The 113,159-nt window shown below is 70.2% G+C and carries 104 protein-coding genes, 1 tRNA gene, 1 pseudogene and 1 riboswitch (1 of these 107 running past the window's edge); of the genes and pseudogenes, 69 read left to right on the plus strand and 37 right to left on the minus strand.

Annotation, left to right across the window (positions count from 1 at the left end; genetic code table 11):
* Positions 1-12 precede the first annotated feature (12 nt).
* On the minus strand, positions 13-606 hold the full coding sequence (locus ACIPYT_RS09890; RefSeq protein ID WP_401073109.1) for an exonuclease domain-containing protein: 594 nt from the start codon (positions 604-606) through the stop codon (positions 13-15).
* A 59-nt stretch (positions 607-665) separates the two neighbouring features.
* On the opposite strand from ACIPYT_RS09890, the gene ACIPYT_RS09895 reads away from it, so the two are divergent.
* The 5 genes from ACIPYT_RS09895 (at position 666) to ACIPYT_RS09915 (ending at position 3,929) form a co-directional block, all read left to right on the plus strand.
* Entirely contained in the window at positions 666-1,406 is a 741-nt protein-coding gene (locus tag ACIPYT_RS09895) for a class I SAM-dependent methyltransferase (RefSeq protein WP_401073112.1), read from the plus strand.
* A gap of 36 nt (positions 1,407-1,442) precedes the next feature.
* The gene (gene ychF / locus ACIPYT_RS09900; RefSeq protein ID WP_401073115.1) at positions 1,443-2,516 is read left to right on the plus strand and encodes a redox-regulated ATPase YchF; all 1,074 of its coding nucleotides are present in this window, start codon (positions 1,443-1,445) and stop codon (positions 2,514-2,516) included.
* A 12-nt stretch (positions 2,517-2,528) separates the two neighbouring features.
* Positions 2,529-2,948: a DUF6228 family protein gene (locus ACIPYT_RS09905; protein WP_401073117.1), complete on the plus strand. Its 420-nt coding sequence runs from the start codon at positions 2,529-2,531 to the stop codon at positions 2,946-2,948.
* 132 nt (positions 2,949-3,080) lie between these two features.
* Entirely contained in the window at positions 3,081-3,287 is a 207-nt protein-coding gene (locus ACIPYT_RS09910; protein WP_401073120.1) for a hypothetical protein, read from the plus strand.
* A gap of 81 nt (positions 3,288-3,368) precedes the next feature.
* Positions 3,369-3,929 (plus strand): alpha/beta fold hydrolase, encoded by a 561-nt coding sequence (locus ACIPYT_RS09915; RefSeq protein WP_401073123.1) that lies wholly within the window; start codon positions 3,369-3,371, stop codon positions 3,927-3,929.
* A gap of 6 nt (positions 3,930-3,935) precedes the next feature.
* On the opposite strand, the gene ACIPYT_RS09920 is transcribed toward ACIPYT_RS09915, so the two are convergent.
* Complete coding sequence (locus ACIPYT_RS09920; protein WP_401073126.1) at positions 3,936-4,538, minus strand: hypothetical protein; 603 nt, start codon at positions 4,536-4,538, stop codon at positions 3,936-3,938.
* A gap of 219 nt (positions 4,539-4,757) precedes the next feature.
* Here ACIPYT_RS09920 and ACIPYT_RS09925 point away from each other — a divergent pair, with 219 nt between their 5' ends.
* The 5 genes from ACIPYT_RS09925 to ACIPYT_RS09945 all read left to right on the plus strand — a co-directional run bounded on the left by ACIPYT_RS09925 (position 4,758) and on the right by ACIPYT_RS09945 (position 9,730).
* Positions 4,758-5,531, plus strand: coding sequence for an SDR family NAD(P)-dependent oxidoreductase (locus ACIPYT_RS09925; protein WP_401073129.1), 774 nt, complete (start codon positions 4,758-4,760; stop codon positions 5,529-5,531).
* A gap of 62 nt (positions 5,532-5,593) precedes the next feature.
* A complete protein-coding gene (locus ACIPYT_RS09930) occupies positions 5,594-6,529 on the plus strand; it encodes an NADP-dependent oxidoreductase (protein WP_401073131.1) in 936 nt (311 codons plus the stop codon).
* On the plus strand, positions 6,526-7,518 hold the full coding sequence (locus ACIPYT_RS09935) for a lysostaphin resistance A-like protein (protein ID WP_401073134.1): 993 nt from the start codon (positions 6,526-6,528) through the stop codon (positions 7,516-7,518). The genes ACIPYT_RS09930 and ACIPYT_RS09935 overlap by 4 nt, the downstream gene beginning before the upstream one ends.
* Before the next feature lie 100 nt (positions 7,519-7,618).
* Entirely contained in the window at positions 7,619-8,011 is a 393-nt protein-coding gene (locus ACIPYT_RS09940; RefSeq protein WP_401073137.1) for an ester cyclase, read from the plus strand.
* 54 nt (positions 8,012-8,065) lie between these two features.
* Positions 8,066-9,730 carry an ABC-F family ATP-binding cassette domain-containing protein gene (locus tag ACIPYT_RS09945; protein WP_401073139.1) on the plus strand — a complete coding sequence of 555 codons (1,665 nt, stop codon included), beginning with the start codon at positions 8,066-8,068 and terminating at the stop codon, positions 9,728-9,730.
* A 36-nt stretch (positions 9,731-9,766) separates the two neighbouring features.
* On the opposite strand, the gene ACIPYT_RS09950 is transcribed toward ACIPYT_RS09945, so the two are convergent.
* The 4 genes from ACIPYT_RS09950 to ACIPYT_RS09965 form a co-directional block, all read right to left on the minus strand.
* Positions 9,767-10,114, minus strand: coding sequence for a LysR family transcriptional regulator (locus tag ACIPYT_RS09950; RefSeq protein ID WP_401073142.1), 348 nt, complete (start codon positions 10,112-10,114; stop codon positions 9,767-9,769).
* A gap of 11 nt (positions 10,115-10,125) precedes the next feature.
* Entirely contained in the window at positions 10,126-10,782 is a 657-nt protein-coding gene (locus tag ACIPYT_RS09955) for a hypothetical protein (RefSeq protein ID WP_401073144.1), read from the minus strand.
* Positions 10,783-10,912: 130 nt separating this feature from the next.
* Positions 10,913-11,209, minus strand: coding sequence for a Fe-S cluster assembly protein HesB (locus ACIPYT_RS09960; RefSeq protein WP_050721463.1), 297 nt, complete (start codon positions 11,207-11,209; stop codon positions 10,913-10,915).
* 161 nt (positions 11,210-11,370) lie between these two features.
* A complete protein-coding gene (locus tag ACIPYT_RS09965) occupies positions 11,371-11,892 on the minus strand; it encodes a DUF6328 family protein (RefSeq protein ID WP_401073147.1) in 522 nt (173 codons plus the stop codon).
* 69 nt (positions 11,893-11,961) lie between these two features.
* Between ACIPYT_RS09965 and ACIPYT_RS09970 the strand changes: the two genes are divergently transcribed.
* A complete protein-coding gene (locus tag ACIPYT_RS09970) occupies positions 11,962-12,162 on the plus strand; it encodes a hypothetical protein (RefSeq protein WP_401073150.1) in 201 nt (66 codons plus the stop codon).
* Here the strand turns inward: ACIPYT_RS09970 and ACIPYT_RS09975 are convergent.
* Positions 12,129-12,728 carry a 1-acyl-sn-glycerol-3-phosphate acyltransferase gene (locus ACIPYT_RS09975; protein WP_401073152.1) on the minus strand — a complete coding sequence of 200 codons (600 nt, stop codon included), beginning with the start codon at positions 12,726-12,728 and terminating at the stop codon, positions 12,129-12,131. The genes ACIPYT_RS09970 and ACIPYT_RS09975 overlap by 34 nt on opposite strands.
* Before the next feature lie 97 nt (positions 12,729-12,825).
* On the opposite strand from ACIPYT_RS09975, the gene ACIPYT_RS09980 reads away from it, so the two are divergent.
* Complete coding sequence (locus ACIPYT_RS09980; RefSeq protein WP_401073155.1) at positions 12,826-12,978, plus strand: hypothetical protein; 153 nt, start codon at positions 12,826-12,828, stop codon at positions 12,976-12,978.
* 58 nt (positions 12,979-13,036) lie between these two features.
* Here ACIPYT_RS09980 and ACIPYT_RS09985 read toward each other — a convergent pair whose 3' ends face one another.
* The gene (locus tag ACIPYT_RS09985; protein WP_401073158.1) at positions 13,037-14,512 is read right to left on the minus strand and encodes an MDR family MFS transporter; all 1,476 of its coding nucleotides are present in this window, start codon (positions 14,510-14,512) and stop codon (positions 13,037-13,039) included.
* Positions 14,513-14,688: 176 nt separating this feature from the next.
* Here ACIPYT_RS09985 and ACIPYT_RS09990 point away from each other — a divergent pair, with 176 nt between their 5' ends.
* Positions 14,689-16,740 carry an ABC transporter ATP-binding protein gene (locus tag ACIPYT_RS09990; RefSeq protein WP_401074800.1) on the plus strand — a complete coding sequence of 684 codons (2,052 nt, stop codon included), beginning with the start codon at positions 14,689-14,691 and terminating at the stop codon, positions 16,738-16,740.
* A gap of 22 nt (positions 16,741-16,762) precedes the next feature.
* On the opposite strand, the gene ACIPYT_RS09995 is transcribed toward ACIPYT_RS09990, so the two are convergent.
* Genes ACIPYT_RS09995 through ACIPYT_RS10025 form a run of 7 tightly spaced genes read right to left on the minus strand, consistent with a single transcriptional unit; the run spans position 16,763 to position 24,091 of the window.
* Entirely contained in the window at positions 16,763-17,536 is a 774-nt protein-coding gene (locus tag ACIPYT_RS09995) for an SDR family NAD(P)-dependent oxidoreductase (RefSeq protein WP_401073161.1), read from the minus strand.
* A gap of 19 nt (positions 17,537-17,555) precedes the next feature.
* A complete protein-coding gene (locus ACIPYT_RS10000; protein WP_401073164.1) occupies positions 17,556-18,503 on the minus strand; it encodes a glycosyltransferase family 2 protein in 948 nt (315 codons plus the stop codon).
* 37 nt (positions 18,504-18,540) lie between these two features.
* Positions 18,541-19,680 carry a cysteine desulfurase family protein gene (locus ACIPYT_RS10005; protein WP_401073167.1) on the minus strand — a complete coding sequence of 380 codons (1,140 nt, stop codon included), beginning with the start codon at positions 19,678-19,680 and terminating at the stop codon, positions 18,541-18,543.
* A gap of 4 nt (positions 19,681-19,684) precedes the next feature.
* Complete coding sequence (nadC, locus tag ACIPYT_RS10010; RefSeq protein WP_401073169.1) at positions 19,685-20,536, minus strand: carboxylating nicotinate-nucleotide diphosphorylase; 852 nt, start codon at positions 20,534-20,536, stop codon at positions 19,685-19,687.
* Positions 20,536-22,044, minus strand: coding sequence for an L-aspartate oxidase (gene nadB, locus ACIPYT_RS10015; RefSeq protein WP_401073172.1), 1,509 nt, complete (start codon positions 22,042-22,044; stop codon positions 20,536-20,538). The genes nadC and nadB overlap by 1 nt, the downstream gene beginning before the upstream one ends.
* Positions 22,041-23,378, minus strand: coding sequence for a quinolinate synthase NadA (gene nadA, locus ACIPYT_RS10020; protein ID WP_401073175.1), 1,338 nt, complete (start codon positions 23,376-23,378; stop codon positions 22,041-22,043). Before nadA ends, nadB begins: the two co-directional genes overlap by 4 nt.
* Positions 23,375-24,091 carry an NUDIX hydrolase gene (locus ACIPYT_RS10025; RefSeq protein ID WP_401073178.1) on the minus strand — a complete coding sequence of 239 codons (717 nt, stop codon included), beginning with the start codon at positions 24,089-24,091 and terminating at the stop codon, positions 23,375-23,377. The genes nadA and ACIPYT_RS10025 overlap by 4 nt, the downstream gene beginning before the upstream one ends.
* 250 nt (positions 24,092-24,341) lie before the next feature.
* On the opposite strand from ACIPYT_RS10025, the gene ACIPYT_RS10030 reads away from it, so the two are divergent.
* From ACIPYT_RS10030 to ACIPYT_RS10090, 13 genes and pseudogenes are all read left to right on the plus strand, one after another.
* The gene (locus ACIPYT_RS10030; protein ID WP_401073180.1) at positions 24,342-26,033 is read left to right on the plus strand and encodes an ABC transporter substrate-binding protein; all 1,692 of its coding nucleotides are present in this window, start codon (positions 24,342-24,344) and stop codon (positions 26,031-26,033) included.
* 42 nt (positions 26,034-26,075) lie between these two features.
* Complete coding sequence (locus ACIPYT_RS10035) at positions 26,076-27,071, plus strand: ABC transporter permease (RefSeq protein WP_401073183.1); 996 nt, start codon at positions 26,076-26,078, stop codon at positions 27,069-27,071.
* A complete protein-coding gene (locus tag ACIPYT_RS10040; protein ID WP_401073186.1) occupies positions 27,064-28,047 on the plus strand; it encodes an ABC transporter permease in 984 nt (327 codons plus the stop codon). Before ACIPYT_RS10035 ends, ACIPYT_RS10040 begins: the two co-directional genes overlap by 8 nt.
* A gap of 14 nt (positions 28,048-28,061) precedes the next feature.
* Positions 28,062-28,906 (plus strand): annotated as a pseudogene (locus tag ACIPYT_RS10045) (ABC transporter ATP-binding protein).
* Positions 28,903-29,739: an ABC transporter ATP-binding protein gene (locus tag ACIPYT_RS10050; RefSeq protein ID WP_401073189.1), complete on the plus strand. Its 837-nt coding sequence runs from the start codon at positions 28,903-28,905 to the stop codon at positions 29,737-29,739. The pseudogene ACIPYT_RS10045 and the gene ACIPYT_RS10050 overlap by 4 nt, the downstream one beginning before the upstream one ends.
* A gap of 59 nt (positions 29,740-29,798) precedes the next feature.
* A riboswitch (glycine riboswitch) is annotated at positions 29,799-29,893 on the plus strand.
* A gap of 142 nt (positions 29,894-30,035) precedes the next feature.
* A complete protein-coding gene (gene gcvT, locus ACIPYT_RS10055; protein WP_401073197.1) occupies positions 30,036-31,142 on the plus strand; it encodes a glycine cleavage system aminomethyltransferase GcvT in 1,107 nt (368 codons plus the stop codon).
* On the plus strand, positions 31,139-31,516 hold the full coding sequence (gene gcvH / locus ACIPYT_RS10060; protein WP_401073200.1) for a glycine cleavage system protein GcvH: 378 nt from the start codon (positions 31,139-31,141) through the stop codon (positions 31,514-31,516). Before gcvT ends, gcvH begins: the two co-directional genes overlap by 4 nt.
* A gap of 61 nt (positions 31,517-31,577) precedes the next feature.
* The gene (gcvP, locus tag ACIPYT_RS10065) at positions 31,578-34,400 is read left to right on the plus strand and encodes an aminomethyl-transferring glycine dehydrogenase (protein ID WP_401074802.1); all 2,823 of its coding nucleotides are present in this window, start codon (positions 31,578-31,580) and stop codon (positions 34,398-34,400) included.
* Between the two features lie 207 nt (positions 34,401-34,607).
* Positions 34,608-36,242, plus strand: a complete 1,635-nt coding sequence (locus ACIPYT_RS10070; protein ID WP_401073203.1) for an ABC transporter substrate-binding protein — start codon at positions 34,608-34,610, stop codon at positions 36,240-36,242.
* Positions 36,243-36,342: 100 nt separating this feature from the next.
* Entirely contained in the window at positions 36,343-37,269 is a 927-nt protein-coding gene (locus ACIPYT_RS10075; protein ID WP_401073205.1) for an ABC transporter permease, read from the plus strand.
* Positions 37,262-38,206, plus strand: coding sequence for an ABC transporter permease (locus ACIPYT_RS10080; protein WP_401073208.1), 945 nt, complete (start codon positions 37,262-37,264; stop codon positions 38,204-38,206). The genes ACIPYT_RS10075 and ACIPYT_RS10080 overlap by 8 nt, the downstream gene beginning before the upstream one ends.
* Complete coding sequence (locus ACIPYT_RS10085) at positions 38,203-39,876, plus strand: dipeptide ABC transporter ATP-binding protein (RefSeq protein ID WP_401073210.1); 1,674 nt, start codon at positions 38,203-38,205, stop codon at positions 39,874-39,876. Before ACIPYT_RS10080 ends, ACIPYT_RS10085 begins: the two co-directional genes overlap by 4 nt.
* 59 nt (positions 39,877-39,935) lie before the next feature.
* Complete coding sequence (locus ACIPYT_RS10090; protein ID WP_401073213.1) at positions 39,936-40,439, plus strand: PH domain-containing protein; 504 nt, start codon at positions 39,936-39,938, stop codon at positions 40,437-40,439.
* A gap of 21 nt (positions 40,440-40,460) precedes the next feature.
* Here the strand turns inward: ACIPYT_RS10090 and ACIPYT_RS10095 are convergent, their stop codons facing one another.
* Entirely contained in the window at positions 40,461-41,246 is a 786-nt protein-coding gene (locus ACIPYT_RS10095) for a CPBP family intramembrane glutamic endopeptidase (protein ID WP_401073215.1), read from the minus strand.
* A 102-nt stretch (positions 41,247-41,348) separates the two neighbouring features.
* Between ACIPYT_RS10095 and typA the strand changes: the two genes are divergently transcribed.
* Both typA and ACIPYT_RS10105 read left to right on the plus strand, forming a co-directional pair.
* Entirely contained in the window at positions 41,349-43,262 is a 1,914-nt protein-coding gene (gene typA, locus ACIPYT_RS10100) for a translational GTPase TypA (RefSeq protein WP_401073218.1), read from the plus strand.
* Positions 43,263-43,431: 169 nt separating this feature from the next.
* A complete protein-coding gene (locus tag ACIPYT_RS10105; RefSeq protein ID WP_401073221.1) occupies positions 43,432-44,304 on the plus strand; it encodes a phospholipase in 873 nt (290 codons plus the stop codon).
* 67 nt (positions 44,305-44,371) lie between these two features.
* Here the strand turns inward: ACIPYT_RS10105 and ACIPYT_RS10110 are convergent, their stop codons facing one another.
* Positions 44,372-44,920, minus strand: coding sequence for a helix-turn-helix domain-containing protein (locus ACIPYT_RS10110; protein ID WP_401073224.1), 549 nt, complete (start codon positions 44,918-44,920; stop codon positions 44,372-44,374).
* Between the two features lie 93 nt (positions 44,921-45,013).
* On the opposite strand from ACIPYT_RS10110, the gene ACIPYT_RS10115 reads away from it, so the two are divergent.
* The 6 genes from ACIPYT_RS10115 (at position 45,014) to ACIPYT_RS10140 (ending at position 49,472) form a co-directional block, all read left to right on the plus strand.
* On the plus strand, positions 45,014-45,724 hold the full coding sequence (locus tag ACIPYT_RS10115; RefSeq protein WP_401073226.1) for an AzlC family ABC transporter permease: 711 nt from the start codon (positions 45,014-45,016) through the stop codon (positions 45,722-45,724).
* Positions 45,721-46,035: an AzlD domain-containing protein gene (locus tag ACIPYT_RS10120; protein ID WP_401073229.1), complete on the plus strand. Its 315-nt coding sequence runs from the start codon at positions 45,721-45,723 to the stop codon at positions 46,033-46,035. Before ACIPYT_RS10115 ends, ACIPYT_RS10120 begins: the two co-directional genes overlap by 4 nt.
* Before the next feature lie 45 nt (positions 46,036-46,080).
* The gene (locus tag ACIPYT_RS10125) at positions 46,081-46,560 is read left to right on the plus strand and encodes a histidinol dehydrogenase (protein ID WP_401073232.1); all 480 of its coding nucleotides are present in this window, start codon (positions 46,081-46,083) and stop codon (positions 46,558-46,560) included.
* A 9-nt stretch (positions 46,561-46,569) separates the two neighbouring features.
* Positions 46,570-46,890 carry a ferredoxin gene (gene fdxA / locus ACIPYT_RS10130; RefSeq protein ID WP_401073234.1) on the plus strand — a complete coding sequence of 107 codons (321 nt, stop codon included), beginning with the start codon at positions 46,570-46,572 and terminating at the stop codon, positions 46,888-46,890.
* Between the two features lie 3 nt (positions 46,891-46,893).
* Entirely contained in the window at positions 46,894-48,006 is a 1,113-nt protein-coding gene (gene dapC, locus ACIPYT_RS10135; protein WP_401073237.1) for a succinyldiaminopimelate transaminase, read from the plus strand.
* Positions 48,007-48,176: 170 nt separating this feature from the next.
* Entirely contained in the window at positions 48,177-49,472 is a 1,296-nt protein-coding gene (locus ACIPYT_RS10140; protein WP_401073239.1) for a citrate synthase, read from the plus strand.
* Between the two features lie 72 nt (positions 49,473-49,544).
* Here ACIPYT_RS10140 and ACIPYT_RS10145 read toward each other — a convergent pair whose 3' ends face one another.
* Both ACIPYT_RS10145 and dapD read right to left on the minus strand, forming a co-directional pair.
* Positions 49,545-50,942 carry a DEAD/DEAH box helicase gene (locus ACIPYT_RS10145; protein WP_401073241.1) on the minus strand — a complete coding sequence of 466 codons (1,398 nt, stop codon included), beginning with the start codon at positions 50,940-50,942 and terminating at the stop codon, positions 49,545-49,547.
* Between the two features lie 243 nt (positions 50,943-51,185).
* Positions 51,186-52,139, minus strand: a complete 954-nt coding sequence (dapD, locus tag ACIPYT_RS10150) for a 2,3,4,5-tetrahydropyridine-2,6-dicarboxylate N-succinyltransferase (RefSeq protein WP_401073243.1) — start codon at positions 52,137-52,139, stop codon at positions 51,186-51,188.
* Between the two features lie 65 nt (positions 52,140-52,204).
* Here dapD and dapE point away from each other — a divergent pair, with 65 nt between their 5' ends.
* The 3 genes from dapE (at position 52,205) to ACIPYT_RS10165 (ending at position 54,747) form a co-directional block, all read left to right on the plus strand.
* The gene (dapE, locus tag ACIPYT_RS10155) at positions 52,205-53,278 is read left to right on the plus strand and encodes a succinyl-diaminopimelate desuccinylase (protein WP_401073245.1); all 1,074 of its coding nucleotides are present in this window, start codon (positions 52,205-52,207) and stop codon (positions 53,276-53,278) included.
* Entirely contained in the window at positions 53,260-54,477 is a 1,218-nt protein-coding gene (locus tag ACIPYT_RS10160; RefSeq protein WP_401073248.1) for a hypothetical protein, read from the plus strand. The genes dapE and ACIPYT_RS10160 overlap by 19 nt, the downstream gene beginning before the upstream one ends.
* 96 nt (positions 54,478-54,573) lie before the next feature.
* Complete coding sequence (locus tag ACIPYT_RS10165) at positions 54,574-54,747, plus strand: DUF3117 domain-containing protein (RefSeq protein ID WP_017203323.1); 174 nt, start codon at positions 54,574-54,576, stop codon at positions 54,745-54,747.
* A 110-nt stretch (positions 54,748-54,857) separates the two neighbouring features.
* Here ACIPYT_RS10165 and ACIPYT_RS10170 read toward each other — a convergent pair whose 3' ends face one another.
* Entirely contained in the window at positions 54,858-55,493 is a 636-nt protein-coding gene (locus ACIPYT_RS10170; protein ID WP_401073251.1) for an O-methyltransferase, read from the minus strand.
* An 89-nt stretch (positions 55,494-55,582) separates the two neighbouring features.
* Here ACIPYT_RS10170 and ACIPYT_RS10175 point away from each other — a divergent pair, with 89 nt between their 5' ends.
* The gene (locus tag ACIPYT_RS10175; RefSeq protein WP_401073254.1) at positions 55,583-55,969 is read left to right on the plus strand and encodes a Sec-independent protein translocase TatB; all 387 of its coding nucleotides are present in this window, start codon (positions 55,583-55,585) and stop codon (positions 55,967-55,969) included.
* A 44-nt stretch (positions 55,970-56,013) separates the two neighbouring features.
* Here the strand turns inward: ACIPYT_RS10175 and ACIPYT_RS10180 are convergent, their stop codons facing one another.
* The 4 genes from ACIPYT_RS10180 to ACIPYT_RS10195 are packed head-to-tail and all read right to left on the minus strand — an operon-like array spanning position 56,014 to position 59,449.
* Positions 56,014-56,490 carry a YcxB family protein gene (locus ACIPYT_RS10180; RefSeq protein WP_401073256.1) on the minus strand — a complete coding sequence of 159 codons (477 nt, stop codon included), beginning with the start codon at positions 56,488-56,490 and terminating at the stop codon, positions 56,014-56,016.
* Positions 56,491-56,499: 9 nt separating this feature from the next.
* A complete protein-coding gene (locus ACIPYT_RS10185; protein ID WP_401073259.1) occupies positions 56,500-57,618 on the minus strand; it encodes an Mrp/NBP35 family ATP-binding protein in 1,119 nt (372 codons plus the stop codon).
* Positions 57,615-58,154: a DUF1003 domain-containing protein gene (locus tag ACIPYT_RS10190; protein ID WP_401073262.1), complete on the minus strand. Its 540-nt coding sequence runs from the start codon at positions 58,152-58,154 to the stop codon at positions 57,615-57,617. Before ACIPYT_RS10190 ends, ACIPYT_RS10185 begins: the two co-directional genes overlap by 4 nt.
* Positions 58,154-59,449 carry a magnesium transporter MgtE N-terminal domain-containing protein gene (locus ACIPYT_RS10195; protein ID WP_401073265.1) on the minus strand — a complete coding sequence of 432 codons (1,296 nt, stop codon included), beginning with the start codon at positions 59,447-59,449 and terminating at the stop codon, positions 58,154-58,156. The genes ACIPYT_RS10190 and ACIPYT_RS10195 overlap by 1 nt, the downstream gene beginning before the upstream one ends.
* Before the next feature lie 99 nt (positions 59,450-59,548).
* Between ACIPYT_RS10195 and ACIPYT_RS10200 the strand changes: the two genes are divergently transcribed.
* The 3 genes from ACIPYT_RS10200 to ACIPYT_RS10210 are packed head-to-tail and all read left to right on the plus strand — an operon-like array spanning position 59,549 to position 61,523.
* The gene (locus ACIPYT_RS10200) at positions 59,549-60,247 is read left to right on the plus strand and encodes a general stress protein (RefSeq protein WP_401073268.1); all 699 of its coding nucleotides are present in this window, start codon (positions 59,549-59,551) and stop codon (positions 60,245-60,247) included.
* Positions 60,247-60,870, plus strand: a complete 624-nt coding sequence (locus tag ACIPYT_RS10205; RefSeq protein WP_401073271.1) for a DUF4870 domain-containing protein — start codon at positions 60,247-60,249, stop codon at positions 60,868-60,870. Before ACIPYT_RS10200 ends, ACIPYT_RS10205 begins: the two co-directional genes overlap by 1 nt.
* The gene (locus ACIPYT_RS10210) at positions 60,870-61,523 is read left to right on the plus strand and encodes an alpha/beta family hydrolase (protein ID WP_401073273.1); all 654 of its coding nucleotides are present in this window, start codon (positions 60,870-60,872) and stop codon (positions 61,521-61,523) included. The genes ACIPYT_RS10205 and ACIPYT_RS10210 overlap by 1 nt, the downstream gene beginning before the upstream one ends.
* A 4-nt stretch (positions 61,524-61,527) precedes the next feature.
* Here ACIPYT_RS10210 and ACIPYT_RS10215 read toward each other — a convergent pair whose 3' ends face one another.
* Genes ACIPYT_RS10215 through ACIPYT_RS10225 form a run of 3 tightly spaced genes read right to left on the minus strand, consistent with a single transcriptional unit; the run spans position 61,528 to position 64,932 of the window.
* On the minus strand, positions 61,528-62,421 hold the full coding sequence (locus ACIPYT_RS10215) for a phosphotransferase (RefSeq protein ID WP_401073276.1): 894 nt from the start codon (positions 62,419-62,421) through the stop codon (positions 61,528-61,530).
* Between the two features lie 10 nt (positions 62,422-62,431).
* On the minus strand, positions 62,432-63,865 hold the full coding sequence (locus ACIPYT_RS10220) for an aminopeptidase P family protein (protein WP_401073279.1): 1,434 nt from the start codon (positions 63,863-63,865) through the stop codon (positions 62,432-62,434).
* Between the two features lie 47 nt (positions 63,866-63,912).
* Positions 63,913-64,932, minus strand: coding sequence for an endonuclease/exonuclease/phosphatase family protein (locus ACIPYT_RS10225; RefSeq protein WP_401073282.1), 1,020 nt, complete (start codon positions 64,930-64,932; stop codon positions 63,913-63,915).
* An 81-nt stretch (positions 64,933-65,013) separates the two neighbouring features.
* Between ACIPYT_RS10225 and ACIPYT_RS10230 the strand changes: the two genes are divergently transcribed.
* Together ACIPYT_RS10230 and ACIPYT_RS10235 are read left to right on the plus strand one after the other, a co-directional pair.
* The gene (locus ACIPYT_RS10230) at positions 65,014-65,889 is read left to right on the plus strand and encodes a PHP domain-containing protein (protein WP_401073284.1); all 876 of its coding nucleotides are present in this window, start codon (positions 65,014-65,016) and stop codon (positions 65,887-65,889) included.
* A 68-nt stretch (positions 65,890-65,957) separates the two neighbouring features.
* A complete protein-coding gene (locus tag ACIPYT_RS10235; protein ID WP_401073287.1) occupies positions 65,958-66,977 on the plus strand; it encodes a DUF817 domain-containing protein in 1,020 nt (339 codons plus the stop codon).
* Here the strand turns inward: ACIPYT_RS10235 and ACIPYT_RS10240 are convergent.
* Positions 66,887-68,404, minus strand: coding sequence for a DEAD/DEAH box helicase (locus ACIPYT_RS10240; protein ID WP_401073290.1), 1,518 nt, complete (start codon positions 68,402-68,404; stop codon positions 66,887-66,889). The two genes, ACIPYT_RS10235 and ACIPYT_RS10240, sit on opposite strands and share 91 nt — an antisense overlap.
* Before the next feature lie 168 nt (positions 68,405-68,572).
* Between ACIPYT_RS10240 and ACIPYT_RS10245 the strand changes: the two genes are divergently transcribed.
* A complete protein-coding gene (locus ACIPYT_RS10245; RefSeq protein WP_401073293.1) occupies positions 68,573-69,286 on the plus strand; it encodes a ferritin-like fold-containing protein in 714 nt (237 codons plus the stop codon).
* 4 nt (positions 69,287-69,290) lie between these two features.
* Here the strand turns inward: ACIPYT_RS10245 and ACIPYT_RS10250 are convergent, their stop codons facing one another.
* A complete protein-coding gene (locus tag ACIPYT_RS10250) occupies positions 69,291-69,578 on the minus strand; it encodes a hypothetical protein (protein ID WP_401073296.1) in 288 nt (95 codons plus the stop codon).
* Positions 69,579-69,585: 7 nt separating this feature from the next.
* Positions 69,586-69,810: a DUF3107 domain-containing protein gene (locus tag ACIPYT_RS10255; protein WP_401073298.1), complete on the minus strand. Its 225-nt coding sequence runs from the start codon at positions 69,808-69,810 to the stop codon at positions 69,586-69,588.
* A 158-nt stretch (positions 69,811-69,968) separates the two neighbouring features.
* Here ACIPYT_RS10255 and ACIPYT_RS10260 point away from each other — a divergent pair, with 158 nt between their 5' ends.
* Together ACIPYT_RS10260 and ACIPYT_RS10265 are read left to right on the plus strand one after the other, a co-directional pair.
* A complete protein-coding gene (locus tag ACIPYT_RS10260) occupies positions 69,969-73,193 on the plus strand; it encodes a UvrD-helicase domain-containing protein (protein WP_401073301.1) in 3,225 nt (1,074 codons plus the stop codon).
* Positions 73,190-76,642, plus strand: a complete 3,453-nt coding sequence (locus ACIPYT_RS10265; protein ID WP_401073303.1) for a UvrD-helicase domain-containing protein — start codon at positions 73,190-73,192, stop codon at positions 76,640-76,642. Before ACIPYT_RS10260 ends, ACIPYT_RS10265 begins: the two co-directional genes overlap by 4 nt.
* Here ACIPYT_RS10265 and ACIPYT_RS10270 read toward each other — a convergent pair.
* Positions 76,588-77,928, minus strand: a complete 1,341-nt coding sequence (locus ACIPYT_RS10270; protein ID WP_401073305.1) for a hypothetical protein — start codon at positions 77,926-77,928, stop codon at positions 76,588-76,590. The two genes, ACIPYT_RS10265 and ACIPYT_RS10270, sit on opposite strands and share 55 nt — an antisense overlap.
* A gap of 63 nt (positions 77,929-77,991) precedes the next feature.
* Between ACIPYT_RS10270 and nudC the strand changes: the two genes are divergently transcribed.
* A complete protein-coding gene (nudC, locus tag ACIPYT_RS10275; RefSeq protein ID WP_401073308.1) occupies positions 77,992-78,888 on the plus strand; it encodes an NAD(+) diphosphatase in 897 nt (298 codons plus the stop codon).
* Positions 78,885-80,606 (plus strand): ATP-dependent helicase, encoded by a 1,722-nt coding sequence (locus tag ACIPYT_RS10280; protein WP_401073311.1) that lies wholly within the window; start codon positions 78,885-78,887, stop codon positions 80,604-80,606. The genes nudC and ACIPYT_RS10280 overlap by 4 nt, the downstream gene beginning before the upstream one ends.
* 821 nt (positions 80,607-81,427) lie before the next feature.
* Here the strand turns inward: ACIPYT_RS10280 and ACIPYT_RS10285 are convergent.
* Positions 81,428-82,828, minus strand: coding sequence for a zinc-dependent metalloprotease (locus tag ACIPYT_RS10285; protein WP_401073313.1), 1,401 nt, complete (start codon positions 82,826-82,828; stop codon positions 81,428-81,430).
* A gap of 118 nt (positions 82,829-82,946) precedes the next feature.
* Between ACIPYT_RS10285 and ACIPYT_RS10290 the strand changes: the two genes are divergently transcribed.
* The 7 genes from ACIPYT_RS10290 (at position 82,947) to ACIPYT_RS10320 (ending at position 91,133) form a co-directional block, all read left to right on the plus strand.
* Positions 82,947-84,041, plus strand: coding sequence for a PDZ domain-containing protein (locus ACIPYT_RS10290; protein ID WP_401073316.1), 1,095 nt, complete (start codon positions 82,947-82,949; stop codon positions 84,039-84,041).
* Between the two features lie 66 nt (positions 84,042-84,107).
* On the plus strand, positions 84,108-87,005 hold the full coding sequence (locus ACIPYT_RS10295; protein WP_401073318.1) for a UPF0182 family protein: 2,898 nt from the start codon (positions 84,108-84,110) through the stop codon (positions 87,003-87,005).
* A gap of 88 nt (positions 87,006-87,093) precedes the next feature.
* Positions 87,094-87,699: a hypothetical protein gene (locus tag ACIPYT_RS10300; protein WP_401073321.1), complete on the plus strand. Its 606-nt coding sequence runs from the start codon at positions 87,094-87,096 to the stop codon at positions 87,697-87,699.
* A gap of 210 nt (positions 87,700-87,909) precedes the next feature.
* Positions 87,910-88,434, plus strand: a complete 525-nt coding sequence (locus tag ACIPYT_RS10305) for a copper resistance protein CopC (protein WP_401074805.1) — start codon at positions 87,910-87,912, stop codon at positions 88,432-88,434.
* Between the two features lie 11 nt (positions 88,435-88,445).
* Entirely contained in the window at positions 88,446-89,000 is a 555-nt protein-coding gene (locus tag ACIPYT_RS10310; RefSeq protein WP_401073323.1) for a copper chaperone PCu(A)C, read from the plus strand.
* Positions 89,000-90,223 carry a Dyp-type peroxidase gene (locus ACIPYT_RS10315; RefSeq protein WP_401073326.1) on the plus strand — a complete coding sequence of 408 codons (1,224 nt, stop codon included), beginning with the start codon at positions 89,000-89,002 and terminating at the stop codon, positions 90,221-90,223. The genes ACIPYT_RS10310 and ACIPYT_RS10315 overlap by 1 nt, the downstream gene beginning before the upstream one ends.
* 85 nt (positions 90,224-90,308) lie before the next feature.
* Complete coding sequence (locus ACIPYT_RS10320; protein WP_401073329.1) at positions 90,309-91,133, plus strand: nitrilase-related carbon-nitrogen hydrolase; 825 nt, start codon at positions 90,309-90,311, stop codon at positions 91,131-91,133.
* Between the two features lie 102 nt (positions 91,134-91,235).
* Here the strand turns inward: ACIPYT_RS10320 and ACIPYT_RS10325 are convergent.
* Positions 91,236-91,309: transfer RNA gene (locus tag ACIPYT_RS10325), tRNA-Met, on the minus strand.
* A 92-nt stretch (positions 91,310-91,401) separates the two neighbouring features.
* Between ACIPYT_RS10325 and ACIPYT_RS10330 the strand changes: the two genes are divergently transcribed.
* Positions 91,402-92,205, plus strand: coding sequence for a carbon-nitrogen hydrolase family protein (locus ACIPYT_RS10330; RefSeq protein ID WP_401073331.1), 804 nt, complete (start codon positions 91,402-91,404; stop codon positions 92,203-92,205).
* A gap of 13 nt (positions 92,206-92,218) precedes the next feature.
* Here ACIPYT_RS10330 and ACIPYT_RS10335 read toward each other — a convergent pair whose 3' ends face one another.
* Entirely contained in the window at positions 92,219-93,418 is a 1,200-nt protein-coding gene (locus ACIPYT_RS10335) for an aminotransferase class I/II-fold pyridoxal phosphate-dependent enzyme (RefSeq protein ID WP_401073334.1), read from the minus strand.
* Positions 93,419-93,518: 100 nt separating this feature from the next.
* Here ACIPYT_RS10335 and ACIPYT_RS10340 point away from each other — a divergent pair, with 100 nt between their 5' ends.
* From ACIPYT_RS10340 to ACIPYT_RS10350, 3 genes are read left to right on the plus strand one after another with little or no spacing between them, the layout of a single operon-like run.
* The gene (locus ACIPYT_RS10340; RefSeq protein WP_401073337.1) at positions 93,519-95,156 is read left to right on the plus strand and encodes a trypsin-like peptidase domain-containing protein; all 1,638 of its coding nucleotides are present in this window, start codon (positions 93,519-93,521) and stop codon (positions 95,154-95,156) included.
* A 52-nt stretch (positions 95,157-95,208) separates the two neighbouring features.
* Positions 95,209-96,462 (plus strand): CDP-glycerol glycerophosphotransferase family protein, encoded by a 1,254-nt coding sequence (locus ACIPYT_RS10345; RefSeq protein ID WP_401073339.1) that lies wholly within the window; start codon positions 95,209-95,211, stop codon positions 96,460-96,462.
* Positions 96,459-97,895, plus strand: coding sequence for a CDP-glycerol glycerophosphotransferase family protein (locus ACIPYT_RS10350; RefSeq protein ID WP_401073342.1), 1,437 nt, complete (start codon positions 96,459-96,461; stop codon positions 97,893-97,895). The genes ACIPYT_RS10345 and ACIPYT_RS10350 overlap by 4 nt, the downstream gene beginning before the upstream one ends.
* 24 nt (positions 97,896-97,919) lie before the next feature.
* On the opposite strand, the gene ACIPYT_RS10355 is transcribed toward ACIPYT_RS10350, so the two are convergent.
* Positions 97,920-98,945, minus strand: coding sequence for a glycosyltransferase family 2 protein (locus tag ACIPYT_RS10355; RefSeq protein WP_401074808.1), 1,026 nt, complete (start codon positions 98,943-98,945; stop codon positions 97,920-97,922).
* A gap of 150 nt (positions 98,946-99,095) precedes the next feature.
* Between ACIPYT_RS10355 and ACIPYT_RS10360 the strand changes: the two genes are divergently transcribed.
* The 6 genes from ACIPYT_RS10360 (at position 99,096) to ACIPYT_RS10385 (ending at position 105,025) form a co-directional block, all read left to right on the plus strand.
* The gene (locus ACIPYT_RS10360) at positions 99,096-100,379 is read left to right on the plus strand and encodes a CDP-glycerol glycerophosphotransferase family protein (protein WP_401073345.1); all 1,284 of its coding nucleotides are present in this window, start codon (positions 99,096-99,098) and stop codon (positions 100,377-100,379) included.
* Between the two features lie 2 nt (positions 100,380-100,381).
* Positions 100,382-101,152 (plus strand): biotin--[acetyl-CoA-carboxylase] ligase, encoded by a 771-nt coding sequence (locus ACIPYT_RS10365; protein WP_401073347.1) that lies wholly within the window; start codon positions 100,382-100,384, stop codon positions 101,150-101,152.
* Between the two features lie 51 nt (positions 101,153-101,203).
* A complete protein-coding gene (locus ACIPYT_RS10370; protein WP_401073351.1) occupies positions 101,204-101,758 on the plus strand; it encodes a PH domain-containing protein in 555 nt (184 codons plus the stop codon).
* A gap of 97 nt (positions 101,759-101,855) precedes the next feature.
* Positions 101,856-102,980 carry a 5-(carboxyamino)imidazole ribonucleotide synthase gene (locus ACIPYT_RS10375; protein WP_401073354.1) on the plus strand — a complete coding sequence of 375 codons (1,125 nt, stop codon included), beginning with the start codon at positions 101,856-101,858 and terminating at the stop codon, positions 102,978-102,980.
* A 126-nt stretch (positions 102,981-103,106) separates the two neighbouring features.
* Positions 103,107-103,574 carry a 5-(carboxyamino)imidazole ribonucleotide mutase gene (gene purE / locus ACIPYT_RS10380; protein WP_401074811.1) on the plus strand — a complete coding sequence of 156 codons (468 nt, stop codon included), beginning with the start codon at positions 103,107-103,109 and terminating at the stop codon, positions 103,572-103,574.
* Positions 103,571-105,025, plus strand: coding sequence for an LCP family protein (locus ACIPYT_RS10385; RefSeq protein ID WP_401073357.1), 1,455 nt, complete (start codon positions 103,571-103,573; stop codon positions 105,023-105,025). The genes purE and ACIPYT_RS10385 overlap by 4 nt, the downstream gene beginning before the upstream one ends.
* 186 nt (positions 105,026-105,211) lie before the next feature.
* Here the strand turns inward: ACIPYT_RS10385 and ACIPYT_RS10390 are convergent, their stop codons facing one another.
* Positions 105,212-105,826, minus strand: a complete 615-nt coding sequence (locus ACIPYT_RS10390) for a hypothetical protein (RefSeq protein WP_401073359.1) — start codon at positions 105,824-105,826, stop codon at positions 105,212-105,214.
* A gap of 143 nt (positions 105,827-105,969) precedes the next feature.
* The gene (locus ACIPYT_RS10395) at positions 105,970-107,733 is read right to left on the minus strand and encodes a DUF4012 domain-containing protein (protein ID WP_401073362.1); all 1,764 of its coding nucleotides are present in this window, start codon (positions 107,731-107,733) and stop codon (positions 105,970-105,972) included.
* 86 nt (positions 107,734-107,819) lie between these two features.
* Here ACIPYT_RS10395 and ACIPYT_RS10400 point away from each other — a divergent pair, with 86 nt between their 5' ends.
* The 4 genes from ACIPYT_RS10400 to ACIPYT_RS10415 all read left to right on the plus strand — a co-directional run.
* Positions 107,820-108,893: a glycosyltransferase gene (locus ACIPYT_RS10400; RefSeq protein ID WP_401073365.1), complete on the plus strand. Its 1,074-nt coding sequence runs from the start codon at positions 107,820-107,822 to the stop codon at positions 108,891-108,893.
* A gap of 140 nt (positions 108,894-109,033) precedes the next feature.
* Positions 109,034-111,439 (plus strand): FG-GAP repeat domain-containing protein, encoded by a 2,406-nt coding sequence (locus ACIPYT_RS10405; RefSeq protein ID WP_401073367.1) that lies wholly within the window; start codon positions 109,034-109,036, stop codon positions 111,437-111,439.
* A 101-nt stretch (positions 111,440-111,540) separates the two neighbouring features.
* Positions 111,541-112,479 carry an ABC transporter permease gene (locus tag ACIPYT_RS10410; RefSeq protein ID WP_401073369.1) on the plus strand — a complete coding sequence of 313 codons (939 nt, stop codon included), beginning with the start codon at positions 111,541-111,543 and terminating at the stop codon, positions 112,477-112,479.
* Positions 112,476-113,159: the 5' portion of an ABC transporter ATP-binding protein gene (locus tag ACIPYT_RS10415; protein WP_401073372.1), read on the plus strand. The gene runs 54 nt beyond the window's last position; the window shows 684 of its 738 coding nt (coding positions 1-684); the start codon lies at positions 112,476-112,478; the stop codon falls past the right edge of the window. The genes ACIPYT_RS10410 and ACIPYT_RS10415 overlap by 4 nt, the downstream gene beginning before the upstream one ends.

Genomic DNA, 113,159 nt, shown 5'->3' on the forward strand with positions numbered 1-113,159 from the left:
ACGTCAGAGCGGTCAGGCGACAGCGCGCGCGGGAGTCGCGACGACAGGCTCGGTCACCCGCAGCTTCAACGCGTTCGCGAGCGCGAAGACGTCGGGCGCCGCGAGGCGGCGCGCGGCATCCATCACGATGTGGGCGCAGGCGAGAGCGTCGGCCAGCGCGTCGTGGTGCGAGAAACCGGTGAAGCCCGCGGCCTCGGCCGCGCGGGGCAGTCGGTACGACTCGAGGTCGTAGACCTTGCGGGCGACCTGGAGGCTGCACAGCGAGCGATACGGCGGGCAGTCGATCGACGTCGCCTCGGACGCACGGCGCAGGACGTTGAGGTCGAAACCGGCGTTGTGGGCGACGAGGACGTCGGTGCCGGCGAAATCGCAGAGATCGACGAACTGCTCGGTCCACGTGGCGGCAGAGCGCACATCGTGCGGACGGATGCCGTGGATCTTGATGTTCCACTCCTGGAACACGTCGTGGCCTGCCGGCGGGCGGATCAGCCATCCTGCCGTCGCGACGACCTGTCCGTCGCGCACGCGCACGAGTCCGACGGAGCAGGCGGAGGCCGGGCTGGAGTTCGCGGTCTCGAAGTCGATCGCGGTGAAGTCCAGGGGCACGACCCCACTCTCTCCCGAGGCACGCGACGCGCGCGGAGGGCGCGCCGTAGGCTGGCGACATGAGCGACGGACTCTCGACATCCTTCGGCGCCGAGGCGCACAACTACGAGCTCGGCCGCCCGGAGTACCCGTTCGAGGCGGTGGCGTGGATGCTGGAGCCGCTGCCCGCCGATTCGCACCGCATCGCCGACGTCGGCGCCGGCACCGGCAAGCTCACGCGTGTGCTCGCGAAGGCGCCGGACGCCGAGGTCGTCGCGATCGACCCCGATGCCGAGATGCTGGCGACGCTGCGGGCGGCGATCCCGGGGGTCCCCACCTTCGTCGGCACGGCGGAGAGCCTGCCGCTGCCCGATCTGAGCCTAGACGCGGTCGTGCTCGGCCAGGCGTGGCACTGGGTCGACCCGGTGCGCGGCTCGGAGGAGGTCGGCCGTGTGCTCCGCGACGGCGGGGTGCTCGGCCTGATCTGGAACATCCGCGACGACCGTGTCGACTGGGTGCGTCGGCTCACCGAGATCATGCACGGCAGCCACGCCGAGGTCATGCTCGCGGGCGGCGGACCCGTCGTCGCCCCGCCCCTGGGACCTCTCGAGGAGCAGACCTGGGAGTGGACGCGGCCGATGACCCGCGACCTGCTGCATCGCATGGCGTCGTCGCGCAGCTACATCATCACGGCGCCCGACGAGGAGAAGCAGCGGATCCGCCGCGACATGGACGCGCTGTTCGACGAACTCGGCCTCGCGGACGGCGCGACCATCGACCTGCCGTACGTGACCAGGGCGTACCGCAGCGTCAAGGGCTGAGAGGAGCGGGCCTGCCGCCGGGTAGACTCGTACCCCGTGGCTCTCACTATCGGAATCGTCGGTCTGCCCAATGTCGGCAAGTCCACCCTCTTCAACGCCCTGACCAAGAACGACGTGCTCGCGGCGAACTATCCGTTCGCGACGATCGAGCCGAACGTGGGCGTGGTGAACCTGCCCGACCCGCGGCTCGACAAGCTCGCCGAGATCTTCCACAGCGAACGCATCCTGCCCGCCGCCGTGTCGTTCGTCGACATCGCCGGCATCGTGCGCGGCGCGAGCGAGGGGGAGGGGCTCGGCAACAAGTTCCTCGCGAACATCCGTGAAGCGGACGCGATCGCGCAGGTCGTCCGCGGCTTCGCCGACGACGACGTGGTGCACGTGGACGGCGCCGTGAATCCGGCATCCGACATGGAGACGATCAACGCCGAGCTCATGCTCGCCGACCTCGAGACCGTCGACAGGGCGATCACGCGGTACGAGAAGGAGGTGCGCGGCAAGAAGGTCGAGCCCCTCGTGCTCGAGACCGCGGTCGCCGCGAAGGATGCGCTGGAGCGCGGCATCCTGCTGTCCACCAGCGGCCTCGACCTCGCCCCGATCCGTGAGCTGGGTCTGCTGACCTCTAAGCCCGTCATCTTCGTCTTCAACGTCGACGAGGGTGTGCTCACCGATGACGCCCGCAAGGCGGAGCTGGCCGCGCTCGTCGCACCCGCGCAGGCGATCTTCCTCGACGCGAAGATCGAGTCGGAGCTGAAGGACCTCGACCCCGAGGACGCCGCCGAGCTGCTCGCCTCGACCGGCCAGGACGAGTCCGGCCTCGACCAGCTCGCCCGCATCGGCTTCGCAACGCTCGGTCTGCAGACCTACCTCACGGCCGGTCCCAAGGAGGCCCGCGCGTGGACGATCCCGCAGGGCACCAAGGCCCCGCAGGCCGCCGGTGTCATCCACACCGATTTCGAGAAGGGCTTCATCAAGGCGGAGATCGTCTCGTTCGACGACCTCGTCGAGACCGGCTCGGTCGTCGAGGCCCGCGCGAAGGGCAAGGCACGCCTCGAGGGCAAGGACTACGTCATGCAGGACGGCGACGTCGTCGAGTTCCGCTTCAACAACTGATCGGGATCCGGAATGACCGCTGAGTCTGCGACCCTGGGGGCTGCGACCGCCTCGCTCACGTTCGCGAATCCGCGGTTCGACGAGTCGGGGCACGCGCACCTTGACGTGCGGTTGCAGGCGGCCGGACTCGACGCACTGCTCGGCTTCTACGCACATGACCCGGAAGAGATCGTTCAGTACTTCCGGTCGCTCGACGAGGGCTGGCGCGGATGGACGGGGGAGCGGTGCTTCGAATCCATCGAAAGGGACGTCGTTTTGAGCGCCCGGCATGGGCGTCGCATCGAAATCTCCGTGATGCTCACGGCGGAAGCGGATCGAGCCGTTTCGACCGAGGCGCGTTGGAGCTGCACTGCCGTGGTCAGCGTCGAGGCGGGAGAGCAGTTGTCGCGATTCGTCCGAGACATCGAGGATCTCGCCAGACGGTCCCGCTGACGAGGGTTCCCGTAGTCTGACGCGTGTGATCCAGGACAATCGCGCGACATTCAGTGCCTACAGTGGTCGCTGGGTGCGATCGATCGCGAGCCGTCTGCCGAAGACCGGACCGGGTTCTCTGCGCTCCGCGAGTTGGTCGAGATCCTGGAGCCTGTCGCCGGTGCCCTCGCCGAGCTGCGACAGGATGGCGAGACGATCAACTGGTGGTCGGGCGACTCCGACAGCACGCAGGGAGGATTCGTGCTGGAGGCGGATCTCATCGCGCGACTGGCGGCTCTGGGCTGCCATATCTACGGGACGACGTATCTCTCCGAGGACTCGGACGACGCGAACGCCTGACCGCCCGCTGAGGCGAACCTAACCTCGCCGCGATACGCTGGACAGCATCCCCTTCCCGACGGTCCGAGGAGAACGACGCGCATGACCGACACCCAGATCTTCGAGCCCGACGGCCGTGCCATCCCCTTCGCGGATGAGGGCGACGGTCCGGTCAAGCTGGTCCTGATCCAGGAGCAGGGGCTCGCCGCCGACGTGCTGGGCGTCGCCGCGCACTACCTCGCCGAGGAGGCGGGCTTCCACGTGCTGCGCATCGGGCACCGCAACGGAGAGGCGTCGCTCGAGGAGCGGGTCGCGGATGCCGTCGCGGTGATCGACCACGTCGGCATCGAGGACACCTGGATCGGCGGGCACGGCTACGGCGGCACGATCGCGCGCGCCCTGGTCGCCGCGCACACCGACCGCGCGAACGGTCTGCTGCTGCTCGGCGTCGAGGACGTCGACCTCCCGGTCGCCCCGGCCATCCCGGTGCTGATCGTGCAGGGCGCGGAGGATGCCGACACCCCGCCGGCGAACGCCGAGGCGCTGCAGGCGAGCGTGCCGGAGCGCGCGAGCATCAAGACCATCGCCGGCGACCACCTCTTCCCGATGCATCACCCGATCGAGACCGGCGTGATCATCGAGGAGTACCTGGACTGGGACTGACCGCTCTCACCGGCGACGATGCGCCGGTCTCCCCGCGATGCGGCGGCGCGTATGGCGCTGTCGCGGCGCCGGGTCGTCGGTCGGTCGTGTCAGTTCGATCGTCGAGTCGAACTCGCTCATGATCAGCGCCGCCGTGCTCGTGAAGCTCGCGGCGATCGTGATCACCAGCGACGGGATGTAGTCGGACGGCGAGGGAACCCATCCGCCGAGCAGCCACGGCAGCACGGATGCGATGAGCACCGCGGCGGTCGTGATCCACTCGTTCAGGATCAGCGGCACGGATGAGCCCGCCTCGCGCTGCGTCAGGATGCGCCGCATCGTGCCCACCGTGGCGGCGAGCAGCATCGCACTGAGCGCCACGAACGTCATGGCTCCCCACGCCGGTTCGGCGGAGACGAGCACAAGAGGGACGAGCAGGGGCAGGGAGTAGGCGACGAAGACCCAGCGCACCGCCGCGCGCATGTACCGGTCGATCAGGGTCGTCGTGCCCGCGACCAGCCGCGCCTCGGCGACGTCAAGGTAGAAGAACACGCCGACGATGAACGTGCCGATGAGGGTCGCCGAGATCCCCGAGATGGCGAGCAGGAACTCGCTGATGTCGATGCGCAAGAACCCGATCCCTTCGCCGCGCCCTCCGAGGGGAGACCGCGAAGATTCCGATGTGAGTACGAGCGAAGACCCTGTGGTGGGCACACGGTCAAGCGCCGCGCCGTGACACGCCTCCATCCCGACGAATCCGTTGACCGTGTGCCCACCACACGGCGTTGACTCTCTCGGGTCGGCACGCACGGACGGTGCGATGACGCATGACCACGAGGAGATGTCGGCATGAGCACACGCACGCAGCGAACTGCGATCGTCACGGGCGCCGGAAGCACCCACGGCATCGGCTTCGCGACCGCCCGTCTTCTCGGCGCCGCCGGGAACGATGTCGTGATCGCGTCGACCACCGATCGCATCTTCGACCGCGTCGCCGAGCTTCGGCGAGCGGGTGCAAGAGTCGAGGGCGTGGTCTCCGACCTCACCGATCCGTCTGGTGTGGATGCCGTCGTCACTCGCGCGACGGAGGCGTTCGGCGGAGTCGACATCCTCGTCAACAACGCCGGGATGACGGCCGTCTCCGACAGCTACCTGGTGGGTGAGACCGGCGACCGGGCGCTCGACCGGTGGCGCGCCTCGCTCGACCGCAATCTCACGACGGCCTACCTGATGACCCGCCGTGTCACCGACATCATGCAGTCGGCCGGGTACGGGCGCATCGTCAACGTGTCATCGGTGTCGGGGCCCGTCGCCGCCTACGGCGGTGATCTCGCCTACCACTCGGCGAAGGCCGGGATGCTCGGACTGACGCGCGCGACGGCGATCGACACCGCAGCGTTCGGCATCACGGTGAACGCCGTCGCCCCGGGATGGATCGACACGGCATCCGCCTCCGATCGTGAACGGCGCATGGGCGCCGCGACCCCCGCCGGTCGCTCCGGGACCGCCGACGAGGTCGCGTACGTGATCGCGATGCTCGCCGGTGAGGGCGCGTCGTACATCTCCGGTCAGCTCATCACGATCGACGGAGCGAACTCCATCAGCGAGGAGCGCGGTCGCTGAGACCGCGACCTCCGCGACGTCGCACGAGCCCCGTGCGCGAACACCCCCGAAGAGAGATGACGATGCCAGTGATTCCCCAGATGATGCGCGCCGTGCGGTTCGACGAGTGGGGTGACCGCTCGGTGCTCCGCGTCGATCAGGTGCCGGTGCCCGCGCTCGCCGCCGGCCACGTGCTGGTGCAGGTGCGTGCCGCCGGCCTCAACCCCGCTGAGGCGATGATCCGCGAGGGCCTGTTCGACGGGAAGGATCCCGCGAAGCTCCCCTCCGGCCAAGGGCACGATCTCGCGGGCACGATCGTCGTCGCCGACGACGTGACCGGATTCGCGGTCGACGACGAGGTGATCGCGTGGTCGCAGGAGCGCAACAGCCACGCGGAGTACGTCGCGGTTCCGTCCGCACAGGTCGTGACGAAGCCGGGGGAGCTGTCGTGGGAGGTCGCCGGATCGCTTCCCGGCGTCGCCGCCACGGCGTGGGCGGCCATGCACGCCGTCGAGCCGCGTGCCGGAGAGACGATCGCGGTGTCGGCCGCGGCAGGCGGCGTCGGCGGCATCGTGACCCAGATGCTCGTGGCCGCGGGCGTCCGTGTGCTCGGCATCGTCGGCGAGGACAACCTCGACTGGGTGCGCGCGCAGGGGGCCGAGCCCGTCCTCCGCGGGGAGGGGCTCGCCGAGCGCCTCGGATCCGCCGCTCCCGAGGGCATCGACGCCTTCATCGACACGTTCGGCGACGAGTACGTCCGCCTCGCCGCCGCACTCGGCGTGTCGCCCGAGCGCATCGAGACGATCTTCGGCTTCGCCGCGGCTCGTGAGGTGGGGGCGAAGACCGAGGGGATCGCGCAGGCCGAGAACGCCGACGTCGTGGCCGAGGTCGCGCGACTCGTCGCAGAGGGCACCGTCGAGCTTCCGATCGCCGCGACCTTCTCGTTCGACGAGGTGCAGTCGGCATACGAGATGCTCGAGAAGCGGCGCACCCGGGGCAAGATTGCGCTCGTCCCGTGAGCGGCGCCCGTCGCCGGACGTCCGGCATCGTGCTCTACTGCGCCATCGCGTTCGCGGTGTGCTGGGCGGCCTGTCTCCCGCTGTGGCTGGGGCCTGGGCTGTCCGATCCCGGGCTCGTGGCGCTGTGCGGGGGGATCGCCATGGTCACCCCCGCGCTCACGGCGATCGCCGTCGTCCGCGTCGTCGAGCGACGACCCTGGCGTGTACGAGCGATGACCGATCCCGCCGACCGAGGGGGAGCGGCGGGTACGCCCGCCACGGTGTGGCGCAGTCTCGGACTCCGTCTCGGTGGTGGCGCGAAGCGTGTCGTGGCCGCGCTGATGGTCGGTCTCCTGTCGCCGGTCGTGCTCTTGTTCGCGTCTCTGGTTCTGGCGGCGGCCGTCGGCACATACGATCTCGATCCGACCCTGCGGCAGGTGGTGGCCGACCTCGGCATGCCGACCGACGCATCCGGCGCGGATGCGTGGGCTGCGTTCTCCGCGCGCCTCGCGACCGCGATGCTGCTGGGTGCCACGATCACGACGATCCTGGCGCTGGGCGAGGAGATCGGGTGGCGAGGATACCTCCTCCCGCGCATGCACGAGCGATGGGGGCTTCCCGTCGCGATCGTCGGCGGCGGGATCATCTGGGGGCTGTGGCACGCGCCGCTCATCCTGCTCGGATACAACTATCCCGACGCGGCGCCCTGGGTCGGTCAGCTCGCCATGATCGCCGCCTGCACCGTGGTGGGCGGGTTCCTGTATCTGCTCACGGTCGGACTCCGCTCGGTATGGCCCGCGGCGCTGGCGCACGGCGTGAACAACGGCGTGTCGGGGTTCCTCGTCGCATCCCTGCTGGTCCCGGGGTCGCAGGTCGACACCGTGAACGGTTCGCCGTTGGGATGGCCCGGGTGGATCGTCTACGGAGTCGTGGTCATCGTCGGCTTCTCCCTGCTGCGGCTCCGCCGGTCGCGCTTCACTCCCGGTTTCATGCCCGCCGACAAGGGATGAGTCGGCGGGAATGATCCGACGACTCTCGCGTTATTAGTAACCGATCGGTGCATATGTAGAGCGCATGTCACCGCCTGAGAAGGAATCACGAAGGAGAATCATGTCCGAGTTCGACATCCGCGAGTTCTACGGCCGCTACATCGACGCGATCAACGCGCACGCGTGGGACACCATCGGCGAGTTCATGGACGAGTCCGTGCTGTACCACGGCCAGACCGTCGCCCGTGACCTCGGTGTGGCGAACTTCCGCAGCATCACCGACGCGATGCCCGACTATCGGGTCGAACTGAAGGCGGTCACCGTCTCCGGCGACACGCTCGGAAGCTATGCCGTCACCCGCGGCACGCCCACGAAGGAATGGCTGGGGCTCGCACCCAACGGCAAGCCGATCGAGATCGAGGAGATCACGGTCTACAAGATCGAGAACGGCAGGTTCACCCAGATGTCGAACGTGTGGGACATCGACACGCTGCGCGAGCAGCTGTCGCGCTGACGCACGCTCCGTCGGCCGACCCGCGAGTCGTGTCGGGGCTGAGAGGATGGTCTGATGACCGCCACTCTCGTCGCCCACGATCTCGCGGGCGGCCACGGCCACCGCATCCTGTTCGAGGGGCTCGATCTGACCGTCGCCCCGGGTGACGTGATCGGCGTGGTGGGTGCTAACGGCGCCGGCAAGTCGACGCTGCTGCGGCTGCTCGCCGGCGTCGACACGCCCATGGCGGGAACCGTGTCCCTCGCCCCCGCGGATGCCTTCGTCGGCTGGCTCCCGCAGGAGCACGAGAGGGTCGAGGGCGAGACGGTCGCCGCGTACATCGCGCGACGCACCGGATGCGCGGAGGCGACGCATCGGATGGATGCCGCGGCCGCCGCCCTCGCCGATCCGGCCATCGCACCTGCAGGCGTCGATCCCGCCGACGCGTACTCCGAGGCGCTCGACCGGTGGCTCGCGAGCGGGGCGGCGGATCTCGACGAGCGGATACCCGCCGTGCTCGCCGACCTCGGATTGCCGGGTGGGGCGGAGTTCGCGGCTGCCGCACGGATGACCGACCTATCGGGTGGGCAGGCCGCGCGCGTCGGCCTCGCCGCCCTGCTGCTCTCACGGTTCGACATCGTGTTCCTCGACGAGCCGACCAACGACCTCGACCTCGACGGCCTCGATCGCCTGGAGGCCTTCGTGCGCGGCCTGCGCGGCGGCGTCGTGCTGGTCAGCCACGACCGGGAGTTCCTCGCGCGCAGCGTCACGCGCGTGCTCGAGCTCGATCTCGCGCAGAACTCGCACCGCGTCTACGGCGGCGGCTATGACGCGTACATCGAGGAGCGAGCGGTCGTGCGCCGCCACCTCCGCGAGAGGTACGACGAGTTCGCGGAGAAGAAGGCGGACCTCGTCGCACGTGCCCGCACGCAGAGGGAGTGGTCGAGTCAGGGCGTGCGGAACGCGATGAAGAAGTCGCCCGACAACGACAAGATCCAGCGCAAGGCGTCGATGGAATCGAGCGAGAAGCAGGCGCAGAAGGTGCGCCAGATGGAGAGTCGGATCGCGCGGCTCGAGGAGGTCGAGGAGCCGCGCAAGGAATGGCGCCTCGAGTTCACGATCGGCGCAGCCCCGCGATCGAGCACGGTCGTGTCGACGCTGGCTGCTGCAGTGATCCGCCAAGGCGCCTTCACGCTCGGGCCGGTGTCGCTGCAGATCGATGCGGGCGACCGCATCGGGATCACCGGGCCGAACGGTGCGGGCAAGTCCACGCTGCTGCGCGCCCTGCTCGGACGTCGAACACCGGACGAGGGCACGGCCGGCCTCGGCAGCAGCGTGCAGATCGGCGAGATCGATCAGGCGCGATCCCTGTTCACCGGCGACGCCGCGCTCGCCGACGCCTTCGAGGCGCTCGTCCCCGAGATGTCATCGGCCGAGGTGCGCACGCTGCTCGCGAAGTTCGGTCTCAAGGCCGACCACGTCACCCGTGCGGTCGGCGGCCTCTCGCCGGGGGAGCGGACCCGCGCGGCGCTCGCCCTCCTCCAGGCCCGCGGGGTGAACCTCCTCGTCCTGGACGAGCCGACCAACCACCTCGATCTGCCCGCGATCGAGCAGCTCGAGCAGGCGCTGGAGACCTACACGGGAACCCTGCTCCTCGTCACGCACGACCGGCGCATGCTCGACGCGGTGCAGACCAACCGCCGCTGGATCGTCGACGACGGACGGGTCACGGAGCACTGACGCGATCCGCTCGTCCGGGCATGCGGATGCCGGTCGTCAGCGCCCCTGACGCTTCTTGTACGGCTTCGGCTGTCCCTTCACGATCGGCGCACGCCCCTTGCCCTTCGATGCCTTGGCCTTGCCCCCGGCCGGGGCGACGGTCTTCGGCGCGGGCGGGGGCGCTGCCGCGACCGCGGCCTGCGCCTCCGTGAGGAACAGCTCGCCGACGCTCGTGAGTCGCGGGGTGCCGTCGCGGTTGATCAACGTGTGCCCCACCTCCGTCTCGAGCTTGTCGAGCGAGGTGTATAGCGACGCGAGGGGGATGCCGAGCTGCTCGGCGGCGCGTGGGAAGTGCAGCGTCTCTGCCAGCACGACGTAGCGGCGCAGGAGGGCGATCTTCATCATGGGTCCGATGCTCAGAGGTCGCTGAAGTCGTCGGCCGGAGCGTGGATGGCCGACACCGTGTCGCCGTCGAGCGTGAACATCAGGAACTCGACGCCCGGCGTGCCGGGGTTCGCCAGCGAGTTCGTGTCCGCGACCTCGCGCATACCGAGGCCGAGCTCTCCCGCCGTGGCGACGTCGCCCTGGTTCCAGACGTCGGCGGCCCCTGCCGACACGAGCTCGTCGCGCGTGGATCCGACCGTGACACCCTCCGGGGTGGCGATGGGGACGCCGTCGATGGATGAGTCGCTGACGATGATGCGCGCGAAGCCCGTGCCGGTCTCGTCGGCGACGAGGGTGAGACCCGCCCAGGTGTAGTTCACGAGGTTCATGTCGTAGCCGGGGAGATCGTCGACGGGGGTCGGCTCGGGCAGGGTCCCGGTCGCCTGTTCCAGGAGGGCGAGAACCGCGGCGGCGTCGTCGAAGCCGGCACTCTTTTCCTCATCGCCGACGAGGAGGTGAAGCCCGTCGACCGTGAGCTCGAGCTGCGCCTGCGCGGTGGGCTCGGGGCTCGGCGCGGACGTCATCGTGGCCGACGATGTGGGGGCGGGCGCGGGTGCGGCCGGCGCGCATGCGGCGAGCATGAGAACGGCGGCGATCATCGCGGCGGGAACGAGGAACTGTCGGCGCATGATCCGATGCTATTCGGAGTCGCCAGGCCTTCCGCAGCGGACGAGGCCAGCCGTGTCGGAACCGTGATCGGACGCCGGACGCACGGATGCCGCGGCCCGAACGGGCCGCGGCATCCGATGGAGCCTGTCGTCAGGCCTGCGGGAGGACGGCGAACGACACGGAGCCCTCGTCGTCGACTCCGGCGTCGAGGATCTTGTCGTCAAGAGCGGCTGCGGCCGTCTCATCGAGGAAGAGTCGGGTCCCGGAGACCTCGACGACCTGGTCGGCGGGCTCGGGGTCGGGCGTGACGAGCACGGCGAGACGGGCGCCGCCGTCGGGCCCCGGAGCGGGCGTCGAGTGGATGCGGAGCCCGGCGTCAGCGGCGTCGGTCTGACGGCTGACGAGAGTGTTGACGATGGCGGTGGCGTTGTCGGTGAGGGTGAGCATGTGCTGTCTCCTTCCGGTTGCGGACACGAGGCGAGCGCGACGTGTCCGGGCCACGATTCCGAACCTCGCCGCGTGGTTCAACCCGACGCGCCCGGTTCGGAGGGTTCTCCCACCGGATGCAGAGGTTCGCACAGGAGCAGCGTCCGTCGAGGGCGACGTCGTCAGGAGCCGCGCTCTGCCTTCGCGCGACGCGCGATGCTCGGCAGGGCGATCCAGAACACCAGCATGACCACGACCGAGGCGATGAGCGTGATGAGACCGGCCGTGCGGCCGACGGTGAAGTCGATGATGAGTGTCGTCACGCCGACGGTGAGCGCGGCGATCACGATGAGGTCGACCCGGACGATGCGCGCCGCGATCCGCACGAGCTGCGCCTTACGACCCCGACCGAAGAGCGCCCGGTGCATGCCGACCGGTGCGAGTGCCAGGATGGTCGCGAGCGCGGCGAGACCGACCAGCACCACGTACACGTCGCGCTGGAAGAGATCCAGGTCCTCGAACCGGGGCTGGAACGCGACGGCGAGGAGGAAACCCGTGAGGATCTGCGTGCCCGTCTGCATGACCCGGAGCTCTTGCAGCAGTTCGTCCCAATTGCGGTCGGCGCGCTGGTTGGGTGTCTCGTCCCGCCCGTCCACGCGATCATCGCGCTCGATCGGATGCAGGGGGCGCTCTTCCGGATCCATGCGGCCAGTCTCGTGCCCTGGGCGAGGGCGTGTCCAGCCTCCCGACCTCGGAGAACGGGAGAGCCGCTCGTGACTCTTCCGCCGATCAGGGAGTGGTGGCCGCAGCTGACCGACGAGGCGAGGCTCGACGTGTTCGAGCATGCGCCCCACCTCGGCGAGATCGCTCGCGAGCAGATCAGGGAGATCACCGGAGCGGTCGTCGGCATGGTGGAGGAACTCACCGCCGACGATCTCGATTACGCGCGGTCGGAGACCGAGAAGGGCTCCTGACCGGACTCCTCGCGCAGCCGCGGCTCGCGGCGGTGCTCGGGGCGGATGCCGGCCTTGTCGGCGTAGAACGCACGGATGCGGTCCATGTCGGCTGCGACGTCACCGGTCAGCTCGAACGACGGGCCGAGACCCGTCGTCATGGTGGTGCGGTCGACGAATCCGAGGGTCACCGGCATCCCGGTCTCCCGGGCGATGCGGTAGAAGCCGGACTTCCAATACGTTCCGCTGCGGCGGGTGCCGTCGGGGGTGACGACGAGGCCGAACACCTCGCCCGCCTCGACCTGTGCGACGACGTCGCCGACCACCCTGGCCGGATCTGCGCGATCGACGGGGATGCCGCCCAGGCGCCGCATGATGGGACCACGCCATCCGCGGAACAGGCTCTTCTTGCCCAACCAGCGCACGTCGACCCCGAGACGCCACGCGATCGCGAGCATGAGGACGAAGTCCCAGTTGGAGGTGTGCGGGGCGCCGACCAGCACGGTCGGCCGCGTCGGGACGGACTCGACCGTGAGCGTCCAGCGGCTGATCGCCCAATAGATGCGGGCGAGGAATCGGGTGAGCATCCGTCCACCGTAGGGGAGCGGGCTGTCCATCCGCTGTCCGCGCCGCGCTCGCGTCGTGTACGACGCCCTCTGTCGCGGACAGGCGTACCATCGAAGGATGTCCACGACACAGGAACCCGAAGAGCAGGACGCGCCGAGCGCGTCGTCGACTCTGCCCGGCACCCTGAACCTTCTCGCCGGCTTCGACGCGCCGGCGGGAGCGTACTGCAGCGGCGGCGTGTGTCACGTCCCCGCGCAGAAGGCGCCGTAGAACGCGGCACACGCCGCCTGCGGACTCTCGGTCCGTCTGACTCGATGCCGTTGCGGGGTCAGTGCCCGACGTGCACGCCGCCGGGCTCTTCGGCCGGCTTCCGCACGAATGCGCTGAGCACGACGGCCCCGAGCGAGATGATCGCCGCGATGAGGAACGCCATGCGCGCTCCCGGCGCACCGGCGACCGCGGTCGACAGACCCTGCTCCTCGCCCGCGTGCAGGATGGACGAGTAGGTCACCGTCAGCAGCGCGACGCCCGCGGCGCCGCCGACCTGCTGCAGCGTGTTGAGCACGGCGGAACCGTGCGAGTACAGCGACCGGTCGAGCGATCCGAGCGATGCCGAGAACAGCGGGGTGAACGACATCGCGAGCCCGACCGACATCGCGGCCTGCACGAGGATGAGCACCCAGAACACAGTGTGCTCCCCGACCGTCGAGTAGAAGAACAGCGACGCCGAGACGAGGATCGTGCCGGGGATCAGCAGCGGACGGGTGCCCTTCGCGTCGTAGACGCGACCCATGATCGGGCCGAGCAGACCCATGAGCACGGACCCGGGCAGCAGCACGAGACCCGACTCGAGGGCGTTCAGCCCGGCCACGTTCTGCAGGTACTGCGGCAGGAGGGTCAACGTGCCGAACATCGACAGCGCGAGGATCGTCATGATGACGACCGAGAACGTGAAGTTCACGGAGCGGAACACGCGCAGGTCGAGAAGGGCGTCGTCGACGCGCTGCAGCACGAGCTGACGCCATACGAACGCCGCGAGCGCGATCGCGCCGCCCACGAGCGACACGATGCCCACGGTCTCGCCGGAGCCGCCGTGGCCGCCGAACTGGCTGAGGCCGAACACGATGCCGCCGAACCCCAGGGCCGCGAGCGGGATCGAGACGATGTCGAGCGGCACGACGCGCGTCTCGCCGAGGTTCGTCATCCACTTCGCACCCATGGCGAGCGAGACGATCGCGATCGGCAGGACGATCGCGAAGAGCGCACGCCAGTTGAGCGTCTCGAGCACGGCACCCGCCAGCGTCGGGCCGATCGCGGGCGCCAGGGAGATCACGAGGCCGACCCGGCCCATCATGCGTCCGCGGGACTGCGGCGGCACGACGTTCATGATGGTCGTCATGAGGAGCGGCATCATGATGCCGGTGCCGGCGGCCTGGATCACGCGCCCGAGCAGCAGCACCGTGAACCCGGGGGCGATCAGCGCGACGAGCGTGCCCAGCGAGAAGGCCGTCATGGCGGCGATGAACACCTGGCGGGTCGTGAAGCGCTGCAGGATGAAGCCGGTCGTCGGGATCACGACCGCCATGGTCAGCATGAACGCGCTCGTGAGCCACTGGCCCAGCTCCGGCGGGATGCCGAGGTCGGCGTTCAGGTGCGGGATCGCGATGCCCATGGTCGTCTCGTTGAGGATCGCGACGAACGCGGCGACGAGGAGCAGCCAGATGACGCGCATGTCGCTGCGCGCGATCCCGCCCGTGGAAGCGGCCGGGGGCGTGGTGATGGAACCGGTGTCGACGGCAGACATGCGGCGGCCTCCTAGGCGGCGGAGAGGGAGGATGCGCGAATGCGCGGGGACGTTTCAGAGTAACGGCGACCGGCGACATTTCATTCCGGATCCGGACGAATCCGCTCACAGCGGACGGTCAGGTTCGGCGAACCGGTCCCGATGTCGCCGCTGCTGACTACGCTGACGACATGAGCATGGGTGGGATGGGCGGGGGACGCGGCGGCGGTTTCCGCGGCGTCGACGAGGCGGCGCAGCGGAGGCTCAACGCCGAGGCTCCGCGCATCAACGGGCTCGGCGCCAGGGTCGTCGTGCTCTTCCGCCCCTATCGATGGCGCATCGCGCTCACCGGGGTGCTCGTGGTGGTGGGAGCGGCGATCGCCGTGGTCCCGCCTCTCCTCGTCCAGCGGATCTTCGACGATGCGCTGTTCCCGGTCGACGGCGGCGGACCGCAGGTGCAGCTGCTGCTGTGGCTCGTGCTCGCGATGATCGGGCTCTTCCTCTTCTCCGCCGCGCTGGGAGTCGCGCAGACGTGGCTCACCTCGACCGTCGGCAACAGCGTCACCGGCGATCTGCGCGTGCGGCTGTTCGAGCACCTGCAGGCGATGGAGCTCGGGTTCTTCACCCGCACGAAGACCGGCGTCATCCAGTCGCGTCTGCAGAACGACGTCGGCGGCGTCTCAGGCGTGCTCACCAACACCGTGACGAGCATCCTCGGCAACGTGGTGACCGTGATCGCCTCGCTCGTCGCGATGATCCTGATCGACTGGCGCCTCACGCTGATCGCGGTGTTCCTGATGCCGTTCCTCATCGTCGTGCAGCGGCGCGTCGGCCAGGTGCGGGCGCGCATCGCGGGGGAGACCCAGGAGTCGCTATCCGAACTCACGTCGATCACCCAGGAGACGCTGAGCGTGTCGGGCATGCTCCTGTCGAAGGCGTTCAACCGTCAGCGCACGGAGTCCGAGCGGTACCAGGCCGAGAACCGCAACCAGGTCGGCCTCCAGGTGCGCCGCGCGATGAGCGGTCAGGGTTTCTTCGCCGTGGTCCAGGTGCTCATGGCCAGCGTCCCCGCCGTGATCTACCTCGTGGCCGGCTACCTGATCGCGGGAGGCGCCGGTGCGATCACGGCCGGCACCATCGTGGCGTTCACCACCGTGCAGGCGCGCCTGCTGCAACCGCTCATGGGGCTCATGCGCGTGTCGCTCGACCTGCAGACCTCGTCGGCGCTCTTCGCGCGCATCTTCGAGTACCTCGACCTCGTCCCCGAGATCCGCGACGCCTCCGACGCGATCGACGTCGCGCAGGCACCCGGGCCCCGCGGGCGCATCGAGTTCGACCGGGTGGTCTTCCGGTATCCCGACGCCGCGGCCGACGCGCGACCGACGCTGCAGGGAGTGTCTTTCGTCGCGGAGCCGGGGCAGCATGTGGCGTTCGTCGGACCGTCGGGAGCGGGCAAGACGACCGTGCTGTACCTCGCCCCGCGCCTGTACGAGGCTCATGGCGGGGCCGTGCTGTTCGCGGGAGCCGACGTGCGCACGCTCACCCAGGAGTCGATCATCGACCAGGTGGGGATCGTCTCGCAGGAGACGTATCTGTTCCACGCCACGATCCGCGAGAACCTGCTGTACGCGAAACCCGACGCGACGGAGGCGGAGATGATCGCCGCGTGCACCGCTGCGAACATCCATCACATCATCGCGGGATTCGACGAGGGGTACGACACGATCGTCGGCGAACGCGGGTACCGGCTCTCCGGAGGGGAGAAGCAGCGGATCGCGATCGCGCGCGTGCTGTTGAAGGACCCGCCGGTCCTGCTGCTCGACGAGGCGACCTCGGCGCTCGACACCGTCTCGGAGCGCGTCGTGCAGGAGGCGCTCGACGAGGCTGCGAAGGGACGCACGACCCTCACGATCGCACACCGGCTCTCCACAGTGATGGGCGCCGACGTGATCCACGTGCTCGAGGCCGGGCAGATCGTGGAGTCCGGCACCCACGCCGAACTCCTCGCGCTCGGCGGGCTCTATGCCGAGCTCGCCGCACAGCAGGTCGCGGCGTCGCGGGTGCTCGACACGGAGGCCGAGATCGAGGATGAGGTGACGGGCGGAGCCGAGGCCGCGCTGGCCGAGCGCAGGGCCGATCGGGCGCCGGCGGACTCGGCGGGCGAGGATGCGGTCGCGACGCTCACCGCAGGGGTTCCGCTGCTCGACGCGCGCCGCGACGACGATCGGGTGTACCCGAGCGAGGGATGACCGTACCAGGCCGGGCGTCGGGTCAGTGCACCGAGAGGCCGCCGTCGACGAACAGCGAGTGACCGGTCACGTACGACGACCCCGGGCCCGCGAGGAACACGGCGGCAGCCGCGAAGTCCCCGGGCAGACCGTTGCGGCCGATCATGGTGCGCGCCGCCAGCGCGGCGATCTGCTCCGGGTCCTCCTGCAGGCGTGCGTTCAGCGGAGTGAGCACGAACCCCGGCACGAGCGTGTTGCTCGTCACACCGGCGCCGCCCCACGCCTCGGCCTCCGAGCGCATGAGCGATTCGACCGCGCCCTTCGAGGCGCCGTACACGCCGCTGGCAACGAACGCACGGTGGGCCTGCTGCGAGCTGATGTGGATGATCCGCCCGTGGCCTCGCTGCGCCATCCCCGTGCCGTACCGCTGACCGAGCAGGAACGGCGCGAGAGCGTTCACGGTCATGGTCGCGTCCCAGTCGTCCTCCGTGATGTCGGCGTAGGGCGGTCGGATGTTGATCCCCGCGGAGTTCACGAGGATGTCGGGCTCGCCGAACGGTTCGACCGCGGCATCCGCGAGAGCATGGATGCCGGCGCGCGACCCCAGGTCTCCCACCACGCCCGCGACGTCGGCCCCGGCATCCCGCAGGTCGCGCACGGTCGCCGCGATGCGTTCCTCGCCGCGCGCGACGATCACGGTCGACGCCCCCGCCCGCGCGAGCGCGCTCGCGATGCCACGGCCGATGCCCGAGCTGCCGCCGGTCACGATCGCCGTGCGGCCGCGGAGCGAGAACAGGTCGTCGAGATATTCGGTCATCGGTCTCCTCGGAGTCGGGTCACCAGGTCAGCGCGGCGGCCAGCGCGGGATCGGGCGCGGCGTCGGCGAACTCGGGGAGCGCTCGAAGCTCGGCCACGAACCCGTCGACGGCCGCGGCGTAGGCGGGATCGGGGTGTGTGCGTGCGATGTCGATCAGCGGCGGCACATCCATCGCCAGGATCAGGTCGAGGCGCGAGACGACGGCTGCGCGCGCACCGGCGTCGTGCAGGACGCGGATGCCGCCGCGCAGCGCCGCGAGGTAGTCGTGCAGCACCGGGAGCTGCGCCTTGCCCTGCGTGATCGACGTCCCGTCGGCGCGCAGCCGCCAGCGCACGACGACATCGGGGATCACGTCGAACGACCGCGCACGGGTGTACAGGAGCTGGGCGACGATCTGATCTTCGTAGGCGACGCCCTCGGGGAAGCGCAGGTCGGACCACAGCGCGGTGCGGCTGATCTTCGACCAGGCGACGATGTTCGCGCTCGCCGCGGGGTGAGCGAAGATGTCGGTCGCTCGGCGCTCGGGATCGGTCGCCGTCGACACCCAGGGCTGCACGCGTCCGGCGATGTAGCGCTCTCCGTCGAAGCGCGAGCGCACGTACGCCCCGGCGGCGAGGTCGCTCCCGGTCTCCGCGAGCGTGCCCGTCAGTCGTTCCAGGGCGTGCCGTGCGAGCTCGTCGTCTCCGTCGAGGAAGCCCACGAGGTCGGTGTCGACGACGTCGAGGGCGGCGTTGCGGGCGGCGCCCAGCCCGCGCGACGCCTCATGGGTGAGCACCCGGAAGCGCGGGTCGTCCCGAGCCGCATCGGCGAACACGGCACCCGTGTCGTCGCTCGACCCGTCGTCGACGAGCACAGCCCGCCACCGGGTCTCGGTCTGCGCGCGGAGCGAATCCAGCGCGGCCGGAGCGAACGCGGCGATGTCGCGGCCGGGGACGATCACGGTCACGATCGGGGCGGATGCGGTCACCACCAGAGTCTATGGCGCTGATCGGGCGGGTCTCCGCTCAGGCGCCCGAGGCCGCACGCACCGCCTCGGCGACCATCACGGCGAGCTGTTCGGGCGCATCCGGGGGCAGCGGATCTCGGCCGAAGGTGAATCGTACCGCGGTCGTGGCGACATCGGGATCGATGCCGCACGCGAGCAGCACGTGCGAGGGTTCGCCGCTGTCAGCGGCGCAGGCCGAGCCGCTCGACGACACGACGCCGCGACGTTCCAGTTCCAGCAGCACGGTCTCGCCGTTCACCCCGGCGAACGTGAAGCTCGCGGAGGCGGGCAGACGCCGGTGGAGGTCGCCCGTGATGGCGGCGTTCGGGACGGCGGCGAGCACGCGCGACATGAATCGTGCGGTCGCGGAGCCGACGTGCGCGCGGACGGCGTCCTGCTCCGCCGACGCCAGGTCGAGCGCGGTCGCGAGCGCGACCGCGCCGGCGACGTTCTCGGTGCCGGAGCGGCGGCCCCGCTCCTGGCCGCCGCCGTGCAGGAGCGGCTCGAGCGGGATGCGTCCGCGCACCGCCAGCACGCCGATGCCCTTCGGCGCCCCGATCTTGTGCCCCGCGAGGGTGAGGGCGTCGGCTCCGAGCCCGTCGAGCGGCAGCCAGCCGGCGGACTGCACGGCATCGACGTGCAGCGGCACACCGGCCTCGTGGGCGACCGCCGCGAGCGCCTCGACGTCCTGCACCGTGCCGATCTCGTTGTTCGCGTGCCCGATCGACACGACCGAGGTGTCGTCTCGCAACGTCGAGCGCAGATCGTCGGCGCTGATGCGGCCCACGCCGTCGACGGGCAGCCGCGTCACGTGGATGCTGTGGAAGCGCCGGAGGTGGTCGGCCGGTTCGAGAACGGACTCGTGCTCGATCGGGGAGACCACGACGTGACGCCGGCCGCGCGCGAGAGCCGCCAGCGCGATCCCCTTGATCGCGAGGTTGTTCGCCTCGGTGCCGCCTCCCGTGAAGACGATGTCGCCGGTGCGGAAGCCCAGCCGTCGCGCGATACGGGTACGGGCGTCCTCGAGCGCCTCCGCGGCCGCCTCTCCGACCGTGTGATGGCTCGACGGGTTGCCGAACACCCCGGAGAGGTAGGGGAGCATGGCGTCGCGCACTTCCGCGCGGAGCGGCGATGTGGCGGCGTGGTCGAGGTACAGCATCCGGTCAGTCGATCCGCACGTCCAGCCCGAGGTCGAGCGCCCGCGCCGAATGGGTCAGTGCGCCGACCGAGATGACGTCGACCCCGGTCGCCGCGATCGCCGCGACCGAGTCGAGGTCGACGCCGCCGGAGGCCTCCACCTGCGCACGCCCGTCGATCAGCGCGACCCCCGCGCGCAGGTCGTCGAGGGAGAAGTTGTCGAGCAGCACGGTGTGCGCGCCCCCGTCGAGCACCGCGTCGATCTGATCGAGCCGGTCGACCTCGACCACGACGTGCGCGGTGTGCGGCAGGTCGCGGAACGCCGCGCGCAGCGCCGTCGCGAGATCCTGCCCGGAGCGCTGCAGCACGGCGAGGTGGTTGTCCTTCGCCATCACGGCGTCGGACAGCGAGTGCCGGTGGTTGTGCCCGCCGCCCGAGCGCACGGCGTGGCGCTCGACCGCCCGCAGACCCGGGGTGGTCTTGCGGGTGTCGGCGATGCGCGCCGAGGTTCCCTCGACGGCACGCACGTAGGCGGCGGTGACGGTCGCGATGCCGCTCATGCGCTGGGTGAAGTTCAGGGCGACGCGCTCGGCCGTGAGGATGCCGCGTGCGCTGCCCGACACGGATGCGATGACGTCGCCCGGTGCGAAGTCGTCGCCGTCTCCGACGTGCAGGTCGACGACGATGGTCGGGTCGGTGAGAGCGAACGCCGCGGCGAAGACCTCTCCGCCACTGAACACGCCGCGCTCCCGCGCGACGAGGTCGGCCGTGGCGGTCGCATCGGCGGGGATCAGGGCGGTGCTCGTGAGATCGCCCCAGGGGGCGTCCTCGTCGAGCGCGGCGCCGACGACGCGGGTGATCTGGGTGGGGGTGAGCATCAGACGGTCTCCAGGAGAGAGGCGGCGACGGGCGTGTCGACCGGTTCGCGGTAGTGGGCGCCGATCGGGTCGGTGCGAGAGAGGGCGGCGGATGCCGTCGCCTCGGCGACGAGCAGCAGAGCGGCGTCTTCGTGTTCGGCGACGGTCTGCGGCTCGCGGGCCTCCGCGATCCACGCGCGCACGGCCGCACGGGCGCGCTGCAGTCCGGTGTCGGTGCGGAGGAGGCCGACCTCGTCCCACATCAGCTGCTGCAGCGCTGGCCGCGTGAACGGCGACCGCGCGCGTTCGGTGCCGGCGTCGGGGGCAGCTGCAGGCATCGGCGCGTCCACGACGCGCCACGGCCGGTCCAGCGCGGCCGCGGCCCTGGCCCCGAACACGGCTCCCTCCAGGAGCGAGTTGGAAGCGAGCCGGTTCGCACCGTGCACCCCGGTGCGCGCGACCTCCCCCACCGCGAAGAGACCGGGGATCGTCGTGCGGCCGTCGAGATCGGTGACCACGCCTCCCATGAGGTAGTGCGCGGCCGGTGTCACCGGGATCGGCTCGCGCGCCCAGTCGAGTCCGCGCTCGCGCGTGACGCGATCGATGGTCGGGAACCGGCGTGCCAGCTTCCCGGCGCCGAGGGCGGTGGCGTCGAGCCGCACCGGTGAACCCTGAGCCGATGCCCGACGGGCGATCGCCCGCGCGACCACGTCGCGGGGCGCGAGTTCGCCGTCGGGGTGGGTGTCGAAGACGAAGCGGCGGCCGTGATCGTCGATCAGGGTCGCGCCCTCCCCGCGCACGGCCTCCGAGACGAGGAAAGGCGCGCCGACGGCGAGCACGGTCGGATGGAACTGCACGAACTCGAGGTCGGCGACCGCGGCGCCTGCGCGCAGGGCCGCGGCGATGCCGTCGCCGGTCGCGCCGGCCGGGTTCGTGGTGTGCGCGTAGAGCTGACCGGCGCCGCCCGTGGCCAGGACGACGGCATCCGCGTCGAGATCGCCGATCAGTCCGTCGCGGAGCACGCGGATGCCGTGCACCCGCCGCGCGAGCGGGCTCGCTGTCACCCTCAGGTCGACGAGAAGCGCATGCTCCATGACCTCGATGCCGGCGGAGCGCACCGCCTCGACGAGTGCTCGGGCGATCTCGGCTCCCGTGGCGTCACCGCCTGCGTGCACGATGCGGGCATGACTGTGCGCGGCCTCGCGGCCGAGCAGCAGGCGTCCGTCGGGGCCGCGGTCGAACGCGACGCCGCGGGAGATCAACTCGGCGATCCGCTCACCGGCGTCCCGCACGAGCACGTCGACGGCCGCCGGATCCGACAGTCCCGCTCCCGCGTCGAGCGTGTCCGCGGCGTGGTGGTCGATCGAGTCGCCCGGGCCGTACACGCCCGCGACGCCGCCCTGCGCGAGCGGTGTGCAGCCCTCGCCGAGACGCCCCTTCGTGACGAGCACGACGTCGTGGCCGCGCTCGTGGGCGTGCAGGGCGGCGGTGAGCCCGGCGATGCCCGAGCCGACCACGATCACGGTCATCGCGCGCTCGCCGCCACGGGCGGCTTCGCCGCCAGCATCCGCTCCAGGGCGACGCGCGCAGGGTCCGCGACGTCCCCGGCCACGGTGATGCGGTTGGGCGTGCGCCCGGCGACGAGCTCCTCGAGCACCCAGGCCAGGTATCCGGGGTGGATGCGGTACATGGTCGAGCAGGGGCACACGACGGGGTCGAGGCAGAAGATCTCGTGCTGGGGGAACTGGGCGGCCAGTCGGCGCACGAGGTTGATCTCGGTGCCCACGGCGAACGTCGACGGCTCGGTGGCCGCGGCGATGGCCCGTCGGATGTAGTCGGTCGATCCGGCCTCGTCGGCGGCGTCGACGACGTCCATGGGGCACTCGGGGTGCACGATCACGCGCACGCCCGCGTGTTCGGCCCGCGCCTTGTCGATCTGCGCGACCGTGAACCGGCGGTGCACCGAGCAGAAGCCGTGCCAGAGGATCACGCGGGAGCCCTCGAGCTCGTCGACGCTCGATCCGCCGAAAGGCTTACGCGGATTCCACATCGGCATCTGGTCGAGGGGGACACCCATCGCCTTCGCGGTGTTGCGTCCCAGGTGCTGATCGGGGAAGAACAGCACGCGACGTCCGCGCTCGAACGCCCACTCGAGCACGGTCTCGGCGTTCGACGAGGTGCAGACGATGCCGCCGTGACGTCCGACGAATCCCTTGATCGCCGCGGACGAGTTCATATACGTCACGGGGATGACGGGCACCCGGCCTTCGTCGTCCTGGGCGTCGAGGTCGCCGAACACCTCGGCCAGCTGCTCCCAGCAGTCCTCGACCTGATCGATGTCGGCCATGTCGGCCATCGAGCAGCCGGCGGCGAGGTTCGGCAGGATCACGGCCTGGTCGGGCTGCGAGAGCAGATCGGCCGTCTCCGCCATGAAGTGCACGCCGCAGAACACGATCGCCTCGGCGTCCGTGCGGCCCTTCGCGGCTGTCGCCAGCTGGAACGAGTCGCCCACGTAGTCGGCGTGCCGCACGACCTCCTCGCGCTGGTAGAAGTGGCCCAGCACCACGACGCGATCTCCCAGCGTCGCCTTGGCCGTGCGGATGCGGTCGTGGAGTTCGTCCTCGTCGGCGTCGCGGTACTCGGCGGGGAGTTCGCCCTGGCGGGGCGCGCCGGTGGGGATGACGTCGCCCATCGACGAGCCGGGACCGTATCCGGGACGGGTGTCGAAGTCCCACGGGCCCACCGCGAGATCGGTCGTGCACGTCTCCTCGGTCGAGGCCCCGGTCACGATCGCCCGGATCGCGTGGTCGACCGATGCGTCGAGGGGCGGCACGGACGGGGTCGGGACGAAGGTGATGCTCATCGGATGCTCGTTTCCTCGGGGCCGAGCGGGCCGTGGTCGGCCAGCTCCAGATCGGTGTCGTAGCGGTACAGGCGGGCGGGGCGGTGGCTTCCGGTGCGGAAGCGCTCGGTGGGCAGCAGGGTGCCGGTCGACTCGACCTGCCGCCGGAAGTTGGCGGGGTCGAGCGCGCGCCCGAGGATCGCCTGGTAGGCCTCGCGGAGCTCCGCGAGCGTGAACTCGGCGGGGAGGAAGCCGTGCGCGACCCGGCTGTAGCCGACCTTGCTGCGCAGGCGCCACAGCGCGTAGTCGACGATCTTGTCGTGATCGAAGGCGAGGGTGGGGAGGTCGGCGATGTCGAACCACGCCACGTTCTCGGGGGCGCGACCGGATGCCCGGTGCGCGGCGCTCTGCGCATCCACGTCGTCCTGCCGCAGCAGCGCCCAGTAGACGATCGAGACCACGCGCGTGGGGGAGCGGTCGACGGCTCCGAACGCATACAGCTGCTCGAGGTAGCTCGGGGTGAGGCCGGTGGTCTCGGCGAGCGTGCGCGCGGCGGCGTCGACGGGCGACTCGGCGGTGGTGAGCCAGCCGCCGGGAAGCGCCCATTGGCCTTCGAACGGCTCGCGGGTGCGTCGCACCAGCGGCAGCGACAGCACCTGATCGCCGCTCGCGGTGCGACGCAGAGTGAGGATGACCGTCGACACGGCCACATCGATGTCGCGACTTTGAGTCATGAAAACCTTAACCTCCTTCGACCGATCTTAGTGTCACCCCGACCCTTAGTGCGAGCATGTGACGTCGATGCCGCGTCGAGTCCGAAACGTTATGTACGGGCGGCGGGAACCCTTGTCCCCTGGAATCGGGTTTGTTAGGTTACTGTCCTAACAAACCCCTAACCGGGGGCTTGCCCGAGAACCCCGCCCGGGGATCCGTCTCCATCCCGGAGAATCCCTCCTGCAGTGCAGCACCGAGAGGAATTACAGAATGATCCGTAACGGAAAGCGCAAGATCGCGCTCACCGCTGTGGCGGGGGCCTCAGTCCTCGCCCTGGGCCTCACGGCCTGTGGCGCCGGCGGCAGCGAGGGAGGCGGAGCCGACGGCGACCGTGCCCTTCGCGTCTGGGCCGGCAGTCAGACGCCCATCACCGCGAACTACAACCCGTTCGCGCCCACCGTCCTGCACGGTGCCCTCGGCCCGATCTACGAGCCGCTGTTCTTCTTCAACAAGACCGCCGACACCGAGCCCGAAGGCCTGATCGGCGACACCTACGAGTACAACGAGGACGGCACGGTGATCACGGTCACCATCAAGCCCGATCTCAAGTGGAGCGACGGCGAGCCGCTCACGGCCGCCGACGTCGCGTTCTCGTTCAACTACGAGGCCAACAACCCCGAGGGCAACGGCCTCGTCTCGGCCGAGGCGACCGACGACACGACCGTCGTCCTCACGTACTCGACCGCGCAGTACACGACCGAGTTCCAGCGGCTCGGCTCGACGTACATCCTCCCCGAGCACATCTGGGCCGACGTCGACGACTACGCGAACTTCGCCAACGAGGACCCGGTGGGATCCGGCGCGTACGTGGTCGACAAGACCACGAGCGAGTCGTACACCCTGGTCGCGAACGAGAACTTCCGCGACGCGGACGAGCTCGGCGTCAAGAAGGTGCAGTACATCGCGGTCGACAACAACCAGACCGCGCAGGACCTCCTCGCCGCCGGCAAGCTCGACTGGACCGGCATGTTCATCCCGAACCCCGACGACGTCACCGCCAACGGCGCGATCTCCTGGGTCAACACCCCTCAGGACCCGACGGTCCTGTACACCTGCTCCAACGCCGACCTCGGCTGCACCGGACCGCAGACCGAGGTCGCCGTGCGCCAGGCGCTCAACGCAGCGATCGACCGCGGCACGATCAAGGACAAGGCGTTCGTCGGCCTCACGGGCGACATCTCGCCGACCTACGCGCTGCTCCCACGCGACGAGAAGTGGGTCGCCGACCCCGCCAACGAGGTCAGCCCGCAGGAGGCGAACGCCGATGAGGCGGGCTCCATCCTGGAGGCCGCCGGCTACACCAAGGGCTCGGACGGCATCTACGAGAAGGACGGCCAGAAGGTCGAGATGACCCTCACCTCGGTCGACGGCTGGACCGACTACAACGACGCCGCCAAGCTGATCGCCGAGCAGGCCGAGGCCGCAGGCATCAAGATCAATGCCTCGACCGTGCAGTGGCAGGAGTTCTCCGACTCGCGTCAGAGCGGTGACTTCCAGCTCATCGTCGGCGGCATGATCGGCACCTCGGTCGCCGACCCGTTCCAGATCTACCGCGACTGGTTCGGCGGCACGACCGTCGGCTCCACCGGTCCGGTGGGAGCAGAGGTCCCGACCGGTCGCTGGAACTTCAGCCGGTACGACAACCCGGTCGTCGACGAGGCCGTGCAGGCCGCGATCAGCACGAACGACGAGGCCACCAAGAAGGAGCTGTACGGCACGATCCAGACCGAGATCGTCCGCGACCTGCCCTACATCCCGCTGGTGATCAACGCCACGCAGACCTTCTACAACACGAAGGACTACACCGGCTGGCCGACGGAGGACGACATGTACGCGTTCCCGCCGTCCTGGGGAGCGATCGCGGCAGGCTACATCCTGACGCACCTCCAGCCGGCAGAGTAAGCGCACCGTGATCGGGGAAGCAGGAAGTCGAAGAAGACCGTCATGAAGTTCTATGCACGAAGGATAGGGTTCTACGCGTTCACGCTGTGGGCCGCTATCTCGATCAACTTCCTGCTTCCCCGCATGATGCCGGGCAATCCCGCCGACATCATGATCGCCAAGATGCAGCGCGCGGGCGGAGAGGTCTCCGAGACCACCATCCGCAACATCAAGCTGCTGCTCGGCGGAGACGACTCCTCCCTCTGGGAGCAGTACCTCTCCTACTGGGGGCGGATGTTCCAGGGCGACCTGGGCATCTCCGTCACCAAGTTCCCGACACCCGTGACCGAGCTCATCGGCCAGGCGCTGCCGTGGACGCTGATCCTCGTCGGCACCGCCACCGTGATCTCCTTCATCCTGGGTGTCGTGCTCGGCGCCTGGGCCGGGTGGAAGCGCGGCACCTGGGTCGACCACATCATCCCGGCCACCACCGTGCTGCAGTCGATCCCGTACTTCTGGATGGCCCTGATCCTCGTCGCGGTGTTCGCGGTCGGTCTCGGGTGGTTCCCGATCTTCGGCGGCTACGACGTCTTCGACTTCCCCGACGGCCCCGAGCCGACGTGGGCGTTCTTCTCGAACGCGGTGTCGCATGCGATCCTCCCCGCCCTCACGATCGTCGTGAGCTCGGTCGGCGGATGGCTGTTCGGCATGCGCAACATGATGGTCCAGACGATGTCGGAGGACTACGTGCTCACGGCCGAGGCCAAGGGCCTGCGTCCTCGCCGCATCATGACGACGTATGCCGCTCGCAACGCGGCCATCCCGTCGATCGCCGGGTTCTCCATCACGCTCGGCTTCGTCGTCGCCGGCTCCATCGTCATGGAGCAGGTGTTCACCTACCCCGGCATCGGCAAGCTCATGTTCCAGGCGGTGACGAACAACGACTACGCGCTCATGCAGGGTCTGTTCCTCGTCATCACCATCACGGTGCTCGCCGCCAACTTCTTCATGGACCTGATCTACGGATTCATCGACCCGAGGGCGCGCCAGAATGTCTGACACCAAGCTCACCCCGATGCAGATCGTCAAGGAGCATCCGACCGACGAGCCGGCGACGACCGTCGCGATCGCGACGCGGAAGCCGAAGAAGGGCCGAGGGCTCATGCCCACCCGGTCGCCGAAGTTCGTCGTCGGACTGATCCTCGTGCTCTCGATCGTGCTGTTCGCGATCATCGCACCGATGTTCACGCAGAACCCGCGCAGCACCGACAACGCGGCCCTGCAGCCGCCGTCGGCCGAGCACTGGCTCGGCACCACGAAGCTCGGCAACGACATGCTGGCCCAGCTCGCGATCGGCGCGCAGGGCTCACTGCTGGTCGGCCTCGTCGCGGGTGGCATCGCGATCGTGCTGTCGCTCGTGTTCGGCGTCCTCGCCGGGTACCTCGGCGGATGGCGTGAGGATGCGCTCGCGCTGCTCACGAACGTGATGATCGTGATCCCGGGTCTGCCGCTCGTCATGGTGATCGCCTCGTTCGTCCCGCAGCGCAGCTGGCAGCTCGTCGCCTTCGTGCTCGGCATCACGTCCTGGGCCGGAGCCGCGTACGTCCTGCGACTGCAGACGCGGTCGCTCCGCACGCGCGACTACGTCTACGCCTCGAAGGTCGCGGGTGAGCGCTCGTTCCGCGTCATCCTCGTCGAGATCATGCCGAACCTGCTGCCGCTGCTGACCGCGCAGTTCCTGTTCGCGATCATCTTCGCGATCCTCGGCGAAGCCGGTCTCTCGTACCTGGGCCTCGGCCCGAACTCCTCGATCACGTGGGGCAGCATCCTCAACGATGCCCAGTCCGGCCAGGCTCTCGGTCGGGGAGCGTGGTGGTGGTTCGTGCCACCGGGGGTCATGATCGCTGTCCTCGGCGCCGGCCTCGCCCTCATCAACTTCGCGATCGACGAGGTCATCAACCCGAAGCTGCGCAACGCGCCGGATGCCGCGCGTCGCGTACGCAAGGCCGCCAAGACGAAGGGGGTCGCCGCGTGAGCGCTCCGGAAGCCGTGCTGACGGCTCGCAACGTGTCGATCGAGTACGAGGTCGACCCGCCGGTCAAGGCCGTGCGCAACGTGTCGCTCACGCTGAACCGCGGTGAGATCCTCGGGCTCGCAGGGGAGTCGGGCTGCGGCAAGACCACCCTCGCGTACGGCATGAACCGGCTGCTCAAGGCGCCGGCGCTGATGACCCAGGGCGAGATCGTGTTCCACGACCGCAGCGGCACCGACATCGACGTCGTCGCGCTCGACGGCGACGGGCTCCGTGCCTTCCGCTGGGACAAGATCTCGATGGTGTTCCAGGGGCCATGAACTCCCTGAACCCGGTGATCGACGTCAGGGCGCAGATCTTCGACATCTTCGACACCCACCGACCCGGCATGTCGAAGAAGGACAAGCAGGCGCGGGCCGAGGAGCTGCTGACGCTCGTGGGCGTCGATCCCTCCCGGCTCACGAGCTTCCCGCACGAGCTGTCGGGCGGCATGCGTCAGCGCATGATGATCGCGATGGCCCTCGCGCTCGATCCGCAGGTCATGGTCATGGACGAGCCCACCACCGCGCTCGACGTGGTCGTGCAGCGGGGCATCATCCGCGAGATCATGCGGTTGCGCGAGCGTCTCGGCTTCGCAGTGATCTTCATCACGCACGACCTGCCGATGCTCATCGAGATCAGCGACCGGATCGCCGTGATGCTGCAGGGCGAGATCGTCGAGCAGGGCACGGCGGAGGAGATCTACCGCACCCCGCAGCACGAGTACACACAGCGTCTGCTGTCGAGCTTCCCGAGTCTCACGGGCGAGCGCGGCGACTTCGTGCGCACCGGCAGTCGCGTGAGCCAGGAGGAGATCCGATGAGCGCCCCCACCCTTGAGGCGAGGAACCTCGTCAAGGACTTCCACCTGCGTTCGGGATTCAAGACCTCGACGCTGCACGCCGTGAAGGACGTCTCCTTCACGATCGAGGCGGGCAAGACGATCGCGCTCGTGGGCGAGTCCGGATCGGGCAAGTCGACGATCGCGCGGATGCTGATGAAGCTCGAGACCCCGACCGGTGGGCAGATCCTGCTCGACGGGCAGGAGAGCGGCATGGGCGGGCGTGCCGTGGAGGCGTACCGGTCGCAGGTGCAGATGGTGTTCCAGGATCCGTTCGCCTCGCTGAACCCCTTCCACACGATCTTCCACCACCTCGAGCGGCCGATCCGGCTGCACCACCCGAAGCTGTCGACCGCGCAGGTGCGCGAGCGCGCGTTGGAGCTCCTCGAGCGCGTGCGCCTCACCCCGGCCGAGAACTTCGCCGAGCGTCGCCCGCACGAGCTCTCCGGCGGACAGCGCCAGCGCGTCGCGATCGCCCGTGCGCTCGCGCCCGGCGCGCGGTTCATCGTGGCGGACGAGCCGGTCTCGATGCTCGACGTGTCGATCCGTCTCGGGGTGCTGAACCTGCTGGCCGATCTGCAGCGGGAGGACGACCTCGGCGTGCTGTACATCACGCACGACCTCGCCACCGCCCGGCACTTCTCCGACGAGATCATGGTGCTGTACAAGGGCGACGTGGTCGAGCGCGGGCCGGCCGACGACGTGATCCTGAACCCGCAGCACGAGTACACGAAGACGCTGCTGGGTGCGGCGCCCGAGCCCGAGAACCTGGGGCGGCTGCGCGACGAGGTGCGGGCGGAGCTCGCGGGGCTCTGACGGGCGGGGGAACGGCGCCCGCTGCCGCTACACTGAGAGCACAATCGAACATCGGCCGAATGGACCACGCGGGAGAGCCCCGGCGAACGCAGCCGGGCACCGAAGGAGCAAGCCTCCCCGCCAATCTCTCAGGTACGCGTACCGCGCGGTTCCGGCCACTCTGGAAAGCGAGACGAGAGTCTCCGCCGACGGTGAAAGCCCTTCTCGAGGGGTGAAGCTCTCAGGCCCATGACAGAGGGGGAGTTCCGAGGAACGGCGTCATCGCCGTTCCGCCCGCCCACGCCCGGGAGAACTCCATGTCCGAACCCCGCTACACGCCGCTGCGAGACCGCCATGAGGCGCTCGGCGCGTCCTTCACCGACTTCGGCGGCTGGCAGATGCCGGTCCGCTACACGTCCGACCTCGCCGAGCACCACGCCGTGCGTCAGGCGGCGGGCATCTTCGACATCTCGCACATGGCCGAGTTCACGGTGCGCGGCGCGGATGCGGGTGCGTATCTCGACTACGCCCTGGCCGGACGCCTGTCGGCCCTCGCCGTCGGCAAGGCCAAGTACTCGCTGCTGCTCGCGGCGGCGGGCGGCATCGTCGACGACGTGATCGTCTATCGGCTCGCCGACGACGACTACCTGGTCATCTCCAACGCGGGCAACCGGGATGCGGTGCGCGAGGCGCTGTCCGCCCGCGTCGACGGATTCGCGGTGGATGCCGTCGACGTCTCCGACGACTACGCTCTGATCGCCGTGCAGGGCCCGAACGCCGAGGCCATCCTCGCCGCGACCCCCGGGATCGCGGACGTCAGCATCCCCTGGTCTGAGCAGAAGTACTACGCGTGGGCGTCGGCGACGTTCGCCGGCGCGCCGCTCCTGCTCGCACGCACGGGCTACACGGGCGAGGACGGCTTCGAGCTGCTCGTGCCTGCCGAGCACGCCACGGCGCTCTGGGATGCCGTGCTCGCGGCGGGTCAGGGCCACGGCCTGGTGCCGGCGGGCCTCGCCGCGCGCGACACTCTTCGCCTCGAGGCCGGGATGCCCCTGTACGGGCACGAGCTGGGGCTGAACACGGCGCCGGCTCAGGCAGGCCTCGGTCGCGTCGTCGTGACGGCGAAGGAGAGCTTCGTCGGCAAGGACGCGCTCGACCCCGCTCCCGGCGCCCCCGTGCTGGTGGGCCTGGTCGCAGAAGGCCGTCGCGCCGGACGCGCGGGCTACACGGTCGTCGCCGACGACGACACGGTGCTCGGCGAGATCACGAGCGGTGCGCTGAGCCCGACTCTCGGCCACCCGATCGCGATGGCCTACCTGACTCCTTCTTCCGCTGAGGAGGGAACCGCAGTATTCCTTGACGTGCGGGGCACGAAGATCCCCGCGACCGTGACCGCTCTGCCTTTCTACCGGAGGACGAAATGACCGATCTGACCACTCTCAAGTACAGCGAAGAGCACGAGTGGGTCGCGCTCGACGGCGCCGTGGCGACCGTCGGCATCACCGACTTCGCCGCTGACGCGCTCGGCGACATCGTGTTCGTCGAGCTGCCGGCCGTCGGCAGCGCCTTCTCGCGCGGTGACGTGTTCGGCGAGGCGGAGTCGACGAAGTCGGTCTCCGAGCTGTACGCGCCCGTCACCGGCACGATCACCGAGATCAATCAGGCCGTCGTCGACGACCCCGCGCTTCTGAACTCCTCGCCGTTCGAGGACGCCTGGCTCATCAAGGTCGAGGTCGCCGACGGCGCTCTCGACGGACTGCTCGACCGCGACGCCTACGTCGCGCACACGGAGGGCTGATCGACCAGTGGTCTCTTTCGCCGATCGTCACATCGGAACCACCGCACCCGCTCAGCGCCAGATGCTCGACGCGCTGGGACTGGGCACCGCGTCCGTGGACGAGAGCCCGGTCGACGCGCTCATGCGCGAGGCCGTGCCCGCCTCGATCTACACGCCCGAGCGCGCCGAGAGCGTCATCCCGGCCGCAGCGAGTGAGACCGAGGCGCTCGCCGACCTGCGGTCTCTCGCCGCGCGCAACACGGTGAACCGGCCGATGATCGGCCTCGGGTACTACGGCACGATCACGCCCAGCGTGATCCAGCGCAACGTGCTCGAGAACCCGTCCTGGTACACGGCGTACACGCCCTACCAGCCGGAGATCTCGCAGGGGCGCCTGGAGGCGCTCATCAACTTCCAGACCATGGTGTCGGAGCTCACCGGACTCTCGACCGCGAACGCGTCGATGCTCGACGAGTCCACGGCCGTGGTCGAGGGGATGCTGCTCGCTCGCCGCGCCTCGAAGACGGCGTCGACCGTGTTCGCGGTCGATGCCGACGCCTTCCCGCAGACGAAGGCACTGCTCGCGGCTCGCGCGGAGGCCGTCGGGATCGACCTCGTGACGGTCGACCTCGCGGGCGGGGAGCAGCTGCCCGCCGAGCTGTTCGGCGTGTTCGTGCAGTACCCCGGCGCCTCCGGGCGCGTGTGGGATCCGAGCGCAGTGATCGACGCCGTGCATCTCGCCGGTGGACTCGCGGTCGTCGCGGCCGACCTGCTCGCGCTCACGTTGATCTCCTCGCCGGGCAGCCTCGGTGCGGACGTGGCGGTGGGCACGACGCAGCGGTTCGGCGTGCCGATGGGCTTCGGCGGCCCGCACGCGGGCTATATGGCCGTGCGCGCAGGGCTCGAGCGCCAGCTGCCCGGCCGACTGGTCGGCGTCTCGGTCGACGCGGACGGGCGCCCTGCCTACCGACTGTCGCTGCAGACGCGCGAGCAGCACATCCGTCGCGAGAAGGCCACGTCGAACATCTGCACCGCCCAGGTGCTGCTGGCCGTCATGGCGGCGATGTACGCGGTCTACCACGGCCCGGACGGGCTTAAGGCGATCGCGGAGCAGACGGCGCTGCGCGCGACTCTCCTGCGCGACTGGCTCGTCGAGGCCGGCGCGGAGGTCGTGCACGAGTCCTTCTTCGACACGGTGCAGGTGCGGGTCCCCGGGCGTGCGGCCGAGGTCGTGGCCGCGGCGCACGAGCGCGGCCTCCTGCTCCGCGCCTCGGATGCCGACACAGTCGGCGTCTCGGTCGACGAGACCACCACGATCGCCGACGTCCACGAGGTCGCGCAGCTCTTCGGCGGCTCCGCCGAACGGGTGTTCGGTTTCGGTGACGGTGCGAATGCGCTGCCCGGGGCGCTGCTGCGTCGGGACGAGTACCTCACGCACCCGGTCTTCCACGCGCACCGCAGCGAGACCGCCATGATGCGTTACCTCAAGAGCCTCGCCGACCGCGACTATGCGCTCGACCGAGGCATGATCCCGCTGGGCTCGTGCACCATGAAGCTCAACGCCGCGACCGAGATGGCGGCGATCACCTGGCCCGAGTTCGCCGGCATCCACCCCTTCGCGCCGGCATCCGACGTGGAGGGCTACCTGGAGCTGATCGACCAGCTCGAGGCGTGGCTCGCCGAGGTCACCGGCTACGACGCGGTGTCGCTGCAGCCGAACGCGGGATCGCAGGGCGAGCTCGCCGGTCTCCTGGCGATCCGCGGCTACCACCTCGCGAACGGCGACGATCAGCGCACGATCTGCCTGATCCCGTCGTCCGCGCACGGCACGAACGCGGCCTCCGCCGTGCTGGCCGGCATGAAGGTCGTCGTCGTGGCGTGCGATGAGCTCGGCAACGTCGACCTCGCCGACCTGCGCGCCAAGATCGCGACGCACGCCGACGCGCTCTCGGCGCTCATGATCACGTATCCGTCGACGCACGGCGTGTACGAGCAGGACGTCGTCGAGATCACCACGGCCGTGCACGAGGCCGGCGGTCAGGTCTACGTCGACGGCGCCAACCTCAACGCACTGCTCGGCTACGCGCGGTTCGGCGACCTCGGCGGCGACGTCTCGCACCTCAACCTGCACAAGACGTTCGCGATCCCGCACGGCGGCGGCGGACCCGGTGTCGGCCCGGTCGCGGCCAAGGCGCACCTCGCGCCGTTCCTGCCCTCGCACCCGCTCGCGCAGCGCGCCGAGCACGCGGGCGGCTTCGTGTTCGACGGCGGTCCGATCTCCGCAGCGCCCTACGGCTCCGCGGGCATCCTGCCGATCTCGTGGGCGTACGTGCGCATGATGGGCGCCGACGGCCTCCGTCGCGCGACCGCGGCGGCCGTGCTCTCGGCGAACTACATCGCCGCGCGCCTGGGCGAGCACTACCCGGTGCTCTACGCGGGTGAGAACGGACGCGTCGCGCACGAGTGCATCCTCGACCTCCGTCCGCTCAAGGAGGCGACGGGCATCACGGTCGACGACGTCGCGAAGCGCCTTATCGACTACGGCTTCCATGCCCCGACCATGTCGTTCCCGGTCGCGGGCACGCTCATGGTCGAGCCGACCGAGTCGGAGGACCTCGGCGAGATCGAGCGCTTCATCGAGGCGATGATCATGATCAAGGCCGAGGCGGATGCCGTCGCAGCAGGCCGCTGGCCCGCCGGTGACAACCCGCTCGTGCACGCCCCGCACACCGCGGTCTCGCTGATCGCGGGGGAGTGGACCCACGCGTACACGCGCGAGGAGGCCGCATATCCGGTGCACGCGCTCGTCGCGGGCAAGTACTGGCCGCCGGTGCGCCGCATCGACCAGGCCTACGGCGACCGCAACCTCGTCTGCGCCTGCCCGCCCGTGGAGGCCTTCGCCTGAGCGGGATCGATGCGTTCGCGACGCCGTGCACCCTCGTCGAGGGGCACGGCGTCGCGTGTTTCAGCGATATTACGGTTGATCACCACTCAGTAACGGTTCATTAGCCGAGTGCGCCGAGGCCCGAACCCCGGGTTACGCTCAATCCATCCCTACGCGTTCGATGATGTGCGCGCAGTCTGATGAATACCCGTCCACAGGAGGACACAAGTGAAGCGCAACAAGATCGCCCTTGCGGGCACCGCGCTGTTCGCGATCGGCGCCCTGGCGCTCGCGGGCTGCGCGAGCGGCGGCGGCAACAACGACGGCGGCAGCGCCGGCGGGAACGCCGACCCGGATGCCATCATCACCACGAATGGCTCCGAGCCCGAGAACCCGCTGATCCCCACCAACACCAACGAGGTGGGTGGCGGAAAGATCCTCGACGAGATCTTCGCCGGTCTGATCTACTACGACGCCGACGGCAAGCCGGTCAACGACATGGCCGAGGAGATCACGACCGACGACCCCCAGCACCTCACGGTGAAGCTCAAGGAGGGCCAGACGTTCACCGATGGTGAAGAGGTCACTGCCGACAACTTCATCAAGGCGTGGAACGAGGGCGCCAAGGCGTCGAACGCTCACCTCTCGAGCTACTTCTTCGAGGACATCGAGGGCTTCAGCTACGACACCGACTCCGAGCTCACGGGTCTGCAGCAGGTCGACGACTACACGTTCACGATCGCGCTGAACAAGCCGGCCTCCGACTTCGCTCTGCGTCTCGGCTACTCGGCGTTCTACCCGCTCCCCGACGTCGCGTTCGAGGACATGGACGCCTTCGGTCAGAACCCGGTCGGAAACGGCCCGTACATGATCGACGGCGCTGACGCGTGGCAGCACGACGTGCAGATCGACCTCGTCCGCAACGACGACTACGAGGGCGGACGCAAGGCCCAGAACGGCGGCGTCACGATCAAGTTCTACGCCACGCAGGAAGCGGCGTACGCCGACCTGCAGGGCAACGAGGTCGACGTCATCGACGCGATCCCGACGAACTCCCTCCCGGTCTTCCAGGACGAGCTCGGCGACCGCGCCGTGAACCAGCCCTCCGCTGTGTTCCAGTCGTTCACGATCGGCCAGTTCCTCCCGCACTTCAGCGGCGAGGAGGGCAAGCTGCGTCGTCAGGCGCTCTCGATGGCGATCAACCGCGAGGAGATCACCGAGACGATCTTCTCGGGCACCCGTACCCCGGCTGTCGACTTCACGTCGCCGGTCATCGACGGCTGGTCCGACTCGGTTCCCGGCAACGAGGTCCTCGCATACGACCCCGAGAAGGCCAAGGAGCTGTGGGCCGAGGCCGACGCCATCTCCCCGTGGGAGGGCGAGTTCAAGATCGCGTACAACTCCGACGGCGGACACGACGCCTGGGTCGACGCGGTGAGCAACAGCATCAAGAACACGCTCGGCATCGAGGCATCGGGTGACCCGTACCCGACCTTCCAGGACCTTCGCACGAAGATCAACGACCGCACCATCACCACGGCGGCGCGTTCGGGCTGGCAGGCCGACTACCCGGGTCTGTACAACTTCCTCGGACCGCTCTACGCGACCGGTGCCGGCTCGAACGACGGTGACTACACCAACCCCGAGTTCGACGACCTGATCGCCGCCGGCATCAGCAACCCTGACGCCGACGCGCAGATCGAGGACTTCACCAAGGCGCAGGAGGTCCTGTTCCAGGACCTGCCCGCGATCCCGCTGTGGTACTCGAACGTGACCGGTGGCTTCAGCGAGAACGTCCAGAACGTGACGTTCGGCTGGAACTCGGTTCCGCTGTACTACGAGATCACGAAGGCCGGCGAGTAAGTCTGACGGCACTTCACCTGTGAGGCGGTGACGATTCTTCGTCACCGCCTCACAGGCTTGTGTTCGCCTCGCTTTCTTTCCCCTCCAGAAGGGACAGCGGATGCTCGGTTACATTCTGAGACGTCTTCTGCAGGTGATCCCGGTCTTCTTCGGGGCCACCCTGCTCATCTACTTCCTCGTGTTCGCCATGCCCGGCGACCCGATCCTCGCGCTCTTCGGAGACAAGACGCCGAACCCGGCCGTCATCGAGCAGCTGCGCGCTCAGTACCACCTGGATCAGCCGTTCCTCGTGCAGTACTGGTACTACATCACCGGCGTCTTCCAGGGCGACCTCGGCACGACCTATTCGGGTCGCCCGGTCTCCGCGGTGCTCGCCGCGACGCTGCCCGTCACAGGTCGACTCGCCGTCATGGCGATCGCGATCGAGTTCACACTGGCGATCATCATCGGCACGGTCTCGGCGCTGCGCAAGGGCAAGATCTTCGACAACGTGTCGCTCGTCGTCGCGCTCGTCGCGATCGCGATCCCGATCTTCGTCGTGGCGTTCCTCGCGCAGTACTTCCTCGCGATCCAACTCGGCTGGTTCAAGCCGACGGTCGGCGCCGACAACGACTGGGGCGGCCTCTGGCTCCCGGCGATCGTGCTGGGCTTCAGCCTGTACGCCGTCAGCATGCGGCTCATGCGCAGCTCGGTCATCGACACGCTCAACCAGGACTGGGTGCGAACCGCTTACAGCAAGGGCCTCTCGCGCACCCGCGTGCTGCCCGTGCACGTGCTGCGCAACTCGCTGATCCCCGTCATCACCAACTCCGCCACCAACTTCGGCGTGCTGCTCGTCGGCGCGACCGTGACAGAGGGCATCTTCAACGTTCCGGGTGTCGGTAACACGCTCTTCCAGGCGATCCAGCGAGGTGAGGGCCCGACCGTCGTGTCGTTCGTGACGGTCTTCGTGATCCTCTACGTCCTGGTGAACCTTGTCATCGACCTGCTCTACGGTCTGCTCGACCCGAGGATTCGCTATGCCTGATCCCACAACTCAGAAGCACTACGTCGCCCCCGTCGAGACGGAGTCGATCGCCGTCGACGCCGTCCGCGTCGCCGACAAGCCGAGCAACCTCTGGCGTGACGCGTGGGCAGACCTGCGCCGTCGTCCGCTGTTCTGGTTCTCGGTCGTCCTCGCGCTCTTCTTCCTCGTGATGGCGCTGTGGCCGACCCTGTTCACCGCGACCCCGCCGAACAACGACTGCCAGCTGGTGAACAGCAACGGCGGTCCGGCTGACGGGCATCCGCTCGGCTTCACGTTCCAGGGCTGCGACATCTACGCGCGCATCGTCTGGGGCTCTCAGACGTCGCTCGCGGTCGGTCTGATCGCCACGGCGATCTCGTCGATCCTCGGCCTCATCATGGGCGCTCTCGCCGGGTTCTACGGCGGATGGCTCGACTCGGTGCTCTCCCGCGTCGGCGACATCTTCTTCGCGATCCCGTACATCCTCGCCGCCGTGGTCGTCATGACCGTGTTCCGCGAGTCCCGCTCGGTCTGGACGCTCGCGTTCGCGATCGGCGCGTTCGCATGGGCCTCGACAGCCAGAGTCGTGCGCGCAGAGGTCCTGCGCGTGCGTCAGGCCGACTTCGTGATGGCCTCGACGGCCCTCGGGCAGTCGAAGTTCCGCATCCTGCTGAACCACGTCATCCCCAACGCGATCGCACCCCTCCTGGTGGTGTCGACTCTGGGCCTCGCAGCCGCGATCGTCGCAGAGGCGACCCTGTCGTTCCTGGGCGTCGGCCTCGGCAGCAATGTCATGTCGTGGGGCAACGACATCAGCGACGCGCAGGCGTCGTTGCGCGTCGCGCCGATGGCACTCATCTATCCGTCGATCGCGCTGACGCTTGCCGTCCTCGCGTTCGTGACCCTGGGCGAGCTCATCCGAGACGCCCTTGACCCGAAGGCGAGGGCCCGCCGATGAGCGATCGCACTGCCGCACAGGTGCCGCTGCTGAGCGTGCGCGACCTCACGGTCGCGTTCCGCACGCAGGAGGGGCCGCGCGAAGTCCTCCACGGAGTGAGCTTCGACATCTTCCCGGGTGAGACGGTCGCGATCGTCGGCGAGTCGGGTTCCGGCAAGTCGACGACCGCCACGGCGATCGTCAACCTCCTCCCGGGCACCGGACAGGTCACGGGTGGATCCATCACCCTCGAGGGGCGTGAGCTGACGACGCTCGGTCGTCGCGACATCGAGGCGGTGCGCGGCCGGGACATCGGCTTCGTCCCGCAGGACCCGATGTCGAATCTCAACCCGGTATGGAGCATCGGCTTCCAGGTCAAGGAGGCGATCCGCGCGAACGGCGTCGCGCAGGGCCGGGGCGCCGTCAAGGCCCGCACGGTCGAGGTGCTGCAGCAGGCGGGCCTCGCCGACGCGGAGCGTCGTCTGCACCAGTTCCCGCACCAGTTCTCGGGCGGCATGCGCCAGCGTGCGCTGATCGGCATCGGCCTCGCGGCCGATCCGAAGCTGCTGATCGCCGACGAGCCGACCTCGGCTCTCGACGTGACGGTGCAGCGGGTCATCCTCGACCACATGGCGTCGCTCACGCGTGACAAGGGCACCTCGGTGCTGCTGATCACGCACGATCTCGGCCTCGCGGCCGAGCGCGCGGACAAGATCATCGTCATGAACGGCGGCAACATCGTCGAGGCGGGCCCCAGCCGGCAGATCCTCGAGGATCCGCAGCACCCGTACACCAAGCGGCTCGTCGCCGCGGCGCCCAGCGTGGCGTCGCAGCGCATCCAGGCCGTCGTGGAGGACCGCGGGATCGAGACGCTCGAAGACCTCGCCGACATCCCGCCGGCGGTCCGTGTCGCTGGGCTCACGAAGGACTACAAGATCCGCCAGGGCGGCTTCCGCAGCGAGGACTTCCGCGCCGTGGACGATGTCTCCTTCGAGATCCCCAAGGGCAAGACCCTGGCGCTCGTGGGCGAGTCGGGTTCGGGCAAGTCGACCGTCGCCAAGATGGTCCTCAAGCTCGAGGACCCGACGTCGGGCACGATCGAGATCGACGGCCAGGATGTGTCGAACCTGTCGAACGCCCAGGCGTTCGGTCTGCGTCGCCGCATGCAGCCGGTCTTCCAGGACCCGTACGGATCGCTCGACCCGCTGCGCAACATCGGCAACACGATCGCCGAGCCGCTGCAGATCCACGGGGTCGGCGACCGCACCTCGCGTCGCGAGCGGGTCGAGGAGCTGCTCGACCAGGTCTCGCTGCCGCGCGCTCTCGCCACCCGGTACCCGAACGAGTTGTCCGGCGGTCAGCGTCAGCGTGTCGCCATCGCGCGCGCGTTGGCGCTCAAGCCCGACATCATCGTGCTCGACGAGGCGGTCTCCGCGCTCGACGTGCTGGTGCAGGATCAGGTTCTGCAACTGCTCGCCGAACTGCAGTCCGAGCTTGGTCTCACCTACCTCTTCATCACGCATGACCTCGCGGTCGTGCGCGTGTCGAGCGACCTGGTGTGCGTGATGGAGAAGGGCAGGATCGTCGAGCAGGGCACCGTCGACGAGATCTTCGCCAACCCGCAGCAGGAGTACACGGAGCGCCTCCTGCAGGCGATCCCGGGTGCGTCGATCACCCTGGGCGGTCACTGACCGTGACGCAGGACTCCCGGCCCGGGGCCGCGCGGACCTTCCGCGCGGCCTCCGGGCCCGTGTCTTTGGTGTTGTGCTCCCTTCTCGCGCTGTTCCTGCTCGGCGACGCCGTGGTGCGTGCCGGATGGGGGCAGATGCTGCTCCTCGCGCCGTGGGTGCTGCTCGGCCTGTGGGTCGTGTACGAGATCGCGTTCGTGTCGGTCGTGCGCGTCGACGAGCGCGGAGCGACGGTGCAGAACATGCTCCGCCGCACGTCGTTCGGCTGGAACCGCGTGCGCGACATCGACCTGCGCTGGCAGCTCGTGTTCTCACTCGACGACGGTCGTGACGTCACCTGCTACGGCGGGCCGGCGCGGGCGAGGCCGGTGCGTCGCCCGACCGGCGACGACGAGGCGAAGGCTCCCTCGGGGCTCGCCTCTCTCACCGACATCCGCGACCGCTGGCAGGCCGCCGGATCGGACGCGGATGCTCCGATCACCCGTGGCTGGGACGGGCGTGCACTCATCGCCCTCGGCGTGATCCTCGTCTGGGCCGTCGCCGCGGTGATGATCGCCGGGAGCTGACTGCAGCCGGACGCCGCGGCTTCAGCCGGGCAGTCCGAACAGTTCCGGCCACGTCGCGGCGGCCCACGGGTAGCCGACGAACACGGTCGCGTCGATCATGAAGTGCGCGACGAGGAACGGCATGAGGCGTCCCGACCGCTGGAACAGCCAGCCGAACAGCAGTCCCATCGCGAGGTTGCCCACGAACGCGCCAGGCCCCTGATACAGGTGGTAGCTCGCGCGCAGTACCGACGTCGCGACGATGATCGGCCACGGACCCCAGCCGAGCTGGCGGAGCCGCGCGAACAGATAGCCCAGCACGACGAACTCCTCCTGGATGGAGGCGCGGGCGGCGGCGAGCAGCAGGACCGGGACGGTCCACCAGTGCGCATCGAGCCCGGCGGGGTTCACGGCGACGAACCAGCCGAGCGCGCGGCCGGCGATATAGAGCCCGAGACCGGGGATGCCGATCGCCAGCACCAGCAGCACGCCGCGCCCGGCATCCGACCCGACCCTCCGCCCGTCGAGACCCAGCTGCTCGAGGTGCGGGCGCCGCGACTGCCAGAGCAGGAAGCACACGAGCAGCACCGGCACGATCGAGAACCCGATCGACAGGATCTGGTAGATCAGGTCGAAGACCTCGCGGTCGCTGCGCGACGGGTTGAGGGTCGCGGTCTGGTCGGCGAGAGGCGTGGTGTCGGTCAAGCGGTAGGCGAGCTGCACGATCGCGTACACCGCGGACTGCCCGAGGCCGAGGGCCAGCACGATAGCGATCTCCCACCAGAGTCGGGAGCGCGAAGGAGCGGGGGAGAGATCTGCGGCCGTCACGATCCCGATCGTACTTCTCGTGCTCAGGAACACGCTCCGCGCGTACGGTAACCTGGAATGTCGGCTTCCCGGCGAAAACCCACACTCTTTTAGGACACTTGCATGGCGCACGCCCTCCGCTCTGACCTCCGCAACGTCGCAATCGTCGCCCACGTCGACCACGGCAAGACCACGCTCGTCGACGCCATGCTGCGTCAGACGGGCTCGTTCGGCGAACACGCCCACGTCGACGAACGCGCGATGGACTCCAACGACCTGGAGCGCGAGAAGGGCATCACGATCCTCGCGAAGAACACGGCGATCACCTACAAGGGTGCTCACGCGAACGGCGAGGAGATCACGATCAACGTGATCGACACCCCCGGTCACGCCGACTTCGGCGGCGAGGTCGAGCGCGGCCTCTCCATGGTCGACGGCGTCGTTCTGCTCGTCGACGCGAGCGAGGGTCCGCTGCCGCAGACCCGCTTCGTGCTGCGCAAGGCGCTCGAGGCCAAGCTCCCCGTCATCCTGCTGGTCAACAAGACCGACCGCCCCGACGCGCGTATCGCCGAGGTCGAGGAGGAGGCGCACGACCTGCTCCTGGGTCTCGCCTCCGACCTCGTCGACGACGTGCCCGACCTCGACGTCGACGCTCTGCTCGACGTGCCGGTCGTGTACGCGTCGGGCCGTGCCGGCGCCGCGTCGCTGAACCGTCCCGCCGACGGGGCGCTGCCCGACAACGACGACCTCGAGCCGTTGTTCGGCGCGATCCTCGAGCACGTCCCGGCCCCGTCGTACGACGACGAGGCGCCGCTGCAGGCGTGGGTCACGAACCTCGACTCCAGCCCGTTCCTCGGCCGACTCGCGCTGCTGCGCGTCTTCAACGGCACGCTCAAGAAGGGTCAGACGGTCGCGTGGGTGCGCTCCGACGGCACGACGAGCAACGCCCGCATCACCGAGCTGCTCAAGACGCGTGCGCTCGAGCGGTATCCCGCCGAGTCCGCCGGCCCCGGCGACATCGTCGCGATCGCCGGCTTCGAGAACATCACGATCGGCGAGACCATCGCCGACCCCGAGGATGTCCGCCCGCTGCCCGCGATCACGGTCGACGACCCCGCCATCTCGATGACGATCGGCACCAACACCTCGCCCCTCATGGGCAAGATCAAGGGGCACAAGCTCACGGCGCGCATGGTCAAGGACCGTCTCGACAAGGAGCTCATCGGCAACGTCTCGCTCAAGGTCGTCGACATCGGCCGTCCCGACGCGTGGGAGGTGCAGGGTCGTGGCGAGCTCGCGCTCGCGATCCTCGTCGAGAACATGCGCCGCGAGGGCTTCGAGCTCACGGTCGGCAAGCCGCAGGTGGTCACGAAGAAGATCGACGGCAAGACCTACGAGCCCTTCGAGCACCTCACGATCGACACCCCCGAGGAGCACCTCGGCGCGATCACGCAGCTGCTCGCGGGCCGCAAGGGCCGCATGGACAACATGACCAACCACGGCACCGGCTGGGTGCGTATGGAGTTCGTCGTCCCCTCGCGCGGCCTGATCGGCTTCCGCAGCGAGTTCCTCACCACGACGCGCGGCACCGGCATCGCGAACGCGATCTCGCACGGCTACGAGCCGTGGGCAGGTTCCATCACGACGCGTCAGAACGGCTCGATCGTCGCCGACCGTCAGGGCGTCGTCACGCCGTTCGCGATGATCGCCCTGCAGGAGCGCATGTCGTTCTTCGTGCAGCCGACCGCCGAGGTCTACGAGGGCATGGTCATCGGCGAGAACTCGCGCGCCGACGACATGGACGTGAACATCACGAAGGAGAAGAAGCTCACCAACATGCGTGCGGCGAGCTCGGACTCCTTCGAGTCGATGACGCCTCCGCGCGTGCTCACACTCGAGGAGAGCCTCGAGTTCGCGCGCGACGACGAATGCGTCGAGGTCACGCCCGAGAGCGTCCGCATCCGCAAGGTCAACCTCGACGCGAACACCCGCGCTCGTGAGACCGCGCGTCTGAAGCGCCAGGACGCCAACGCCTGAGCCGGATCCGCCCGGCACAGAGGGCCCCGCACCGTCGAGATCGACAGTGCGGGGCCCTCTCTCATGAAGCACCCAGGGTCGATGTTGCAGAATCGTTACCTTGCGCCTGGGGCCGACTCCCGATGAGGGCTCCGCGATGGGCGCACGACGACCCGAAAGTCGATTACCCATGCTGCAGAACACCCGTGCGCTCCGGCGCGCCTCCGACGTGGCCGAAGCTCGTGCCGCGGTCACCTCGCGTCGTCCGAAGTGGATCTTCGGCACCATCGCGACCGGCGTCATCGGCGCCGCCCTCACCGTCGGCCTCGTCTCGGCGCCGGCCGCCGGAGCAGAGATCCCGAACGCCGTCGCCGATGTCACCTCGTTCGTGACCGGCTCCCCGCAGCCGGTCGGCAAGGTGGCGGACGACTCGGCGATCACGATCTCGCTCGCCGAGGACGCCGCCTCGGCCGCCTCCGCGCTCAACACCGAGGTCGCCGCGTCGGGCCTCGACCTCGCGGGAGCGCCCGCCGCCGTCGACACCTCCGACCTCACGGCGTGGGTCGACCAGCTCGGTGACCGCGACGACCTGTCTGCGCGCGAGGTCACGAGCCTGACCGCCTACACGGTGACAGGCACCGATCAGATCGTGGCCGAGACCACGGCGCTGCGACAGGCGTACACCGCCGCGCAGGAGCGCAAGGCGGCCGAGGAGCAGGCCGCCGCCGCGGCCGCCGCGCTGGCGCAGGCGAACACCGTCGACGGAGCGAAGGCGACGGCGCGCCAGATGATGTCGAGCCAGTACGGCTGGGGCGACGACCAGTTCTCGTGCCTGAACTCGCTGTGGACCAAGGAGTCCGGCTGGAACTACCAGGCCTACAACCGCGACGGCGGCGCGACCGGCATCCCGCAGGCGCTCCCCGGCAGCAAGATGGCGTCGGCCGGCAGCGACTGGCAGACCAACGCGGCGACCCAGATCGCGTGGGGCCTCGGCTACATCGAGCGTGCCTACGGCACGCCGTGCAGCGCCTGGGGGCACTCGCAGGCCATGAACTGGTACTGAGCGCCCGGACGTACCGTTCGGGACGGCCCTCTGCTTCGGCAGGGGGCCGTTTCGCGTCCGACTGACGTCAGCGCAGCTCGGAGATGAGCACGGCGCGGGTGCCCGCGACGGTCGCGTCGAAGACATGGGGGACGTCGCCGGGGTAGGAGAGGTAGTCGCCCGGGTTCAGCAGGACCGTGGAGTCGACGGGGCCGATGTGCGCCTGGCCGGAGACGAGGATCACGTGCTCGGTCGTGCCTACGTGGTGCGGGTCGGAGCGCCGCGGGTCGCCGGGCTCGGCGGTGATGACGTACAGGTCGCGGCGCGCCCCCGGAGGGCTGGCAGAGAGAAGCGTCGCGCTGTAGGCGGCGGCAGCCGACGGGACACCCGCGAGTTCGTCGGCCCGGATGAGGGTCGGCGCGTTCTGCTGCTGGTCGACGAGAACCGCGAACGGGATGCCGAGGGCGACGCCGAGAGCCCAGAGCGTCTCGACGCTCGGGTTGCCTGATCCGGACTCGAGCTGCGAGACGGTCGCCTTCGAGATCCCCGCGCGGCGCCCCAGCTCCGAGGCGGAGAGTCCGGCCGCTTCGCGCTCGCGTCGGAGCGTGCGTGCGATGCGCGAGCGGAGATCATCCATCCGTTCATCATGCCAAACGATCGTTCGCTTGACTATACGTGCCACTCTGTTCAGAATGATGTTCATGTGTTCAGTGGATCGAACGATGCGTCCGTGAGCGCCGACCGCGAAGTGTGGCGCGAAGCGCTCGGCGTCGTGCTCGCGACCAGCGCCTACGGCGTCTCGTTCGGCGCGCTGGCGGTCGCCTCCGGGCTCGACGTGTGGCAGACCTGCGTGCTGAGCCTGTTGATGTTCACCGGAGGGTCGCAGTTCGCGTTCGTCGGCGTCTTCGCCGCAGGAGGCGTGGCAGCGCTGCCGTCGGCGATCGCATCCGCCGTGCTCCTCGGTGTGCGCAACGTCGCCTACGGCATGCGCATGTCACCGGTGGTCGGCACCACTCCGGCGAGGCGGGCGCTCGCCGCCCACTTCACGATCGACGAGTCGACCGCGGTGGCGGTGTCGCAGAGCGATCCGCGGCTCCGCCGGGTCGGGTTCTGGGTCACCGGCATCGGGATCTTCCTCGGATGGAACCTCACGACCCTGATCGGCGCGCTCGTCGGCGACGTGCTCGGTGACCCGAAGACCTGGGGACTGGATGCGGCCGCCGCAGCCGCCTTCCTGGCGTTGCTGTGGCCGCGTCTCCAGCAGCGTCAGGCGATCGCTGTCGGCATCGCGGCGGCCGTCGTCGCCGCCGCTCTCACGCCGATGCTGATGCCGGGGCTGCCGGTGCTCGTGGCGGCCGTCGTCGCGATCCTGGTGGGGTGGTTCGACTGGCTGGGCCGCGACATCGCGTCCGCCGCCCCGGAGCCGGAGGTCATCCGATGAGCGTGTGGAGCGCCGTCCTGCTCGCGGCCGTGATCTGCCTGGGGCTCAAGGCCGTCGGGTACCTCGTGCCGCCGTCGGTGCTGGAGCAGCCGCGGCCGGCGCGCATCTCGGACCTGCTCACGGTCGCCCTGCTCGCCGCCCTCGTCGCCGTGCAGACGCTCGGCGACGGACAGGCAGTGGTGGTCGACGCTCGTGTGCCGGCGCTGCTCGTCGCGGCGGGACTCCTCTGGTTGCGGCAGTCGTTCCTCGTGGTCGTGATCGCCGCGGCGGCGACCGCCGCGCTGCTGCGGCTCTTCGGTCTCGCCGTATGAGCGGTGCGGTCGTGGCCCCGCACACAGCACGCGTAGGATCGTCCCGTGCGTAATGGTGGGATCTCCCGAGTGCTGTCGTGGCTCGCCGCGGCCCTGGTCGGCGGTGTGTTCGGCATCGCCGGGACGATCGCCCACAGCGTGACCTGGGGCCCCGTGCCCATCGGGATCATCGTGGCGGCCATCGCGTGCGGTGCGATCCTCATCGCGATCCGTGCGCTCACGCACGACCGGGGAGCCGCGCTCGCCGCCGGGCTGGGCATGGTCGGAATGCTGATCCTCATCTCGGGGGTCGGCCCCGGGGGATCGATCGTCGTCCAGGATTCGCTGAGCGGGCGGATCTGGATCTGGGTCGTCGCGGGTCTCGTGCTGCTCGTCGTCGCGTGGCCGTCGCTGTCGCGGCTGCCTGCGCGCACTGTCGCGCCCGAGGCGGCCCCCGCGCCCGACGCGTCGTCGTCGCCGATCACCGAGGTGCCGGGAGTCTCCCCGCGCCTCTCGCCGGGAGAGCGCACAGGCGACGGGTCGTAGACTGGACGGGTGACGTATGTGATCGCCCTTCCGTGCGTCGATGTCAAGGATCGCGCCTGCATCGACGAATGCCCCGTTGACTGCATCTACGAGGGGGAGCGCTCGCTGTACATCCACCCCGACGAGTGCGTGGACTGCGGTGCGTGCGAGCCCGTGTGCCCGGTCGAGGCCATCTACTACGAGGACGACCTGCCCGACGAGTGGCAGGACTACTACAAGGCCAACGTCGAGTTCTTCGACGAGGTCGGATCCCCCGGCGGCGCTGCGAAGGTCGGCGTGATCGCGCACGACCACCCGCTCATCTCGGCTCTCCCGCCGCAGGGCGAGTAGGCCGTGAGCGTCCACGACCTGGCCGACTACCCCTGGGATGCGGTCGTCCCGTTCCGCGAGCGCGCCGCGCAGCACCCCGACGGTCTCGTCGACCTGTCAGTCGGGTCGCCGGTCGATCCGACGCCGGAGCTGATCCGGCGTGCGCTCGCCGAGGCGACGGATGCGCACGCATATCCGCAGACGGTCGGCACCCCCTCGCTGCGAGAGGCCATCGTCGACTGGTACGCCCGGCGTCGGGGGGTCTCGGACCTCACGGTCGACAACGTGCTCCCCACGATCGGTTCGAAGGAGCTCGTCGCGCTGCTCCCCACGCTGCTGGGCCTGGGAGAGGGCGACATCGTCGTGCACCCCCGCGTCGCGTATCCGACGTATGAGGTCGGCGCGCGTGTGGTGGGCGCGACGCCACTGCCCGCCGACGACCCGGCCGACTGGCCGGAGGGCGCGAAGCTCATCTGGATCAACACCCCCGGCAATCCCGACGGACGCACGTGGACGGTCGACGAGCTCGAGAAGGCCGTGCGCCGTGCTCGCGAGATCGGCGCCGTGCTCGCGAGCGACGAGTGCTATGCGGAGCTCGGGTGGGACGGGCCGTGGGCGACCGACCGCGTGCCGTCGATCCTCGACCCTCGGGTGACGGGCGGCAGTCGGGCGAACCTGCTGAGCGTGTATTCGCTGAGCAAGCAGTCGAACCTCGCCGGGTACCGTGCCGCGTTCCTGGCCGGGTGCGCGCGCATCGTCGGCGATCTGCTGACCGCCCGCAAGCACCTGGGGCTGATGCCTCCGGCTCCCGTGCAGCACGCGATGGCGGTCGCTCTGGGCGACGACGAGCATGTGGCCGCGCAGAAGGAGCTGTACCGCGAGCGCCGTGACGCGCTGCGACCGGCGCTGGAGGCCGCGGGTTTCCGCATCGACGGCTCCGAGGCCGGTCTGTACCTGTGGGCGACCGCGGGGGAGGACGCCTGGGTCAGCATGGGCCGTATGGCCGATCTCGGCATCCTGGCGGGCCCGGGGCCGTTCTACGGAGCGCACTCGGGTCAGCACGTGCGCCTCGCGCTCACGGCTCCGACCGAGCGCGTTCTCGCCGGCGCACAGCGTCTGCGCTCAGCATCCCTGTAGGAAATACCCGGCGAATCCACGTTGTTTTGTCGGATGTCACAGTAGGCCGATGCGACTACTAGGCTGTAAAGGCGATTCGGTCGCGTATCGACGATCTCGATCCGACCAGGCGCACGACGCCGTGACATCGCCACATCCGGCTTGATGAAGACCCATGAGGAGGCCCGCGCGTGAGCGAAGCGGCAGACCAGCAGGCGAAGGCGACGCTGACGATCGGCGGCACCACGGCGGAGTTCCCGGTCGTACGCGGCACCGCAGGGCACGACAGCATCGACTTCTCGACCCTGACCCGCCAGACCGGCTACACGGGCCTCGACTACGGCTTCGTCAACACGGCGTCCACCAAGTCGGAGATCACCTTCATCGACGGCGACAAGGGCATCCTGCGCTACCGCGGATATCCGATCGAGCAGCTCGCGGGCAACACGAGCTACCTCGAGGTCGCCTGGCTCCTCATCTACGGAGAGCTGCCGTCGGCTGCCGAGCTCGCCGAGTTCGACGAGAAGATCCGTCGTCACACGCTCCTGCACGAAGACCTCAAGCGCTTCTTCTCGGCGCTCCCGCACACCGCGCACCCGATGTCGGTGCTCTCGTCGGCCGTGGCTGCGCTCTCGACCTACTACGAGGGTCAGACCGACCCGCACAACCCCGAGCACGTCGAGCTCAACATGATCCGCATGCTGGCGAAGCTCCCCGTGATCGCCGCGTACGCACACAAGAAGAGCGTCGGTCAGGCGTTCCTCTACCCCGACAACTCGCTCGGGTTCGTCGAGAACTTCCTCAAGCTCAACTTCGGCGTCAACTCCGAGCCCTACGAGATCAACCCGGTCATGTCGAAGGCGCTCGAGCTGCTGCTGATCCTGCACGAAGACCACGAGCAGAACGCCTCGACCTCGACCGTGCGGCTCGTCGGGTCGACCGGCGCCAACCAGTTCGCGTCGATCTCCGCTGGCATCCAGGCTCTCTCGGGGCCGCTGCACGGCGGGGCCAACGAAGCCGTTCTCACGATGCTCGGGCAGATCCGCGACTCCGGCCAGAGCGTGTCGCGCTTCGTCGAGCGGGTGAAGAACAAGGAAGAGGGCGTGAAGCTGATGGGCTTCGGGCATCGGGTGTACAAGAACTACGACCCGCGCGCCAAGCTCGTCAAGGAGGCCGCCGGCGAGGTGCTCGCCGAGCTCGGCGTCACCGATCCGCTGCTCGACCTCGCGCAGGAGCTCGAGGAGATCGCCCTCGCCGACGACTACTTCAAGGAGCGTCGCCTGTACCCGAACGTCGACTTCTACACCGGCGTGATCTACAAGGCGATGGGCTTCCCCACGCGCATGTTCACCGTGCTGTTCGCGATCGGCCGTCTGCCGGGCTGGCTCGCGCAGTGGCGCGAGCTGCAGCTCGACCCGCAGACCAAGATCGGCCGCCCGCAGCAGCTGTACACGGGGTCGGCGGAGCGCACCTTCCAGACCCGCTGACCAGAGGTCGCCACAGACGCGAAGAGCGGATGCCGTCACGGCATCCGCTCTTGTTCGTATCGGAGGTGGGGGTCAGCGGCCCTGTCCGCCGCGACCGCGACCGCCCTGGCCGCCTCGCGAGCCGCCCTGACGCGATCCGCCCTGGGGCTGTCCGCCCTGGGCGCCGCCCTGGCCGCCCGAGCGCGGACGACGACGGCGACGCGACGGCGGGGTCGTCGCCGAGGACTTCTCGCCGCCGTTCGGGCGCTGCTTGGGCGCCTGGCGCTGCGGCTGCTTCTGCACGGGCGCGGGGCGCACGTGCGGCGCGCGCTCGGGCACCAGCTCCGTGACGGCAGCGGCCGAGAGGTCTTCCAGGGGCGCGGTGATGGCGGCCTTGCGCAGCAGGTCCTTGACGTCGCGACGCTGCTCGGGGAGCACGACCGTGACGACCGTGCCCGCGGCGCCGGCGCGCGCGGTGCGGCCGGACCGGTGCAGGTACGCCTTGTGCTCCATGGGCGGGTCGACGTGCACCACGAGGTCGACGTTGTCGACGTGCACGCCGCGCGCGGCCACGTCGGTGGCCACGAGCACGCGCACGCCGCCGTCCTCGGGGTCGGACGAGAACGCGCCGAGGTTGCGCTCACGCGCGTTCTGCGACAGGTTGCCGTGCAGGTCGACCGCGGGGATGCCCGCGGCGGTGAGCTGCTTCGCGAGCTTCTTGGCCTGGTGCTTCGTGCGCGTGAAGAGGATGCGGCGGCCGGTGCCGGAGGCGAGATCGCGCACCAGCGTCGTCTTGTTCTCGGTCGAGTCCACGACGAGCACACGGTGGGTCATCTCGCCGACCGGCACGCTGGCCTCGTCGACCTCGTGGCTCACGGGGTTCACGAGGAAGCGACGCGCGAGCGTGTCGATGCCGCGGTCGAGCGTGGCGCTGAACAGCAGGCGCTGACCGCCCGCCGGGGTGGCGGTGAGGATGCGGGTGACGCCGGGCAGGAAGCCGAGGTCGGCCATGTGGTCGGCCTCGTCGAGCACGGTGACCTCGATCTCGCTGAGGCGCACGACCTGCTGCTTCATGAGGTCTTCGAGGCGACCGGGGCACGCCACGACGATGTCGACACCGCCGTTGAGGGCCTGCTCCTGCGGGCGCTGGCTGACACCGCCGAACACGGTGGTGACCTTGAGCCCAGCGGCGGCGGCGAGCGGCGCGATGGTCGCGGCGATCTGCGTGGCCAGCTCGCGGGTCGGCGCGAGGACGAGTCCGCGGGGCAGACGCGCGCGGCGCGGGCGACCGGAGGCGGCGAGGCGTGCCACGAGCGGCAGAGCGAAGGCGATGGTCTTGCCGCTGCCCGTGCGGCCGCGTCCGAGGAGGTCGCGACCGGCGAGCGAATCGGGGAGCGTATCGCGCTGGATCGCGAACGCTTCGGTCTTGCCGGACTCGGCGAGGACGGCGGCGAGGTCGGCGGGAACGCCGAGATCGAGGAAGGAAGGCATGGAAAACTCCGACAGCGCGCACGGCGGATCGCACGCGAGGGTTCTGGGTGAGAGGTGGCGACGGCGCAGGCAGCGCATCGGTTCGCCGTGCGAAAGGCCAGCTACGGCTGGTAGAGAGCAGCGTTCCGCGTGCTCGTTTCGGTCCTCGGAGACCCCGTGACGACGACGACATCAGCGGACGACTCGTCCGGATGACCCGTTCAGTCTAGCAGTGCGGGCGGACGCCGAGGCTGTGCGGCGCGCTCAGGCGTGCAGCGCCTCGTTCAGCGTGACGCCGACTCCTGCCCGACGAACGGCCTCGACGGCGCCGCTGAGCGAGTTGCGGCGGAACAGGATGCCGTTCTCGCCGGAGAGCGCCGCGCCCTTGACCGTCTGACGACCGCCGTCCGGCGTCGCGGGGGAGTCGGCGAGGACGACCTTCGTGCCGGCCGTGACGTAGAGCCCGGCCTCGACCACGCAGTCGTCGCCGAGCGAGATGCCGATGCCCGCGTTGGCGCCGAGGAGCGTGCGGGCGCCGATCGAGACGCGGTGGGAACCGCCGCCCGACAGCGTGCCCATGATGGAGGCGCCGCCGCCGATGTCGCTGCCGTCGCCGACCACGACGCCCTGCGAGATGCGGCCTTCGACCATGGAGGCGCCGAGCGTGCCGGCGTTGAAGTTCACGAAGCCCTCGTGCATGACGGTGGTGCCGGGGGAGAGGTAGGCGCCGAGACGCACGCGCGAGGCGTCGGCGATGCGCACGCCGGTCGGCTGCACGTAGTCGGTCAGGCGCGGGAACTTGTCGAGGCCCTGCACCTGGATGCCGGCGCGCTGCAGCAGCGGACGCAGGCGTGCGGCGTCGTCGGGGTGCACGGGGCCGGCGTTGGTCCAGGCGACGATCGGCAGGTGCGCGAAGATCCCGTCGAGGTTGAGTTCGTTCGGGCGTACGGCGAGGTGCGAGAGCGCATGCAGACGGAGGTACGCGTCGGCGGTCGACGCGGGCGCCTCGTCGAGGTCGATGTGCAGCTGCACGGCTTCGACCGTGACGTTCCGGCGCTCGTCGGGACCGGCGAGCGCGTCGAGAGTGATCAGCGCGGCTGCCGCGTCGCCCGCAGCGGGGGCGGTGGTGGAGACCTCGGGGAACCACGCGTCCAGGACGGTGCCGTCCGCGGCGATGGTCGAAAGTCCGGTACCCCACACGGTGCGCGCCTCAGTCATGCGTCCACGCTATCGTCCCCGCCTGTGCGCCGACGCACACGTGACGCGATAAGTAGGCTGGGAGGATGGTGCTCGATCTGACCGCGTCCTCCCTCGATCTCACGCGCGCGATCTGCGACGTCCCGAGCGTGTCGGGCGACGAGAAGACGCTCGCCGACCTGATCGAGGAGGCGGTCTCCGTCCACCCGCACCTCGAGGTCATCCGACACGGCAACACGATCGTGGCTCGCACCGACCTGGGTCGCGCGCAGCGGGTCGCGATCGCGGGCCACATCGACACCGTGCCGATCAATGAGAACGTCCCCACGCGTGATGTGGACATCGACGGCGAGCGATACCTGTGGGGCCGCGGCACCGTCGACATGAAGGGCGGCGTCGCGGTGCAGCTGAAGCTCGCGGCCGAGCTCACCGACCCCGCGGTCGACATCACCTGGATGTGGTACGACAACGAAGAGGTCGAGGCGTCGAAGAACGGACTCGCACTGCTCGCCGCCGTGCGCCCCGACCTGTTCCAGGCCGACTTCGCGATCCTAGGCGAGCCGTCCAACGGCGAGGTCGAAGGAGGGTGCAACGGCACCATGAGGGCGATCGTGCGCACCTCGGGCGTGCGCGCACACGCAGCGCGCGCGTGGATCGGCGAGAACGCGATCCACCGGGCGGCTCCGATCCTCGCCCGGCTCGCGGAGTACCGGGCGCGCGAGGTGCCCGTCGAAGGTCTCCTCTACCGCGAGAGCATGAGCGCCGTGCGCATCTCCGGTGGGGTCGCGGGCAACGTGATCCCGGATGCCTGCGAGGTCGAGGTCAACTACCGCTTCGCGCCGAGCAAGACCGCGGCCGACGCCGAGGCGCACATCCGCAATCTTCTTGCGGGCTTCGAGGTCGAGATCACGGATGCCGCGGAGGGCGCCCGTCCGGGCCTCGACGCCCCGATCGCTCAGGAGTTCGTCGCCGCGGTCGGCGCCGAACCGCGCCCGAAGTACGGATGGACCGATGTCGCGCGGTTCTCGGCCCTCGGCATCCCCGCCGTGAACTACGGCCCGGGCGACCCGCATCTCGCGCACCACGACGAGGAGCGCGTGCCCGTCGCGCAGATCGACGCGGTCGAGCGAGGACTGCGTGCATGGCTCAGCTCACGCTGACCCTCGCGCGCCGATGGGCCGGCATCCCGCTGCCGGGGCGCATCGCGATCGTCTACGTCGTCGCCCGTCTCGTCACCACCGCCCTGATGATCGCCGCCGCCGCGCAGTCGACCTCGCTGTCGCGATTCGGCGCCGAACCGGGACTCGCGGACTTCGTGGTCGGCTGGGACGCGCAGTGGTACTGGCTCGTGGCGGAGAACGGATATCCGTCGGAGCTGCCGCTCACCGACTCCGGCGACGTCGCCGAGAACGCCTGGGCCTTCATGCCGGTCTTCGCGTATCTCGCGAAGGCCGTGGGGTTCGTGTTCGGGTCGTGGGGGATGGGCGCCCTGCTGGTGTCGCTCGTCGCCGGGTACCTCGCATGCCTCGCGCTGCATCGCCTGCTGCGCGACCGCATCGGCCGATCCGCGGCGATGTGGGCCGTCGTGTTCTTCGCCTTCGGGCCGCTCGCGGCGATGTTCCAGGTCGGGTACGCCGAGACGCTCTTCCTGCTGCTCCTGTTCCTCGCGCTCGACGCCACGGTGCGGCGACGCTACGCCTGGCTGTATCTCCTGATCCCGATCATGGCGTTCACCCGGCCCGGCATCCTCGCCTTCGCGCTGTACATCGGTCTCCACGGCATCCTGCGTCTCGTCCACCGACGCGATGACCCGCTCGCGCGTCGCGAGGTCGTGCACATCCTCGCGACGGGCGCGCTGGCGACCGTGTGCGGATTCGCCTGGCAGGGCATCGCCGCACTCGTGACCGGTGATCCCGGCGCCTACCTCGCGACCGAGCTCGCCTGGCGGCAGCACTGGATCGCCGGGGGCGTCGACGTCTTCATACCGTTCGAGGGATGGATCCAGGCGTCGTCGTTCTGGTTCGGGCAGTGGGGACTCCCCGCCGAGTGGGGCTCGACCGCGCTCGCGCTGCTGGTGGTCGCTGTCGCAGCGGGGCTGCTGTTCCTCCGGCAGGTGCGTGCCCTCGGTGCGGATCTACGCCTCTGGAGCGCGAGCTACCTGCTGTACCTGCTCGCTGTCTTCTTCCCGCAGTCCAGCACGTTCCGCCTCCTGCTGCCGCTGAGCCCGCTGTGGGGAGCGGTCGCGGTGCCGCGCTCGCGGCTGTGGCGGCTCGCGGTGCTCGCGGCGTGCATCCTCGGTCAATGGGCGTGGATCTTTCCCGTCTACGCCCTCGGGAACACGTTCTGGCAGGTTCCGTGAATGTTAATCCTTGATGCATTTCTTCACGGGCGACGTCCAGGTTCGAGTGACACCCGATAAACTGATCGCATACCACCGGAGGAAAAGGAGCCCACGATGGCAGCGATGAAGCCGAGGACCGGAGACGGACCCATGGAGGCCGTGAAAGAAGGGCGACTCATCATCGTGCGTGTCCCGCTCGAAGGCGGCGGCCGTCTGGTCGTCTCCGTGAACGACGCCGAGGCGAAGGAACTTCACGACGTGCTGGCAGCCGTCGTGGCACCGGCCTGATCGACTCCGGCCCGCTCTGACGCGGACCGGCACGAGGGCGACGGATGACATCCGTCGCCCTCTTCGCGTCCGGACGCCGATCGACGGCGGGATCGTCGCGGCGGACGTGGTCAGTCGGAGCCGAGGCTGAGGAGCTGCAGGAGGCCCTCGGCCGCGGGGGAGACGGTCGCGAGCACGGCCGCAGACTCCTGCGTCTCCTGCACCAGTGACCGGTAGGCGGCGGTGATCTCGTCGCGCTGCACGGGATCGGCCACGCGCCCGCCCGCGAGAACGCGCGGCACGAGGACCATGCCGCCCGTGCGGACCAGGCGCAGTCCGTGCTCCACGTATTCGATGACGTTCTCGGGATCCGCGTCGACGAGCACGATGTCGTACGACGCCTCGTTCATGCGGGGGAGCACATCGGCGGCACGCCCCGTGATGAAGCGCGCCTTCGTGGCCGGGATGCGGGCGTCGGCGAACGCCTGACGTGCCGCTGCCAGGTGCTCGGGCTCGTTGTCGATCGACGTCAGCACGGCCTGCGGTGCTCCGCGGAGCAGCCAGAGCCCCGAGACTCCGGCCCCGGTGCCGATCTCGACCATCGAGCGCGCCCCGGTCGCGGCCGCGAGAACTGCGATCTGCGACCCGAGCGCCGGGCTGATCGGCGCGGCGCCGAGCTCGACCGCGTGGGCGCGGGCACGGGCGATCGGAGCCGGTTCCACGATCGACTCGCGCAGGAACCGTGCGTTCGCATCGTTCTCGCTCATGGCCTGGATCTCCTGCCTCACGGGTGTGTTCCCCCAGAGTATGCGCTCGGTGTGCGACGGGCGGGCAGGCGCGGCGGTAGCCTGGAGAGATGCAGTTCGGGATCACCTTCGAGAAGCTGCTGCTGATCGGTCTGATCGCTGTGCTGCTCGTCGGACCGGAGCGGCTGCCGCGCTACGCCGAGAGCGTCGCGAAGCTCGCGCGCCGCGCGGGGGAGTTCCTCCGCGACACCAAATCGCGCGTCCGCGACGAGATGGGACCCGAGATCGACGACGTCGACTGGCGACGACTCGATCCGCGGCAGTACGACCCGCGCCGCATCATCCGCGACGCCCTGTTCGAAGACGACAACACTCCGGCCAGAGCCACGCCGACCCCGGTGGTCGCCGAGCCGACGGTCGTGAAGCCGGACTCCCGCGTCGTCCGGCCCGACTTCTCGCGAGACGCCCCGCCTCCGTACGACCGGGAGTCGACCTGAGCCCGTCCCGTCGCGGCGGCGCCCCGGCCTGAGGAGTGCGCGGATCAGGCGACGCTGAGGCGCAGCCGCTCGATGTCGTCGTCGGTGAGCAGCACGCGCGGGACCACTGTGATCGCCGAGCTGTCGCGGATGCGAAGGATCACGGCGTCGCGGCCGACCCTGATGCCCTGGAACTCGCGGTAGCGGATCTGGGACACACGGCGGTCGGCGCCGATCTGCAGAGTGTCGGGTTCGAGCCGCGCCCACACCACGGTGCCCGGTGGGGTCGCCGCGCGCACGGCACGACGGGCGCCGGACACGGTCGCGAACACGGCGACGGCGGCCAGCCCGATGGTCGCCAGGGGGAGCCAGCCGGCCGAGCCCGAGTCGTCGGCGGTGCCTGAACCGAGCGTGATGAAACTGAGGACGAGACCTGCCGCGAGGGCGATCCACATCACGATCGCGCCCGGACGGGTCAGTCCGTAGACGGCGGCGTCGCGCGCCATGCGGCGCAACAGGCTCTCATCGATCGTGACGGTCACGGGGTCCTCTCAGGAGAGCGTCATCGGCAGCGGGCGCCCGGACAGGCCGCGCGCGCGACGCGACAGCGAGCTCGCGAGTCCGCGGATCGCGGACGCCGCGGCATCCGTCGGCTCGGTCAGCACGATGGGGGCTCCGGCGTCGCCGCCGGCGCGGAGGCCGGGGCTGAGGGGGATGCTGGCGAGAAGCGGCACCTCCTCGGTCTCCGACAGGGCCTCGGCGACGGCGGCGCCCCCGCCCGAACCGAACAGGTCGACCACCGTGCCGTCGGGGAGGGTCAACGGTCCCATGTTCTCGACCACGCCGATCACGTGCTGACCGGTCTGCCGCGCCACGAGCCCGCTGCGGATCGCGACGTCCGAGGCCGCGGCCTGGGGGGTCGTCACGACCAGCACCTCGGCGTGCGGCAGGATCTGCCCGATCGAGATCGCGATGTCGCCGGTTCCCGGGGGCATGTCGATCAGCAGCACGTCGAGGTCACCGAAGAACACATCGGTGAGGAACTGCTGCACGGTGCGGTGCAGCATCGGTCCTCGCCACGCGACGACGGACTCGCCGTCGCGCAGGAACATGCCGATCGAGATGGTCTTCACGCCGTGCGCGACGGGCGGGAGCATGAGGTCGTCGATGCGGGTGGGCTGCGTGCCCGCCGGGATGCCGAGCAGGCCAGGGATCGAGAACCCGTGCACATCGGCGTCGACCAGCCCCACCGCGAGCCCCTGCTCGGCGAGGGCGACGGCGAGATTCGCGGTGACGGTCGACTTGCCGACTCCGCCCTTGCCGCTCGACACGAGGATCACGCGGGTCAGTGAGTCGGGGCCGAAGGGCATCTGCCGGGGCGCGCGTCCGTCGCGGAGCTTCTCGGTGAGCGCCTTGCGCTCAGCGGGCGTCATGACCCCAACGTCGACCTCGACCTCGTCGACGCCCGTCACAGACGACGCGGCGGCGCGCACGTCGGACTCGATGCGCTGCGCAGCCGGGCATCCGACGATCGTGAGGACGATCGCGACGCGCGCCGTGCTCCCGTCGACCGAGATCTCGCGCACCATGTCGAGGTCGCCGATCGGCCGTCGGAGCTCGGGGTCCGAGACCGCGGCGACCGCCGCACGCACCGCGTCGGCGGAGCTCACGATGATGCGCGGCCGCTCGCCCGCCGGTCGTCGGCGAGCGGTGCCGCGGGGTCGTCGTGGTCGCCGAGCTCCGCGAGAAGGGCCTTGAGCTCCTGACGCAGCACATCGCGCGTCACGACCTGGGCGTTGCGCTCCTCGAGCGACATGCGCAGTGCCACGATCTCGCGTGCGAGGTACTCGGTGTCGGCGAGGTTGCGCTCCGCACGCTGACGGTCCTGCTCGATCTGCACCCGGTCACGGTCGTCCTGGCGGTTCTGGGCGAGGAGGATCAGCGGAGCCGCGTACGAGGCCTGCAGCGACAGCATGAGCGTCAGGGCCGTGAAGCCCAGCGCGGCGTCGTCGAAGCGCAGGCCGATCGGCATGAGCGTGTTCCATCCGATCCACAGGATGCAGAACAGGCTCAGGATGACGAGGAAAGCCGGGGTGCCCATGGCGCGGGCCACCCACTCGGTGAAGCGGCCGAATCGGTCGCGCGAGGTCGCCCGGGGGCGTGACGACCCGCGACCAGGAGCATCGAGACGAGGGGAGCGGGCCATCATCCCACCTCCGTCGTCGGCGTGGTGCGCGTCTGCGCGGTCGCGCCCTGCACGGGCTCGTCGACGTCATGCGTGCGCCAGTCGTCGGGGAGAAGGTAGTCGAGGACGTCGTCGATGCTGATCGCGCCGACCAGGCGGTGCGCGGTGTCGATCACGGGGAGCGAGACCAGGTCGTAGCTCGCGAGCATGCGTGCGACCTCGGCGGCGGACGCCGTCACAGGCACCGGTTCGAGGCTGTCGTCGACGATGGCGCCGAGACGCTCGTGCGGCGGGTAGCGCAGCATCCGCTGGAAGTGCACCATGCCCAGCAGCCGTCCGGTCGGGGTCTCGAACGGGGGCAGGGTCACGAACACGGCCGCCGCGAGGGCAGGGTGCAGCTCGTGCCGGCGGATGAGCGCCAGCGCCTCCGCCACCGTGGCGTCGGCGGAGAGGATGATCGGCTCGGGCGTCATGAGACCGCCTGCCGTGTCAGGACCGTAGCGGAGCAGCATCCGCACGTCCTCCGCCTCTTCGGGCTCCATGAGCTCCAGGAGCTGCTCGAGTCGGTTCGGCGGGAGCTGGGCCAGCAGGTCGGCCGCGTCGTCGGGCTCCATCTGATCGAGGATGTCGGCGGCGCGCTCGTCGCCGAGGCGGTCGAGGATGTGCACCTGCTCGTCTTCGGGCATCTCTTCGAGGGCGTCCGCGAGCCGGTCGTCGGAGAGTTCTTCCGCGACCTCGATCATGCGCTGCTGCGGGAGATCGAGGAGCGTGTTCGCGAGGTCGGCGGCATGCAGCTCGGAGTACGAGGCCACGAGCTGCTCGGCCGACTGGGCCTCACCGGGGGCGCGCTGCTCGGCGACCTCGCTCCACGCCGCGAATGTGGTCGAGCCCTTCGCGAACGGCGACGCGCTCGTCTTGGGGCGCCGCAGGAAGAGCTGACTGATCGCCCACTCGCCGAGCCGGTTCGGTTCGATCGCGACGTCTTCGATCACGGCGCTGCCGCTGCCGTCGACGAGGGTCACACGACGGCCGAGGAGTTCGGCGAGCACGCGCACCTCACCCGCGCGCGGCGAGAACCGTCGCACGTTGATGAGGCCCGTGCTGATCACCTGGCCGGCGCGGATCGACGTCACGCGCCCGATCGACAGGAACACCTGCCGGCGACCCGGGATCTCGACCACGAGCCCGATGACGCGTGGCGCGGCGGTACTTCGATACACGATGACGACGTCACGGACCTTGCCGAGCCGGTCGCCCACGGGGTCGAAGACGGCGCACCCTGCCAGGCGCGCGGCGAATACCCGTTGTGTGCTCACCCGTCCAGCGTAGTCCGCGGATCCGACGCCGACGGCGGCACTGCCGCGCGATGCGGCGGCTCCCGGGCCGATCAGGGGGAGGCATGGAACAATGGCGGGATGAGCATGCTGAACCGTCCTGCAGACAATCGCGACGAGGGTGAGATCGTCGCCTCGACGCGCGACTACGAGGGTGCGCAGAAGACGGTGTCGAAGCTGATCGCGCAGGAGGTCCCGGCTCGCGACATCACGATCGTCGGTCAGAGCGTGCGCACCGTCGAGCGTGTGACCGGCCGCCTCGGCTACGCCGCAGCGGCGAGGTCAGGGGCGATCAACGGCGTGCTCATCGGCCTCTTCCTCGGAGCGATCCTCGTGCTGGGCAACCCCGAGGTTCCGATCCAGCTCTTCGTCGGCTTCGTCTTCATCGGCGTCGCGATCGGCATGATCCTCAGCCTCGTGACCTATGCGATCGTGCGCCGCCGGCGCGACTTCGCGAGCGTGACGCAGTTCGCGGCCGACCACTACGAGGTGCGCGTGCAGGCGGCATCGCTCGCAAAGGCGCGTCAGGTGCTCGGCGCCGTGCGTCCGGCCACGGTGCGCCCGCCGGTGAACCTCGACGAGCCGCCCCGGTACGGGGAGCGCATCACGCCCGGGAGCGGCGACGGACAGGCCCCCCAGCCCGCTCCGCCCGCCGACCAGGCGCCGCCTGCATCGCCCGATCCGGAGATCCCGCCGCGCCCCGCCGACCCCGTCGCCGCCCCTGAGTCGGGAGACGATGCACCGGATGCCGGTTCGCCGAAGCCCGCCGGGGGTGCGTGATGAGCACGAATCCGCCGTTCGGCCAGGATCCGACGCAGCCGGTGCCGCCGCCCCCTCCTGCGCCTCCGGCGCCTCCCCTCGTTCCCGGTCAGGCCACGCCCTCCGTCGCTCCCGGATTCCCTGCTCAGGCCCCCGGATACCAGGCGCCGGAGCCATCGCACGCCGCTCCGGCTCCCGGGTACCCGTCGCCCGCTCCCGGGTACCCCGCGGGCATGTACCCCGCGACCCCGGCGCCGCGTGGGCTCCTGCCGTGGGCGCTCGGACTCCTGATCCTCATCCCGTTCCCCTTCGTCGGAGGGCTCGCATCCGGAATCGCGATGGCGGTGAGCGGTGGCGCATCCCGTCGTTTCGGCGGCGTGGCGGCGGAGAACGCGCGTGTTGCGCTGAACTGGGGCCTCACCTACCTGCTGCTGTCGACCGTGCTCCTGGTCGGCCACTTCGTGCTGCTCTTCGCGCTGTCGGCGGATGGTCCCGTGCGAGGCTTCTATCCGCTCGGGACGGCGATCACGATCTACTTCGCACTCTCCGTGCTGCATCTCGTGCTCGTGATCGTCGGCATGGTCCGGGCATCCTCCGGCAAGGTAATGCGCATCCCGTTCGCGATCCCGTACCTGCGTCGCTGATGACCGGCATCTCGGTCGAGCTGCCGAACGGCGCGACGAGCGTCTCCGTCGACTGGACGGACGGCACGCGCGATGACGTCGTCCTGATCGCCCACGGCGCCGGGACCGGCAAGGACCACCCGTTCCTGACGGGGTACGCCGACGCCCTCGGTGCTCTCGGATTCTCGACGCTGCGCTTCAACTTCCCGTACGTCGAGCAGGGACGCCGGATGCCGGGACCCGCCGCGCACGCGGTCGCCACCTGGCGCGCCGTGGCAGCGTTCGCCCGCGCGCAGGCACCGTCCGCCCGGATCTGGGCGACCGGCAAGTCCTACGGCGGACGCATGGCGTCGATGGCGGTCGCGGAGGGCCTGGAGGTCGACGGTCTCGTGTATCTCGGCTATCCGCTGCATCCGCCGGGGCGTCCCGAGAAGCCTCGGGCCGAGCATCTGCCGTCGATCTCCGTGCCGCAGCTTTTCGTCGAAGGATCGAACGACCCGTTCATCCAGCCGCTCGACCAGTTCGAGGCCGTCGTCGCGACGTGCCGGGACGCGCGCGTGGTGTGGGTCGACGGCGGCGGGCACACGTTCGAGGTCAAGGGGCGCAAGCGCCCGGCCGACGAGATCGGCGCCTCGCTCGCCGCGATCGTCGCGGAGTTCGTCGCCGCGATCTGACCGTTCAGTCGAGCGAGCAGAGCTCCTCGTCCGCGAGGAGGCGTCGCATGGTCGAGAGGCCGAGTTCGCTCATCGCGGGGTTGGTCTGCTCGTAGTACCAGACCAGGCCCATCGCCTGCTGCAGCGCCCAGGCGGCTCCGCGGCGCCACGTGACGGCATCCGCCCCGAGGCCGTCGCGCACGATGGAGCGACGCTCCTCGTCGAACAGGTGCCAGGCGGCGACGAGGTCGAGCGCCGGATCCGCCGGACCGAAGCCACCCGTGTCGAGCACACCCGCCAGTCGATCGCCGGAGGCGAGGAGATTGAAAGGTGTGAGGTCGCGGTGGCTCATCACGTCGGGCCCCGCCGTCGGCAGGTCGCGCAGCGTGCGCCACAGGCGCCCTGCGCGCTCGACGTCGAGCAGGTGCGCGCTCTGTGCGAGGCAGTGCTCCACCCACTCGTCGTGGTCGCGCAGTCGCCCGCCGCGCCCGCGACCGTCGAACACGCGGCCCCGCACGTCGGCCGTGCGCACCGACGAGATCAGGTCGACGAGATCTCGCGCGAACCGGACGGACGTCGTCTGGGAATCCGGCGCGACGACGTCGCCCGCGACCCACGTCTGCACGGTCCAGGCCGAAGGGAACTCCTCGGATGCCGGGGCCACGCCGATCGTGATCGGAGCGGTGATCGGCGAGACCGCGGCGAACTCGGCCGTCGCCGCGGCCTCGCCGTGCAGCCGGTCCTCCGACTCGCCCACCAGTGGGAACCGGGCCGCGTGCGCGTCGCCGACCCGGATGATCGTGTTCACCGTCCCCGCGGTGCGCAGTCGCCGCAGCGGACGGCCGGCGAGCTCGGGGAAGCGCCGCGAGATCAGTCCCGCCGCGACCTCGTCGGAGATCCCGAGCTCGCCGTCATGCACCTGGGGGTGCTCAGTCCTGCACCCGGGCGATCCACGCCTCGATCTCGTCCGCGGTGCGGGGGATGTCGGCCGACAGGTTGACCGGGCCGTCCTCGGTCATGAGGATGTCGTCCTCGATGCGCACGCCGATGCCGCGGTACTCGGCCGGCACCGTCACGTCGTCGATCTGGAAGTACAGCCCCGGCTCGATCGTGAACACCATTCCCGGAGCGAGGATGCCGTCGTAGTACATCTCCCGGCGCGCCTGCGCGCAGTCGTGCACGTCGATGCCCAGGTGATGCGACGTGCCGTGCACCATGTAGCGGCGGTGCTGGCCGCCGGCATCCGCGTCGAGCGCCTCCTCGGCCGTCACCGGCAGCAGACCCCACTCGGCCGTGCGGGCGGCGATGACCTTCATGGCCGCCTCGTGCACCTCGCGGAAGCGCACGCCGACGCGTGCCGCGGCGAACGCGGCGTCGGCGGCCTCGCGCACCGTCTCGTACACGCGGCGCTGCACCTCGGTGAAGGTTCCCGAGACCGGGAGGGTGCGCGTGATGTCGGCCGTGTACAGGCTGTCGGCCTCGACACCCGCGTCGACCAGGATCAGGTCGCCGTCGGCGACGGCGCCGTCGTTGCGCGTCCAGTGCAGGTAGCAGGCGTGCGGTCCGGAGGCCGCGATCGTGTCGTAGCCCTCGCCGTTGCCGTCCTCCCGTGCACGACGGTGGAAGACGCCCTCCACGACGCGCTCGCCGCGGGCGTGAGCCACCGCGTCGGGCAGAGCGCGGATGATGTCGTCGAAGCCCTGTGCGGTGATGTCGACCGCGCGGCGCATCTCGGCGATCTCGAACTCGTCCTTCACGAGGCGCAGCTCGGAGACGACGCGCGTGAGGTCGTCGGACTCGTCGAGCACGAGCTCGCCGTCCACGGGCGCGAAGTCGTCGAGGTGGGCTGTCGCGACGCCCAGGTCGGCCGCGACGCCCGCGAGCGAGGGGCGCGGGCCGATCCAGAACTCGCCGACGGTCGCGTCGGCGTAGAACTCGGTGGTGGTGCGGTCGGCGCGCTCACGGAAGTAGAGGGTCACGTCGTGACCGTCGGCGGTCGGCTCGAACACCAGGATCGAGTCGGGCTCCGAGTCGGCGGCCCACCCTGTGAGGTGTGCGAAGGCCGAATGCGCGCGGAACGGGTAGTCGGTGTCGTTGCTGCGCTGCTTGAGCGAGCCGGCCGGGATCACGAGGCGCTGCCCGGGGAAGGCCGCGGAGACCGCCGCGCGACGGATCGCGGCGTACGGGGCCTGCGGGCGCGCCGTCGGGAGGGTCTCCGGGCGCTCGGCCCATCCGGTCGAGATCGTGTCGAGGAATCCACGCGGGAACGGCTGTTTGCGGTTCGTGGTCCCGGCCTCGGCGGTCTTCTCGGCCGCGGTCTCGACGGGGGTCTCGGCGATCGTGTCGCGTTCTGCGGTGCTCATCCCTCCAGTGTCTCACCTGAGCCCGGGCAGCGGGATGCGGGTGCGGGTCAGCCGGCCGGCTCCAGCTGCACGATCAGCGCGCGGTGATCGCTGCCGCCCGCATCGTCGATGACCTCGGATCCGGTCGGCGTCCAGTTCGGCGATGCCATGACGTGGTCGATCGGCGCGCTGAGCAGCGCGGGCAGCGAACTCGGCCAGGTGCCGCTGAGGCCGTTGCCGGTGCGCGACGCCACATCGCGGCAGTACCCCATGTCGCCGCCGTCGACGCCGAGGCCCGCCATGTGGTCGACGGTCGCGTTGAAGTCGCCCGCGATCACGAAGCTGCCCTCGGGGCACTGATCGGCGATCCACCGCAGATCGCTGCGCCACTGCTCCATCTCCTCCATGCGCGGGGCGACGGCGTGCACGGCGACGATCGTGGGACCCGACCCGTCGATCGGCATGAGCACGGCGCTCGGCACGGAGCCGGTGTTGCTCGAGCCGTCCTCGGACGACTCGATCACGGAGTACTCGCCGAGCTCGGGCGAGACCAGCACCGTCGTGAACCACGACTTCGGTCCGTCGACCACATCGGGTCGGAACTGCACGTGATGAACCCACATCGGGTGTCCCTGCTCGCGCAGCATCACGGCGACCTGCTCGCCGACGGCCTCGGTGGTCTCGGGCAGCGCGACGATGTCGGCGCCGCGGTCGAGCACCTGCGCGGCGATCTGCTCGGCGGTGACCGCGTCGCCCGCGGTGTTCCAGGTGAGGACGCGGATGCTGGTGTCGGTCGCGGCCGGCAGCGTGGCGCCGAAGCCGCGGGTCACCCCGACCGCGCCGGTCGCCGCGGCGCCGAGCAGCGCGACGATCAGGATCGACGCCGCGAATCCGCGCAGCGGCCGAGCGATCAGGAGGAGCAGCGCCACCACCGCGATCACGGCGAAGGCGCCGAGCACGAGGCCGCGGGCGGCCACGATCTGCGCGAAGGGCCAGGTCTGCTCGAGGTGGAAGAACTGCGGCCACACCACGATCGCCGTGACGATCGCGAGAAGCACGGTGAACAGGATCCCCAGAAGTCTCAGCATCCCCTCCAGCCTAGGAGCGCTCGCTGTGAAGACCCTGCCGCGTGCGCGTCCGCAGGGCCCCGCGCTCGGTACGCTCGGAGGATGGCCGTCGTCCACTCGCACCGCTTCGCGGGACCCGCCGACCTGCACCTGCACTCGAACCACTCCGACGGCACCGAATCGCCGCGCGAGGTCGTGCGACAGGCGCAGGCCCACGGTGTGCGTACACTCGCCCTCACCGACCATGACCGCACGACGGGGTGGGATGCCGCAGGCGACGAGGCGGTGAGCCGCGGCATGACGTTCCTGCCCGGTATGGAGCTGTCGGCCAAGCACGAATGGCGCAGCGTGCACGTGCTCGGCTATCTGTTCGATCCCACGCACCCGGGGCTGGTCGCCGAGACCGAGCGCATCCGCGGCGACCGGATCGGCCGCGCCGAGCGCATCGTCCGCAACATCGGCCGCGACTACGACCTGCACTGGGACGACGTGCTCGCCCAGACGACCCCGGATGCGACGGTCGGGCGCCCGCACATCGCGGACGCGCTCGTGGCGCGTGGCATCGTCCGCGACCGTACGGAGGCCTTCGACGGCATCCTGCACCCGCGAGAGGGCTACTACGAGCCGCACTACGCGCCCGATCCGCTCACGGCGGTGCGGCTGATCACGGATGCCGGGGGAGTGGCGATAATCGCGCACCCCGTGACGAGCGGTCGCGACCGCATGATGCCGGTCACGTTCATCGAGCGACTGATCGCGGAGGGGCTCGGCGGCTTCGAGATCGACCATCGCGAGAACACCGAGTCGGGCAAGACGACCCTGCGGCGCATCGCTGCCGAGCACGACCTGATCGTGACGGGTTCGAGCGACTACCACGGACACGGGAAGCCGAACCGACCGGGGGAGAACACCACGGCCGACGACATGGTCGCGCGGCTCATCGGGCGCGCGACCGGCAGCGAGCCGCGCTACCCCTGACCGCGGCGGCGCGCCGGCAGGGCGACTCTCACGGCGAACTGTCGAGGAGCGCCGATAGCCTTCCGGGCATGCAGAGAGCGACATCCCTCGAGCAGCGCATCGACGCGATCGCTCACCGCATCCTCCTCGGCGCCCCGAGCCGGGGCGCACGCGCCGCACTGGTCGAGTTCTCGGTGTTCGTTCTCAAACAGGCATGGGCGTGCGTGTTCGGCGCGGCCCTGCTCGTCGCGATCGTCGCCGCGCGGCTCTGGTATCCCGACGACGCCGTGCTCGCACGCAACGACGCGCTGACCATCACCGCCGTGCTCATCCAGGTCGCCATGCTCGTGTTCCGCCTCGAGTCCGGTCGCGAGCTCTGGGTCATCGTGCTGTTCCACCTCACCGGCACCGCCATGGAGCTGTTCAAGACCGACGTCGGCTCCTGGGCGTATGCCGCCGACGGCATCCTGCGCATCGGGGGAGTCCCGCTGTTCAGCGGGTTCATGTACGCGGCGGTGGGCTCGTACATGGTGCGCGTGCATCGGCTGTTCGACCTCGGGTTCACCCGCTATCCGTGGCGCTGGGCGACGACCGTGCTCGCGGCGGCGATCTATCTGAACTTCTTCACGCATCACTGGTGGTGGGATGCGCGATGGCTGCTGCTCGCGGGAGTCGTGGCCCTGTGGCTGCCCACGATCATGCACGCCAGGGTCTGGCGTCGGACGATCCGTCTGCCGTTGCTCGCGGTGTTCGCCGGCGTCGCGGTCTTCATCTACCTCGCCGAGAACATCGGCACCTGGGCGGGGGCGTGGGCGTATCCCGACCAGATGGTGTCCTGGCAGCCGGTGTCGCTGAGCAAGCTCAGCTCGTGGTTCCTGCTCATGATCATCTCGGTCGTGATGGTGACCTGGGTGTACCCGCCACGGCCTCCGACCGCGGTGGCCGCACCGGACACGGCGGAGGGGGCGGACGCCGCTCTCACAGCATCCGCCCCCTCCGATGACGGGTCGCGGGGAGCTCAGGCTCCGGCGACCGGAGTCGTGCCCGCCGCGCCCGAGCCCCCGCGGCGACGACGCCGACGACGGGACGGCGCGGGCTTGCCGTCGTGATGCTCCTTGCCGGCGCCGTCGTGCGTTCCGGCGCCCTCGGCGCTGCGGTCGGCCGTCGGCGCTGATCCACCCTCGTCGCCGGAGCGCGGAGAGGTGCCATCGGCGAAGGTCGAGCCGACCTGCGAGGAACCGCCGCGACGACGGCGACGGCGGCGGGTGCCGCCCTCCGACGTGCCCTCGGCCGCGGCGTCGGCCGCGCGCTCCGGACGCGGCTGGCGCGCCGGCTTCTCGGCCTTCGGGGCCGACACGAGGCGGCCCTTCGTCCCCTCGGGGATGTCGAGGTCGGTGTACAGGTGCGGGCTCGAGGAGTAGGTCTCGAGCGGCTCCGGCTGACCGAACTCGAGTGCGCGGTTGATGAGGGCCCACTTGTGCAGGTCCTCCCAGTCGACGAAGGTCACCGCGATGCCGGTCTTGCCGGCACGTCCCGTACGTCCGGCGCGGTGCAGGTAAGTCTTCTCCTCGTCCGGGATGGTGTGGTTGATGACGTGCGTCACGTCGTCGACGTCGATGCCGCGCGCGGCGACGTCGGTCGCGACGAGCACATCCTTCTTCCCCGCCTTGAACGCGGCCATCGACCGCTCGCGCTGGTCCTGGCCCATGTCGCCGTGCACGCCGCCCACGTTGAAGCCGCGGTCGCCGAGCTCGTCGACCAGGCGCTGGGCCGCGCGCTTGGTGCGCGTGAAGATCACGGTCTTGCCGCGGCCCTCGGCCTGGAGGATGCGGGCGATGACCTCGTCCTTGTCCAGCGAGTGCGCCCGGTACACCAGGTGCTTGATGTTGGCCTGGGTCAGGCCCTCGTCGGGGTCGTTCGCGCGGATGTGGATCGGGTTCGACATGAAGCGCCGCGCGAGCGCGACGATCGGACCGGGCATCGTGGCCGAGAACAGCTGCGTGTGACGCACGGCCGGGACCTTCTGGAAGATCTTCTCGATGTCGGCGAGGAAGCCGAGGTCGAGCATCTTGTCGGCCTCGTCGAGCACGACCTCGGTCGCGTTCGACAGGTCGAGCAGACGCTGGCCCGCGAGGTCGATCAGGCGACCGGGGGTGCCGACCACGATCTGAGCGCCGGCCCTGAGCTGATCGATCTGGCCCTCGTAGGCCTTGCCGCCGTAGATTGCGACGACGCTCGTGGAGCGGTTGCTCGTGAGCAGGTCGATGTCCTCGTACACCTGCACCGCGAGCTCGCGGGTCGGGACGACGATGAGCGCCTTGACGCCCGGCTCCGGGTTCTGGCCGAGACGCTGCACGACCGGGATGCCGAAGCCGAAGGTCTTACCGGTTCCGGTCTTGGCCTGGCCGATGATGTCCTGTCCGGGGAGCCCGAGCGGGATGGTCTGCTCCTGGATGGGGAAGGCGTCGACGATGCCCTTGGCGGCGAGTGCGTCGACGATGTCCTGATCGATTCCGAGATCAGCGAAGGATGTCAATGTTCAGATGCCTGTCCGGCGACCGCTGCGGGCCGCCACGTTCACGGATCCACGCCGTCTCTTGTGCCACAGGCGCGGGCCCCGCTCCGACGGCGGGGACGCGACCAGCCTACCCCGAGGGCGCTGTTCGGCCTGGAACTGCGCCGCAGCCCGGGTATTGTGATGCCCGTGGTGAACTGGTTCTGGAAGCGGAGAACGCCCCGGCGGACGATGACTCTGCGCAGTCGTGGCGATCAGGGGACAGCGACGAAGGTCGACTTCGCCGAGGTCGCGCCCGAGCTCGATCGGTTCCTCGGACAGGCCGCGTATCTGCAGCTCGGCTACTTCGAGACCCTCACCCGCCTCATCCGTGCGACGCCCGAGCTCTCCGAGAAGGAGGCGCTGTCGCGCGCGGCCGGCGCCGCCCTCACCAAGCACAAGGGCATCGTCGACCTTATCGCTGAGCGCGGCGACGATCCCACCCAGCTCATGCTCCCGTTCCGGGAGAACCTCGACGCGTTCCGCCGCAAGACGATCGGCGCGCGTCCGCGCGAGACCCTGCTGTCGGTGTACATCACGGCCGGGATGCTCGACGACTTCTATCTCGCTCTGGCCTCGAGCTACGGCGAGGTGGGGGAGCGCGTGGTCGCGATCCTCAGCGAGGACGACGCGCGTCACGAGATCGTCGCGATCATCCAGGAGACGATCGACGGCGACGGCGAGTGGCGCTCACTGCTGTCGATGTGGGCGCGACGCCTCGTGGGCGACACGATCCTCGTGTGCCGGTCGGCGCTGCGTCAGCCGGAGCTCGCCGCCATGACCGAGGAGCGCGTCGAGCCCGTGTACACGGAACTGATGGGCGCGCACGCCCGCCGCATGGACGCGATGGGCCTCGCGTCCTAGCCGTTCAGATGCCGAGAGCGGCCTTGGCCTCGGCATCCGTCCGCCGACGGATCGCGACGATCAGTGCCGTCGCGATCGCCGCCACGACGACCGCTCCGAGCACACTCGCGAGCCAGAGCAGGATGTTGTCCTCGGCGAGTCCGAGCCACTGCAGCCCTGTGTAGGCGATCGCCGAGACGGCCGTCGCGATCGCCGGGGTGAGCGCCACGCCGCGGAGCTCACGGCCGGGAACCGCGAAGTGCGCGGCGATGCCGAGAGCGCAGGCGCCGATCAGCGCGAGAAGGATGTACATCGCGGCGTCAGGCCACGAAGCCGACGCGGCGGGATTCCTCGGTGCCGAGCTCGATGTAGGCGAGCTGAGCGGTCGGGACGAGGTACGAGTTGCCCTTCACATCGGCGAAGCTCAGGTGCGGCGTGCTCTGCTCCAGGGCCGACGAGACCTGGGTGCGGACCTCGTCCGCGCTCGCCGCGGTCTCGAAGCTGAGCTCGCGGCCGGTGTTGATGATGCCGATGCGGATTTCCACGCGTACTCCCGTTGTCGAGTCGACCATGCTGTGCGCCCAACTCTACCCCGGGCCGATGGGGCGGGTTCGGCCTCCGGGGGCGGTTTCGCCGTGAGCGCACAGGCGGGCGCGCGGGCACGTCGGCGACGATGTCGGCGCACGCGAGTAGCGTGGAGCACATGACTCAGGATGCCGCGCAGACCGCCGTGATCGGGGCTGCGGCGACGGCATCCGGCATCGTGATCGGCGCGCCGGGAACGGGCAAGACCCGAGCACTCATCGACCGCGTCGTGCACCTGCTCGAGGTCGAACGGCTGCGGCCCGAGCAGGTGCTCGTGCTCACATCGAGTCGTCAGGCGGCCACGGCGCTGCGCGACCGGATCGGGGTGCGCATCGGCCAGGCGACACCGGGGCCGCTCGCGCGATCGCTCGGCTCCTTCGCCTTCCAGGTCGTGCGCGGTGCGATGGTGCGGGCGGGCGCGGAGCCGCCGGCCCTGCTCACGGGAGCCGACCAGGATCGACTGATCGCCGAACTGCTCGCGGGTGACACGGAAGATGAACGGATCGACTGGCCGGCGGCGCTGAGCCCCTCGGTGCGGGCCTCGACGGGCTTCCGCTCGGAGCTGCGCGCGTTCCTCGCCGAGTGCGTCGAACTGGGCGCGCACCCGGCGGAGCTGCGCGCCGCCGGAGACCCCGCGTGGACGGCATCCGCCGACTTCCTCGTCGAGTACCGCGAGGTGCTCGACCGCGCTCGTGCGTCCCACCGTGACGCGGCCGATCTGCTCGCCGAGGCCGCGGAGATCCTGCGCACGGCCGATGCGACCACTCTCGGGCCGCTCTCCGCTCTCGGCGTCGTGCTCATCGACGACGCGCAGGAGCTCACGCGCGGCGGCGTCGCGGTGGTCGAGGCATTGCGTGCCCGAGGGACGGCGGTCATCGCGTTCGGCGACCCCGACATCTCGTCGGGAGCCTTCCGCGGCGCGACACCCGAGCTCTTCGCCCAGCTCGCGACCGCGCTCGGTGAGGTGCACGTGCTCGACGAGCCTCACCGCCAGTCGGCGCGGCTCACGACGCTGACCCGCACGATCACGCAGGCGATCGGCGCCGCGGGGCGGGTCGACCACCGGCGGGCTCCCGCGCCGGTGGCGCCCGACGGAGAGCGCATCTCCGCCGTGCGGACGTTCCTCGCCCCCTCGCCGCATGAGGAGCTCGACCGCATCGCCGGCGTCATGCGCGAATGGCATCTCTCCGACGGGGTGCCGTGGGACGCGATGGCGGTGATCGCACACGACACGCGGCAGGTCGCCCAGCTCGAATCCGAGCTCGCGGCGCGGGAGATCCCGACCAGAGCGGCCGGCATCCAGCGTCCGCTCGGCAGCGAGTCGGTCGTGCGCGACATCGTCGGTGTCGTGCGCCTCGCGCTCACGCCACCCGAAGAGCGCACCGCGCAGGAGTGGGAGGACGCCCTGCGCACCCCCTTCGGCGGCATGGACGCGATCGGGCTGCGCAGGCTGCGTGCCCGGCTGCGACACGTCGAGCTCGATCTGGGCGGGTCCACTCCCGCTCGCGAGCTGCTGCGACAGGCGCTCACCGCACCCGACCACTTCACTCTGATCGATGCGCACGAGTCCCGCACGGCCGCGCGCTTCGCGACCGCGATCGCCGAGGTGTCGGCCGCTGCGGCGGAGGGGGAGACGATCCATGACCTCCTCTGGCGCGTCTGGGACCAGGCGCGTGCGGTCGACGGCAGACGCCTGCACGTCGCATGGCGGGAGGCCTCCCTGCAGGCGAGCGGCGCCGAGACGGCTCGCGCCCTGGACGCTCTCGTGTCGCTGTTCGGCGCCGCGAAGCGCTTCGTCGAGCGCACGCCGAACGAGAAGCCGGAGACGTTCGTGCGCGACGTGCTCGACAGCGAGGTGCCGGAGGATTCCCTCTCGAGCCCCGAGCGGCCCGGTCGCGTCACGCTTCTCACACCGGCCACGGCCCTCGCCACCGAGTTCGACGCCGTGGTGGTCGCGGGGGTGCAGGACGGCATCTGGCCCAACGTGCGTCTGCGCGGAGGGCTGCTGCAGACCTGGCGTCTCGCCGACGCCCTGCGAGCCCTGCGCACCGGCGTCGTCGAGGAGCCGCCCGGCGCGCTCGACCGCCGCCGCGCGGCGCTGCACGACGAGTTGCGGCTGTTCGTGCGCGCGGTGTCCCGGCCAAGGGCGCGCCTGCTGATCACGGCCGTCGACGACGACGACATGACGCCGAGTCCCTTCTTCGCCTTCCTGCCGACTCCCGAGCCGCCCGAACTGCACGCGTCGGCGGAACATCCGCTCACCCTGCGCGGCCTCGTCGCCCGTCATCGACGCACTCTCACGACCTCGTCGGCTCCGGCGCGCGCGCACGCCGCCGAGCAGCTCGCGGTCCTCGCCCGCGAGGGCGTCCCGGGTGCCGACACCCGCGACTGGTACGGCGTCGCACAGGCCACGACCGCCGCGCCGCTGCACGATCTCGGGGCAGAATCCGCGCGGGTGTCGCCGTCGCGCATGGAGTCGTTCGAGGAGTGCGAGCTCAACTGGGCGGTGTCGGCTCTCGGCGGCGACACGGTCATGCCGCCGTCCGCCGGCATCGGCACGATCGTGCACGAGGCGATGGAGAAGGTGCCCGACGGAGACCTCGATCGACTGCGCGCCGTGCTGGCCGAGCACTGGCCCGAACTCGACTTCGAGACGGCGTGGATCGGGCGCAAGGAGCGCCGCCGAGCCGACATCTACATCGACCGGCTGCACAGCTACCTCGCCTCGGTGTCCGCCGAGGGCGGGCGTGTGCTGGCGGGCGAGGTCGAGTTCCGATTCGCGGTCGACGTGCCCGACGACGCAGCGGCGGCCTCCGACGTGCACGGCGTGGTCGGTGACGGCGATGCACACCCGCACCGGGCGATCGTGCACGGCTTCATCGACCGCGTCGAGGCATACCCGCCGGGCGCGGGCGAGCACGCCAAGGCCCGAGGTCAGAAATGGACGCGGATGGCCGCTCCCGATGCCGAGCGCGTGGTGGTCGTCGACCTGAAGACCGGGAAGTACGAGCCCGAGAGCGAGCAGAAAGTCGCCGATCACGCTCAGCTCGCCGCATACCAGGTGGCGGTCCAACAGGGCCTGATCGAGGGGGCCGACCCTGCGGCACTGGCCGGGGCACGGCTCGTGCTCGTCGCGAAGACCCTCGCCGGCAGCGACTTCCGCGTCGCGCATCAGCACACGCTCGCGGGCGAGGAACGGGTGCAGTTCCTCCGCCGCATCGCGGATGCCGCGCGCGGCATGTCCGCGTCGAGCTTCACCGCCCACGTCGACGCCCACTGCGCGGACACGCAGTGGCGGGTGCAGCCGTGCCGCATCCACACGGTCGCGGCGGTGAGCGCGTGAGCGCCTGGGACGAGGGAGGGCCGGCGATCTCCGCCCTCGACGTCGCCGCCGCGCTCGGGCTCCCGCCGCCCACCGCGGCGCAGCAGCGCGTGATCGAGGCGCCGCCGACGCCCGCGCTCGTCGTCGCGGGGGCGGGCAGCGGCAAGACCGAGACGATGTCAGGCCGCGTCGTGTGGCTGGTCGCGAACGGGCACGTGCGTCGCGACGAGATCCTCGGACTCACGTTCACCCGCAAGGCCGCGGGAGAGCTGGCTGAGCGGATCGGCGCACGACTCGCGCTCATCGACGAGTACGGTCGTCGCGGTCTGCTCCCGCACCTGCCAGAGATCGTCGCGTCGGGCGCCCTCGAACGCGTCGCCGCCGCCGCAGGCGGACGTCAGCGCGAGGTGGTCCGCACCCATGTGCTCGACGAGCTCGCCGAGCGCTTCGGCACCGCGGGCGAGGCAGCGGCGCCGGCTGTCGAAGACCTCCTGATCCGGCCGAAGGTCTCGACGTACAACGCGTTCGCCGACGGCATCGTCCGCGAGCATGCGGCGCGGATCGGACGGGACTCCGACGTCGCGATGCTCAGCCAGGCTGCATCCTGGATGCTCGCCCGCGACATCGTGCTGCGCGCCGATCTGCCCGAGCTCGAGGAGATCGACCGATCCCTCAACGGCGTCGTCGATGCGGTGCAGCGACTCGCGGGGGACGCCCTGGATCATCGCGTCGACCTCGAGCGCGCCGACCGGATCGCGCTGCGGCAGGCCGAGGCCTTCGCGCCCTATGCCGGCCACGACGAGATCGGAAGACATTCGGCCAACCTCCGGGCACTGCCGGCGCTGACGACCCTGGTGCGCGAGTACATCGCCGAGAAGGAGCGCCGAGGCGTGCTCGATTTCGCCGATCAGGTCAGCGGCGCGTACGACATCGTGGAGTCCTCTCCCGATGTGCGCGAGGAGCTGCGTCAACAGCATCGCGTCGTCCTGCTCGACGAGTACCAGGACACCTCCGTGATCCAGACCCGCTTCCTCGCGGAGCTGTTCCGCGACTCGGCGGTGATGGCGGTGGGCGATCCGCATCAGTCGATCTACGGATGGCGCGGCGCCAGTGCCGACAACCTGCACGCGTTCGGTCGCACCTTCGCCGCGAGCGCACCCGTCGAGAACTACAGCCTGATGACCAGCTGGCGCAACGACCGTCAGGTGCTCGACATCGCGAACGAGGTCCTCGGGCCGCTGCGCCGCGTCGAGCTCGACGTGCCCCCGCTCGAGGCGCGGCCGGGGGCCGGGCCCGGAGCGGTCGACGTGCGCTTCCCGCTCACGGTCGACGAGGAGGCGCACGAGGTCGCGACCTGGTTCGCCGACCGTCGCGCGGCGCACCCTGCGACCGCGTCGCCGCACACGGGGGCGGTGCTGTTCCGGTCGAAGCGCCATATGCAGACCTTCGCGGCGGCGCTGGCCGCGCAGGGGATCCCGCACCGCATCCTCGGTCTCGGCGGACTCCTCTCGACGCCCGAGGTGGTCGATGTCGTGTCCACGCTCCGCGTGCTGCACGATCCGACCGCAGGCTCCGCGCTGATCCGCCTCCTCGTGGGGCCGCGGTTCGCGATCGGCGTCGCCGACATGGCCGCGCTGCAGGATCTCGCCGCCGAGCTTTCGCGCCGTGACACCGGGCTGCTCCCGCTCGACGACGAGCTCCGCCGACGCATCCGGGCCTCACGCGGCGCGGACGAGGCGCTGTCGATCATCGACGCGGTCGACGTGCTCCGCGGACTCAGCGACGACTACCGCCTTCTCGCGGGCATCACGCCGGAGGGGCGCGCGCGCATCAGATCGGCGGGGGAGATGCTCGAGCGGCTCCGTCGCTCGTCGTCGGTCCCGCTGCCCGACCTGCTGCGCCTGATCGAGCTCGAGCTGCGCCTCGACATCGAGCTCGCCGCGAACGAGACGCGGGGCCCGGCGCGGATCGCGGCGACGCAGCTGCGGGCCTTCACCGACGAGGTGCGCGCGTTCCTCGCGGCCGATGAACGGGGCACCGTCTCGAGCCTCCTGGCCTGGCTCGACAAGGCCGAGAGCACCGACGAGCTGATGCCCCGCCCCGAGTCGCCCGAGCCCGGGGTGGTGCAGCTGCTCACGATCCACGGTTCCAAGGGTCTCGAGTGGGATGCCGTCGCCGTCGTGAGGATGGTCGAGGGCGAGCTGCCGTCGCGTCCCACCGACACCGCGGGATGGTTCGGCTTCGGCGTGCTGCCGTTCGCGCTGCGTGGCGACAGCGCCGCGCTGCCGACGTTCACGTGGATCCCGCCGACGGACGAGGAGCCCGATCCGGCGAAGCGGCTCAAGGCCGGGATCGCCTCGCTCACCGGTCGCAGCAAGACCGCACCCGGCGCGCTGACCGTGTTCAAAGACGCCTACCGCGCATATCAACAGGAAGAGGAGCGCCGCCTCGCCTACGTCGCCGTGACCCGCGCTCGTACGGACCTGCTTCTCACCGGTGCGCACTGGGCAGGGCAGAAGCAGCCGAAGTCGCCCAGCCCTTACCTTCTGGAGGCGATCGAGGTGAGCGGTGCACGGACGATCGGCGAGGTCGATCCCGATGACAACCCGTACGAGGGTCCCGGTCAGACCCTCACCTGGCCGATCGATCCGCTGGGCGCCCGACGAGGGGTGGTCGAGGATGCCGCGCGCGCCGTGCACGACGTCGTCGTCGCCGACGCGGTGCCCACCCCCGAACTCGAGCGCCTGTTGGCGGAGCGGGCGGCGCGCGTGCGCGGTACCGATGCCGCGCCGCCCACCCGCGTTCCCGCATCCAGGTTCAAGGACTACGTCACCGACTTCGGCGACACGCTGTCGTCGATCGTGCGTCCCATGCCGGAGCGTCCCTATCGACAGACCAGACTCGGAACGCTCTTCCATGCCTGGGTGGAGCGGCGCAGCGAGTTGGTCGGCGTCGGACAGCGCGTCGACGAGGCGCTGTGGGAGCTCGACGATGACAGCGACTCATCGTCCGGCGGGGAGACGGCGGAGGTCTCGCCGACGGATGCCGCCGATCTCGCGACGCTGCAAGACACCTTCGAGCGGAGCGAGTGGGGCGCCCGGCGTCCGATCGCCGTGGAGATCGAGATCGACTTCGTGCTCGGGGGCGGCCTCGATGCCGTGAGCGCCGAGGAACGGCACATCGTGATCTGCAAGCTCGATGCCGTCTACCGTCGCGACGATCGCGAGGGACGCATCGAGATCGTGGACTGGAAGACCGGCGCGGCACCGCGTTCGCCGAAGGAGCGGGAGGAGCGGATGCTGCAGCTCGCGCTGTACCGCCTCGCGTATCACCGCCGTTTCGGCGTCCCGCTCGACGAGATCGACGTGGCCCTGTACTACGTGGCCGACGACCTCGTGATCCGCGGCGACCGCGTCTACTCGGAGTCCGAGCTCCTCCAGCGCTGGAGTGCGGCGCGCGCAGCCCGCTGAGCCTCCTCCTCGGGAGAGTGCTCGTCGTCGTCGGTGTCGTCGCGGTTCGCGTCCTGCCGGTCGTCGCTCGCGGGTGTGGCGTCTGCGCGACCGCCTCGCACGCTCGACAGATCTTCCGTCTCCAGACCGCCGACCTCGAGTCGGCGAGCGGCCTCGTTCGCGGCGTCGGTCAGGTCGTGCGTGCCCTCGTCGTCGGGCGATGCGGCGGCGGTGTCGGCATCGTCGTCGTGCCACAGTTCGTTCGGGTTGTAGGCGTCGGTCTGCATCGACGTGTCGGCACCGGATGACGCGGATTCGGGAACGCGGTCGAGCGCATCCATGGCGGAGTCGACGGCGTCGCCGCGTGCGGCGATCACGGTGAGATCGTCGGCGTGCAGCCCCTCGGCCAGCGCCTCGAGCAGAGCCGCCGCGTCGTCGACGATGTCGCTGCGGCGCAGCGAGTCGCCGTGCACGAGCCAGCGTGCGAACTCGAGCTCGGCGAGCAGACGGGCGCGCACCTCGAGTGCGGGATCGGGCACGCGGTCGGCGGTTCGCGCGTACGACGCGTGCACATCGTCGGCCGCGTCGGGCGCGGCGGACAGCCACGACAGGTCCAGGGCCGGGTCGCCGACCGACAGGGCGTGCCAGCCGAGGAGTCCGGTCACCTCGGGGCCGCGCTCGTCGTCGTCGCGGAACAGGAACGACGTCGACTGCACGCCGCCGAGCACGACCGTCGACTCGAAGCGCCAGAGATCGTCGTCCGCGACGGCCTCGCGCCAGCGGACGGTGAGCCTCGCGGGCACCCGGCCGGTCGCTGCAGCGGTGTCGACGAGGCGGGCGAGCTCGTCGCGACTCTCCTGCGCCGAGCGGGTGAGCAGTCCGGCGCCGCGCACGACCGAGGTGGGCAGCGCGTGCACTGCCGCGATCGCCGCGCCCATCGACTCCGCCGCGCCGCGCCCGGCGGGCACGTGAGCCGCCTCGATCTGGAAGCCGGGGAGGAGGCCGGTCACGAGGGCTCGGGCCTCGCCGAGACGTGTCTCGCCGATGTACTCGGGGGCCGAGAACGGCAGCATGGCGCGCGCACCGGCGGTCAGCGCGCGCAGGGCGAGAGCCTCGGCGGCGAGCTCGCGCGCGGTCTCATCGTCGTCGGCGACGCGGATCGCGAGCTCCCTGCCGTCGGCGAGCGATGCGACCGCGGAGTCGAACCGGCCGTCGCCGTCGGCGTTCAGCGGGCGGGCCCCCGTCACCTCCGCTCCGGGCAGTGCGGCCGTCACCGCCGCGGCTAGAGTGAAAGGAGAGCGTCCCATACCCCCAGGGTAGGTGGGCGCGGGGGCCGTCCCGCCTCCGCCACGCCCGTGAGAGAGGAGTCGATGACCACGATGCGCGCGTCCTTCGATCGTGCGGCCGACCTGCGGGCCGAGACCGGGGTGATCGACCGTCTGCGGGCCGAACCCACGACGACGGTGATCGCGGTCCGCGACGGACGCGTGCGCATCGACGGCGACGACCTCGGTCACGCGACGCTCCTGCGCGTCGCCGCCGGCGCGATCGGAGAGGCGACGTGGGCCCTGCTCGGGCGTGACGCGCGAGGCGACGCCGTGCTGCTCGCCGCGCTCGACGCCGAGAGCGACACCGTCGACACGGCTCCCGACGAGACCTGGCTCGGACTCCGCGACATCGGTGCTCGTCTGGGCACGGAGGACTCCGAGATCCTCGTCGAGGCTCTCGCACTGGGCGGGTGGCTGAACGATGCGCGGTTCTGCCCCACGTGCGGCGGCGGCACCGAGCTGCTGCAGGCCGGGTGGTCGCGGCGGTGCCTCGTCTGCGGACGCGAGCACTTCCCGCGCACCGATCCCGCGGTCATCGTGGCGATCGAGAGCGCCGACGGCGAGCGGTTGCTGCTCGGGGCCAACGCGAACTGGGGCGGACGCATGTACTCGTGCTTCGCCGGCTTCACCGAGGCGGGGGAGTCGCTCGAGACGACCGTCCACCGTGAACTCGCGGAGGAGGCCGGCGTGCGCCTCGCCTCTCTGCGCTACGTCTCGTCGCAGCCGTGGCCGTTCCCGCGGTCGCTGATGCTGGGGTTCCGGGCCGTCGCGGAGGACGAGCACGAGGTGCGTCCCGACGGCGAGGAGATCATCGACGTCCGCTGGTTCACCCGGGCGGAGATCGGCACGGCGCTCGCGGGCGACGGGCCTGTCGGACTGCCGGGGCCGGCATCCATCGCCCGGTCGCTGATCACATCCTGGTACGAGGAGGGCGCGTGAGCGCGCTCGACGCGCTCGACGATCGGCAGCGGGAGGCGGCATCCGTGTTGCGTGGCCCCGTCGCAGTGCTCGCGGGGGCCGGCACCGGCAAGACCCGCGTCATCACGCACCGCATCGCGCACGGCGTCGACACGGGGGCCTACAGTCCCTCGCGGGTCATGGCGGTGACGTTCACCGCGAAGGCCGCAGGCGAGCTGCGCGGTCGGCTGCGCGCGCTCGGCGTCGAGGGCGTGGCCGCCCGGACGTTCCACGCGGCGGCGCTCGCGCAACTGAACTTCTTCTGGCCCACGCTCGCCGGGGCGCCGGCGCCGTCGATCATCGACAACAAGGTGCGGATGCTCGGGCAGGCCGCCGACGCCATGCGGCTGCGCCCCAGCACGGCGACGCTGCGCGACATCGCCTCCGAGATCGAGTGGCGCAAGGTCTCGATGCTGTCGGTCGATCAGCACGCGGCGCTGGGGCGGGCGGTGAGCGGGGTCGACGCCACGCAGCTCGCCGAGCTCCAGCAGCGCTACGAGGCGCTCAAAGACGAGCGGCACCAGCTCGACTTCGAGGACGTGCTTCTCGCGTGCGCCGGGATGCTGGAGGCCGAGCCTCGTGTCGCGGCGTCCGTGCACGAGCAGTATCGGCACTTCACGGTCGACGAGTTCCAAGACGTCTCACCGTTGCAGAACCGCCTTCTCGAGCTGTGGCTGGGCGACCGACGCGACATCTGCGTCGTGGGCGACGCGAGCCAGACGATATACTCCTTCGCGGGTGCGGAGCAGCGGTTTCTGCTCGAGTTCGAGCGACGGCATCCCGATGCCACGGTGGTGCGCCTCGAGACGAACTACCGTTCGCAGGCGCCGATCCTCGCGGCGGCGAATGCGCTCATGCACGGCAGACCGGGCGCGCTCGAACTCGTCCCCGCCCGCGAGACGTTCTCGGCGGACGCCCCCACCGTCACGGCGTACGACAGCGAGCGCGAGGAGGCGGAGGGGATAGCAGCCGCCGTCGCCGCGCAGATCGACGCAGGCGCCTCGCCCGCCGACATCGCCGTGCTGTATCGGGCCCACGCCCAGTCCGCGGTGCTGCAGCAGGCGCTCGCCGGCCGCGGCATCGCGACCTCGGTGCTCGGCGGCACGCGGTTCTTCGCGATGCCGGAGGTGCGGCAGGCGATCCTCGCGCTGCGCGCGGCGGCGGTCGCCCCCACCGAGCACGGCTTCCTGCCCGGGGTGCAGCGGGTGCTCCGAGAGCTCGGGCTCACGGAGGAGCCTCCCGCCGCCGGTGGAGCCCAGCGCGACGGATGGGAGGCGCGACGGGCGATCCTGCGTCTCGCCGAGGAAGCGGCGCCGGGCGAGGGGCTGCGGTCGTTCAGCGACGCGCTCATGGCACGGGCCAAGGACCAGCACGAGCCGACCATGCGCACGGTGACCCTGTCGACCCTGCATGCGGCCAAGGGCCTCGAATGGCCGCACGTGCATCTCGCGGGATGGGCCGAAGGGGCGCTGCCGATCTCCTACGCGACCGGCTTCGACGCGATCGACGAGGAACGGCGTCTCGCGTACGTCGGGGTCACGCGGGCCGCGCGTACGCTGTCGCTCTCGTGGTCGCGGGCGGCCGGGCGAGGCGAACGGGCTCCGTCGCGCTTCCTCGCGGAGATCGGGACGACAGGTCGCGGCACCGGCATTCTGCGTGAAACGGGACCGGGCGCCGCGCGTGGCGCCCGTCGCGGCTGATCTCGACGGCCGCGCCGCCGGCGCTGTCCTCGGCGAGCAGCAGCGCCACGGCGGTCGCCGCCTCGGCGATGCGCGCGGCGCTGATCGGTCCGGCCGGTCGTCCGATGAGCTGGGCGTGCATGCGGGGCCAGGCGGGGTCGCGGTCTCTGGCGTGTGCGTCGCGGCAGGTCAGACAGGGGGACTCGCCCGGTACCACGAGCGGTCCGATCGTCGAACGGCCCTGCTCGAAGGCGACCGGCAGATGCGCGGTGTCCTCGCGAAGATAGCGGGCGAACTCGATCGCGGCGGCGGCGCCTTCGACGAGGACGACCCCGATGTCGCCGGGGTCCGTGCGGACGCCCGCCGCGACGTCCTCGTCGAGCAGCGCCTCGCGCATGCGGTACGCGCAGCGTCCGTCTCGTACGTCGAGGCTCTCGACCCAGGCGGCACGCGGTGTGGGACGGTCGTCCAGCAGCAGCGGCTCGAGACGCGCGAGCAGAGCCCGCGCATCGCTGCGGGGTGCGCCGGCCGCGTGCGCGATGACGTCGAACGATGCGCGGCGGAATCCCGTGGCCATGCGCACGAGCAGCCGTTCGACCCACGGCTCGGTCGCGGCGATGCGCAGGGTGCCCTCGATGCCGATCTGCAGCGTCTCCCCGTCGCGCCACAGGAGCGGCACGGCGGGATCGAGGCGGGTGATGACCTTGGGAGTGAGCGGCGGCATCCCTCGATTGTGCGGATGCAGGACGCACGTCGGAGCGGCGGATGCCGGATCCGTGGACAACTCGGCCCCGTCGCCGCCCTGGGGAGGAGAGGTGCCGAGCCGTCCGCCGCGAGAGGGGTCAGACCGGCCTGTCTCCGCCCGGCGCGTCGTCGGCGTCGGGGTCGTCCGTCGTGTCCTCCTCGGCGCCCGAGAAGTCGTCACCGTCGAGCAGGCGGGCCAGGGCCTCGTCGAACTCGTCGGCCACCGGCTGCTCGCCGCGCGCCGTCGCCTGGAGTCGCGCCACCAGCGCGGTCGGGTCGTCGATGTCCTCGGCGGTCGGCATGAGGTCGGGGTAGTCCCAGAGCGCGTCGCGGTCGGATGCTCCCACCGCGTCCGTCACGGCCTGCCACATCGCGGAAGCCTCTCGCAGTCGCCGGGGTCGCAGCTTGAGTCCGACCAGGGCACCGAGCGCATCCTCCGCCGGCCCGCCCACTGCGCGACGGCGTCGGGCGGCCTCGGCGAGTCGCGCTCCGTCGGGAAGACGGGCCGTGGCCTGCGCGGTCACGACGTCGACCCAGCCGTCGATCGTCGCGACGAGGTTCTCGAGCCGGGCGAGCGCCTCGCGCTGGGTCTCGCTCTGCGCGGGCAGAAGCGCCCCGCCCTCGATCGCCGCGCGCAGCTCCTCGGGGTTCGAGGGGTCGAGGCGACTCGCGACGTCCTCGAGCGCGTCGACGTCGACGGTCACTCCCCGGGCGAAGTCGGTGATCTGCGCCATGACGTGCAGGTGCAGCCACTTCGCATGGCGATACAGCCGTGCGTAGGCGAGCTCGCGCGTCGCGAGGTACAGCGCGATCTGGTCGTCGGGGATCTCCAGCCCCTCGCCGAACGCCGCGAGGTTCTGCGGGATCACGGCGGCGGTGCCGGCCGGAAGCACGGGGATGCCGACGTCTCCGCCCGAGACCACCTCGAGCGAGAGGTTGCCCAGCACCTGGCCGAACTGGGCCGCGAAGACCGAACCGCCGAGGCCGCGCATGAGCTTGCCCGCCCCCTGCACGATGCCGCGCATCTCCTCGGGCACCTGCGTGTCGAGTGCGCTCGTGAGTGCGTCGGCGATGCTCGTCGACACGGGACCGGCGATCTCCTTCCACACGGGCAGCGTCGCCTCGACCCATTCGCCGCGAGTCATGGCCCTGGGCGCCTCGGCCAGCTCCGAGATGGTCGTCGCCTCGCCGAGCCAGAGGTTCGCGAGGGCGAACGCGTCGGCGAGAGAGGTGCGCGAGCCGTCGGAGATGCCGAGGCCGTCGCGGTTCGCGATGTGCAGAGCCTGACGCAGCGAGTTCTCCCACGGATCCGCGCCGCCGAAAGCGCCCTGCAGCTGCGCCATGATCGTCTGCATCATGGCGGGGTCGAGCTGCAGCCCGTCCATGCCCGCGAAGGCGTTCTGCAGGGCCTCCGGGTCGATGTCGCCGGCGCCCTGGCCGGCCATCATTCGTCGGAGGAACTCCTGGAAGTCCTCGGGGGTCGGGTCGTTGTCTGCCATCGCGATCGCCTCTCAGCACGTCTGAAGCCGTGGCATCTACGCTAGTCACAGGAACGGCCGTGAGTCCCCGAACGAGGGCGGATCGCTGTACGCCGCCCGCGAACGACGGAGGAACCCTGTGGATCGAACCCGGTCTGTGAAGCTCGGACTGGGAGTGTGGGCGCTGGTCGTCGCGCTGATCGCGCTCGTGGTGCTCACCTTCCTCCCCACGCCGTACGTGATCCAGCGTCCGGGTCCCGTGTACGACACCCTCGGCACCGCAGCGGGCGCCGACGGCGAGCAGGTGCCGCTGATCAAGGTCGAGGGCGCGGAGACCTACGAGACCGGGGGAGCGCTCGACCTCACCACCGTGCAGGTGGTGGGCAACCGCGAGCGCACGCCCAGCTGGTTCGAGCTCGCTCTCGCGTGGGCCGACTCCTCGCGCGCCGTCGTGCCGATCGACTCGGTGTTCCCGCAGGGGCAGACGACCGAGGAGCGCGACGAGCGCAACGCGACGCTGATGGTCGACTCGCAGCACGAGGCGACCGCCGCGGCCCTGAACGAGCTCGGCTACGACACCGGCGCGCAGGTCACGGTCGTCGACGTCGTCGAGGACGCGCCGGCCGAGGGGGCGCTCGAGCCGGAGGACGTCATCACCGCGGTCGACGGCACCGCCGTCACCTCCGCCACACAGCTGCGCGAGGCGATCCAGGATGCCGGGGGAGCCGCGGTCACGCTGTCGGTGCTGCGCGCCGGCGCCGAGACGTCCGTCGACGTGACTCCCCAGGAGAGCACCGAGGGCGGCGTCACCACCTGGCTGATCGGCGTCACGCTGCGCACCGACTACGAGTTCGAGATCGACGTGACCCTGCAGCTCGACAACGTCGGCGGGCCGAGCGCCGGAATGATGTTCGCGCTCGGCATCATCGACACGCTCACCCCCGGTGAGCTCAACGGCGGCGAGAACGTGGCCGGCACCGGCACGATCGACGCCGAGGGGACCGTGGGGCCGATCGGCGGCATCCGTCAGAAGCTGTACGGCGCGCGTGATGCGGGGGCCGCCTACTTCCTCGCTCCGCAGTCGAACTGCGATGAGGTGGTCGGGCATGTCCCCGACGGTCTGACGGTCATCAGCACCGCGACGCTCGAGGAGTCCCTCGACGCCCTCGAGGTGATCGCCGACGGCGGTGACGTCTCGGCGCTGCCGACGTGCGAGCTCGCCGCCGCGAAGTGAGCGTCGTGACCTCGCCGTGACCGGGATGACAGCCGCAGCACAGTAAGGCATGCCTAGGATGGAAGGGTGACCTCGACTTCTGCACCGAACCCGGCCACTCCTCGAACCTCGCGAAGAATCTTCGGCATCTCGCTGGCGATCATCGCCGCATTGATCGCGGCGTTCTTCGTCTTCGCCTCACTGTTCACGGAGTTCCTCTGGTTCGACCAGCTCGGCTTCTCGCGCGTGCTGACGACGCAGTGGATCGCGACCGCGGTCATGTTCGTCATCGGGTTCCTCGGCATGGCCGTGCCGCTCTTCGTCGCGATCCAGCTCGCCTACCGCCTGCGCCCGGTCTACGTGCGATTGAGCTCGCAGCTCGACCGCTACCAGGAGGTCATCGAGCCGCTGCGACGCCTCGCGATGTGGGGCATGCCGATCTTCTTCGGCCTGTTCGCGGGCTTCTCGGCCGCGAGCCAGTGGAAGACCGTCTGGATGTGGTTCAACGGCGTCGCGACCGACACGGTCGACCCGCAGTTCGGCCTCGACACCGGCTTCTACCTGTTCGCGATGCCGTTCTACTCGATCCTCCTGGCCTTCGTGTCGGCGGTCCTGCTGCTCACGCTGATCGTCACGGCCCTCGTGTCGTACCTGTACGGCTCGGTGCGCATCGGCCAGGGCGAGCTGCGAATCTCGAAGCCCGCGCGCATCCAGCTCGCGGTGATCGCCGGTCTCTACCTGCTGGTGCAGGCCGCGAGCCTGTGGCTCGACCGGTACAAGACGCTCGTCTCGCCCGATGACCGCATCGTCGGCCCGGCGTACACGGGTGTGAACGCCACGATCCCCGGTCTCGCGATCCTCGCGATCATCGCGGCCCTCGTCGCGATCCTCTTCTTCGTCACGGCGGTCATCGGCCGCTGGCGCTTCCCGCTCGCCGCCACCGCGCTGCTCATCATCGCCTCGCTCGTGGTGGGCGTCGGATACCCGTGGGCGGTCACGACGTTCCAGGTGCGCCCGAACCAGAACGCCTACCAGGCCGAGTACTACCAGAAGAACATCGACGGCACGAAGGAGGCGTACGGCGTCGCCGATCTCGAGACGACGCCGTTCGAGGCCGAGACCGATGCCGAGGCCGGTCAGCTCCGTGCCGACGCCGAGACCACGGCGTCCATCCGCATCGTCGACCCGGCCGTAATCAGCCCGACCGTCCGTCAGCTCGAGCAGTACCGCGGCTACTACCAGTTCCAGGAGAACATGGACGTCGACCGCTATGAGATCGACGGCGTGATGCAGGACACCGTGGTGTCGGTCCGCGACCTCGACATGAACGGCGTCGACGTCACCAACTGGAACAACCGCGCCGCGGTCTACACGCACGGCTACGGCCTCGTGGCCGCCGCCGGCAACCAGCGCACGAGCGACGGCGAGCCCGTCTTCCTCGAGCGGGGCATCCCCTCGGCCGGCTTCCTGACCGACCAGGAGAACTTCGAGCCGCGTGTGTACTTCGGCGAGAACTCGCCCGAGTACTCGATCGTCGGTGCGCCGGAGGGCGCGGATCCCGTCGAGATCGACTACCCGCGCGGCAAGGACGGCTCGAGCGAGACCAAGACGACGTTCGACGGCGACGGCGGTCCGACGATCGGCAGCACGTTCACGAAGCTGCTGTACGCGCTGAAGTTCCAGTCGGAGCAGATCCTGTTCTCGAACCTCGTGAACGAGGACTCGCAGATCCTGTACGACCGCGACCCCAAGACGCGCGTGCAGAAGGTCGCCCCGTACCTCGAGCTCGACAGCGACCCGTACCCCAGCGTGGTCGACGGCCGCATCGTCTGGATCATCGACGGATACACGACGAGCTCGACGTACCCGTACTCGACGAGCGTGAGCCTGTCGGACGCGATCGCGGACTCCAACGTCCCGTCGCCGACGCTGGCGATCGACGAGATCAACTACATCCGCAACTCGGTCAAGGCGACCGTCGACGCCTACGACGGCAAGGTCACCCTGTACGCCTGGGACGACCAGGACCCGGTGCTGCAGACCTGGCAGAAGATCTACCCGTCGACCCTCAAGCCGGTCAGCGAGATGTCGGGCGATCTCATGAGCCACGTGCGGTACCCGACCGACCTGTTCAAGGTGCAGCGCGAGATGCTCGGCATCTACCACATCGACACGGCCGGCTCGTTCGCGCAGCAGGACAACCGTTGGCAGACGCCGAACGACCCGCGCAGCGACTCGGTGCTGCAGCCGCCGTACTACCTGACCATGCAGATGCCAGGTCAGGACTCCCCGCGCTTCTCGATGTTCTCGACGTTCATCCCGAGCGCCTCGGGCAGCGGCGGAAACCGCGACGTGCTGATGGGCTACCTCGCGGTCGACTCGGATGCCGGGTCGGAGGCCGGCGTCAAGGCCGAGGGCTACGGTCAACTGCGGATGCTGGAGATCGACACCGACACCACGGTTCCCGGTCCCGGCCAGGTGCAGAACACGTACAACTCGGACACCTCGGTCGTGCCACAGCTCAACCTGCTGCAACAGGGTGAGTCGGAGGTGCTGTACGGAAACCTCCTGACGCTCCCCGTCGGCGGCGGTCTGCTGTACGTCCAGCCGGTGTACGTCCAGTCGTCCGAGGGAACGAAGCTGCCTCGTCTGCAGAAGGTCCTGGTGGCCTTCGGCGACAAGGTCGCGTTCGAGGACACACTGACCGCGGCGCTCGACACGCTGTTCGGCGGCGACTCCGGTGCGACCGGCGGAGACGACCAGGTCGAGCCGACGCCCGACCCGGACACGGGTGAGGTGCCCACCGAGCCGACGACGCCGACGGATGCCGAGGCCGACGCCCTCGCAGACGCGCAGCAGGCGCTGCTCGACCGCGACGCCGCGCTCAAGTCCGGCGACCTGACGGCCTTCGCCGAGGCCGACAAGCGCCTCACCGACGCCGTGAACATCCTCCTCGAACTCGAGGGCGCGAGCTCGGGGGAGTAAGCGCTCCGACACCATGACGACAGGGCGTCCCTCCGGGGGCGCCCTGTCGTCGTCTTCGCTGCCGTGCCCCGCATGGCAGACTGGAGGGGTGACCTCCACCAGGAAGCCTGCCGTCGTCCGCGGCCTCGTCGCTTCCTCGGTCGCCATCTTCGTCGCGCTGGCCGGTCACGTGTCCGGCGGCGGTGCCATGCCGGGAGCCCTCGGCATCCTCGTCCCCTGGATGCTCTCGTTCGCGGCCTGCGTGCTCCTCGCCGGCAGGCGCCTGTCGCTGATCCGGCTCGCGCTGTCGGTCGGTGTCAGTCAGTTCCTGTTCCACACGCTGTTCGTGCTGGGCACGATCACACCGTCCGGCGCCGCGGCGCCGCACGTGCACGGTGCCCCGCTCGTGCTCCCCGCCGTGGCGGGCGCGACGGGCGCCGTCGTCGCCGACGGCGGTATGTGGGTCGGTCACCTCATCGCCGCACTCGTCACGGTCGCCGCGCTCCACCGCGGTGAACGGCTCGCGCTCGCGCTGTACGCTCTCGCCGCGCAGGCGGTGCGCTGGGTCCGTCGTCGCGTCGACGTCGTGCTCACGCGCCCCGCTCTTCCGCGCGTCGGCGCGCCGCGGGCCGTGTGCGCCCTCGTGCCGTCCGCCGGCTCTGCGCTCCTCGCGACGCTCCGCGGACGCGCCCCGCCGCTCTCTCCTGCGATCTGATCCCCTCCCGCCTCCGGCCGCCACAGGCCGCGACGGCGGTGTCGCCGTGTGCGCTCGCGCCCGGCATCCGAACGCAGTCACGACGTCGCGCGTCGACGTCCGACGAGAGGTCCTTCTTCATGTCCCCATTCCGCAGAACTGCGGCGGGGGTGATCGTGGCGGCTGTCGCCGTGCTCGCGATCGCGTCCCCCCGCGTCCGCTCACGACCAGCTGGTCGCCAGCACCCCCGGCGACGGCGAGCAACTGGCGGCGGCCCCGACGAGCGTCTCGATGACGTTCTCGGGCGAACTCCTGGTGCTCGACGAATCGGCCTCCGGCGCCGTCGTGCTCGTGGTCGACGAGTCCGGAGACGACTGGGTCGATGGACCCGTCACGGTCGCCGGCAGCACGGTCACGGTGGCCCTGCAGCCCGACATGCCCGTCGCGGGCTACCAGGTGCGCTGGCAGGTCGTGTCGGAGGACGGACACCCGATCTCGGGCGTGATCCCCTTCACGATCGGGGATGCCGAGCCGTTCGTCCTCTCCGCAGCAGCACCTGCGGAGAGCGGGGACGCGTCGGAGACCGCGACACCGGATCAGCTCGCCGATGAGACGGGCGGGGTCGTCCGCACCCTGCTCGTCGCTGGAGGCGGTGCGGCACTGGCCGCGGCCGTCTTCATTCTGTATCGATTCCTCCGTCGTCCTCGGACGGCAGCCGCCTCGCCGGAATCCGGCGCCGCGGCCGATGATCTCTGAAAGGCATCATCATGAACACCAGCACCATTCGCACGAACAGCATCGCACCGGTCACCCGCCTCGTCGGGGTCGTCTCGATCGCCCTCCTGGCGCTCACGGGATGCGCCGCCGCGGACGCGCCCGCCGAATCGGAACCCGTCGTCGCGGGCGACGTCGTCACGATCGACGACGCGTGGGTCAAGTCCGCAGAGGACGGGATGTCGGCGGCCTTCGGCGTGCTCTCCAACGACGGCGACGACGACGTGACGGTCGTGACGGTGACCTCGGAGGCCTCGAGCATGCTCGAGCTCCACGAGACCGTCGAGAACGAGTCCGGCGAGATGGTCATGCGGGAGATCGACGGCGGGTTCGTGATCCCCGCCGGCGGCACGCTCGCGCTCGAGCCCGGCGCGAACCACATCATGCTCATGGATCTCGCAGCACCGCTCCGCGCGGGCGACGAGGCGACGTTCACGCTCACGTTCTCCGACGACTCGACGTACGAGTTCACCGCGCCGGTGAAGGACTACTCGGGTGCGAACGAGAACTACGAGTCGGGCGACGAGCACGAGGGCATGGATCACTGATGGGCGCGCCCGCTGAGGGCGCACGCACCCGTCGCGTCGGCGCGACCCGGCGGCAGTTCCTCCTCGGAGGGGCTGTCGCCGGCGTCGGCGCCGTCGCGGCGGTCGGTGCGGACCTCGCGCTCGATCTACCGGATCCCGCTCCCGCTGCCGCACCGCCCATGAACGGCGAGGGCACGGTGCCCTTCTACGGAGTGCACCAGGCCGGCATCGACACGGCGGCCCAGGCGCACGGCGTGTTCGCGGCGCTCGACCTGCACGCCGACGTCGACCGGGAGGCGCTCGTGCGGCTGCTGCGCATCCTCACGGATGATGCGGCACGGCTGACTCAGGGGCGGGCGGCGCTCGCCGACTCCGAGCCCGAGCTCGCTCAGTCTCCGGCCCACCTGACCGTGACCTTCGGGTTCGGGCCGGGACTCGTGGCGCGGGCCGGGGGAGCGACGCCGACGTGGCTCGCGCCCCTTCCGGCGTTCCGGGTCGATCGACTGCGCCCGGAGTTCTCGGACGGCGACCTGCTGCTGCAGATCGCCGGCGACGACCCGCTCACGGTCGCGCACGCGACGCGCATGCTGTTGAAGGATGCCAGGGGCTTCGCCGATCTGCGGTGGACGCAGCAGGGCTTCCGCCGCGCCTATGGCACGGAGCGTCCTGGGACGACCATGCGCAACCTGTTCGGTCAGGTCGACGGGACCACGAACCCCGAGCCCGGCACCGCCGACTTCGAGCGTGTCGTCTGGGCGGAGGACGGCTGGCTCGCCGGTGGCACGGGCATGGTGGTGCGGCGCATCCGCATGGACCTCGACAAGTGGGACCGCCTGGACCGCAGCGGACGCGACGCCTCGGTGGGGCGCACGCTCGCGAACGGCGCGCCGCTGACCGGCGCCGAGGAGTTCGACGAGCCAGACTTCGAGGCGACGACAGCGATCGGATTCCCGGTGATCCCGCAGTTCGCGCACATCCGCAGGGCGCGCGGCGACGGAACCGAGCGCATCTTCCGGAGGGCGTACAACTACGACGAGCGTCCCACAGGCGCCGGGGTGTCGGAGTCGGGACTGATCTTCGTATCGTTCCAGGCCGACATCGACCGGCAGTTCACGCCCATGCAGCAGCGTCTCGATGAGCTCGACCTCCTGAACGAGTGGACGGTGCCGATCGGCTCGGCGGTGTTCGCGATCCCGCCGGGATGCCGGGAGGGAGGCTTCATCGGAGAGTCGCTGCTCGGGTGAGTGCGGTGGGTGCCATCGGCTCGCACGATGGCACCCACAGGCTCTGTGGGATGAGCCGATGCCCCGGCGGGCCTACTGTGGCTGCATGGTCGTTCCTGTCTCCCGTGCCCTCGACGCGGTCGCCGTCAGCCCTGTCATCGAGATCGGCGACCTCGACGGCAATCTCCGACGCCTCGGCGCGGCCCTCGACGGTTTCGGCGATGAGACCCCGCGGCTCGTGGTGTTGCCCGAGCTGGCGACGAGCGGATACGTGTTCGCCGATCGTGCGGAGGCGCAGGAGCTGGCGATCACGCGTGACGACCCTCGGCTCGTCGCACTCGGATCGCGTCTGGGGGCGAACACGATCGCGGTCGTCGGATTCGCGGAGCTCGACGGCGACGACCTCTACAACTCCGCGGCCGTGCTCACGCACTCCGGCATCCTCGCGGTCTACCGCAAATCGCACCTGTGGGCGGAGGAGAAGCTCGTCTTCACGCCAGGGACGGATGCCGGGATGCTGGTCGACACCTCGATCGGACGCCTGGGCGTCGCCATCTGCTACGACAACGAGTTCCCGGAGATCCCGCGGGCTCTCGCCCTTGGCGGCGCGGAGATCCTCGCGCTCCCCGTGAACTGGCCGCTCGTGCCGCGCCCGGAGGGCGAGCGCGCCCCCGAGACGATCCAGGCGATGGCGTCGGCACGGTCCTCGCGACTGCCGACCGTGATCTCCGATCGACGCGGGGCCGAGCGCGGGGTTCCGTGGACGGGTGGCACGGCCGTGATCGACGGTTCGGGGTGGGTCGTGGCCGAGGAGCGCGACGGCGTCGCCGCGGCCTCCGTGACGATCACGTCCGATAAGGTCGTCGGCCCGCACAACGACCTGTTCGCCGACCGGCGGCCCGACCTCTACCGCGCGCACGAGTCGTCCTGACCGCATCCATCGGCGTGATCGTCGTGCGCTCCGGGCGGGGAAGCGAAAGGCCCCCGATCGGGATTTCTCCTGATCGGGGGCCTTTCTTGTGTCGCATTCTCGTTGCGGGGACAGGATTTGAACCTGCGACCTCCGGGTTATGAGCCCGGCGAGCTACCGAACTGCTCCACCCCGCGGCACAAGGAATAACTTATCACGGTTGTCGGGGGTGCGCGAATCGAGGCCGCGGTACGCGACGCCTGGGCGTGTCGTGGGGGAGGATGAGTGCATGACCTCCGCCGTGCCCGTCGCCGTCTGCCAGTTCGCGCCGACCTCCTCGCGAGAGGGGAACCTCGAGCGCCTCGCGGTGCTCACGGCCGAGGCGGCGGCCCGGGGAGCGCGACTCGTCGTGTTCCCCGAGTACTCCAGCTACTTCGTCGACCCGATGGACGAGACCCTCGCCGCGAACGCGGAACCGCTCGACGGCGCGTTCGTCACGACGCTGACGGCGCTCGCCGCAGAGCACAGCGTGGTGATCGTCGCCGGGCTCGCGGAGCAGGCGTCGGATGCGGGTCACGTGCGCAACACGCTCGTCGCCGTGCGCGGCGACGGCATCCTCGCGACCTACCGCAAGCAGCATCTGTACGACGCGTTCGGCCAGACCGAGTCCGACTGGGTCGAGCCGGGAGAGGTCGGCGAGGCGACGACGTTCGAGGTGGCCGGGATGCGGTTCGGTCTGATGACCTGCTACGACCTGCGCTTCCCCGAGGTCGCGCGCACCCTCATGGATGCCGGGGCCGACGCGCTCGTCATCCCGGCCGAGTGGGTGCGCGGTCCGCTCAAGGAGCACCATTGGACCACCCTGCTCGCGGCGCGGGCGATCGAGAACACCGCCTACGTCATCGCCGCGGACCACCCCACGCCGATCGGCGTCGGGCACTCGCAGATTATCGACCCGCAGGGCGTCGTGCTGGCGGGTGTCGGCGTCGCGGAAGGCATTGCGATCGGGGTGGTCGAGCGTGCGGCGATCGACCGCGTGCGCGCGACGAACCCCTCGTTGCGCGTGCGCCGCTATCGCGTCGTCCCGCGCTGAGCGTCGGCTCCGGTCAGAAGCCGGCTGCGAGACGCGCCGCGGCCTCCTCGAGCACCTCGACGCGCTTGCAGGCCGCGAACCGCACGAGCCCGGCGTAGTCGCCGCGGTTCCCGGCCGACACGAAGGCCGTGAGCGGTATCGCCACGACACCCGCGCGCTCGGGCAGCGTGCGGCAGCAGTCCGCAGCATCGGCCGCGCCGAGCGCCGTCGCGTCCGCGACCGTGAAGTACCCGCCCTGCGGTGCGAAGACCGTGAAACCGGCCGCTCGCAGTCCGTCGCCCAGGATCGCGTGCTTGCGCGCCAAGGCAGCGGCGGCGCCGGTGAAGTACTCGTCGTCGAGTCGGAGTCCGACGGCGACGGCAGGCTGGAACGGCGAGCCGTTCACATACGTCAGGTACTGCTTGACCGTGAGCACGGCCGTGATGAGATCGGCAGGCCCGTGCACCCATCCGATCTTCCAGCCCGTGGTCGAGAACGTCTTGCCGGCCGAGGAGATCGTGAGAGTGCGCTCAGCGGCTCCCGGCAGAGTCGCGATCGGCGTGTGCGGCGCGTGGAACGACAGGTGCTCGTACACCTCGTCGGTCACGATGATCGCGTCGTGTCGCTGCGCGAGACGAACGACCTCTTCGAGCACGGAAGGGTCGAACACCGTGCCGGTCGGGTTGTGCGGGTCGTTCACGAGGATGATCCGCGTGCGGTCAGTGACCGCGTCCGCGAGCGCGTCGAGATCGGGCTGGAAGTCCGGCGCGCGCAGCGGCACCGTGCGCAGACGGGCTCCCGCGAGAGCCACGGCCGCCGCGTACGAGTCGTAGTAGGGCTCGAACACCACGACCTCGTCGTCGGGGCCGTCGATCAGCGCCAGCAGCGTCGCGGTGAGCGCCTCGGTCGCTCCGGCGGTCACGACGACTTCGCGATCCGGATCGACGACGAGTCCGTAGAACCGCCGCTGATGCTCGCTGATCGCCGCCAGCAGATCGGGGATGCCGCGACCCGGCGGGTACTGGTTCGCGCCGTGCGCGATCGCGGATCGGGCCGCCTCCAGGACGGCGGCAGGGCCGTCCTCGTCGGGGAAGCCCTGGCCGAGATTGATCGCCCCCGTCCGAGCCGCTGCCGCCGACATCTCTGCGAAGATGGTGGGCGCGACGGTCTCGTCCGGGCCGAGGAGTCCGGCTCCCGCTGCCGTGCGTCGCCATGCGCCGGGGATGACACTCATGAAGAACAGGCTAAGGCCATAGCCGAAACTCATCTTCGACATACGAAACGCACAGATACGGGGCGCACTCTGAGAGGGCGTTGTTGAAGGAGCACACACCATGAACGAAGACAGCACCCAGGACCACTCGGCATCCGCGTCGAACGACGCCGTGCCGTCCACCGAGGCCGCAGAGACCGTCGACCGTTCGACGACCCCCGCCGCCGCTGAGACCGGTGCCGCGCCCGGTCAGGGGCACGAGGTGCCTTCGACGTTCACGTCGACGCCGGCGACGCAGACCCCGGCAGTGCAGAGCCCGGCAGGGGAGAACCCCGCACCGAGCGTCTCATCTCCGTTCTTCGAGGCGCCGGCCGCCCAGCTCCCGCAGACGGGACCCGCGGCGCCGACGGCTCCGCAGCAGCCCTTCGTGGTGCCCGCGCCGACGGGCGCGACCCACCACCCCGGCACCGCGACCGCGCCCGGTGCCGCCTTCGGGATCCACACCGCGACACAGCCGGGGCAGCCGGTCGGCGGCCCGGTGAAGACCAAGGAGCAGAAGCCGCGGGCCGGCGCGAAGTTCGCCGCGATCGTCGTGGCCGCGGCCCTCGTCGGCGGCGTCGCCGGATTCGGCGGTGGCGCCCTGCTCACCGGCATCTCCAACCAGAACTCCACGGGCGTCGCCCAGGGACCCGAGACCGTCACGGTCAACAACCCCGGCTCGGTCAACGAGACCACGGCCGTCGCGACGGCCGCTCTGCCTTCGGTCGTGACGATCGAGGTCGCGGGCTCCGATCAGGCGGGCAGCGGCTCCGGAGTCATCATCAGCGATGACGGGTACGTGCTGACCAACACGCACGTCGTGACGCTCGGCGGCGCCGTCGCCGACCCCACGATCCGCGTGACGACCTCCGACGGCCGTATCTACACGGCGACGGTCGTCGGGACCGACCCGATCTACGACCTCGCGGTCATCAAGCTCACCGACGCGTCGGGGCTCACCCCGATCGAGTTCGCCGATTCGTCGAAGCTCAACGTCGGCGACACCGCGGTGGCGCTCGGCGCGCCGCTCGGCCTCTCCAACTCGGTGACCACGGGCATCGTGAGCGCGCTGAACCGCAGCATCCAGATCCAGTCGTCCGCTCTGCCCGACTCCTCCACCGAGGATGCGCCGCAGGACCAGCAGACGCCGGACGAGGGCGACAGCCAGGGACCGTTCCAGTTCGATCTGCCGGGCAACGGCCAGCAGCAGAGCTCGGAGAGCATCTCGATCGCCGTGATCCAGACCGACGCCGCGATCAACCACGGCAACTCCGGCGGCGCCCTCGTCAACAGCAAGGGCGAGCTGATCGGCATCAACGTCGCGATCGCCGGAGCCGGCAGCTCGGAGGAGTCCGGGTCGATCGGCATCGGCTTCGCGATCCCCTCCGACATCGCGAAGCGCGTGTCCGACGAGATCATCTCCGACGGCGCCGCGACGCACGGCCTGCTCGGCGCCTCGGTGCGCGACGCCGCGAGCGTCGAGAACGCCTCGGTCTCGGGCGCGTACATCGCCGATGTCACCGACCGCGGCGCCGCGGCGGGCGCCGGGCTGAAGGCCGACGACATCGTCACGCAGTTCAACGGCGTGCCGATCACGAGCGCGAACGACCTCACCGCCCAGGTGCGTGCGGCCGCCGCCGGCAGCGACGCCAAGGTCACCTACATCCGCGGCGGCAAGGAGTACGAGATCGAGGTCACGCTCGGCGAGCTCGCCGGCTGACCCCGCCCGCTCCCTCCCAGGGAAGGACGCCACCCCGCGATAGGCTCGCGGGGTGGCGTCCTTCTCCTTCGGCTCCGGCAATGCGGCCAAGCTGCTCCGGATCCCCGTGTACGTCCTCGGACGTCTCGGCACGGCCCTCGTGCCGCGCACGGACCGGTGGGTGTTCGGCTGCGGCGCCGGCGTCGGCGACGGTGCTCTCGCGCTGCAGCGGCTGGCCTCCGCAGAGGGGCATGACACGGTCTGGCTCACGTCGTCCGAGCGCGAAGCGCGTGCGGCGGCCGAGCTCGGCATCCGCACGATCCCCAAGGGAGGGATCCGCGGCTGGTGGGCGACGGCACGCGCCGGTGCGGTGATCGTGACCCACGGACTCGGCGACGTGAACCGCTACGGGATCGCCGGCGCCTTCGTGGTGCAGCTGTGGCACGGCATCCCGCTCAAGCGCATCGGGCTCGACTCGCCCGCGACCACGCAGGTGCCGGCCGTGCCCGGTGCTCCGCTCCTGCGCCGGCTCGTCGCGGCGCTGTACCGCGGAGCCGCTCAACGCATCCGCGTGCTGCCCGCGGCGTCGCATCGCTCGCGAGGTCGTCTCGAATCCGCGTTCGGCCTCGGCGACGATCGTGTGGTCGTGACGGGGGAGCCTCGGGTCGACGTGCTGTCGGCGGGTGAGCCCGGCGACCGGCGTGCGGCAGCCGTCGAGACTCTGAGGCGCGCGCTCGGCGATGCGCCCGCGGCCGCGCGCGTCGTCCTCTACGCCCCCACCTGGCGCGACGGCGCGGCGGACCCGGCGGTGCCGTCGGCCGTCGAATGGGTGCGCATCGTGCGTGCGCTCGAGCAGCACGACGCCGTGCTGCTGATCCGCTCGCACCCGCTCGGGGAGGGCGCGTACATGCCGCCCCTGCCGACGCGACGCGTCCGGCACTTCGGCTCGTCGATCCTCGCCGACGTCACCCCCGTGCTCCCGGCGGTCGATGTGCTCGTCACCGACTACTCCTCGCTCGCCTACGACGTGGGGCTGCTCGGGATGCCGGTCGTGTACCTCGCTCCCGATGCCGATCAGTACGCGCGCACACGAGGCTTCTACGGCCGGTTCGAGGATGTGGCGGGCGACGACGCCGCGACGGACTGGGGCGTCGCGCTCGCGCAGGTCGAGACGCTGCTCGGCGACCGGGCGGCGTTCGCCGCGAGGTCGGAGCGGTCCGCTACGCTCAGCGCGGAGATGCACGCGTTCCGTGACGGGCGCAACACGCGTCGCGTGTACGACACGATCCGTGCGCGGGGCGTCCCCGCGCCGAAGGGAGCAGCATGACAACGGCCCGGATCGATGAGGCGGCAGAGACGCTGATCATCGCAGGGGCGGGTCCGCGTCCCGCCAGCGCCGACCTGATCGGTCCTCGTGCGCGGGTCGAGGGCCGCATCACCGGCGGGGGCAAGACGTGGAAGGCGTCGTTCCCGCTCCGGGCCGCCCGCTGGGGAGGCGCCGACCTCCCGCTGCCGGCCGGAGAGTACGAGATCCGCATCGCCGACACCGCGCTCGACGACGTGACCCTCGACGCCCACGTGCTCGACGGCGTCCGCATCGCCGTCGACGGCGGCACCGCTCTGATCGCCGCGCCGATCGACCCGGTCTACGAGACGGCCGAGGGGCAGTCGACGCTCGAGGGCCGCTACGTCGCGCAGGCGGGCGGTACCGAGAACGCCGTGTTCTTCGAGAGCTTCTACGGGCGCAGCGTCGGCTGCAATCCGCAGGCCATCGACCGGGCTCTGTCCGTTCAGGCCCCCGGCGTCACCCGCTACTGGAGCGTGGTCGACCTGTCGGTCGCCGTTCCCGAAGGCGCGATCGCCGTGGTCGAGGGGAGTCCGGAGTGGTGGCGTGCGCGCGCCGCGTCGCGACTGCTGGTCGTGAACGACTGGCTGCGCCGGCGCTTCGCCCGCAAGGAGGGGCAGAAGGTCGTGCAGACGTGGCACGGCACGCCGCTCAAGCGTCTCGCGCTGCATCGTCCGGGCTTCGACCCCCGTCGCATGGCCGCGGTCGTCAAGGAGTCGCGCCGGTGGGACGTGCTGCTGGCGCAGAACACCTACTCGGAGCGCATCCTCCGCAAGGCCTATGCGTTCTTCGGTCGGCCGATCTGGGTCGAGGGCTATCCGCGCAACGACGCCCTGGTGCACGGAGATCCCTCCGCGATCCGCGCCGCCCTCGGCATCCACGACCACGAGCGCGTGCTGCTGTACGCGCCCACGTGGCGCGACGATCGCGCGGAGATGGTGGACTTCATCGATCCGGAGACGCTCGCGCAGCAGACCGACGCGGTCGTGCTCGTCCGCGGGCACTCACGCACGATCGACACCGGGCGCGATCGCGACGGCGCCCGTGTGATCGACGTCACCGGCTACCCCGAGACGGCGCAGCTCCTGCTCGCCGCGGACGCGCTCATCACGGACTACTCGTCGGTCATGTTCGACTACAGCGTCACCGGCAAGCCGATGTACTTCCTCGTGCCTGATCTGGATCACTACCGCGGTCAGTTGCGCGGGTTCTACTTCGATCTCGAGTCGCGAGCCCCGGGGCCGCTCGTGCGCACGCAGGACGAGCTCGTCGCCGCGCTGGCCGACGACGGCGGCGCGGAACGCTACGCCGAGCGCTATGTCGCATGGCGGGCGCAGTTCAACGTGCGTGACGACGGCCATGCGGCGGAGCGTGTGGTCGCCCGCATCCTCGACCAGGGGTTCGTCACCCGCTGAGCCGCGCTCCCGGCGCAGTCGGCGTCAGGGGAGCGGAGTGTTGCGCGTGCCCAGGCGGGAGGCGTCGACGGTGTCGCGCGCCCCGCGGAGCACGCCGCCGATGAACCCGAGCCCCCAGGACAGGTGCATGGTCGGCATCACGATCGCGGTCCACATGCGCTGACGAGGTCCGCCGCCGCCCGGCACGCACGCGACCGCGAGCACGAGCAGCACGTACGCCAGCAGGGGGAGGTACAGCAGGACAGAGAGGGCGATCGAGACCGCTCCGCCGACCAGGCCGGTCAGCTGCAGCACACCGAGAACCACGGCCGCCGCGACGAGGATCACGAGCGCCGGCGGCGCGAAGAACCGGATGCCGTTGCGTCGGCCGAATCGTCGCACCAGCTCGCCCCGCCACGCGCCGGTCGCGCGGAACTGCCGCGCCAGGCGGATCCAGCTCTCGCGCGGCCAGTACGTCACCGACAGCGTCGGATCGAACCACACCCGGTGCCCGGCGCGCCGGATCCGCAGGTTCAGCTCCCAGTCCTCGCCGCGGCGGATCGTCTCATCGAAGAGGCCCACCTCGTCGAGCACCTCGCGGCGCATGACGCCGAGATACGCGGACTCGGCCTCGCCCTCCTGCGTGCCCCCGTGGTACGCGCCGCCGCCGAGACCGACGGGGGAGTTGTACAGCCGCGCGACCGCACGCTGGAAGGGCGTGCGACCGTCCGCGCGCATGACGCCGCCGACGTTGGCCGCGCCCGTGCGCTCCAGCGTCGCGAGGGCGCGCGCCGCGTAGCCGGGCGACAGCTCCGAGTGCGCGTCGACGCGGATCACGGTGGCGTAGCGGCTCGCGCGGATCGCCGCGTTGAGTCCGACCGGGATGTGCGCGTCAGGGTTCTCCACGAGCCGGATGCGGGCGTCGGCCGCCGCGAGCCGGTGCGCGAGCTCGGTGGTGCCGTCGCTCGACGGACCGAGGGCGAGGACGAGCTCAGCCGGCACGTCGAGCTCCTGCGACAGCACGGAGCCGACGGCGTGCTCGAGGTAGGCGTGTTCGTTCAGCACGGGCATGACGAACGACACCCCGATCTCGGGAGCGGCGATCTCGTTCTCTGACACACCACGATCATGGCACGGGCCGTGCGGACGTTCCCTGATGGCGCCGTCGCGGCATCGGACGCGGGGTCGGGGCCGATCGCCGCCACTCGGTATCCTGGAGGGATGGGTGCAGTGTCCGACGCGAAGAAGGCCTACCGTCTGCTGAAGCGGGCGCTCGCCTCGCGCACCGCCGTGCAGCGGGTGCGTCGGCGCCTGGCTGCAGGCGAGCCGCACCTCCCCGAGCACTACAAGGTCGCGGTCTACTTCGCCGACGGCGCGGTCAACATGTACCAGATGCGCCAGTGGTATCGGCCGCTCGCCGAGCTCGCCGAGAGGTGGCCCGTGGTCGTGCTCTCGCGTTCGGCGACGGGGGCCGACAAGCTGCTCGACGAGGACGCGCCTCCGGTGGCTTTCGTGCCGACCGTGCGCGACCTCGAGCGCTTCATCGCGACGCAGGACATCCGCGTCGTGCTGTACGTGAATCAGAACACCCGCAACTTCCAGATGTTCCGCTACGGTCGGCGCTGGCATGTGTTCATCAACCACGGCGAGTCCGACAAGATGTACATGACCACGAACCAGTACAAGGCGTACGACTACGCTCTGGTCGCCGGTCAGGCGGCGCGAGATCGCCTGTCTCGCACGCTGTGGGACTACGACATCGACCGGCGCACGATCGAGATCGGTCGGCCGCAGGCCGATCACTACTCGGGCGCGCTGCCGTACAGCCCCGACGAGCGCACCGTGGTGCTGTACGCACCGACGTGGGAGGGCGACCGACCCAGCGCTCACTACGGCTCCATCGCTACCCACGGCGAGCAGCTCGCCGCGGCGGTGCTGACCTCGACGTCGCATCGACTGCTGTACCGCCCGCATCCGCGCAGCGGCGTGGTGGATTCCGAGTACGGTGCCGCGCACAGGCGGATCATCGCGGCGATCGCCGCGGCCAACGCCGCCGATCCCGGTGCGCAGCACGTGTATGACGACGGGCCCGAGCTCGGTTGGCAGCTCGCGGCCGCCGACGTCGCGGTGGTCGACATCTCCGCGATGGTCTACGATCGCCTCGCCGTGGGCAAGCCCCTCCTGGTGACCCGGCCGGCCGATGAGCGCGCCGAGGTCGACACGAACGGGTACCTGTCGGACTGCGAATGGCTCACGACCGACACGGCGGGCGACATCATCGCCGAGAGCGAGCGGGTGCGCGCCGACGAGGCGGCCACGGCGCGGCTGCGCATGTGGGTACAGCACTACTTCGGCGACACCTCGCAGGGCGTGGCCACCGCGAAGTTCCACGCCGCCGTCGAGCGGCTGATGGACGAGTGGGACGAGTGGCGTGCCCGTGAGGTGGGGGCGATCCGCTCCGACGAGGACGACGATGACGACGAGGTCGACGACGAGGAGGTCTGACCGTGGAGCTGTCCCGCGCCCGTGAGATCGTACCCCGCATCGAGGTGCTCCCCGAGGTGGGATCGACCAACGCGGCTCTGCGAGCCCTCGCGGTCGACGACGCCGCGTGGCCGCACCTGGCGGTGCTGCTGACCGACACGCAGACGGCCGGCCGTGGTCGTCTCGATCGCACATGGATCGCACCGGCCGGCTCGTCGCTGGCCATCTCGGTCGTGCTGCGTCGGCTGCCGGCCGAGCCCGAGGTGCGGGGATGGATCCCGCTCGCGGCGGGCGTCGCGATGGCGGACGCGGTCGCCGCTCAGCTGCCGTCGTCCGACGTCTCCGTCAAATGGCCGAACGACGTCCTCGTCGACGGAAGCAAGATCTGCGGCATCCTCGCCGAGGCCGGTGGCGACGCCGTGATCGTGGGTACCGGCGTGAACACCGCGATGACCGCATCCGAGCTTCCGGTGCCCACGGCGACGTCGTTCGCTGTGCTCGGTGCGCAGGTCGATCCCGATCGTCTGCTCGCCGACTACCTCGGCGCCCTGCGCGATCTGATCGCAGGGCTCGTCGACAGCGGCGACGCGGTCGCGAGCGGGCTCCACGGCGCCGTCACCGCGCGCTGCGCGACGATCGGCCTCGACGTCGACGTGTCGCTCCCGGGGTCGCGGCGCCTGACGGGCACGGCCACCGGGATCGATCACGACGGCCGCCTCATGGTGCGCGCGGACGACGGCGAGCACGTCGTCGCCGCGGGCGATGTCGTGCACGTGCGCCCCGCGCAAGACTGACACGCCCGGGGCGAGAGGCCGGTTGTCGGCGCCGACCGGCACAATGGAGGGGTGACCCAGCCCGTGACCCTCGGCGGACGGCCGACGATGCCGCCGCCCGGCAGCCCTGCAGAGGAACTGCTCATCGCCCGGTTCCGTGGTCACGCGCGCCGACTGTTCTGGTCGGCGCTGGTGCTCATCGGCGTGTTCGGTGGCACGACGTACTTCCTCGGCAACCTCCCGGCGCCCTTCGAGGACTGGATGCTCCTCAGCGCCGGAGGCGCGTTGATCGTGCTGCTGGTGCTGGTCCCGTGGCTGATCTGGTGGTCGCGCACCGTGACGGTGACGACGCGACGGGTGATCGTGAACCGCGGCATCGGCGCACGCAGTCGTCAGGAGATGTCCCACGCCCGCGGGTACACGATCAGCGTCCGTCGGGGCCCGTTGCAGCGCCTCTGGGGCGCGGGCACGATCACGCTCTCCAACGGCGTCGACGCGCCGCTGCGGCTCGCGAACGTCCCCACCGTGACCCTCGTGCACGAGACTCTGGCCGATCAGATCGAGGTCAGTCAGATCCTCGCGCACCGCGATGCGCAGTCCGGTCACGACAGCGTGCCGGTCTCCTGATCCGGATCGCCGAGTCGAGCGTCCACGCGCGTGCGGACAGGTGTGATCCGGGTGCCCGCCGATGCGAGACAATGGTCGTGACGAATGGAGGCGGCACATGGCGCTGCGTGTGGGCGTGATCGGTGGAGGCCAGCTGGCCAGGATGATGATCGCTCCGGCGGTCGAGCTCGGACTCGAGCTGCGCGTCCTCGCGGAGGGCGAGGGGATGTCGGCCCGGCTCGCGGCCACCGCGGTGGGCGACTACCGCGATCTCGACGCGGTCCGCGCGTTCGTGAAGGACGTCGACGTCGTCACTTTCGATCACGAGCATGTGCCGCAGGACGTGCTGCGTGCGCTGGTCGCGGAGGGTGTCGCGGTGCACCCCGGACCCGATGCTCTGCAGTACGCGCAGGACAAGCTCGCGATGCGCGCGCGCCTCACCGAGCTCGGCGTGCCGCAGCCGGACTGGGCCCCCGTGCGCGATGCGGCGGAGCTGCAGGCCTTCCTCGACGCCCATGACGGCGCCGGAGTCGTCAAGACGCCACGCGGCGGGTACGACGGCAAGGGCGTGCGCGTGGTCCGCGCGGCGGCCGAGGCGCAGGACTGGATCGACGCGCTCCCCGAGGGGGACGCGCTGCTCGTCGAGGAGCTCGTCGGCTTCGTGCGCGAGCTCGCCCAGCAGGTCGCGCGCCGGCCCGGCGGCGAGATGGTCGCGTACCCCGTCGTCGAGACCGTGCAGCGCGACGGCGTCTGCGCCGAGGTCATCGCCCCCGCGCCGGCCGCAGCCGACCGTCTCGTGCAGGTGGCCGAGGGCATCGGCCGGACGATCGCAGAGGGTCTCGGCGTCACCGGCATGCTCGCCGTCGAGCTCTTCGAGACCGACGACGAGCGCATCCTCGTGAACGAACTGGCGATGCGTCCGCACAACAGCGGCCACTGGAGCCAGGACGGAGCGGTGACCGGGCAGTTCGAGCAGCACCTGCGTGCCGTCGCCGACCTCCCGCTCGGCGACGTCTCGCCGCGCGCGCCCTGGGCGGTCATGGTCAACATCCTGGGCGGTCCGCAGGACGCGACGCTCGGCGAGCGATTCGCGGCGGCGATGTCCGAGCATCCCTCCGCGAAGATCCACACGTACGGCAAGGACCCGCGCCCCGGACGCAAGGTCGGCCATGTCAACGTCGCCGGAGACGACCTCGACGATGCGGTGTACGTGGCGCGCGCGGCGGCCGCGCACTTCGACTGAGAGACGCGGGACGAGCGGCTCGGCCGCTTGCGCGCGCCGTTCGGGGGATCTCCCAGCGGCAGACCGTAGCCTGAGTGGGTGAATGAGCCCCTCCACTCCGCCGCCACGCCGCTCGTCGGCGTCATCATGGGATCCGACTCCGACTGGCGGGTGATGAGCGACGCCTCGCAGGCCCTCACCGACTTCGGGATCCCGCACGAGGTGGAGGTCGTCTCCGCCCACCGCACACCCGACAAGCTCATGACGTACGCGCGTGAGGCGCGGTCTCGCGGCATCCGGGTGATCATCGCGGGCGCCGGAGGTGCCGCGCATCTCCCGGGCATGGTCGCGTCGATGACCGCGCTGCCCGTGATCGGCGTGCCGGTGCCCCTCGCGTATCTCGACGGGATGGACTCGCTGCTCTCGATCGTGCAGATGCCGGCGGGCATCCCGGTCGCGACGGTGTCGATCGGCGGGGCGCGCAACGCCGGCCTGCTGGCCGCACGCATCCTCGGTACGTCCGACGACGATCTCGCCGACCGTGTCGAGGCCTACGCCCGCGACCTCGAGGCACAGGTGGAGGAGAAGAACGAACGGTTGAAGGGGTCGCTGTGACCCTGGCGCCCCCGCGCGGCGCAGCCCGACCGCTCATCGAGACCCGGCCGCTGCGCAACCCCGACACGACCGACGCGGGGACGATGACGAAGCGCGGCTGGTGGCTCGTCGTCCTGAACCTGCTGGTGCCGGGATCGGCCCAGGTGCTCGCTGGTAACCGCCGTCTCGGACGTTTCGGCCTCGGGGCCACGCTCACCGCGTGGTTCCTGGTCGTCGTCGCCGCGGGCCTGGCGCTCTTCGCGCGACCGGTGCTGCTCTGGCTCACGGTCGGCGGCGGCTGGGTGTCGGCGGTGGTCCTCACGCTCGTCCAGGCGGTGCTCGTCGGATACGTCGTGCTGTGGATCGTCCTGACGTTCGACGTGCTGCGACTCGTGCGTCTCGTGCGCATCCCCGGACCCTCGAAGTTCGCGATCCCTCTGGTCGCACTGCTGCTGCTCGGACTGGTCGGAGGCGGCACGGCGTACGCCGCGACCGTCGTCGGCTCCGCGCGCTCCACGATCAGCACGATCTTCGGTCAGAGCGGTCCGAGCCTCCCGCCGAGCGACGGCTATTACAACATCCTCCTTCTCGGCGCCGACAGCGGCGAGGGGCGCGACTCCATGCGATACGACAGCATCTCCGTCGTATCGGTCAACGCGACGACCGGTGCAGTGACGATCACGGGCATCCCGCGTGAGCTGCCGAACGCGCCGTTCAGCGAGGGCAGCCCGATGCAGGCGCTCTACCCGAACGGGTTCGAGGGGCACAGCTCGAGCAGCTGCGGCTGGAACGGCTGGATGAACCACGTGCGCAACGCCGCCGAGATCTGCCGTGACGACAAGGGCACGGGGCTCTATCCCGATGCGGCGGCCCAAGGTTCCGATCCCGGCATCGAGGCGACGAAGGATGCCGCGGAGGGCGTTCTCGGCATCGAGATCCCGTACTACGTCTTCGTCGACATGCACGGTTTCGCAGATCTCGTCGATGCGCTCGGGGGAGTGGACATCACCGTGACCGAGCGGCTGCCGAAGGGCGGTCCGCCCGACGGCACCGACCCGCGCGATGTCGACGCCTGGGCGATCGGATGGATCGAACCCGGTGCGCAGCACATGGACGGCGACACGGCCCAGTGGTACGCGAGGTCGCGCTACACGACCAGCGACTGGGACCGCATGAAGCGTCAGCGTGAACTGCAGGAGGCGATCCTCGCGCAGTTCACCCCGCAGACCGTGCTCACGCGATTCAACGACGTCGCAGCCGCGGGGACGGCGCTCATCAGCACCGATCTGCCGCAGGACAAGCTGCCCGAGTTCTTCGATCTCATGACGAAGGCGAAGGAGCAGCCGGTCACGACTATCGAGCTCACGCCGGAGAACGGCGTCGATGAGCACTCGCCGGACTACGAGTACATCCACGCGATGATCCAGCAGGCCCTGCATCCTCCGACGGCGACGCCCACCCCGACGCCCTGACTCTTCGGGACCATGGCTTTGGCCACGGTCCGAGCATGGGCGCGAATAAGCCCACGGCCGCCACTCGAGAGTGAAGAGGGGGCGGTCGTGGGCTTTCCGGCTCGTCACCGGATTCGCCAACCGACGGTGATCGGAGGGGGAGGGATCACCGTCGGTCGGTCGATCCCCGCGATGCGGGGACCTGATCTATGCGCGCTTGCGGCGGATGACGCCGGTCGCGACGAGTGCACCACCGGCCACGAGAGCCGCTGCACCGCCACCCACGACCCACGGCGAGACGCTGCCGCCGGTGAGTGCGAGCTCGAGGCCGTCGCCAGTGAGCGGCATCTCGGTGCCGGCCGCGGCGGGATCGTGGTGGCAGCTCGCGCCGACGACCGCGCCCTGCGACACCGTGATCCTCGCGGTGTACGAGGCGGCAGAGGCCTGAGACGCGGTGACCGTGCGAGCGGTGGTCGCGCCGCCGGATGCCTGCGAGCGGTCGAACGTGACGGCGTACGTGCCGTCGCCGTCGGCCGGCGGGCGGAACGACACCACGAGGCTGCCGTCGGCGGCTGCGGTGTTGCCCGAGACGGCGGCGTCGGCCGCGTTCAGCCCCGACACCGACACGCCGAGCGTCTCGGACGGCTCGTAGTATCCGGCGCCGAACGCGATGGTCGACGCTCCGCACGAGCTGATGACGGGCTGGTCGACCGACACCCGCGGAGGCTCCGCGTACGAGTCGGTGGCAGCAGAGGCGACAGTCGGTGCCATGAGCACGAGTGCGCCAGCGGTCAGGCTGATGGCAGCCAGTTTCTTCAGCATGATTCTCCCCAGAAATTCACGCGGAATCGCCTCCGGATACACCCCTGCATCCGATGGCGTGGGCTCATCCTGTCCCCACGACAGGATTGCAGAACCCAGATATTCCCCAGTGAGGATGACACTACATCATCGACGGGCGAAAGTCACGATCCGCAGCGCAGTTCTTCGCGGGAGATCTCCGGGGTGCGGATCATCGGGGTGTGCTCGACCTCCGTGAGCCTGTTCCCGGCCCCGCCGCCCTGGAACTCGACCGTGATCGTCGCGGACTCTCCCGGGGCGAGCAGCACCTCCTGCTGCACCGCGGAGCGCGCTCCGAGCACAGCGGTCTGGGTGTTCCCGTCGCCGCCGCCGTCGCGGTCGACGAACGAGGGCGTGGCGTCCTCGGGCCCGTAGACCATGATCAACGTGCGCACCATGCCGGGGGTGACCCCGTAGGTCCCGTCGCCCGTGACGTACGGCGGGAGCGATGTGCCGGCGTCCGCCGGCGCGTTGTTAGTCCAGGTCACCCGCACCTGCGTGGTCGGCTCGCCGTCGCATGTCCCCACCGCGGTGGCGATCGTCGCGTCGGTGTAGAAGTCCATCTTCGCGCCGGTGGTGTCGTTGAGCAGGACGCCGACGTGACTGGTGGCGTCGTCGCGGGGGATCGCGCCGCCGAGCGCGCTCGCGGCGAGGATCTCCTCCTCGTCGTCGTGGGCGCTCCAGATGCGGATCCTGTCCTCCTCCGCCGAGGTCGCGAGGGCACCCACGAGGTCGCGGGGGTCTGCGGTGGTGAGGGCCGCGCTGAACAGGACCCCTGCCGCCTTCGCGAAGATCTGGTCCTGCGCCACCGGGTCCGGGAACAGCGTGTACACCTGCGAGAGCAGCAGCCCGACGACGTCGTCCTTCGTCGCCGTGAACGGGCCGAACGAGAGCGGCCCGGTCGCCGCCAGCAGATGCTCCGTCACCACTGCGTCGACCGCGATGACGCCGTCGACCGCGGTGCCGTACCGCTGCGTCCACCGTGCGGCGATCACGGGTGCGGCCTCGGTGAAGTCGGGGATGTTCGTGACGTTCTGCAGGTAGCGGCCGGGGCGGTCCTCGAACAGCGCCACGGTCGACTCACTCAACGGGAGAGCCTCCGCGAGGGGCGGGAAGTCCATCGCCGACCCCTGTTGCACCAGCGAGATGCGGCCGTTCTCGGCATGCAGGAGCGCGATCGCGCCGATGATCCCACCAGACGATCGCAGCTCCGCGTTGTTCTGCATGGCGACGACGTAGTTCCTCGGCCCCTCGGCCCCGAGCATGCTCGGCAGGAGGGCGGAGGCGCCGTGCAGGGCGCCGACCACGGTCGCGGCTTCGGTGACCGCCGAGCGCATCTGGCGGACGGCGTCGGCGAGGGGAGGGAGCGTCGCGTCCGCGTCGATGCGCAGCGCGCGATCCTCCGCGGTGCTGAGAGTGTCATCGGCGTCGGCCAACGAGGGCTCGACCGCGGCGAACGGCGCGAGGTCGACGGCGCCGTTCACGAGGCCCAGACTCGCGAGGTCGATCTCTCCGGCCGCATCGAGAACGGGCACCAGCGCGTCGGAGGCGACGTCGTCGGCGATCGCGGCGACGTCGCTCACGGCGGAGAAGTTGGGTCCGAGCCAGGGCACGACGCCGAACGCGTGCCAGACCGGATCCGACGTCAGATCGTGCGCCGACTCGGCGTGGTGCGCGATGCGCGCCGAGAGCGTGCTCGCGCGGTCGAGGTCGCCCTCGCCTATCGCGGTCTTGAGCTGGTTCGCGGAGGTCGAGACCTGCTGCAGGTCGGAGACGGCGCCGATCCCGCGCACCGTGACCCAGCCGATCGCGAGCACCAGCAGCGTCAGGACAATGCCGATGGACCATCGCAGCCACCGGCGACGTACCGGCAGGCGTCCGTCACTCACCCCTGCATTCAAGCACGAACGGGCGAATCGACCGAGCCTCGCCCCGCCTCCCGGGCCGGACGCCGCGTGCACATTACTCTTGTCGCATGGGTGCTCGGCTGCGTGTGGTTCTGGATCAGCTCGTGCATGTCGTCGACGCGGATCAGGCCTGGGCGGCCGTCGACCTGACGGCGGGGCTCGTCGCCACGACACCCGCGAACTGCGATGTCGCGGCGATCGTCCCCTCCGGTGCCGAGGTCGACGTGCCCGGCGTCGCGGACGTCCGGCGGCTCTCTCTCGCGAGGCGCGAGCTCGCGGCATCCTGGCAGATGGGCCTCGTGCCCGGCGTCGGCGGGGGACTCATCCATTCGGCATCCCTCATGGCTCCTCTCGTGCGGCACGACCGCGTGCACGACAACGACCAGACCACTGTGACGGTGTGGGATCTCCGGGCATGGGATGCTCCCGGCACCCTGTCGAAGTCGGCTGTCGCGTGGCAGCGGTCGATGCTGAAGCGCGCGGCCAAGCATGCGGATGCCGTGGTCGTGCCGACCCACGCGATCGCGGCGCGCCTCGCCGAGATCGCCAAGGTCCGCGACCGCATCCGGGTCATCCCCGGTGCACAGCCGACCGGGTTCGCGGTGCCGCTCGACGCCGCGTCCCGCCGTGCTGCCCTCTCGCTCCCGGACGGCTATGTCGTGCTGTCCGGCGCGGCGGATTCGCTCGACCGTGGTTTCCGCGCGGCAGCGGCCGCAGGCAGGGACGCCGTCGTGCTCGACGCGCTCGAGGGCACCGAGCCGCGGCTCGCCGAGATCGCGGCGTCGGCGGGGCTGCCGGAGTCCCGGGCGCACGTCCGCGGTGCTCTGTCGCGTGATGACAGGGCAGCGGTCTTCGCCGGCGCGTCGGCACTCGTCGCCACGAGCGATCTCGCCGCGTGGCCGTGGCGGATCCTCGAGGCCATGGCCGTCGGAGTGCCGGTCGTGGCCGTCGAGAGCGACGTGCATCGCGACGTGGTCGTGGACGGCGGAGCGATCGTCGGGGCGGACGACCTGTCCGATGCGGTCGTGGATGCGGTCGGTGCGGGCGCGCGACGCCTCAGCGTGCTGGCGGCGGACCGGTCGCGGGCGTTCTCCTGGCAGGGGGCGGCCGAGCGCGTGTGGGGTCTGCACGCCGACCTGTGACGACCTGAACGGTCGCTGTGTCTTCGGGGGACACGCCGACACGAATCGGCGAAATTCGGGTAACAGTGGCATCATCTCGCAACTTCCGTCACACTGGTCACATGTCTCGACGTGCCCCACGCTCTCGAAACACCAAGAGGATGCCCCAGATCCTCGCCACGTTCATCGCCGTCTCGGCACTCGTGGTCGGTGTGATAGTCCCGTCTGCCTCCGCTTCGGCGATCACCGCCTCGAGTATCGGCGTGGTGCAGGCGCGAGAGGTCAAGACGACGCTCGCCGGCTTCTCCGCCGGCAACATCATCAGCGACCGCGTGTTCACGAACAAGAACACGATGACCGAGGCGCAGATCCAGAGCTTCTTCAACAGCAAGGTCTCGCGGTGTCTCGGCGGACGCGACGAAGACGGCAAGGCGATCGTCTGCCTCAAGGACTTCCGCATCACGTCGGTGTCGCGACCGGCCGATGCGTACTGCAACGGGTACACCGGGGCCGCGAACGAGTCCGCCGCGCGCATCATCTATCGCGTCGCGCAGTCGTGCAACATCAACCCGCAGGTGCTGATCGTGATGCTGCAGAAGGAGCAGGGGCTCATCACGCACACATGGCCGAGCGCCTGGCGATACAACATCGCTCTCGGACAGGGATGCCCCGACACGGCGCCGTGCGACCCGAACTTCATCGGCTTCTTCCACCAGATCTACGGCGCCGCGCGCCAGATGCAGATCTACATGGAGGGCAAGTGGTTCCAGTGGTACGCGCCGGGCAAGACCTGGAACATCCTGTACCACCCGAACTCGGCGTGCGGGTCGGGCCGCGTCTACATCGCGAACGCGGCGACCGCAGCGCTCTACTACTACACGCCCTACCAGCCGAACGCCGCGGCGCTGCGCGCCGGGTACGGTCTCGGCAACAGCTGCTCGGCCTACGGCAACAGGAACTTCTACAACTACTTCACCGACTGGTTCGGATCCACCCAGGGCGGTCCGAGCATCCCGCCGCCCGTGCTCGCGTCGACGTCGTCGTCGTCGTTCATGGTGTCGGCCGACACCGCGGGCAAGGTCTGGGGATACCCGTTCTCGCGTGGCGCGTGGGGCTCCCGCGTCGAGCTCGCGACCGGGCTCGGAGCAGTGCGCGACGTCCTCGGCGTCGGCGACCTGAACGGCGACGGCCACCGAGACTTCGTCGCCCTCACCGAAGCGGGCGGGGCGTATCTCCTCCCGGGTGACGGCGGGACCAATCTCGGGAACGCCGTCGTGCTCGCCGGAGACTGGTCGGGGATCGTCCTCGCGGCCCAGGCCGGAGACTTCAACGGAGACGGCATACCCGACATCTTCACGACGAACTCCCGAGGCGAACTCCAGCTCCGCGCCGGCGACGACCGTGGCGGATTCCGGGCGCCCGTCGTCGTGGGCACCGGCTGGGGAGGGATGAACCTCATCTCCGGAGTCGACAACCTGCGCGGTGACGGCAGGTTCTCGCTCGTCGCCCGTGACGGCGCCGGGCGGCTCTTCTCGTACCCGCAGGTCGGCGCCGGCCAGTGGGGGACACGGACGCAGATCGGATCCGGGTGGTCGGGGATGACCGACGTGTTCAGTCCCGGTGACTTCACCGGCGACGGTGTCGACGACCTCTTCGCGCAGACCGCGGCCGGTGCGATGGTGCTGTATCGCGGTGTGAAGGGCGGCGGACTGCTCAAGCACGGCACGGTGGGCACCGGATGGCAGACCATGACGGCGCGTTCGAGCTCAGGCGAGGCGGCGTCGGCGCCGCGTGCGCTCCCGGGCGGAGCGGGCAACGTCGACGGGGTCCCCGGTGGCGACGTGATCGCGGTGAACGCGGCCGGGCAGCTCCTGTCTTACGGCGCCACCGGATCGGGCAACTGGACCGGTCGGGTCCAGCAGCTGTCGACGGGATGGACCGCGACCGATCGCCTCGTCACGCTGGGCGACTTCACCGGCGACGGTCTGCCCGACGTGGGGCGGGTCGCGCCGGACGGATCGTTCTTCCTCTACGCAGGCAAGGCGGGCGGCGGATTCGACGCGCCCACCCGCATCGGCAGCGGTTGGAACGCTTTCACCGCCGTGATCGGCAACATCGACGTCGACGGCGACCGCATCCCCGACGTCCTCGCCGTGGACAGCGGCGGGCGGCTCCTGCTCTACCGCGGATCCGGCGCCGGCGGATGGGCACCCGGTGGCGGCGCCGTGGTCGGCAACGGCTGGGGCGGGTTCGACGCGATCGTGAGCGTCGGCGATCTCGACGGCGACGGCAGCCATGACCTCATCGCGCGCAGCGCCGACGGCAGGCTCACGCTCTACGCCGGCACCGGCACGGGGTCGTGGAAGGCTCCTCGCGTCGTCGGCTCGGGCTGGGGCGCCATGACGCACATCATCGGGAGCGGCGATTTCAACGGCGACGGTGTGGACGACGTCCTCGCGGTCGGCGCGGGCGGTCAGCTCTACCTCTACCGAGGCGACGGCAACGGAGGGTGGAGGGCCGGGCTCCAGATCGGCAACGGCTGGCAGTCCATGCGGCAGATCGGCTGAACGGATCTCCGGCTCGCGCTGGTGTCAGCGTCTGCTCGCGTTCACGTCGTAGGATACTGAGGTTTGCAACACAACCGTCGTTGCGATGAATGAGTGGGCCCGTGACCGATACCCGAGATCTTTTCGCCGCCGTCCCGCGTACCGACTTCCAGACCCCCGGCAAGAGCCGCGGCCTGATCGATGTCGTGCGCTGGCGCTATCTGCTGCACCTTCTCGTACGCACCGGGGTGACGACCCGCTACCGCAACTCCGTGCTGGGGTGGACGTGGTCGTACGTGCGACCAGCGGCCCAGTTCCTGGTGTTCTGGGTGGTGCTCGGGATCTTCATGGATCTCGACCGTGGCCTGCCGAACTACGCCGTGTACCTGTTCTCGGGGATCGTCGTCATCAACCTCTTCTCCGAGGGGTTCAAGAACGCGACGACCTCGATCGTCGGCAACGCGCCGCTCGTGCGCAAGGTCTTCCTGCCGCGACAGCTGTTCGCCGTGTCGGCCGTGGTCGTGGCGTTCGTGCACTTCCTCCCGCAGGTCGGTCTGCTCCTCCTCGTCACGCTTCTCATGGGCTGGGCGACGCACATCTCGATCCTGTCCGTGCTCGCGATCTTCGCGGGGATGATCATCGTGATGGTCTTCAGCCTCGGACTCGGCCTCTTCTTCGGAGCGCTCAACGTGCGCTTCCGCGACTCCGAGAACATCGTCGAGCTCCTGCTGCTCCTCGCCACGTGGGCCTCTCCGGTGCTGTACGGCTGGACTCAGGTGCAGGACGCCATCGTCGACCGCCTGCACTGGCCGCAGTGGATCGTCGAGCTGTACATGCTCAACCCGATCACGCAGGGCGTCGAGCTGTTCCACTACGCGTTCTGGCGTCCGGCGACCGAGGGAATGGTGTCGGCGGCCGGATACGTCGGCGAGTCGATGATCGACATCCCGCCGGGTCTGGCGTGGAACACTCTCTGGACGTTCCTCATCGCCGTCGTCACGCTGCTGTTCGGACAGTTCGTCTTCCGACGCCTCGAAGGAAGGTTCGCGCAAGACCTATGACCGAGCAGACGGCCATCAAGCCGAGCATCATCATCGACGGCGTACGCAAGCGGTTCACGCTCAACCACGCGTTCTCGCTCAAGGACACCGTGGTCGCCTGGATCAAGCGTCGCAAGCTCACGAGCGAGTTCGAGGCGCTCAAGGGCGTCGACCTCGTGATCGGGGAGGGCGAGTCCGTCGCCATCCTCGGCTTCAACGGCTCGGGCAAGTCGACGCTGCTCAAGCTCGTCTCCGGTGTGATGGAACCCGATGACGGCGAAGTGCTGACGCGCGGGCGCGTCGCCGGGCTGATCGAGGTGGGAGCAGGCTTCCACCCCGAGCTCTCGGGACGCGAGAACGTGTTCCTCAACGCCGCGATCCTCGGGATGAAGAAGCACGAGATCGAGGCGCGATACGACGAGATCGTGGCGTTCAGCGAGATCGAGCAGTTCATCGACCAGGAGGTCAAGCACTACTCCTCGGGGATGTTCATGCGGCTGGCGTTCTCGGTCGCGATCCACGTCGAGCTCGACGTGCTGCTCGTCGACGAGATCCTGTCGGTCGGCGATGCGCCGTTCCGCGAGAAGTGCCGGTTGAAGTTCGAGCAGCTGATCTCCGAGGGCAAGACCCTCGTCGTCGTCAGCCACGACATGGAGATGGTGCGCGAGCTGTGCACCCGCGGGATCGTGATCAACAAGGGC

It is taken from the genome of Microbacterium sp. NPDC089695 (assembly GCF_044749085.1).
Taxonomy (GTDB): Bacteria; Actinomycetota; Actinomycetes; order Actinomycetales; family Microbacteriaceae; genus Microbacterium.

What these genes read in the sequence shown, in the direction of transcription:
- ACIPYT_RS09915 (WP_401073123.1), top strand. Translation starts at nt 3,369, where the DNA reads ATGACCGACACCCAGATCTTCGAGCCCGACGGCCGTGCCATCCCCTTC.
- ACIPYT_RS10205 (WP_401073271.1), top strand. Translation starts at nt 60,247, where the DNA reads ATGAGCACGAATCCGCCGTTCGGCCAGGATCCGACGCAGCCGGTGCCG.
- ACIPYT_RS10270 (WP_401073305.1), bottom strand. Translation starts at nt 77,928, where the DNA reads ATGGGACGCTCTCCTTTCACTCTAGCCGCGGCGGTGACGGCCGCACTG.
- ACIPYT_RS10165 (WP_017203323.1), top strand. Translation starts at nt 54,574, where the DNA reads ATGGCAGCGATGAAGCCGAGGACCGGAGACGGACCCATGGAGGCCGTG.
- ACIPYT_RS10400 (WP_401073365.1), top strand. Translation starts at nt 107,820, where the DNA reads ATGGGTGCTCGGCTGCGTGTGGTTCTGGATCAGCTCGTGCATGTCGTC.
- ACIPYT_RS10360 (WP_401073345.1), top strand. Translation starts at nt 99,096, where the DNA reads ATGGGTGCAGTGTCCGACGCGAAGAAGGCCTACCGTCTGCTGAAGCGG.
- ACIPYT_RS09955 (WP_401073144.1), bottom strand. Translation starts at nt 10,782, where the DNA reads ATGCGCCGACAGTTCCTCGTTCCCGCCGCGATGATCGCCGCCGTTCTC.
- ACIPYT_RS10085 (WP_401073210.1), top strand. Translation starts at nt 38,203, where the DNA reads ATGAGCGATCGCACTGCCGCACAGGTGCCGCTGCTGAGCGTGCGCGAC.
- ACIPYT_RS10330 (WP_401073331.1), top strand. Translation starts at nt 91,402, where the DNA reads ATGACCTCCGCCGTGCCCGTCGCCGTCTGCCAGTTCGCGCCGACCTCC.
- ACIPYT_RS09950 (WP_401073142.1), bottom strand. Translation starts at nt 10,114, where the DNA reads ATGATGAAGATCGCCCTCCTGCGCCGCTACGTCGTGCTGGCAGAGACG.
- nudC (WP_401073308.1), top strand. Translation starts at nt 77,992, where the DNA reads ATGACCACGATGCGCGCGTCCTTCGATCGTGCGGCCGACCTGCGGGCC.
- ACIPYT_RS10040 (WP_401073186.1), top strand. Translation starts at nt 27,064, where the DNA reads ATGTCTGACACCAAGCTCACCCCGATGCAGATCGTCAAGGAGCATCCG.
- ACIPYT_RS10350 (WP_401073342.1), top strand. Translation starts at nt 96,459, where the DNA reads ATGACAACGGCCCGGATCGATGAGGCGGCAGAGACGCTGATCATCGCA.
- ACIPYT_RS10035 (WP_401073183.1), top strand. Translation starts at nt 26,076, where the DNA reads ATGAAGTTCTATGCACGAAGGATAGGGTTCTACGCGTTCACGCTGTGG.
- ACIPYT_RS09965 (WP_401073147.1), bottom strand. Translation starts at nt 11,892, where the DNA reads ATGGATCCGGAAGAGCGCCCCCTGCATCCGATCGAGCGCGATGATCGC.
- ACIPYT_RS10315 (WP_401073326.1), top strand. Translation starts at nt 89,000, where the DNA reads ATGGGCGCGCCCGCTGAGGGCGCACGCACCCGTCGCGTCGGCGCGACC.
- ACIPYT_RS10025 (WP_401073178.1), bottom strand. Translation starts at nt 24,091, where the DNA reads ATGACTCAAAGTCGCGACATCGATGTGGCCGTGTCGACGGTCATCCTC.
- ACIPYT_RS10250 (WP_401073296.1), bottom strand. Translation starts at nt 69,578, where the DNA reads ATGTACATCCTTCTCGCGCTGATCGGCGCCTGCGCTCTCGGCATCGCC.
- ACIPYT_RS10105 (WP_401073221.1), top strand. Translation starts at nt 43,432, where the DNA reads ATGCTGCAGAACACCCGTGCGCTCCGGCGCGCCTCCGACGTGGCCGAA.
- nadB (WP_401073172.1), bottom strand. Translation starts at nt 22,044, where the DNA reads ATGACCGTGATCGTGGTCGGCTCGGGCATCGCCGGGCTCACCGCCGCC.
- ACIPYT_RS10170 (WP_401073251.1), bottom strand. Translation starts at nt 55,493, where the DNA reads ATGAGCGAGAACGATGCGAACGCACGGTTCCTGCGCGAGTCGATCGTG.
- ACIPYT_RS09940 (WP_401073137.1), top strand. Translation starts at nt 7,619, where the DNA reads ATGTCCGAGTTCGACATCCGCGAGTTCTACGGCCGCTACATCGACGCG.
- ACIPYT_RS09930 (WP_401073131.1), top strand. Translation starts at nt 5,594, where the DNA reads ATGCCAGTGATTCCCCAGATGATGCGCGCCGTGCGGTTCGACGAGTGG.
- nadA (WP_401073175.1), bottom strand. Translation starts at nt 23,378, where the DNA reads ATGAGCATCACCTTCGTCCCGACCCCGTCCGTGCCGCCCCTCGACGCA.
- ACIPYT_RS10340 (WP_401073337.1), top strand. Translation starts at nt 93,519, where the DNA reads ATGAACGAAGACAGCACCCAGGACCACTCGGCATCCGCGTCGAACGAC.
- ACIPYT_RS10320 (WP_401073329.1), top strand. Translation starts at nt 90,309, where the DNA reads ATGGTCGTTCCTGTCTCCCGTGCCCTCGACGCGGTCGCCGTCAGCCCT.
- ACIPYT_RS10405 (WP_401073367.1), top strand. Translation starts at nt 109,034, where the DNA reads ATGCCCCAGATCCTCGCCACGTTCATCGCCGTCTCGGCACTCGTGGTC.
- ACIPYT_RS09925 (WP_401073129.1), top strand. Translation starts at nt 4,758, where the DNA reads ATGAGCACACGCACGCAGCGAACTGCGATCGTCACGGGCGCCGGAAGC.
- ACIPYT_RS10310 (WP_401073323.1), top strand. Translation starts at nt 88,446, where the DNA reads ATGAACACCAGCACCATTCGCACGAACAGCATCGCACCGGTCACCCGC.
- purE (WP_401074811.1), top strand. Translation starts at nt 103,107, where the DNA reads ATGGGATCCGACTCCGACTGGCGGGTGATGAGCGACGCCTCGCAGGCC.
- ACIPYT_RS09905 (WP_401073117.1), top strand. Translation starts at nt 2,529, where the DNA reads ATGACCGCTGAGTCTGCGACCCTGGGGGCTGCGACCGCCTCGCTCACG.
- ACIPYT_RS10030 (WP_401073180.1), top strand. Translation starts at nt 24,342, where the DNA reads ATGATCCGTAACGGAAAGCGCAAGATCGCGCTCACCGCTGTGGCGGGG.
- ACIPYT_RS09995 (WP_401073161.1), bottom strand. Translation starts at nt 17,536, where the DNA reads ATGACCGAATATCTCGACGACCTGTTCTCGCTCCGCGGCCGCACGGCG.
- ACIPYT_RS10390 (WP_401073359.1), bottom strand. Translation starts at nt 105,826, where the DNA reads ATGCTGAAGAAACTGGCTGCCATCAGCCTGACCGCTGGCGCACTCGTG.
- ACIPYT_RS10175 (WP_401073254.1), top strand. Translation starts at nt 55,583, where the DNA reads ATGCAGTTCGGGATCACCTTCGAGAAGCTGCTGCTGATCGGTCTGATC.
- ACIPYT_RS10235 (WP_401073287.1), top strand. Translation starts at nt 65,958, where the DNA reads ATGCAGAGAGCGACATCCCTCGAGCAGCGCATCGACGCGATCGCTCAC.
- ACIPYT_RS10230 (WP_401073284.1), top strand. Translation starts at nt 65,014, where the DNA reads ATGGCCGTCGTCCACTCGCACCGCTTCGCGGGACCCGCCGACCTGCAC.
- ACIPYT_RS10285 (WP_401073313.1), bottom strand. Translation starts at nt 82,828, where the DNA reads ATGGCAGACAACGACCCGACCCCCGAGGACTTCCAGGAGTTCCTCCGA.
- ACIPYT_RS10210 (WP_401073273.1), top strand. Translation starts at nt 60,870, where the DNA reads ATGACCGGCATCTCGGTCGAGCTGCCGAACGGCGCGACGAGCGTCTCC.
- ACIPYT_RS10075 (WP_401073205.1), top strand. Translation starts at nt 36,343, where the DNA reads ATGCTCGGTTACATTCTGAGACGTCTTCTGCAGGTGATCCCGGTCTTC.
- ACIPYT_RS10225 (WP_401073282.1), bottom strand. Translation starts at nt 64,932, where the DNA reads ATGCTGAGACTTCTGGGGATCCTGTTCACCGTGCTTCTCGCGATCGTC.
- ACIPYT_RS10355 (WP_401074808.1), bottom strand. Translation starts at nt 98,945, where the DNA reads ATGCCCGTGCTGAACGAACACGCCTACCTCGAGCACGCCGTCGGCTCC.
- ACIPYT_RS09985 (WP_401073158.1), bottom strand. Translation starts at nt 14,512, where the DNA reads ATGTCTGCCGTCGACACCGGTTCCATCACCACGCCCCCGGCCGCTTCC.
- ACIPYT_RS10145 (WP_401073241.1), bottom strand. Translation starts at nt 50,942, where the DNA reads ATGCCTTCCTTCCTCGATCTCGGCGTTCCCGCCGACCTCGCCGCCGTC.
- ACIPYT_RS10335 (WP_401073334.1), bottom strand. Translation starts at nt 93,418, where the DNA reads ATGAGTGTCATCCCCGGCGCATGGCGACGCACGGCAGCGGGAGCCGGA.
- typA (WP_401073218.1), top strand. Translation starts at nt 41,349, where the DNA reads ATGGCGCACGCCCTCCGCTCTGACCTCCGCAACGTCGCAATCGTCGCC.
- gcvT (WP_401073197.1), top strand. Translation starts at nt 30,036, where the DNA reads ATGTCCGAACCCCGCTACACGCCGCTGCGAGACCGCCATGAGGCGCTC.
- nadC (WP_401073169.1), bottom strand. Translation starts at nt 20,536, where the DNA reads ATGCTCACCCCCACCCAGATCACCCGCGTCGTCGGCGCCGCGCTCGAC.
- ACIPYT_RS10050 (WP_401073189.1), top strand. Translation starts at nt 28,903, where the DNA reads ATGAGCGCCCCCACCCTTGAGGCGAGGAACCTCGTCAAGGACTTCCAC.
- ACIPYT_RS10190 (WP_401073262.1), bottom strand. Translation starts at nt 58,154, where the DNA reads ATGGCCCGCTCCCCTCGTCTCGATGCTCCTGGTCGCGGGTCGTCACGC.
- ACIPYT_RS10220 (WP_401073279.1), bottom strand. Translation starts at nt 63,865, where the DNA reads ATGAGCACCGCAGAACGCGACACGATCGCCGAGACCCCCGTCGAGACC.
- ACIPYT_RS10375 (WP_401073354.1), top strand. Translation starts at nt 101,856, where the DNA reads ATGGCGCTGCGTGTGGGCGTGATCGGTGGAGGCCAGCTGGCCAGGATG.
- ACIPYT_RS09945 (WP_401073139.1), top strand. Translation starts at nt 8,066, where the DNA reads ATGACCGCCACTCTCGTCGCCCACGATCTCGCGGGCGGCCACGGCCAC.
- ACIPYT_RS10260 (WP_401073301.1), top strand. Translation starts at nt 69,969, where the DNA reads ATGACTCAGGATGCCGCGCAGACCGCCGTGATCGGGGCTGCGGCGACG.
- ACIPYT_RS09960 (WP_050721463.1), bottom strand. Translation starts at nt 11,209, where the DNA reads ATGCTCACCCTCACCGACAACGCCACCGCCATCGTCAACACTCTCGTC.
- ACIPYT_RS09990 (WP_401074800.1), top strand. Translation starts at nt 14,689, where the DNA reads ATGGGTGGGATGGGCGGGGGACGCGGCGGCGGTTTCCGCGGCGTCGAC.
- ACIPYT_RS10120 (WP_401073229.1), top strand. Translation starts at nt 45,721, where the DNA reads ATGAGCGTGTGGAGCGCCGTCCTGCTCGCGGCCGTGATCTGCCTGGGG.
- dapE (WP_401073245.1), top strand. Translation starts at nt 52,205, where the DNA reads ATGGTGCTCGATCTGACCGCGTCCTCCCTCGATCTCACGCGCGCGATC.
- ACIPYT_RS10200 (WP_401073268.1), top strand. Translation starts at nt 59,549, where the DNA reads ATGAGCATGCTGAACCGTCCTGCAGACAATCGCGACGAGGGTGAGATC.
- gcvP (WP_401074802.1), top strand. Translation starts at nt 31,578, where the DNA reads ATGCTCGACGCGCTGGGACTGGGCACCGCGTCCGTGGACGAGAGCCCG.
- ACIPYT_RS10080 (WP_401073208.1), top strand. Translation starts at nt 37,262, where the DNA reads ATGCCTGATCCCACAACTCAGAAGCACTACGTCGCCCCCGTCGAGACG.
- ACIPYT_RS10160 (WP_401073248.1), top strand. Translation starts at nt 53,260, where the DNA reads ATGGCTCAGCTCACGCTGACCCTCGCGCGCCGATGGGCCGGCATCCCG.
- dapD (WP_401073243.1), bottom strand. Translation starts at nt 52,139, where the DNA reads ATGACTGAGGCGCGCACCGTGTGGGGTACCGGACTTTCGACCATCGCC.
- gcvH (WP_401073200.1), top strand. Translation starts at nt 31,139, where the DNA reads ATGACCGATCTGACCACTCTCAAGTACAGCGAAGAGCACGAGTGGGTC.
- ACIPYT_RS10005 (WP_401073167.1), bottom strand. Translation starts at nt 19,680, where the DNA reads ATGCTGTACCTCGACCACGCCGCCACATCGCCGCTCCGCGCGGAAGTG.
- ACIPYT_RS10110 (WP_401073224.1), bottom strand. Translation starts at nt 44,920, where the DNA reads ATGGATGATCTCCGCTCGCGCATCGCACGCACGCTCCGACGCGAGCGC.
- ACIPYT_RS09975 (WP_401073152.1), bottom strand. Translation starts at nt 12,728, where the DNA reads ATGCTCACCCGATTCCTCGCCCGCATCTATTGGGCGATCAGCCGCTGG.
- ACIPYT_RS09895 (WP_401073112.1), top strand. Translation starts at nt 666, where the DNA reads ATGAGCGACGGACTCTCGACATCCTTCGGCGCCGAGGCGCACAACTAC.
- ACIPYT_RS09980 (WP_401073155.1), top strand. Translation starts at nt 12,826, where the DNA reads ATGTCCACGACACAGGAACCCGAAGAGCAGGACGCGCCGAGCGCGTCG.